This window comes from Nocardia sp. NPDC019395 (assembly GCF_040632335.1).
Lineage (GTDB): Bacteria > Actinomycetota > Actinomycetes > Mycobacteriales > Mycobacteriaceae > Nocardia.
In genome coordinates this window covers 1-84,747 of sequence record NZ_JBEYBT010000020.1, presented here as the reverse complement: position 1 = coordinate 84,747, position 84,747 = coordinate 1, and the positions used below count along the sequence as shown (strand labels likewise).

Below are 84,747 nucleotides of genomic sequence, written 5' to 3'. Positions count from 1 at the left end.
GCGCAGCGACTGAGCGCCGGGAGTGAAGAACGAGACCAAGGGGGCCCCGAACCCGCGACGCCGCAGGCGGCGCCAAAAAACACAGAACCTTCACCAACTGATCAGCTTCCCACCTCCACGTTCCGGCCCAACTCACAATCTCCGCAAGTCCACCCACCCGCACCCTCGAGCGATCAACCACTCAGAAGACGATCACCTGCCGTAACGCATGCCCCGCCGCCAGCTCATCCATCGCCCGGTTGATCTCGTCCAGCCCGATCCGCGCCGAGATCAGTTTCTCCACCGGCAACCGCCCCTCCCGCCACATCCGGACATATTCCGGGATATCGCGCGACGGAACCGCCGATCCCAGGTAGCTGCCGACGATCGACCGCCCCTGAGCCACCAGGCCCAGCGGGGAGATACTGGCGCGAGCGTCCGGCGACGGCAGGCCCACCGTCACAGTGGTCCCGCCCGGCGCCGTCGCCGCCACCGCGCTTTCGAAGGCCCGCGCCGACCCCGCCGCTTCGACGACCACTTCGGCCCGGATCTCCTGCTCGGCAAGGTCGGCAGGCGTGTACGCGCCGGTCGCACCGAGGTCGCGGGCCAGGTCGAGTTTTTCCGGCACCGTATCGACCGCGATCACCTCGCGTACCCCGAGGGATACCGCCACCAGCACCGCCGCCATCCCGACCCCGCCGAGTCCGACCACCATCACCCGGTCCGTGGCGGCCGGTTTCGCCGAGTTCAGCAACGCTCCACCGCCGGTGAGCACCGCACAGCCCAGGACCGCCGCGATATCCGGCGGCACATCGTCGTCGACCGGTACCACCGACCGGCGGTCCACGACCGCGTACGTGGCGAATCCCGAGACGCCGAGATGGTGCTGCACCTCGGTGCCGTCACGGTGCAGCCGCCGCCCGCCGGCCAGCAGTTCGCCGGCGTTGTTCGCGGCGCTGCCCGGGATGCACGGTGTCCGTCCGTCGGAGGCACAGCCGGCGCATTCGCCGCAGCGGGGCAGGAAGGTCATCACCACTCGCTGTCCGATGGACAGGCCGGCGTCCGGGCCGGCCGCCACGACCTTTCCCGCGGCTTCGTGGCCGAGCAGCATGGGTACCGGACGGACCCGGTTGCCGTCGACCACCGAGAGGTCGGAGTGACAGATTCCGGCGGCTTCGATTCGCACCAGTATCTCGCCGGGGCCGGGATCGGCGAGGTCGAGTTCGCTGACGGTTATCGGCGCGGAATCGGCGTACGGTTGCGCCGCGCCGATACGTTCCAGGACTGCCCCACGAATTCTCATGGCACCACGGTAGGCCGCGGCGGAATCTTGCTCATGATCCGGATCGGACTATCCTGAATTGCCGTGATGGTGCTCCCGTTGGCCGCCTTGTACCGAGCCCGGGGTCGGGATCATCACGATCCGAGGAGATTTTCCTTTGTCCATTCAGTTCAACCACACCATTGTCGGCTGTCGTGACAATCGGGTGTCGGCCGAGTTCTGGGCCGATATCCTGGGCCTGGAACCGGGCCGCGAGTGGGGACCGTTCATCGCGCTGCCCACTGCCAACGGGGTGACGTTCGATTTCGCGAACGTCCCCGGCCATATCACCGAGATCCAGGCCCAGCATTACGCCTTCCTGGTCTCGGAGCCGGAATTCGACGCCGCGTACGCCAAGATCCGGCGTTACGGCCTCGAGCATTGGGCAGATCCGCATCAGAACGCCCCGGGCGAGATCAACCACAACGACGGCGGCCGCGGGGTGTACTTCCAGGATCCCAGCGGTCACTACCTGGAGTTGATCACGGTGCCGTACGGCGGTTGGCCGGAGTGAAGCGTCCGGGTCCGGGTGCCCCCCACCCGGACCCGCTCACACCGCTACCGCACTGCGGCCGCGCCGCATCCCGAGACCCGCCGCGACGAGGCAGGCGAGGGCCACCGCGCCGATGAACCACGGAAACACCGTGTTCAGGCCCCAGACGGTCGCGGCCCAGCCGGCGAGCACCGTGGGCAACGCCATGGATGTGTAGGCCAGCAGGTAGTAGGCGGACATGGTCTCGCCGCGCTTGCGCTCCGGAACCACATTGGAGAGGTGGCGCAGCGATCCGCCGAACCCGAGTCCGAAGGTGGCACCGAGAACCAGTCCGATACCGACCACGGCAACCCACTGGTGTGTGTTCAGGACAGGGATGGTCAGCAGCAGGGTGATCGCCATGCCGATATCGCCGATAACCGCTGCCCGCCGAGCGGGTATCCGGGTCGCGAACAGTTGCACCAGTGCCGCCGCCGACGCCGTCGAGGCGACGACCACGCCACCGAAGACCAGGTTGTGGATACCGGTCCGTTCCGCGGCCAGCGACGGGTACAGCGACAGCAGGACTCCGAGGACCGACCAGGCCGCCATCACTCCGAGCGCGGAGAACCAGAAATCACCGCGGATCTCGTTCGGTACGGCCGGGCGCGCGATCCGGATCCGGCCGGCTACCCGGGCGGCGTGTGGTTCGCGCAGGGCGAGGACGCCGGCGGCCACGACCAGGCAGATCACACTGATGACAACGTACGGGGTGCGCAACGGATTGGGGGCGTACTGCGCGAGCAACGCCGAACCCATGATCGCCACCGCCATACCTGCGTTGAAGGCGACGCCGGTGAGTTGGCCGGACCGGGCACCGTGGTGCGGCCGCAGATCCAGCAGGGCGGCAGCTCCTGCCACAACAGTCGCCCCGACCGCCAGTCCGTGCAGTGCCCGCGCCAGTACCAGCATGGCCACGGTATCGGCGAGGACGAAAACCACCAGTCCCGCGATCATGGTCGCGAAGGCACCCAGCAGCACCGGTTTACGCCCGACTACATCGGAGATGCGGCCGGATACCAGCACGGCGGCCAGCGCGGCGATCGCGTAGACCGCGAACACGATCGTGGTGGTCAGTGGCGATAGATGCCATTCCTGCTCGTACAGGCCGTACAGCGGGGCGGGTACACCCGATACTCCGAGTGCGACACCGGTAGCGGCCAGCACCAGCGTGTATGCCCAGGTTTGCGTTACTCGATCCGGCGCAGTGGCTACCGTTATCGCTGCCATCGAGACCCCATCAGGTAAGTTTGAAGATTATCGAACTTGATCGACAGTAACGTACGGTACGACGATCATCAAACCCCACCGAGGCAGACCATGACGGATACCACTACCGAGGCACACCCCGTGGCCTCGCTCTCCGCCGTACTCGGCGCACTCCAGGACCCGGTCCGCCTGGAAATGGTGCGCAGGCTAAGCAATGCGGGCACCGCGATGCGCTGCGCGACCCTCTACGAGGCCATCAACAAATCGACCGCGACGCATCATTTCAAGATCTTGCGCGAAGCCGGTGTCACCGAACGGCTGATCATCGACGGTCACACCTGCCAGCGACTGCGCGCCGAGGCCGTCGACGCGGCATTACCCGGGCTCCTGGGTTCGATAGTCGACGCGGCCAATCACGCCCGGCAGGTATAGGCGGACCACCCGGGCGCGGTCACGGCGACGAGCTCGAACGGATACGAGCCGACGCCGATGACCTGTCCGGCCTCAGCCGACGAGCCGGGTGACCGCCGCGGGCAGATCCCGCTTGCGCCGGTACGGACCGGCGACCGCGGCCGCGAACGGGCGCGCGAGCAGCGCGCGGGCGATCTCACCGACCTCGTCGGTGGTGACCGCATCGATGCGGGCCAGGGTTTCGGAGACGCTGCGGTGATTGCCGTAGCTGAGTTCGCTCCGGCCGATCCGGTTCATCCGCGACGCCGAATCCTCCAGCCCGAGCACCAGCCCGCCACGCAACGAGCCCTTCGCGCGGGCACATTCGGCATCGGTGATGCCGTCGGCCGCGACCTCCTCGAGTACCCCGCGGGCCAGCGCCGTCACCTCGTTCAGGTTCTCGGGCTGGCATCCGAGGTACACCGAGAACGCTCCGGTGTCGGCGAAGGTGTCCACGCTGGAATACACCGAGTACGCCAGGCCCCGTTCCTCCCGGATCCGCTGGAACAGCCGGGAACTCAGACCGCCGCCGATCACCGTGTTCAGTACCGACAGCGGCCACCGCCGCGGCCCCTCGTGCCGGCCGTAGGCACGGACACCGAAAACCAGATGTGCCTGTTCACTATCGCGATGGCTCCAGGTCAGCCCGGGCTCCGAACGAGTCCGGAAACGCCCCTCGCGGCGCGGAGCCGGACCGGACGACGGATCGAGCCGGCCGGCGACCGCCCGGTGCACCAACTCCACGGTGTGCTCGTGATCGATATTGCCGGCCACCGCGACCACCATCCGGTCCGGTGTGTACCGGCGCTGGTGGAAGGACCGCAGCTGACTCGCCCGCATACCCTCGATGGATTCGATCGACCCGATGATCGGCCGCCCGATCGGGTGATCACCGAACAGCGCGGTGAGAAAGGCGTCGCCGACCAGATCCTCCGGGTCGTCGTCGCGCATGGCGATCTCTTCCAGGACCACCTGCCGTTCCACATCCACGTCCACGGCCCGGCACAGCCCGTTGAGCACCACATCGGTGACCAGATCCACCGCCAGGGGCAGATCCTCGTCCACCACATGGGCGTAGTAGCAGGTCTGCTCCTTGGCGGTGAACGCGTTGAGTTCGCCGCCCACCGCGTCCATGGCTTCGGCGATATCGAGGGCCGAGCGGGTCGGGGTGGCCTTGAAGAGCAGATGCTCCAGGAAATGCGCCGCGCCGGCGACGGTCGGGCCCTCGTCGCGGGAGCCGACCCCCACCCAGACCCCTACGGAAGCCGAACGCACGCCGGGTACCTGTTCGGTCACCACCCGCAGGCCACCCGGCAGGACGGTACGCCGTACTCCGTTGTCGATATCGACGGTTTCGCCGATCCGCCACGTCGATGACGAACCCCCCTGCCCACTCGGGCGCAGGGGGGCCGCTGTCTTCTGCTCCGTCACACGACCAGTACTACTCGGTCGCCGCGGTATCCGCATCGGCGGGCGCCTCCGCGGGCGCCTCGTCGGCATTCTCGTCGACGGGGACCAGCGAGATCTTGCCGCGATTGTCGATATCGGCGATCTCCACGCGCAGCTTGTCGCCGACGTTCACCACGTCCTCCACCTTGGCGACGCGCTTGCCGTTGCCGAGTTTGGAGATATGCACCAGGCCGTCGCGGCCGGGCAGCAGCGAAACGAACGCGCCGAACGCGGTGGTCTTGACCACGGTGCCGAGGAACCGCTCGCCGACCTTGGGCAGCTGCGGGTTCGCGATGGCGTTGATGGCGTCGATCGCGGCCTGCGCCGAGGGACCGTCGGTGGCGCCGACGAACACGGTGCCGTCGTCCTCGATGGAGATATTGGCGCCCGTATCGTCGGTGATCTGGTTGATCATCTTGCCCTTGGGCCCGATCACCTCGCCGATCTTGTCGACCGGGATCTTGATCGCGGTGACCCGCGGCGCGTACGGGCTCATCTCGTCCGGGGTGGCGATGGCCTCGGCCATCACATCCAGGATCGTGGTGCGAGCATCGTGGGCCTGCCCCAGCGCACCGGCGAGGACCTGCGACGGAATCCCGTCGAGTTTGGTGTCCAGCTGCAGGGCGGTGACGAAATCCCGGGTTCCGGCGACCTTGAAGTCCATATCACCGAACGCGTCCTCGGCGCCGAGGATATCGGTCAGCGCCACATAGCGGACCTCGGCGGCACCGGCGTCGTTGGTGACGGTGTCCGATACCAGACCCATCGCGATACCCGCGACCGGCGCCTTCAGCGGAACACCGGCGTTGAGCAGCGACAGGGTCGACGCGCAGACCGAACCCATCGAGGTGGACCCGTTGGAGCCCAGGGCCTCCGAAACCTGCCGGATGGCGTAGGGGAACTCGTCCTGGCTCGGCAGTACCGGCATCAGCGCACGCTCGGCCAGCGCACCGTGCCCGATCTCGCGCCGCTTCGGCGATCCGACCCGACCGGTCTCACCGGTGGAGTACGGCGGGAAGTTGTAGTGGTGCATATAGCGCTTGGAGGTTTCCGGGCCGAGCGAATCGACCTGCTGCGCCATTTTGACCATATCGAGGGTGGTGACGCCCATGATCTGGGTTTCGCCCCGCTCGAACAGCGCCGAACCGTGCGCCCGCGGCACCACGGCGACCTCGGCGGACAGCGCCCGGATATCGGCCAGCCCGCGGCCGTCGATACGGAAACCGTCGGTGAGGATGCGCTGCCGGACCAGTTTCTTGGTGACCGCACGGAAAGCGGCACCGAGTTCCTTCTCGCGGCCCTCGAACGATTCGCCGAGCCGGGACAGCACGTCCAGCTTGACCTCGTCGGTCTTCTCGTCGCGCTCCTGCTTACCGGCGATGCTCAGCGCCTCGGACAGGGGTGCCTTGGCGGCTGCTTCGACCGCGGCGTACGCGTCGTCGGCGTACGGCGGGAAGAGGGGGAAATCCTCGGTGGGCTTGGCCGCGAGCTCGGCCAGGTCCTGCTGGGCCCGGCAGAGGCGGGCGATGAACGGTTTGGCGGCCTCGAGCCCTTCGGCGACGATCGCCTCGGTCGGCGCCTGCGCCCCGCCGTCGATCAGTTCGATCACGTTCTCGGTGGCTTCGGCCTCGACCATCATGATCGCGACATCACCGGTATCGGTGACCCGGCCGGCCACGACCATATCGAACACGGCCTTTTCCAGCTGTTCGTTGGTCGGGAAGGCGACCCACTGGCCACCCTCGGCGGTTCCGGCCGCGGAGTCGTCGATCAGTGCGACCCGCACACCGCCGACCGGGCCGGAGAACGGCAGGCCCGCGAACTGGGTGGAAGCCGAGGCCGCGTTGATCGCGACCACATCGTAGAGATCCTTCGGATCGAGGCTCATGACCGTCACCACGACCTGGATCTCGTTGCGCAGCCCGTCCACGAAGGAGGGGCGCAGCGGCCGGTCGATCAGGCGGCAGGTGAGGATCGCGTCGGTGGAGGGGCGGCCCTCGCGCCGGAAGAACGAACCGGGAATCCGGCCCGCCGCGTACATCCGCTCTTCGACATCGACGGTCAGCGGGAAGAAATCGAACTGTTCCTTGGGGTGCTTACCGGCGGTGGTCGCCGACAGCAGCATGGTCTCGTCGTCCAGGTAGGCGACGACCGATCCGGCGGCCTGTTTGGCGAGCCGGCCCGTTTCGAAGCGAATGGTGCGGGTGCCGAGCGCGCCGTTGTCGATCAGCGCGACCGATTCGAACACACCCGGTTCGACCTCGATGGCCGAGCTCTTCGTACGTTCGGTGGTTTCTGGCATATCTCTGTTCTCAACCTCTCGTCTCGCCGGATCTCGGCGCCCGTGTGGCGCGATCCGGCTGTGTCAGCCGTACCAGGTCTGGACGCGGCGCGGCGGCGTTACCGCGGTGACCGTGAAGGTCAGCGGCCGCCGTATCTCGAGCTGCGGCGCGTACACCCGGCCGGATCCCCTTGGATACGGCGACGCGGAGGCGGTCATCGATCGAAGCTCTCCGGCGTATCTCGTCCGGGCCGAAAAGCCACTACCGAAGACCGACGCCACGAACACGGGTGCGCACGGCTGGTTCTGTCGTCTCGTGTCCAGGGGTCCCTGTACACGAAAATGCCGACGGGGCGATTGTATGCGTCCCGTCGGCATACGTATCGCCCGGCTCTTGGAACCGGGCGTGTTCACGATCTGTCAGCGCCGCAGGCCCAGGCGTTCGATCAGGCTGCGGTAGCGGTTGATGTCATTGTTCGCGAGGTACTTCGACAGCCGCTTGCGGCGGCCGATCAATGCCATCAGCCCGTGCCGGGTGTGGTGATCGTGCTTGTGCACCTTGAGGTGCTCGGTGATATCGGAGATCCGCTTGGTCAGCAGCGCGATCTGCGCCTCCGGAGAACCGGTATCGGTTTCGTGCAGACCGTACTCCGCGAGAATGGTCTTCTTCTGCTCGGTGGTCAACGCCATGGGGCATCCACTCCTGTTTCTCAGTTCCGCGCGTATGGTGCCCGGTTCGGTCGCCGGAGAAATCCGCCGATGCACAGGCAGGTGATTCTCCGGCAGGTCGCTTCCCGGGGTGGGCGCCGCCGCGGACCGCAGCAGACCCGACGAGTCACCCTACCGGAGCCGTCACCACCGGGGGCCGGCCGGGTGGTGAGCTAGCTCGCGGCGCCGAGGATCTTGCGGGCGGCGTCGACATCACGGCCCATCGCGCCGACCAATTCGTCGATCGATTCGAATTTCCGCATACCGCGCAGATGGTCCACGAAATCTACGGCCACATGCTGACCGTAGAGATCGGCCTCGCTATCCAGGACATACGCCTCGACGGTGCGGGCCCGGCCGGAGAATGTGGGGTTGGTGCCCACCGAGATCGCCGCCATGGCGCGCTCACCCGGTGTCACCGTGCCGATGGTGGGCCCGGGGCCCAGCACGGTGAACCAGCCCGCGTACACCCCGTCCGCCGGAATCGCGGCATGCATGGGCGGGGCGACATTGGCGGTGGGAAAGCCCAGTTCGCGGCCGCGGCCGTCACCGCGCACCACCACCCCTTCGACCCGGTGCGGCCGGCCCAGCGCATCGGCGGCGGCGGCCATATCACCGGCGTCCACACACGCGCGGATATAGGTGGAGGAGAACGTGACGGCGTGTTCCCCCAGCAGGGTGACGCCGTCGACCGCGAAGCCGAACCGGTCACCCAGCTCGCGCATCGTGGCGACCGTGCCCGCGGCTTTCTTACCGAAGGTGAAATTGTCGCCGACCACGACCTCGGTCACATGCAGCCGCTCCACGAGCAGATCGTGCACGTATTCGCCGGGAGTGAGTTTCATGAATTCATGGGTGAACGGCATCACGCAGAAGACGTCGACGCCGAGTTCCTCGGCGAGCTCGGCGCGCCGGGTGAGCGTCGTGAGTTGCGCGGGATGCGAACCGGGCCGGATCACCTCCATCGGATGCGGATCGAAGGTCATCAGGACGGCCGGGACATCACGCGCGGCAGCGGACTTCACCGCCCGGCTGATCAGTTGCGCGTGACCGCGATGAACACCGTCGAATACGCCGATCGTGAGAACGCACCGCCCCCAGTCCGCGGGTACGTCGTCGAGACTTCGCCACCTCTGCACAGACGCCAAGCCTACGCAAACAGGCGGCCGGATCGTATTCGGGTGGGACCGGTCGCAGGCTCGGCTACAGGTGCGCGAACACAGGGTTTCCCTGAGGTGGCGGGGTATGCGTACCGCCGCCTTCGCGCCGGCCGGGCGCGGGCCGCGGATGGCTGCGCCCGGTAGCGCCTCTTATGTGGATCGCCGCGGAAATGCTTAAGCTCGTGGTTGTGACCGGAAAACGAGATATCGCCACCCGACGGGAACTCGCCGACGCCGGGGAATCGGTCGCTCCGGGGCTGTCCTCGGTGGCCCAGGACTATCTGAAAGTCATCTGGACGACGCAAGAGTGGTCGCCGGACAGGGTGAGCACGAAATTGCTCGCCGAGCGGATCGGGGTCTCCGCGTCGACGGTGTCGGAGGCGGTACGGAAACTGTCGGACCAAGGGCTGGTCGAACATGCCCGGTACGGTTCGATCACGCTGACCGAGGAGGGCCGCCGCGCCGCGATCGCCATGGTGCGCCGGCACCGGTTGATCGAGACTTTCCTGGTGAGCGAGCTCGGTTACGGCTGGGACGAGGTGCACGACGAGGCCGAGATCCTCGAGCACGCAGTATCGGATCTGCTGATGGCCCGGATCGACGCCAAGCTCGGTTTCCCGGACCGGGATCCGCACGGCGATCCGATTCCGTCGGTGGACGGCGCGGTGCCGACACCGCCCGCTCGCCGGCTGATCGATTTCGAAGCGGGCGAATCGGGCCGGGTGGCCCGGATCTCCGATTCCGACCCGGAGATGCTGCGGTATTTCGATTCGGTCGGGATCGCCTTGGACACCTTGATCGTGGTGGTGGAGCGGCGGGATTTCGCCGGAACCATCGCGGTGCGGATCGGGCGCGACGAAAGTCTCACGGATCTGGGCAGTATCGCCGCGGAGGCGATCTGGTTGCGCTTCTGATCGCCGGATGGTCCCGACACGCCCGGGTACGCGATTCCGGGCATTGCTTGTGCGGGCCCATCGTGCTATCCATAATTGTCGACAATCCGACAATCTGGATACCCGCTCGCGAACTCGCATACTCGTCGGTCGCATTGCCGCACCGACCGTCCCGGGAGGCGCCACCATGGCCGAACTGTCCCCGATCCTGAAGCAGGCCACCCCGGTCACCGTGGACCACGGCGCCGGCTGCTACCTCTACGACGTCGACGGTCGCCGATACCTCGATTTCACCGCCGGTATCGGGGTCACGAGCACCGGCCACTGCCATCCGAAGGTGGTGGCGGCGGCGCAGGCCCAGGTGGGGAAGCTGATCCACGGCCAGTACACGACGGTGATGCACCGGCCCATGCTGGAACTGACCGAACGTCTCGGCACCGTACTGCCCGAAGGGCTCGATTCGGTGTTCTACGCCAACTCGGGCAGTGAGGCGGTCGAAGCGGCGCTGCGGCTGGCCCGCCAGGCCACCGGGCGGCCGAATGTGATCGTCTTCCACGGCGGCTTCCACGGCCGCACCGTGGCCACCGCGAGCATGACCACCTCCGGCACCCGGTTCTCCGCCGGGTTCAGCCCGCTGATGTCCGGCGTCCATGTCGCCCCCTTCCCCACCGCCTACCGCTACGGCTGGAGCGAAGCCGAGGCCACCGCCTTCGCACTGCGCGAACTCGACTTCATTTTCGCGACGCTCACCTCCCCCGCCGAAACCGCGGCCTTCATCGTGGAACCCGTTCTCGGCGAGGGCGGGTACGTCCCCGGTAACCGGGCATTTTTCGAAGGCCTGCGCGAACGCGCCGACCGGCACGGCATCCTGCTGATCTTCGACGAGATCCAGACCGGTTTCGGCCGGACCGGAAAATTCTTCGGACACCAGCACTTCGGGGTCCAGCCGGATGTGATCACCATGGCGAAGGGCCTGGCCAGCGGGTTCCCGATCTCCGGAATCGCCGCCTCCGCGAAACTCATGAGCGCGGCCTGGCCCGGATCGCAGGGCGGCACCTACGGCGGCAACGCCGTGGCCTGCGCCGCCGCGCTGGCCACGATCGACGTGATCGAATCGGAGAATCTGGTCGAGAACGCGCGGATCCGCGGGGAACAGCTCCTGGCCGGGGTGCGGTCGGCCGAATCCAAGGCCGTCGGCGATACCCGGGGCCTGGGTCTGCTCGTCGGCTCCGAATTCACCACCGCCGACGGGGAACCCGATCGCGAAACCGCCACCGCCGCCCAGCAGCTCGCGGCGGCCAAGGGCCTGCTGTTGCTGACCTGCGGTGCGCATATGAACGTGGTGCGGATGATCCCGCCGCTCATCGTCTCCGAAAGCCAGATCACCGACGCCCTCGACATCTGGTCCGAGGTACTCGCCGAACTGGGCCGCTGACCCACTCCCCGGACAGACCGGCCCGCGGCACCACAGACACCGGCGCCGCGGCCGGTTTCCCCGCACCACCATCAGGACGGATATATGGCGCGCTATATGACGATCACCCTCACCAAAGCAGGGATCACCTGCCGGGCCCGCCTGCTCGACGACCAGGCCCCGCGTACCTGCGCCGCGGTATGGGATGCCCTCCCCCAGGAGGGCGACGCGTTCCACGCCAAATACGCCCGCAACGAGCTCTATACGCTGGTACCCCGGATCAGCGGGGCACCGCATCGCGAGAATCCCACCGTCACACCGATTCCCGGGGATGTCTGCCTGTTCGATTTCGAGCCCTGGGAGATCGGCAATCCCGCCTACGGCTACGAACCGGGTTCGGCCGCGCACCACGACCAGGGCGCCACCGATCTCGCGTTGTTCTACGGCCGCAACAATCTGCTCATAAACGGCGATCTCGGCTGGGTCCCCGGCAACGTCTTCGCCACCATCGAGGGCGATCTCGACGAGCTGGCTGCCGCCTGCAACAGCCTGTGGCTGAACGGAGTCGCCGGCGAAACCCTCGCCTTCGCCCGGGCCTGACCTCCCGACGCGAGCCGGGGCCACGTCGAGAATCGACTGTCCCCGGACGGGGGCCGAGGCTTCTCCGGGCTGTACCGGGCACCTCTACCTTCCGCGACGCTGTCGGTCACACTGGTTCCCGGTTGGTACCCGCCGCCGGACGGTGGCGAGACTCGCCCGTGTGGTTCGTCGTCCGGTGAGAGGTCGCTGATGTCCGCCCTGGGGCAATACGCCGCGTTCGCGGCGGTGATGCTGTTCCTCGCCGTCTCCCCGGGGCCGGATATGGCCGTGATCGTCAACCGCGCACTGACCGGCTGGGCGGCCGGGGCGGCGGCCACGCTGGGTGTGGCGATCGGCGTATCCGTCTGGGTACTGGCCTCGGTGACCGGGATCGCCGCACTGCTGGCCGCCTCCGCGCAGGCCTTCATTGTGGTGAAGATCGCGGGCGCGCTGTATCTGATCTATCTCGGGATCGGTGCACTCCGTGCCGCGCGGAGGCCCGGTGGCGCACCCGGCGCCGATACTCAGGCACGCCCGGGTACCCCGTTCGACGATGCGATGCGCGGTTTCCTGTCGAACATCCTGAACGCCAAGGCGGCTGTGCTGTTCGTCGCGCTGATCCCCCAGTTCCTTCCGCACGAAAGTGTCGCCGTCACCGACGCGATCGCGTACCCGCTTATTGCCGCCGTCGTCGTCGCGGCCTGGTACCTGACGCTCACCACCACAGTCGCCGCCCTGCACCGGAAGTTCGCCGATTCCCGCCTATGGCGGCGGATCGACGCCGCAGTGGGGGCGGCCCTGATCGCGGTCGGGATCGGCGTCCTGTTCGGCGACCCACCCGAAGCGGCCACCGCCTGACCGGCCACCGGCCGCTGGGCGAGATCAGCGGGCGGCCAGTACCGCCTCCGCGAAGCGGCCCACCGCCAGCACGAGATCGTCGGAATGACGCGGACCGATGATCTGCAGACCCACCGGCAAACCCTCGCTGGTGTATCCGGCCGGAATGCTCAACGCCGGCTGCTGGGTGAGGTTGAACGGGTAGGTATAGGGCGTCCACTCCGGCCAGCCGCTCATCCCGCTACCGGGCGGGACGTCGTATCCGGCCGCGAAGGCCGGAATCGGGACCGTCGGAGTGATGAGCAGGTCGTACGCGGTGTGGAAGGTGCCCATGGTGATACCGACCTGGGCGGCGACGGCACGGGCGTCGAGGTATTCGGTCGCACTCACCGTTTCGCCGTACTCCCAGACCCGGCGCAGGCCCGGATCGGCCTTCTCCCGGGATCCGGACGGGAACGCCGCGAGCATGGCGGCCGCACCGGCCGCCCACAGGACGTCGAACGCCTCGCGCGGGTCGGTGAATCCCGGATCGGCGGCGGAGATCCGCAGACCCGCGGCGTCCAGGGCTTCCACCGCCGCGGCTACCAGCGCTTCGACCTCGGGATCGGGCTGTACGAATCCGAGAGTCGGCGAATAGGCCGCGGTGATGCCACGGACCTCGCGCTGCATCTCACCCCGGAAGGTGGTCGGAGTGGGTGCGAGCGAGGTGGGGTCGCGGGGATCGGGCAGGGAGAGGATATCCATCAGCAGCGCCGCGTCCTCGACGGTCCGCGTCATCGGCCCGGCATGCGCCAGCGGCCCGAACGGACTGGCGGGATACAGCGGAATCCGGCCGTGCGTGGGCTTGAATCCCACGATGCCGCAGAAGGACGCGGGAATCCGGATGCTGCCGCCGCCGTCGGTACCGACCGAAACCGGGCCCATTCCCGCCGCCACCGCCGCCGCGCTGCCGCCGGAGGAGCCACCGGCCGTTCGCGTGGGGTCGACCGGATTGCGCGTGATACCGGTGAGCGGGCTGTCGGTGACCGCCTTCCAGGCGATTTCGGGCGTGGTGGTCTTCCCGACCATCACCATCCCGTCCTCCCGGACCCGGGCGGCGACGGGGCTGTCCACCGGCCAGGGTCCGTCCGGGTCGACGCTGAGCGAACCGCGCCGGGTGGGCCAGTCCTCGGTGAGGAATATGTCCTTGATCGAGATGGGCACACCGTCGAGCAGGCCGCGGACATGGCCCGACTGCCAGCGCGCCTCGGAGTCCTTCGCCTGCACCAGCGCCCGGTCGGGGTCCACCAGGCAGTAGGCGTTGACGTCGCCGTCACGCGCGGTGATGGCCTCGAGCACCGCCTCGGTCGCCTCGACCGGGGACAGCGTCCCGGCGGCATAGGCGGAGACGAGCTCGACGGCGGTCATCGCTGCCGGGTCGGTGGTCTGCGGGGTCTCTGGCTGGTTCATCTGCGGCCCTCCTTCAGCGGGGCACATACCCCAGCGTCTTGTCGACGACGTTGTCCAGCGGCCGACCGGCCAGCCAGTGGTCGAAATTGGTTGTGAATGTGGTGACGATATCTGCCCGCCAGCCGGCGAAGTCACCCGAATTGTGCGGTGTGATGTGAGCATTCGGCAGCTGCCACAGCGGATGCCCGGGCGGTAGCGGTTCCGGATCCACGACGTCGAGCGCGGCGCCCGCGATCGATCCCGACTCCAGCGCGGTGACGAGGTCGTCGGTGACCACGAGTTCGCCGCGGCCGACATTGACGAACCGGGCGTGCGGCTTCATCGCCGCGAATGCCCTGGCGTCGAACATATGCCGGGTCCGGTCGGTGAGCGGGGCGATCGCCACCACGTAGTCCGCGCCGGGGAGTTCGCCGTGCAGATCGGTGGCGACGGTGCCGAAATCGGGGTCGCCGCTGCTGGCGCGACGACCGATCGCCCGCACCTCCATGCCCACGGCGCGCAGCAGGCCGGCGACGGCGCGGCCGATCGATCCGGTGCCGACGACGAGCGCGGTAGAACCGGCGATCCGCTCGGATTCGCGATGCCGCCAGATCCGCTGCTGTTGCAGCCGCGTGGAGCCGGTGAAATCCTTGGCGAAATCGAGGATCTGACCGAGGACGTATTCCGCGATGGCGGTATCGAAGACACCGCGGGTGTTGGTGAGCACCACATCGCTGGCTCGCAGTTCGGGGAACATCACCGAATCCACGCCGGTGGCGCCGATATGCACCCAGCGCAGGACGTCCGCCGCGTGCCAGGCGCCGGGGACGGCATCGGACTGAAAATCGTAGACGAACAGCACATCCGTGCCCGGGAGCGCGGCCGCCAGACCGGCGGAATCCGTATACCGCACCGTCGCCCGCGCACTGACCGGCGACATGAGCGCCGGATCGGGCAGCTGGCCACTGTGCAGCACGGTGACAATAGGGCCCGATTTCATATTGACACAGTATGATCACATCGTATGATTGTCAACAATCCGATCGTTCTCGGAGGTCTTCCCGGCTGAGCGCGAGAGGGGCCACGGTGGAGTTCGATTTTCCCGATATGGAGGGTCCGGTAGCCCAACGGGGCATCGGTGTCATCGCACCGTTCGACCTGGCTCTGGAGCGCGAGCTCTGGCGCTGGGTGCCACTCGAGGTGAGTCTGCACCTGGCGCGCACCCCCTACGAACCGGTGCCGGTCTCACTGGCCATGGCCGAGCTGGTCTCCGACGCCGTCCACCTCACCGCGGCGACCCGCAATGTCCTGCACGTGGAACCCGAGGTCGTCGCGTACCTGTGCAATTCCGGCAGTTTCATCAAAGGCATCGAGTACGAACGATCCCTGTGCGACACCATCTGCCGGGCCGGCGCCGCCAACGCGGTCACCACCTCCGGCGCTCTGCTCGAGGCCGTCCGGCATCTGAACATCGAGCGCATCTCCGTGATGACTCCCTACGATGAGCTGCTCACCGGCAAATTGCGCGATTTCCTGGACGAAGCGGGCTGCACCGTGGTCCGGTCCGAGCATCTGGGTCTCGGCGGCGGGATCTGGAAGGTCAACTACCGCACCATCGCCGAACTCGTCCTGGGAGCCGACTCCCCCGACGCCGAGGCGATCTTCGTCAGCTGTACCAACCTGCCCACCTACGACATCATCGAACCGCTGGAAAAGATGCTGGGCAAACCGATTCTGACCGCCAACCAGCTCACCATGTGGGCCTGCCTCGGGCGTATGAAACTGCCCATGATGGGTCCCGGCCGCTGGCTTCTGGAGGTCTTCTGAAAAATGATGTCCCCGTACAGAACTCAGCCCGGAAACGGAGAGCCCATGCCGGTACCGACCATCGGATTCATCTACCCCGACCACGCCGCCGAGGACGATTACCCGCGGGCGGAGGCCCTGCTGGACGCCCGGCTGCCGGTGGCCCATATCTACGGCACCGATCTGCACGCTGTCCCCGAACTGCTGGATCTCGGCAGCCCGGACAAACTCCGCCACGGCGCCGAACAACTCGCCGCGCACCGGCCCGACGCCGTCGTATGGGCATGTACATCCGGCAGCTTCGTCTACGGTCCGGACGGGGCACGCGAGCAGGTCCGCGGATTGGCCGAGGCGGCGGGAGTACCGGCCTCCAGCACCAGTTTCGCGTTCGTGGCAGCCGCGCGGGCACTGGGCGTGCGGCGGGTGGCGGTCGCGGCGAGCTACCCCGAGGACGTGGCACGGCTGTTCGCCGATTTCCTGGCCGATGCCGGTATCACCGTGGTCGCGTTCGCCAGCGCGGATATCGAAACCGCGGCCGAGGTCGGCACCCTCGACGCCGAGCAGGTGCTGGCGCTGGCCTCGGCCAACGACCATTCCGGGGCGGACGCGCTGCTCATCCCCGATACCGCCATGCGCACCCTCGAGGTGCTGCCGCGGTTGGAGGCCGCACTGGGCAAACCCGTGCTCACCGCCAACCAGGTCACCATCTGGGAAGGACTGCGGCTCGCCGGCGCGGTCCGAACCTCACCGTCACTCGGTGCGTTGTTCGCGGAAAGGCCCGCATATGTCGGTGGTTGATTTCGAACCCGTCAATCAGCGCTCCACCGCCGAAATGATCGCCGACGGACTCCGGGCGGCGATCGTGCACGGTGGGCTGGAACCGGGCGAGCAGCTGGGCGAGGCGGATCTCGCCGCTCAGTTCGGGGTCTCCCGCGGCCCGGTCCGGGAGGCCATGCAGCGGCTGGTGTCGGAAGGGCTGCTGCACAGTATCCGCAACCGCGGCATCTTCGTCATCGAGCTCACCCTCGCCGATGTCGTCGATATCTACCGGTCGCGCACCGCCCTCGAGGGCGGCGCCCTGGCCCTGGTTCTCGACGGCCGCCGGGATATCGCGTACGAAGCGCTGGCGCCGAGCGTCACCGCGATGCTCGAACGGGCCGCCGCCGGAGACGCCACCGGCGTATCCGACGCCGACCAGCAGTTCCACGAGGCGCTGGTGGCGGCGGCCGGTAGTCCACGGCTGATGCGCGCGGCCCGGACGCTGCTGATCGAAACCCGCATGTGCCTGGGCAAATTACAGACCACCTACCCCGACCTGCGGGTACAGGCCCAGGAACATGTGGCGCTACGCGAGGCTATCGGCGCGGCCGCGCCCGACCGGGCCTACGGCCTGCTGCGCGATCATATGGATGATGCGGTCCAGCGTCTGCGCGATCAGTACGCGGAAGAACCGCTCCCGGGCTGAGCCGGCACGACGCGCCCGGCCCTGTCCGAAGCAACCGGTTCGACCAGCGCGGCGGTGTCTTGCCCGGCGGGATCTCGCACGACCACCCGATGGCCTCCGTGCGCGCTTCCGCTGGGCCGAACAGGCGCACAGTGGGCACGAGGCTCAGTCGATCAAACCGCGGGGCCGCACCACGAACACAGGCGACGCCCGCCGCCCTTTCTCCTCCAGTAGCGCTATCGCCCGCCCGTCCTCGGCGAGGGCGGCATAGACGCCGGCGGATCCCACCGGATCCAGCCATCGACCGTCCCGCAGCTTTTCGACCTCTGCGGCGTCGATCGCACGATGCGGGAACGAGATACGCACCGCCGCGTCGATATCGAGGCTCGGCACCGGATCCTCGGCGAGCTGTTCGAGCGTGCGGGCGTGCTCCAGGGTGAACGGCCCGACTCGGGTGCGGCGCAGCGCGGTCAGATGGCCACCCACGCCGAGTACGGCGCCCAGATCGCGGGCCAGCGCACGGATATAGGTTCCCGACGAGCATTCGACGACCACGTCCAGATCGACCACATCCTGCTCCGGGAGGTCGCGGCGAGCCAGAACTTCGAAGCGGGAGACGGTCACCGGGCGGGCGGCGAGCTGCACGGCTTCGCCGGCGCGGTGCCGGGCATAGGCCCGTTCGCCGTCGACTTTGATGGCGCTCACTGTCGCGGGCACCTGTTCGATCTCGCCGGTCAGCGTATCGATCACCCGGGCGATCTCGGCGTCGGTGACCTGCCCGGCCGGAGCGGTGCTGAGGATTTCGCCCTCGGCATCGTCGGTGGTCGTGGCCCGGCCCAGCCGGATCGTCGCGGTATAGGCCTTGGTGGTGAGGGTGAGCAACCCGAGCAGTTTGGTGGCGCGTTCCACACCCAGCACCAGGACGCCGGTGGCCATCGGGTCGAGCGTGCCGGCATGCCCGACCTTCTTCGTGTGCAGCAGCTTCCGCGTCCGGGCCACGATATCGTGGCTGGTCGGGCCGCCGGGTTTGTCGACGATCAGCAGACCGCCCAGGATATCGGCCATCAGCTGTGCGCGATCGCGGTCAGGATGAATCCATCGGTGATCATCCAGCGGCCGTCGAACGAGGTCAGTGGCAGGCCGCCGTCACCGGTCTGCCCCGGAACCAGCAGTTCCGACCGGAATGTGCCCGCCCCCGTGTCCGTGCCGGCCTCCTCGACCGTGAAGGTGATATGCGCGTCCTCGAACCCCAGCCAACGGGTGGTGAGCGGGAACCACGCCTTGTAGGTGGCCTCCTTCGCACAGAACAGCAGCCGGTCCAGATGCAGCGGCGAATCGGTGATCCGTAACCACTCCCGTTCCGCGGGCAGACTCACCGAGTCCAGCACCCCGTCGGGCAGGGTGTCGTGTGGTTCGGCGTCGATCCCGATCGACCGGTACCGCATTTTGTGGGCCAGGGCCGCGCCGCGGAAACCATCGCAGTGGGTGAGACTTCCGACGATGCCGCGCGGCCATATCGGCGCGCCGCGCTCGCCCTTGCCGATCGCGGCGGACGGCTCCCCCAGCTGGGCCAGCGCCAGGCGGGCACAGTGCCGGGCACCGATGAAATCGCGCCGCCGCTTCTCCACCGATTTCGCGATCAGGTGCTCCTCGGCGGGATGCGCTTTCAGGTCCTCCGGATAGTCGAGCAACTCGGCGGAGGCGATATCGGCGGGCAGGATTGTCTCGATCATCGTCGGTGAGCCTACTGGGTCCCCGGGGACGCGGCCTCAGGCGAGCCCGCGGCGGCGCTCGGCCTTGGCCCGCATCTCGGCGGCCGCCGCTGCCATTTCCGGAGTCACCTGGAAATGGCCGCCCCATTCGTTCAGGTCGCCGGGCTGATACTGCGGGTCGGGCAGGATCTGACGCAGCAGCTTGTCGGGTTTACCGCGCTTCTGCCATTCCCTCGGATAACCGAGCGAGACCTCCTCGAACCGGACCCCGTCGTAGTAGGTGGTGCGCGGAATATGCAGGTGCCCGTAGACGGCGCAGAGCACGTTGTACCGGGTATGCCAGTCCGCGGTGTGTTCGGTACCGCACCACAGGGCGAATTCTGGATACCAGAGCATATCGGTGGGTTCGCGGACCAGCGGGAAATGATTGATCAGGACCAGCGGTGTCCCGGCGGGCAGGTTGTCGAGTTTGCGGCGGGTGGTCCGCAACCTCGCCTCGCACCATGCGTCACGCGTGAGATACGGGTCCGGGGTGAGCAGGAATTCGTCGGTGGCCACCACATTGCGCTCCCGCGCGATGGCCAGCCCCTCGGCTTTGGTGCGCGCACCGGCGGGCAAAAAGCTGTAGTCGTACAGCAGGAACAGCGGGGCGACGGTCACCGCGCCGCCGTAGGCCTCGGCGCCCGAACCGGTCCACACCGGGAAAGGATCCTCGGGGGTGAGCACATCCAGATCCCGGCACATGGCCACCAGGTAGTCGTAGCGCGCGGCACCGTGCATCTGCAGCGGGTCCTTGGCGGTGGTCCACAGTTCGTGGTTACCGGGCACCCAGATCACTTTCGCGAACCGCTCGCGCAGCAGTTTCAGCGCCCAGCGGATATCGTCGCTGCGTTCGGCGACATCGCCGGCGACGATCAGCCAGTCCTCCGGGGAATCGGGATGGATCTCCTCGACGACCGGTTTGTTGCCCTGGTGACCGACATGGATATCGCTCACTGCCATCAACTTGGGTATCACCACACCTACCTTCGCATATCGCCGAGCGCCCGGAGCACACGTCCCGGTTACCGCGCCGGAGTCACGCCGGGATATCGGCCCCGACCCGGACCCACCGGCCGGACAGCCATCGGACGCTCACCGCCACCAGCCGCAACAGCATGAACGCGATCAGACCGCACCAGATTCCGCCGATCCCCCAGTCGAAGACCAGCGACAGCCAGATCGCGGGCAGAAAACCGAACAGTGCCGCGCCCAACGTGGTGGTGCGCAGATAGGCGGCATCACCGGCACCCAGCAGAACGCCGTCCAGCGCGAACACCACACCGGCCACCGGGATCATCGCCACGAAGAACCACCACACCACGCCAGTCCGCTCCAGGACCGCCGTATCGGACGTGAACAGCGGCGGAAGCACCGCGGCGGCCGCCGCGAATACCGCGGCCAACCCCACGGCGAACACTGTCGACCACGCGGTGACGCGGCGGGCCACCGACCGCGCACCCGCGGCATTGCGCGCGCCCAGCGCCGAGCCGACCAATGTCTGGGCCGCGATCGCCAGCGAGTCGAGGGTGAGCGCGAGGAAGTTCCACAACTGCAGCACCAGCTGATGGGCCGCCACCGAGGGCGCTCCGAACCGGGACGCGACCGCGGCGGCCGAGACGAAGCACGCCTGGAAGGCCAGACTGCGCGCGATCAGGTCACGACCGAGCACCAACTGTGCCTTCATCACCGATGGGCGCGGCCCGAGCGGTACCCGGGCACCGGCGAGGGCGCCCAGGAAAAGGCCCGCGGTCACCAGCTGTCCGAGCACATTCGCCACCGCCGACCCGGGCAGGCCCAGCCGCGGCAGCCCAGCCATACCGTGCACCAGTAGCGGGCACAGGACCGCCGACAGAGCCAATCCGGTCACCACATAGGTGAGCGGCCGCCGGGTCTGCTGGACACCGCGCATCCAGCCGTTCCCGGCCATGGACAACAGGATCAGCGGCACCCCGAACACCGCGATCCGCAGCCACGCCAGCGCCTCGCCCGCGATTTCGGCGTCACCGGCGATGGCACCGGCTATCGGCACCGCCGCGATCTGCACCACGACCAGGATCAGCAGACCGATACCGCCGGCCAGCCAACTCGCTTGGACGCCCTCTTCAACCGCGCCCGCTTCGTCTCCCGCACCGTGCCGCCGGGCCGAGCGCGCGGTGGTGCCGTAGGCCAGGAAGGTCAGCTGGGAACTGACCTGCGCGAGGATCAGACCACCCACCGCCAGGCCGGCCAGGGCCAGTGCACCGAGCCGGCCCACCACCGCGAGGTCGAACAGCAGGTAGATCGGTTCGGCTACCAGCACGCCCAGGGTCGGCAGGGCCAAACCCAGGATCCGCCGGGGGCCGGCCGTCACCACCTCGGCCGGCGATGCGGTCACCTCCGCTTGCATACCACTCCCCGTCCGCACTCGTTCACCGCACCGGGATCCGGCGGGCCCGGCCGACCGCGGCATGATTGTCACGCGGGCAACCCCGAGGCACGGTAGCGGAACCGTCCGACATGTTCAGCCCAGTGCCGTGCGCAACTGAGCGAGGATCTCCTCGGGATCACCGTAGGTCGTGTACCCGGCCGCGTAGCGATGTCCACCGCCCCCGAGCCCGGTGGCGACGGCCGCGACATCGGCGCCGTCGTCGGTGCCTGGGCCACTGTCCTTCGATCGCAGCGATACGGTCCAGCGCCGCCGCGCGTCCATCGGCCGCGCTTCCTTGAACACCGCCGCGATACCGGCCTCCGCCGTGGCCCGCACGATATCGACGACGCTTTCGGCCTCCTCCTGACGCACCCCGGCCAGATCGGTGGCCAGGACGAACGCGGCAACCAGACCGGTGCCGCCGTGCGCCGCGGGCTCCAGCCGAGCCGAGGCGAGCACTGTCGAGAGCATCCGCAACCAGGCGAAAGGGTGGGTGTCCATCAGCGTGCGGGTGATGGCGCCACCGTCGATCCCGGTAGCCAGCAAACGTTCGGCCAGCGCGTGCGTGCCGGGGGTCACCCAGCGGAACGATCCGCTGTCGGTGGCCAGTCCGGCGAACAGGCAGTGCGCGATCTCGGCATCGATCGGCTCCCCCCAGCTGTCCAGCAGCGCGGTGAGCACACTGGCGGTGGATACCGCGTCCGGATCGATCAGGTTGATCGATCCGAACCGGGTGTTGGACCGATGATGGTCGATCACCACCGTGGTCGTCGCGCCCGCCAGCCGGTCGGCCAGCAGACCCAGCCGGCCCGCACTTCCGCAGTCCACCGTGACCAGCACATCAACCGCGGTGGGTACCTCCGCCGGCGGGACCAGGAACCGCGATCCGGGCAGAGTACGCAGACCCGTCGACAGTTCGGCGGGTTCGGCGAACGAGACCCGCACCGGAACACCACGCCGGTCCAGAACCTGGGCCAGCGCCAGCCCGCTACCGAGGGTGTCGGCATCCGGCTGGATATGGCAGAGGATGGTCACCGAGCGCGCGGCGTCCAGGGCTCGAACGGTCGCGGAGTAATCCACCGCGGTACCGGTTGTGGTCATTCGGCCGCGGCTCAGTCGTCGTCGCGGGGTGTTTTATACGGGTCCGGCTCACCCGCGGGGGTGGCGTCCGCCGCCACCCGGGCGACGGCATCGTCGGCTGCCCGGGCCCGGGCCAGCAGATCCTCCATCTGGCGGGCGGCGTCGGGGACGGTATCGAGCACGAAGGACAGTGTCGGCGTGAACTTCACCCCGGTCCCGGCGCCCACCTTCGACCGAAGCACACCCTTGGCTTTTTCCAGCCCGGCGGCCGCGGCGGCGTAATCGGGTTCGGCCTCGACGGTTTCACCCATGACCGTGTAGTAGACGGTCGCCTCACGTAAGTCACCGGTGACCTTCGCATCGGTCACGGTGACGAAACCCAGCCGCGGGTCCTTGATCTCGTATTCGATCGCGGTGGCCACGATCGCGGAGATCCGTTTGGCGAGCCGGCGTGCCCTGGCTTGATCCACCATGGCCGCTCCTTTCCCTGTTCAGCGACGGTGGGACGGTCCGCGCGGACGACGCCGCGCGCTCGAGGCCACCGCTGATATCACATGCGCGGCCGGTCAGTCCTCTGGTCCGAAGACACGGCGGCGTACTGCCAGCAACTCTAACTCCGGACGGGCCGCGACGTGACGCTCGCATCGATCGAGCACCGTCGTGAGGTGGTCCATTCCGGCCGACACCATCGCGACCCCGAGCAGAGTGCGCCGGTAGCGGTCGTGTTCCCCGGCCTCGGCGGTACTCACCCCGAAACGCTGGAGTTCGGCCAGTACCGGCCGGATCACCGAACGCTTCTCTTTCAGAGAGTGCACATCACCCAGCAGGATGTCGAACTCGAGTGCACCCAGGTACACGCAACCTCCCAGTTATGGCGCCGACGCGACCCCGGGCCCCGCCGGCGAGCGGCGAGCCCCGGGTCTGTCGTGCCGATAGCGATGATCGGGCCGGACGCCCGGTCCGGCCCGTGTCACATCATCAGTCGCGCGGCTTCTCGCGCAACTCGTAGGCCTCGATGATGTCGCCTTCCTTGATATCGGAGTAGGTCAGCGTCATACCGCATTCGAAGCCCTCACGGACCTCCATGGCGTCGTCCTTCTCCCGGCGCAACGAGTTGATCGTCGTGGATTCGGCGACCACCCTGTTGTCGCGGAGCAGACGGGCCTTGGCATTGCGCTTGACCACACCCGAGGACACCATGCAACCGGCGATGAGACCGATCTTCGACGAACGGAAGATCGCCCGGATCTCGGCGCGGCCCAGCTCGACCTCTTCGTAGATCGGCTTGAGCATGCCCTTGAGCGCGCTCTCGATCTCGTCGATGGCCTGGTAGATCACCGAGTAGTACCGGATGTCCACGCCTTCGCGGTTGGCCAGTTCGGTGGCCTTGCCCTCGGCCCGGACGTTGAACCCGATGATGATCGCGTTCGACGCCGACGCCAGGTTGACGTTGGTCTCGGTGACACCACCGACACCACGGTCGATGACCCGCAGGCGCACCTCGTCGTCGATCTCGATCCCGAGCAGTGCCTCTTCCAGCGCCTCGACGGTGCCGGAGTTATCGCCCTTGAGGATGAGGTTCAGCTCGCTGGTTTCCTTCAGCGCGGCATCCAGATCCTCGAGGCTGATCCGCTTACGGCTGCGTGCGGCCAGCGCGTTGCGCTTACGCGCATTACGCCGGTCGGCGATCTGCCGGGCGATCCGGTCCTCGTCGACGACCAGGAGGTTGTCACCGGCGCCCGGTACCGACGTGAAGCCGATGACCTGCACCGGCCGCGACGGCAGTGCCGCCTCGACATCGGCGCCGTGCTCGTCGACCATGCGCCGGACGCGACCGTAGGCGTCGCCCGCCACGATCGAATCGCCGACCCGCAGCGTGCCGCGCTGGATGAGCACCGTGGCGACCGGACCGCGGCCGCGGTCCAGATGCGCCTCGATGGCCACACCCTGGGCGTCCTGTTCCGGATTGGCCCGCAGGTCCAGGGCGGCGTCCGCGGTGAGCAGCACCGCTTCGAGCAGGGCCTCGATATTGATGTTCTCCCTGGCGGAGATATCGACGAACATGGTCTCGCCGCCGTACTCCTCGGCCACCAGGTTGTACTCGGTCAGCTGCTGCCGGATCTTCTCCGGGTTCGCGCCTTCCTTGTCGATCTTGTTCACCGCCACCACGATCGGCACATCGGCCGCCTGGGCGTGATTGATCGCCTCCACCGTCTGCGGCATGACACCGTCGTCGGCGGCGACCACCAGGATCGCGATATCGGTGGCCTTCGCACCACGGGCACGCATGGCGGTGAACGCCTCGTGACCCGGGGTGTCGATGAAGGTGATCAACCGGTCGTCGTCGCCGAGGTGGGTCATCACCTGGTAGGCACCGATGTGCTGGGTGATCCCGCCGGCCTCGCCCTCGCGGACGTTGGCCTTACGGATCGTGTCCAGCAGCCGGGTCTTACCGTGGTCGACGTGGCCCATAACGGTGACCACCGGCGGCCGCTGTTCGAGGTCTTCTTCGCCGCCTTCGTCCTCGCCGTAGGTGAGGTCGAACGATTCCAGCAGCTCGCGGTCCTCGTCCTCGGGGCTCACCACGTGCACGACGTAGTTCATCTCGCCGCCGAGCAGCTCCAGGGTCTCGTCGTTGACCGACTGGGTCGCGGTGACCATTTCACCCAGGTTGAACAACGCCTGTACCAAGGCCGCCGGGTTCGCGTCGATCTTCTCCGCGAAATCGGAGAGCGACGCACCGCGAGCGAGGCGGATCACCTCACCGTTGCCGCGGGGCAGCCGCACGCCGCCGACCGACGGGGCCTGCATCGAATCGTATTCCTGGCGCTTCTGCCGCTTCGACTTACGACCACGCCGAGGCGCGCCACCGGGACGGCCGAAGGCACCGGCCGCGCCACCGCGGCCACCGGGACCACCCGGGCGTCCACCGCCACCGGGACGACCGCGGAAACCGCCACCACCCGCAGGTGCGCCGGTACCTGCGGGTGCGCCACCGCCACCGCGGTAACCGCCGCCGCCACCACCGGGGCGTCCACCGCCACCGGCACCGGGACGGCCGGGACGACCACCGGCCGCCGGGCCGGGCCGGGCCGAACGCTGGGGCATGGCGCCGGGTGTCGGACGGGGCGGCATCGATGCCGGGCTCGGCCGCGGACCGCCGCCGGGGCGGGGACCACCCTGCGCTGCCGCCGGACGCTGACCACCGGGGCCGGGACGCGGTGCGTTCCCGCCGGGACGGGGACCGCCCTGGCCGGGACGCGGGCCACCCTGCGCCGGGCCCGGGCGAGGACCGCCCTGACCCGGTGTGGGGCGCGGACCCGGCTGCGGACGCGGCGTCGGACGCTCACGTTCGGGAGCCGAGGAGAACGGGTTGTTGCCGACCCGGGGAGGTTTGGGACCGGGTTTGGGGCCCGGACGGGCCGGGCTCTGCCCGGGCGCCGGACGCTGCTGGCCCGGACGGGCGGCAGGCGGTGTGGCCGCGGGCGCCTGCGCCGCTTCCCGGGCGGGCGCCGGACCCGGCTTCACGGCGGGACCGGGCCGCGGAGCCGCGGCGGGTTTCGGGCCGGATTCGGGCGCCGGTGCCGGGGTGCTCTCGGCAGCCGGGGCGGGTACGGCGGGACCCGGTTTCGTCGCCGGGGCGGGGGTCCGCGGGCCGGGCCGCGGACCCGGAGCCGCGGGTTTCGCTCCGGTCGCCGGACCGGGACGGGCCGCGGGTTTGGCGCCGTTCGACCGGTCGGATTTCACCGGCGCGGATTTCGCGGCGAACGATTCGCGGAGCCGGCGCGCGACGGGTGCCTCCACCGTCGACGATGCCGACTTCACGAACTCGCCCTGCTCCTTGAGCTTCGCGAGTAGTTCTTTACTCGTGACACCGAGTTCTTTTGCCAACTCGTGCACGCGGGCCTTGCCTGCCACTGCTCTCCTCACTGAGAGGTCGAGCAGTGCCTCCCGCCTGCTGGCGGGGACCCGCACGACCTCGGGTTAACTCCGATGGACGTTCATCGTTGGTACTTCACGGTGTGCTCATGAGTGCTCGTGCCTGTTCTCGAGGTGGTGCTCCAGGGCTGAGATATCCAGATTTCCGGACACTCGTAGTGCTCTGCCGATCGCTCGGCGCCGGACCGCTGCGCTCAGACAAGACGAAAGGGGGTGCAGCCAGGCACCCCGTCCGGGAAGTCTGCGCTGTGGGTCGGGGACGATCACGACAGCCTCCGCACCGTTACCGGTGCCGGGGCCACGCGCCACGATCCGCAGCAGTTCGGCGGCCGGTTCGCGTTTCCGGCATCCGACGCACGTACGTACCGGATAAACCGGGCGCCGGGGCGCCGCGGACTCTCCACGCTCGTGGGCGGAAACCGAAGACTCGGACCGAACCTGACACCACTCTACCGCTGACCGGTCGAAGCCTCCCAACCCCGCCCCCACCGGCGGCTCCACGGGCGGGTCGGCGCGGCGTGTTCGCTGGTCGGAGGGATAGGAGTGCGCGGGGCGCGGTGCGCGCGGAACAGAAGTCAACGGCGCTGGACCTCCGTACGCACCGAACCACCGGTATCCGGGGCGGCATCGCTTCGGATATCGATACGCCAGCCGGTGAGGCGGGCGGCGAGCCGGGCGTTCTGGCCCTCCTTGCCGATGGCCAGCGACAGCTGGAAATCGGGCACGATCACCCGCGCCGCGCGCGCGTCGGGGTCCACGACCGTGACCGAGACCACCTTCGACGGTGACAGCGCGTTACCCACGAAGGTCGCCGGATCCTCCGCGTAGTCGATGATGTCGATCTTCTCCCCCGCCAGTTCGCTCATCACATTGCGCACCCGCTGCCCCATCGGGCCGATACAGGCACCCTTGGCGTTGACCCCGGACACCGTGGAGCGCACCGCGATCTTGGACCGGTGCCCGGCCTCCCGGGCCACCGCGACGATCTCCACCGACCCGTCCGCTATCTCCGGTACCTCCAGCGCGAACAGGCGCCGGACCAGATTGGGATGGGTGCGGGAAAGGGTGATCTGCGGCCCCCGCGGACCGCGTGACACACCGACCACATAGCACTTGATCCGGTCGCCGTGTTCGTAGTTCTCCCCGGGCACCTGTTCCGCCGACGGGATCAGCCCTTCGGCGCCGTGCAGTTCGCTGCCGATCCGCACCACCACGGTGCCGCGGGCGTTGGCACGCGCGTCGCGCTGCACCACCCCGCCCACGATATCGCCCTCGTGCGTCGAGAATTCGCCGAACGATTTCTCGTTCTCCGCATCGCGCAGCCGCTGTAGCACCACCTGACGGGCGGTCGTGGCGGCGATCCGGCCGAACCCTTCGGGGGTGTCGTCCCATTCGGAGATCACCTGGCCGTCGGCGTCGAGTTCGGTGGCCAGCACCCGCACGAGGCCGGTCCGCTGGTCGATTTCGACCCGGGCGTTGGGCTGATGCCCCTCGGTGTGCTTGTAGGCGGTGAGCAGAGCCGTTTCGATCGCGGAGATCACGGTCTCGATCGAGATCCCCTTATCCGCGACGATGGCGCGCAGGGCTTCGATTTCGATATTCATTCCATGGTCCCTTCGGTCGAATCGGACGCGGCGACGGTGGTTCCGGTTGGTTCCGCGGCGTCCGCTCCCGCGGGTGGGCGGCCGGAGGCGACTCCCCCGGTGAGTTCGAGTTCACGCGCGCTCGGCGGAGCGAATTCCACTTCCACCACAGCGCGTTCGATATCCCCCAATCCGACAGTGACCAGGCGCGGTGCGCGCTTACCCCCGAGCACCAGCGCAATATTGTCACCGTCGAGCGCGCCGACCCGGGCCTCGAACGAGCCCGGCAGCCCGGGTTCGGGTGCCGCGATACCCGGCCGCAGCACAACCCGGACCTTCCGCCCCCGCGCCCGGCGCCAGTGCCGGTCGGCGGTGAGTGGACGGTCGACTCCGGGAGTGGTCACCTCGAGCAGGTACCGGAAGGTACCGAACTCGTCGTCCGCTTCGTCCAGGCATTCCGACACCCGTGAGCTGAGTTCGGCGATACTGTCGAGGTCCGCGGTGTCGTCACTGTCCACGATCACTCGCACCCGGGTCTGCCCCGCCGCGGTGGACACCTCGACACCCTCGAGATCGAATCCTCGACCGGCGACGAGTCCGGCGACGAGCCGGCTCACCCTTTCCTCGGTCGGCATCGGCATATGGGCAGCTCCTGGTTCAGTTTTTACGCGGACGGAAGTTTCTGTGCCGGTGATCCAGCGTAACGCGCGCCGAGAAGGTAGAGGTCCAGCGGTCCGCGGTAAGTTCCACCGGAGGATGCCAGGCCCGGGGCGTTATCGCGAATCTGGCACGATGTCCCGGTGACCCAGAGTGTTACCGACCGGCCCGGCCCGGGGTGTCCCCGCGGACCCGCCGGCACGGGGGACGACCGCACACCCCTAGGCCTGAATCGCCGTGCGGCACTTCGGGTCGCGGGCGGCGGCGCGGTGGGGCTGCTCGCCCTGCCCACCCTGATCTCGTGCGCCGAGGACCCCATCACCGAACCCGACGTGCTCGCCGCCCAGGAGTTCTCCGCCCGTACCGACGCGGCCGCCGCCCGCGCCGCGATCACGATCGACCCCGCGCGCACCACCGCGCTGACCACCGTGGCCGCCGAACGCACGGCCCACGCCGACGCACTGCGCGCGGAGATCGATCGGGCGATCGGTGTGTACGGCGACGGGACGACACCGGCCGTGCAAACCCCGGCCCCTACGACCACACCGGCACCCGCCGAACCACCGAGTATCGACGGCCTGCGTGCCCAGCTCACCTCGTCACAGCGCGCGGCGGCCGATCTGGCAGTCGGCCAGTCCGGGTATCGCGCGGGCCTGCTCGCCTCGATCAGCGCCGCGTGCGCGGTACAGGCGGGGGTGCTGCTGGCATGAGTGAGTCAGGCCCGGAGGCGGCAGCGAAGCGAAACCACGAAGGGCCCGCACTCATGCCCAATGGACACAGCATGAGTGAGTCAGGCCCGGAGGCGGCAGCATGAGTGGAACAGAACAGCAGGCGTTGCACGACGCCCTCGCGGCCGAATACGCCGCCGTCTACGCCTACGGCCTCATCGCCGCCCACGCGGGCGCCGGCCAGAGCCGGACCGTCGGACAGTACACCGCCGAACACCGAGCGCGGCGGGATGCGACCGTTGACGCCCTGACCGGCAAGGGCGGAACCGCGCCCCCACCCGATCCCGCCTATACAGTGCCGATACCGGTATCCGATCCGGATACCGCGGCGCAACTGGCGATCGTGGTCGAAACGGATACCGCGGTGGCGTGGCGCGCGGTGGTCGAGCGCGCCGAGACCGAAACCACCCGCCGTACCGCGATCGACGCGCTCACCGAATGCGCCGGACGCCGGGCGGTCTGGCAGGGGATACGCGGCATCGAGCCGGCCACCACCGCGTTTCCCGGTCAGCCCTGAGCCGGGACGAGCGCCGGCCCGGTTCCGGTCATCCGGGACGGCCGGTGGACGCCTGATCGTCCGGTCGCGGCCGGGGGAAGACGGTTTCGCCGCCGCCCGCGGTGCGCCCCCGGGACCACGGGGCGCTACCGCGCGGTGGCCTTTCCTGCGGTGTCAGCGAACCCCCGAGCCCCCCGGGCATCCCCGGCATATAGGGCATCGAGGAGCCGCCGCCGCTGTTCCACGGCGTACTGCCGGGCTGCTGACCTCGCCCCGGGTCGGAACCATCGGCCTGCGACCACGGAGTCTGGCCGCCCGGCCCGGACGATTCCGCTCCGGGGTCCGGCGACGAAGCTCCGGTGGCCGGATCGGGTGCGCCGCCGGGCGAGGACTGCGGTTCGCGCGGGGCGGCCGGCGCCGCGGGAAGATCGGAAGCCGGACGGTTCGGGGTTTCCTCCCGTTCGGCGGTTGCCGGGGCTCCGCCCGTCTCGGGCCGCTCGCCGCCGGGGTGCCCGGTCCCTGCCGCGCGCTCGGCGTCCGCCGGCGCGGCCGGCTCCGGCCCCACATCGCCGGTCCGACCCGGCCCGGGCGGCACCGCAGGTTCCGGTGCCGGGCTCCCGTTACGCTCCGGTCCCGCTGCCGCGGCCGGCTCGGGTCCCGGCGGAGTGGACAGGCCGGCGCGTGGGGTATCGTGTGCCGCCGCAACGGTTTCGGCTCCGCCGACAGTGCGCGGTACCTCCGGTGCCTGGATTCGCCGGGCCCCTTCGATATCGGCCTGGGTCAACAGTGCGATCGATTGCGCACCGCCGGCCACTCCCCGCACATCGCGGCGCATCACCTGGCCCGCTGTCTCGCCCACTATGCCGAGCCGGGTGGCCAATTGCCCGGTGACCGAGTCCACGGTCGCACCGTCGGCAACAGAACCACCATCCTCGGTCATCGGCATGCCTCCACCATGTAGCTGCTGGTCAGGTGTGACGGTATGACGGTCGCAGCCCGGCCGGGTGGCGACGGCCGGCCCGCGGCACGCGTCCGGACACCCACTCGACACCGTGACACGCCATCCTTCCGCCGCACCCCGCGCGTTATTGCCGCGGCTGGGAAGACAAGGCGCACCCTGCGCCTATCGGTCGTAGGACGCCACGCCGACCGGCCCGGTACCGAGGCACAGCTGCGCCCCGGGCGTGCGGTTCCCGACCAGTAGCGCCGAACCACTGCCGACGATCCGTACGAACACCGTGTGCATCCCGGCCCGCACCGGTACCGCGACCTTCGCGCCGCTCTCGAAACCCACCGTGATCTGTGCGTCCCGATCGGCGAAGTAGTTGAGTTGCGCAGTCCATTCGTGAGCGATCATCGGACCGTCCAGCGCGACCCGCACAGGTACGGGGCCCTCGATCCGATAACCGCAACCGGGCTCCGGGCCGGGCAGCACTACACGGTTCCACCACACCCGGGCATCCGCGAACTCGCCCTCGTCGGTGATCATGCGCAAGCGCTCCGTGGAATCGGCGAAGGCACCCGGCGGGGCGACCGACGACAGCACCCGGCTCGCCTCGTTCTGCGGATAGGCGGTCGGGTTCAGCACGCTCCAGGGCACCTCCTGTCCCAGCAGCGGTGTCCCGTCCCACCGGGCGAATTCCGATTTCACGTTTGTCACATAGGTTTTCGTCGGCCCTTCCGACCAGCTCCGGGTGAACGTGTACGTCGACCACAAACTGCTCGCCGTGAACAGCACGACCAGGAGCGCCGCCGGGAAAAGGCCCCAGCGGGCGCTACGACGCTCACGGTTGCCCTCGGGGCGACGCCGGAGGAAGGCGCGCAGCAGGAGCGCACCCGCGATGGTGAGCACGACCGCGGCGTCGGCCAGATAGCGCAGCGACATCGTGAGTTCGTCGACAGTGTTGGGCCCGGCGCGCATCAGCACGACCGGTATCTGCACCACCGGCAGGTACACCACCACCGCGGCCCACACCGGCCAGACCACCGGCCGGGCCCTGATCGTCGCGACCACCACCGCCGCCAGCAGACCCCACGCCACCCAGGCCGCCCAGCCGGGTGCGACGGCCCACGGTGTCGACGGCACCCACCGTTCCCAGCCCCACGGCCCACCGAGCAACGCGGTGACCACCCCGGCCCAGGCCGCGCCCGGCAACATATGCGCCAGATCTCCGCTGTCGCCGTGGCTGCCCGAAATCCCCGCCACCGCGTAGTAGACCAGCGCCCAGCAACTCAGCACCGCACCCGCACCGGCCCACAGCACCGCGCCACGCCGCAGTACCGCCCGCAGCGCGAACCCGCGGCCGTCGACGTGCCGCCGCAGCACCACCACGGCGAACGCGACGAACGGAACGACGGCGGCCTTCTCGAAGAACAACAGGCCCACGGCCACCAGCACGACGCCGGATATCGCATACCGGCGCCGCCCGGTGCGGTCGAGCAGTACCGCGTCCGCGGCGACCCAGGCGAGCACGATCTGCAGCGGCAGCGCGTTCAGCGCCGCCGACCACCAGGCGAACGCGGGCAGCGTCAGCGGGCAGAACAGGTAGCAGGCCAGCGGCACCAGCAGCGCCCGCCGGGGCCCGAGCAGGACGAGCAGTAACCGCAGCACCGCGACCGCCGCGACCGCCTGCAAGAGCAGGATCACCGCCGCCGTAGCACCCCATTCGAGCGGCGCGACCGCGTTGACCAGCCACGAGACCGCGAATGCCAAGGGCATGACGTGTCCGTCGTGATCAGGGAACAGCAAGGCGCCGGACAGCAGCGGATGGCTGCCGTCGCGCCCGGCCAGGATGAGATCGTCCCAGTAGAAGTAGCCGTTCGCCAGGACCCAGCCGCGCACCACCAGCTGTAGCAGGATCAGGCCTGCCGCGACGGCCAGCACCTTGCGGCCGGGAACCCGCCGCCAGCGGCGGAGCACCCCGGACAGCCGGCCGGACCCCGGCCGGACAGCGGATATCCCGGTGCCGTGGGTATCGGGGATAGACGTGCGCTCCGGCGCGGAGACCGGAGCGCTTCCCATACCGACCCACCCTACAAGTGGGCGGCCCGGGCCGAACCCCTATCGGCCACGACGGGCCCGGGATCAACCATCCGGTCCGCGCCGGAGACCGGTCAGAACTGACCGGCCTGCGGGTAGCCCGCCCAGCCGCCCATCGGGTGGAAGCCCGTTGGATTGCGGAGCCCCTGCCATCGGCAGATACGCCGGGTACCACGTGGGATTACGCGGTGGCACCGCAGCCGCGTGGGCGCCCTAGGTGGCGGATATCGGCAGGCGAATGCCGAAATCTCACTTTTCCGGCGATGGGTACGGAGCGCTGATCGTGACCCCCCATTTCGTTCATATCCGAACCTTCATGAGATCAGGGGCCCAGCGGCGAACTACCGCTCGGTGTCGGTGTTGCCGGCGGTTTCCGTGCCGAGGTCGTATTCGCTCAGATCGACGGCATCGGTCCGTTCGTCCCCGATATCGAGCAGCTGTGCGACAGCGTCGGAATCGCCGTGCGCGGCGCGCTCCCGCAGTTCGGACAGGTTCGGCTCACGCGGGCCGGACCGGTCGGGCTCATACATTCAGCGCAACCTTCCCTGGTGTAGGCGACGAGCCACCGGCTCGCCCGCTCCGGTTCCCGAGCTTAGGCGTGTCGGTGGATCGCCGCCGAATCCGCGGGCGATCGCACTCGGTCAGGCCGGGACCGTCAGACCGGGGCCGGTGTACATCGGCAGGTCACCGGTTGTTCGGATACCCGGTTCGGCGGCCACGACGGCAGGTATGGCGTTGACCACCCGGCCGACGCCGGCCAGGATCGCGGCGTAGTTGTGGTCGCCGCGGCGGCTCGACGGGCTGATATCGACGGCGTACGAGGGTTCACCGGTGACCTCCACCCGATAGGACCCCCCGGCCTGCGCGGGGCGTGCCCAGTCCGGCCGCAGATCGTCGCGCAACCGGGTGATGTGTTCGACGACGATGGCCGGATGTCCGGCCACGTGGCCGGTGATCTCGAACCGCAGCGCCGCCTGGCTGCCCTTGGGGACCTCGCCCACGGCGACCTCGAAGCTCTCCGGCGCGGGTTCGCGTTCGTAGCTCTCGGTGATCTCGTCCATCTGCACGCCGAGCCCCGCCGCCAGCGCGCGCATCCCCGGCCCCCAGGCGATACCGAGCACACCCGGTTGCAGCAGCATCGGGGTTTCGTCGAGGGGTTTGCCGAACCCCATCACGTCGAACATTACCGTGGATCCGTCGTAGGTCGCGTAGTCGGCGATTTCCAGACAGCGCACCTGTTCGACCCGCTGGCAGGTGGAGGCCAAGGCGAAGGGGACCAGGTCGTTGACGAATCCCGGATCCACTCCGTTGACGAACAGACTGGCCCGGCCTGCCGCGGCCGCCGCCTCCACCTCGGCGAAGAATTTCGGCGGCAGCGTCCCCCACGGGTACATCAGCAGGCCGGGCGAGGTCCCGACCACATTCACCCCGGCCGCCAGGAACCGCTGGACGTCGCCCATCGCCTCCACCAACCGGACATCACCCATCGCGCAGTACACGGCACAATCGGGCCCGGTGGCCAGCAACTGCTCGATATCCGCGACCGCCGTGATCCCGGTGGTGACATCCAGCCCGGCGAGCTCCCCCGCGTCCACACCGACCTTCTCCGGGGTGGAGACGCCCACACCGACGAGTTCGAACCGTGGATCGGTGATGAGCTGGGTCAGGGCGATCCGGCCGGCGTTACCGGTGCCGACGAGGACGACGCGAAGGGCCATTACTTCTCCTAGATACGGGGATTCATGCGGTGAAATCACAGCTCCACCGCGGTCTTCCAGCTCCGAACACTGTTCCGGAACACTGTCTAGAACGTGTTCCAGTTTCATGGTAGCGTCACCGCCATGGGACGTGTAGACGGCAAAGTCGCCCTGATCAGTGGCGGCGCACGGGGTATGGGTGCGGCCCATGCGAAGCTGCTGGTGGCCGAGGGCGCACAGGTTGTGATCGGCGATGTACTCCACGACGAGGGCAAGGCGCTCGCCGCGGAGATCGGCGCCGCCGCACGCTACGTCCCGCTCGACGTCACCGAACCGGAGCAGTGGGATACCGCCGTCGCCACCGCCACCGCCGAATTCGGCAAACTCGATGTGCTGGTCAACAATGCCGGCATCGTCAACGGCGCCCCGCTACAGAAGCTCTCGCTGGAGAAGTTCCGGGCGGTCCTCGACGTCAATCTGGTCGGCACCTTCCTCGGTATGCGCGCCGCGGTCGAGCCGATGATCGCCGCAGGCGGCGGTTCGATCATCAACGTCTCCTCCATCGAAGGACTGCGCGGCGCCCCGTTCGCCCACGGCTACGTGGCTTCCAAATGGGGTGTGCGCGGCCTGGCGAAATCGGCGGCGCTCGAGCTGGCGCCGCACGGCATCCGGGTCAACTCCGTGCACCCCGGCCTGATCCGCACCCCGATGACCGAGGGCATCCCCGACGATCTGGTGACGATCCCGATGGGCCGCCCCGCCGAATCCGCCGAGGTCGCCACCTTCATCCTGTTCCTCGCCAGCGACGAATCCTCCTACGCCACCGGCAGCGAGTTCGTGGTCGACGGCGGACTTGTCACGGGCGTGCCGCACAAGTAGCACACCGCACCAAAAGCGCTGCGATAAACGCGCAAGCAGCCTTACACAACGGCACCGCCCCCCAGCAACACCTGCAACGGGTAGCTGATCGCTGCGCGTCACCGTCCAGCTCGAGGGAATCGAGTGCCCTGCGGCCGGCAAAAGGCATGGCTTGCGGCATTCAGTTCCGTCTCCTGGATCGGTTCGGCTCCGAACCGATCATGCGCGGACGCCACCCGAAGGAGCCGGGTTCCAGCGCTGAACGCACCGTGCAGGCATTTCTTCGCCATATCTTTCGGCCGGGCGCTGGATATCGGCTCGTGCCGCAGCCTTTCGCCGCCGCGGCCGGACTCCGGCATCGGGTACACCGTGCCGGATACCGTTCGCGATGTGCACGCCGATCGCGAACTCACGAAGGAAACGGACCAATCCGGGCACTCCTCCTTGCATGACAACCTCCACTACACAGATCTGTAAAGTCCCGATGGGTATACGATAGGTACACAGATCTGTGAATGCAAGGGAGATGTGTATGTCCACCACCGCGCACGACGCGGAAGCCCCACTGACGCCGGCCGCACAGCGCATCCTCGATACCGCGGCCGAACTCTTCTACACCCGTGGTATCCACGCGGTCGGCGTCGATACGATCGCCGCGGAATCGGGCGTGACCAAACGGACCCTCTACGATCGCTTCGGCTCGAAAGACGGGCTCCTGGTCACCTATCTCGAACAGCGCGACCGGCGCTGGCGCACACTCATCGAAACCCGCCTCGCCGAACGCAGCGATCCGATCGACCGGGTACTGACCCCGTTCGACGTACTCCCCGAGTGGCTTCCGGACAACAGCAGAGGCTGCAGTTTCATCAATGCCTTCGCCGAACTCCCCGAACCCGATCACCCGGGCAGACAGGTGATCGTCGCCGAGAAGAAATGGCTGTACGACCTGTTCGATCGGTTGCTCACCGAGGCCGGAGCCGCCGACCACGCCACCGTCGCGGTCCAGCTCCTGAGCCTGCACGAGGGCGCGATCGTCAGCTATTCCATCACCGAGCAGCGGGACGCCGCCGTGGCTGTCCGCGCCGCTGCCGAACAATTGACGCAACGAGCAACGGGGCACTGAGCGCGTGGCTCACCGGCAACCCGAGGAGCCCGCGAACAGTCGGAGCAGTCAGTGCGGCGGTCCCGGCGGATAGGGGCCCGGCGAGCCCGGCGCAGCGTAGGGCGGAGCAGCCGGAAAAGGGTGTGGATAACCGGAGTACGACCCCAGCGGCGGCGAAACCGCCAGCCACCGGCTCGTGGCAGGCAACAGGCAGAGCGTGAAAACCAGCACCGCCGACACCAGAACCAGCAATCCGATCACAGCTGAGACGAAATATCCGATCGATAGACCGGATACGATCTCGGCAAAGCTCCCGATCGCGACGGTCGCGGACGCAACGGTCAGCATGATCCGGCCCACAGCCTTGCGCCCGATCAGCAGGATACCCGCCACCAGACACAACACAGCGAGAAGCGTCTGGACGGTAGACAGCAACCAGAGAGCGCCGGTGAGTAGACCTATCGGGAGTACGTGAAGCAATCCGTCGAGCGTGGCCGCCCCGACCGGAGCCACACCGAACACAGTGGCGAGCACAGCCAGCATGAGGATGACGGCGAGAACAATGCCCAGACAGCCCGCGGCTTTCCCCGTACCCCCGCCCGGACGCCGGTCGGACACCGGCCCGGCGAACGCCGGGCCACCCGCCATCGGCGGGGCCGTCGGAAAGTGCGCCGGATACCCGGATGGCATCGAGGCAGGTTGTGACGCCTCGAAAGGTGGATATTGCGGGCCGCCCCCGTAATTCGGCTGTCCGGGCGGTAGGTATGGTGTGCTGATCGTCGCCCCCCTTGGTCGGGTCCGAACACTACCCGACCCGGGGAGACCTCGCACGGGCCGAAGTACGGGCTGTCAGCCCCGGATTCGGGAGATCACCGTCGAGACAGCCGAATCGGCCGGGATTTCCAGGGTCTCGCCGCTGAACCGGTCACGCAGCTCGACCTTGCCCTCGGCCCAGCCACGGCCGATCACCAGTACATATGGCATACCGAGGAGTTCGGCGTCCTTGAACTTCACGCCCGGCGAGGCGGTCCGGTCGTCGAAGAGCACATCGAGGCCCTGGGCGTCCAATTCGGATACAACCTGTTCGGCGCCCGCCCGCGCGGCGTCGTCCTTGTTGGCGATTACGACGTGCACGTCGTAGGGCGCCACCTCGGACGGCCAGCGCAGGCCTTTGTCGTCGTGCTGCTGCTCGGCGATGACCGCGACCATACGAGAGACACCGACCCCGTACGAGCCCATGACGAGCCGCACCGGTTTACCGTTCTCCCCGAGAACATCGACCTCGAAGGCATCGGTGTACTTGTAGCCGAGCTGGAAGATATGGCCGATCTCGATACCGCGCGCCGAGACCAGCGGGCCGCGGCCGTCGGGTGAGAGATCTCCGTCGCGGACCTGCGCGGCCTCGATGGTGCCGTCCGGGGTGAAATCGCGACCGGCGACGAGGCCGACAAAATGTTTGCCGGGCGCATCGGCACCGGTGATCCAGGAGGTCCCGGTGCCCACCCGGGGATCGACCAGGTAGCGGACACCGTTGGCCTGCAGTCCCTTCGGGCCGATATAGCCCTTGATCAGGAAGGGGTTCTCGGCGAAATCGGCCTCGGTGAGCAGTTCGACCTCGGCGGGCTCCACCGAGGCGCCGAGCCGTTTATCGTCGACTTCCCGGTCTCCCGGCACGCCGATACCGACGATCTCGGTCTTCCCGTCGGGATGCCGCAGTTTCACCATGACATTCTTCAGCGTGTCCGCGGCCGTGACCGGACGGCCGAGCAGGTCCGCGATCCCGGCGGAGTTGGCCCAGTCGACGAGCGTCGCGATGGTGGGCGTATCCGGCGTGTCGTGCACGACCGCCTCGGGCTGCCCGTCGAGGGGCAGCGGTTCGGGGGCCGGGGTGATCACAGCCTCCACATTCGCCGCGTAGCCGGATTCCCGGCAGACGACGTAGGTGTCCTCACCGACCGGGCTGTCGGCCAGGAACTCTTCCGAGGCGCTACCGCCCATCGCACCGGAGGTGGCGGCCACGATCACATACTTCACGCCGAACCGGTCGAAAATTCGCTGGTAGGCCTCGCGGTGCGCGGTGTAGCTCGCTTTCAGGCCGGCCTCGTCGAGGTCGAAGGAGTAGGAGTCCTTCATGATGAATTCGCGGCCGCGCAGGATACCGGCGCGGGGGCGTTCCTCGTCGCGGTACTTGGCCTGGATCTGGTAGAGGGTGACCGGCAGATCCTTGTACGAGTTGTACTCACCCTTCACGGTGAGCGCGAACAACTCCTCATGGGTGGGGCCGAGCGCCATATCGGCGCCCTTGCGGTCCTGCAGGCGGAAGAGACTGTCGCCGTACTCGGTCCAGCGGTTGGTGGTCTCATAGGGGTCGCGGGGCAGCAGTGCCGGTAGCGAGATCTCCTGCGCGCCGATGGCGTTCATCTCCTCGCGCACCACCTCCTCCACCTTGTGCAGTACCCGCAGGCCCAGCGGCAGCCACGAGTACACACCCGGCGCGACCCGGCGCACATAGCCGGCGCGCACCAGCAGTTTGTGGCTGGGCACCTCGGCGTCGGCGGGGTCGTCGCGCAACGTACGGAGGAAGAGGCGGGAGAGGCGGGTGATCACGGTTGCTCAGCGTAGCCCCTGCCCGATCGCGGCCGACACCCTATTCCCCGCCGGGCTCGGGGGGCGGGTCGCCGCCGGTCGGGACCGGTTTCGGGGCAATTTCACTCGCACGATCTGCATAACTTTATGGACACTGTTAGATAACTATTCCATATACATACATGAACTTCTCTTTGCGGATTCATTGCGGCGCCGAGAGTCAGCACCGGGCGCTACTAAAGTTTTGCCCACCGGGATTTCCTGAGCATTTCCTGAGCAAACTGAAAATGGTCGCTGACCTGTGTGCATCCAGCGCCGATATCGACACGGGACGAGCTGTGTCAGCGCCCCGTGGAAAGGTCGGCCGTGATGGGAACCAAGAACTCAAGGGCGCGCGCAATCGCACTCCTCGCCGGAGCGGTGCTGACAGCGGGGACGCTGGCCGGGTGCACCAAGACCGATACGGCGGCGAGCGGGGAACTGCTGCAGTCCCTGAAGGACAAGGGTGCGGTCACCGTCGGATTCGCCGGCGAGGCGCCCTACTCGTTCGAGGAGAACGGTCAGCTCACCGGCGCGACGGTCGCCCTGCACCGGGAGATCTTCCGCAATCTCGGGATCGAGACGGTCGACGGCGTGCAGACCGATTTCGGCGCCCTGATCCCCGGCCTGCAGGCGCAGCGCTTCGACGCGGTGAGCGCGGGGATGTCGATCCTGCCGGCCCGGTGCGAACAGGCCGCCTTCAGCGAACCCGAGTTCATGTACACCACCGCGCTGATGGTGAAGAAGGGGAATCCGCTCGGGCTCACCGATATGCAGTCGATCAAGGACAAAGGCGCGAAGATGGCGTCGATGACCGGCGCCATCGAATCCGATTACGCTTCGTCGCTGGGTATCGAGGCCACCCAGGTCGGCACTCCCCAGGACGGTATGGACGCCGTGACCTCGGGCCGCTCCGATGTTTTCGCCCTCACCGCGATCTCACTGAACTGGCTGGCCGACCACAACCCCGACGCACCGGTGGAGGTCACCAAGTCCTTCGTGGCCGAGATCGACGGGAAACCACAGATCGGCGCGGGCGGTACGGTTTTCCGTACCGATGACAAGGATCTGCTCGACGCCTACAACGCGGAGCTGCGCAAGATCACCTCGGATAAGGACAAGTACCTCTCGATCGTCGGTGATTTCGGTTTCACCGAGGCGGAACTGCCCGATCCGGAGCTGACCACCGCCAAGCTGTGCGCGGGCGATATCTGATCGTGCCGGCCCATAATTCGACAGCGGCGCCGAACCTTCCCGGCCTGCCGGGGCCGGGAGGGGGACGCGTCCGGTGAACGATCTCGACGCCCTGACCGACGCACTGCCCGGTATCCGCGCAGGCATCGTGATCACCCTCGAACTCACCGCCGGCGGTGCACTATTGGCCTTCGTCCTCGCGCTGGCGCTGGGAACGACGGCCCGGGCACACAGCCTGGTGGTGCGCGGGCCCGCCCGGGTGCTGATCGAGTTCTTCCGGGGGACCTCGCTGCTGGTCCAGATCTTCTGGCTGTTCTATGTATTGCCGCTGCTGGGCTACCAGCTCGATCCCGTGTTCTGCGGAATTCTGGCCCTCGGCCTGAATTACGGCGCCTACGGTGCGGAAGTGGTTCGCGGAGCGCTCAACTCGGTGCCGAAAGCGCAGGCCGAGGCGGCGGTGGCACTGGGATTCAGTCCCTGGCAGCGGCTGCGCCGGGTGCTGTTCCCGCAGGCCTGGGCGCTGATGCTGCCACCGTTGGCCAACCTGCTGGTGCATCTGCTGAAGGGCACCGCGGTGGCCTCCTACATCACTCTGCAGGATCTGACATTCGAAATCGGAAAACTGCGGCAGAGCACGGGCGATACGCTGTTCGCCTTCGGTATCGGCCTGCTGATCTATTTCGTGATCGCGTATCTGCTCTCGCTGGGGATGAATCTGCTGGAAGCACGAGCCAAGCACAAACTGGGGCGCGGCCCCTCCATGCGCGAAGTACTGCGCCTGGCCCCCGACAGATCACTGGGCACGGTAGCGGGCGGGCAGAAGGTGGCACCATGATCCGCCTCCACTCCGCCCTGCGCGGACCGCAGCTACCCGTCGCGAGGGAGGCGCTATGAGCGTGGAATGGAGTTGGGAGCGGGCCGGCGAGGCGCTACCGGTGTTGTGGGACGGTTTCGAGATCACACTGCTGGCGACGGTGATCGGTTTCGTGATCGCCGCGGTGCTCGGGCTCGTCGTCGCGATCATCCGGCGTTCGTTCCCCCGCTGGATCTCCGTACCGGTGCACGCGGTGAGCGAATTCATCCGGTTCACCCCACTGGTGGTGCAACTGCTCTTCGCCTACGCGCTGCTCCCGCAGTTCTCGGCCCTGCAGATCGGGATCGTGGTACTCGGTATCCACTACGCCGGCTATCTCGCCGAGGTGTACCGGGCCGGAATCGAATCGGTGCCGCCGGGCCAGTGGGAGGCCGCGCGGGCGCTGTCGCTGCCCCCGGTGCGCACCTGGCGGGCGGTGATCCTGCCGCAGGCGATCCGGGCCAGTGTGCCCGCCCTCGGCACCAACGCGGTGTCGATGTTCAAGGACACCCCGTTCCTGTTCGCCATCACCGTGGTCGAACTCGTGACCGCCGCACAGCAATTCGGCGCACGCCACTACGCATATCTCGAGGCGATGACCCTCGCCGGTGTGTTCTTCCTGGTGGCCAGCTATCCGACCTCGGTGCTGATCAGAAGACTGGAGAAGCGACTTGCCTACTACTGACCCGGAACCCGGCGCGCAGCCCGGCGCGGCCGCCGCGACCGGAGCCGGCGGCGAGACCGGACGGCCGATGATCGAATTCGACGGTGTCGTCAAACGCTTCGGCGGCCTGACGGTGCTCGACCAACTCGATTTCACCGTCCGGCGCGGCGAGAAGGTGACCCTGATCGGCCCGTCCGGTTCCGGGAAGACCACCATCCTGCGCCTGCTGATGACCCTGGAAAGCGTCAGCGAGGGGATGATCCGGGTCGACGGTGGGCCCCTCACTCATGAGCAACGCGGCGGCAAACTCGTACCAGCCCGGGAGAAACACCTCCGGGAGGTGCGTAAGCAGGTCGGGATGGTGTTCCAGCAGTTCAATCTGTTCCCCAATATGAACGTTCTGGAGAACATCACCGAGGCGCCCATCCACGTCCTGGGCAGATCCCGCGGCGAAGCGAACCGGCGCGCGCTGGATCTGCTCGAGATGGTCGGACTGTCGGACAAGGCGAAGGCGCATCCGTCGCAGTTGTCGGGCGGCCAGCAGCAGCGGGTGGCGATCGCGCGCTGCTGTGCCATGGACCCCAAGATCATGCTGCTCGACGAGGTCACCTCCGCGCTCGACCCGGAACTGGTCGGCGGCGTGCTCGACGTCCTGCGTGAACTCGCGGAGACCACCGATATCACCATGCTCATCGTCACGCACGAGATGGGTTTCGCCCGCGATGTCTCCGATCGGGTCCTGATGTTCGATCACGGCCGGATCCTCGAGGAGGGCCCGCCGGATCAGATCTTCAACGCACCCGTTCACGAACGCACCCGGGAGTTCCTCGAAGCCGTGCGCTGAACGGTCGGCGGAGCCGGGTTCCGGGCCGGTGTGTACCCGGTTCCCCGGAGCCCCCGCCGGCCCGGAACCCACGCCCACCTGATTTCCGGTGTGCCGGGGAGAAGGCGCCCGCCCACCGGTGATTCCACGGCATACGCGGGCGACCGGTACCGTAACCGCTCGTGCTGGTGCTGTTGCCCCCTTCCGAAACCAAATCCGACGGCGGTCACGGCGGCCCGCTCGACCTGGATGCGCTGGCTTTCGAATCGCTCACGGGGATCCGTGACGAGCTGGTCGACGAGCTGGTGAAACTGGCCGGCGATCCGGACGCGGCCCGCGTAGCGCTCGGCCTCGGTAAGAACGCCGAACCCGAGCTGGCGCGCAATGCCGCCTTGCGCAGCTCGCCCACCCTTCCCGCCCTGGAGCGCTACACCGGCGTCCTCTACGACGCACTGGGCGCCGCGGCGTTCACCCGGGCGCAGCGCGCCAAGGCCGAGGCGCGGCTCGCAATCGGTTCGGCGCTGTTCGGCGTGGTCCGGGCGGGCGATCCGATCCCGACCTACCGGCTGTCGGGCGGATCGAAATTGCCCGGCCGCCCGACGCTGGCCGCGGTCTGGCGGGACAGTCTGGGACCGGCGTTGAGCGAGGCGACCGCCGGTGAACTGGTGGTGGATCTGCGATCGGGCACCTACCAGCAGCTCGGCCGGGTCCCGGGCGCTGTTACGGCGACGGTGCTCACCGAACACGACGACGGGTCCCGCACGGTGGTCAGCCACTTCAACAAGCACCACAAGGGTCTGCTGGCCCGGGCACTGGTAATGACCCGGGCCGAACCCACCGATGTGCGCGCTCTCGCCCGGATCGCCCGGAAGGCGGGGCTGCGCACCGAAGTCGCCTCTGAGACCGAACTCGTCGTCCTCACCTGATCGACGCGGCCGGGCGACGTCCATCCACGTACTGCCGGAGCGGATGCGGCGGCACAGCGGATCGGCCCCGGACAACGGGCGAGGTCGCGGGTGGCTGCGGCGATCCGGGCCCCGGGACGTAGGCTCGCACCTTGTGCCGAACACGTCAGCCGATACCGACAACCTGTCCGCCGGGGATTCGAACTACCTGGTCGGACTCGATCTGAACGGACGGCGAGCCGTCGTCATCGGAGGCGGCACCGTGGCACAGCGGCGACTGGGGCTGCTCATCGCCTCCGGCGCCGCCGTGGAAGTGATCACCAGAGAGGCCACACCCGCCGTCGAGGGTATGGCCACCGGTGGGCAGATATCGCTCACACTGCGCGATTACACCGACGGCGACCTCGACGGCGCCTGGTACGCGATCGCCTGCACCGACGAACCGGAGACCAATGCCGCCGTCGTCGCCGAGGCGACGCGGCGCCGGATCTTCTGTGTTCGCGCCGATCACGCGCAATCGGGTACCGCGGTCACTCCGGCGACCGCCCGCTACGACGGTATGACGCTGGGCGTGCTCGCGGGCGGACGGCATCGCCGTTCCGCTGCCGTGCGCACCGCCGTGCTGGAGGCACTGCAGTCGGGTGTCGTGACCGACGACGCGACCCCGATGGCGCCGGGGGTCGCGCTGGTCGGCGGTGGCCCGGGCGACCCGGATCTGATCACCGTGCGGGGCCGGCGACTGCTGGCCCGCGCCGACCTGGTGGTTGCCGACAGGCTTGCCCCGCCGGAACTCCTGGCGGAACTCGGTCCGGATGTGGAGGTCGTGGACGCGGCCAAGATTCCGTACGGGCGCGCGATGGCGCAGGACGCGATCAACGCGACGCTCGTCGACGGTGCGCGGGCGGGCAAGTTCGTGGTCCGGCTCAAGGGCGGCGACCCCTATGTGTTCGGACGCGGGTACGAGGAACTCGAGGCCTGTGTGGACGCCGGTGTTCCGGTGACCGTGGTCCCGGGCGTCACGAGTCCGATCTCGGTACCGGCGGCCGCCGGTATCCCGGTCACCCACCGGGGCGTGACACATGAGTTCGTGGTGGTCAGCGGGCATATCCCGCCGGACCATCCGGATTCGCTGGTCGATTGGCCCGCCCTGGCGCGCCTGCGCGGCACTCTCGTCCTCATGATGGCGGTGGAGCGGATAGCGCAGTTCGCGGCCGTGTTGCGCGAGGGGGGCCGCCCGGCCGATACCCCGGCGACGGTGATCCAGGAGGGCACGTTGCGTGGCCAGCGGATCCTGCGGGCGACGCTCGCCGACGTCGCCGAACGCGTCCGCGAAGAGGGCATCCGGCCCCCCGCGATCGTTGTGATCGGGCCCACGGCCGGGTTCACCGCCGCCCCGGTCGCCGGTACTACCGGTCGGTTACAGTGACCCACTGTGCTCGATAACCCCCCAGCTGTGCAGTATCCCGTGACGAAGCGAGCCTTCGGCCTCGCCATTCTCGTGCTGAGCGGTTTGCAGTTGATGGTGGTGCTGGACGGCACCGTGGTGATCCTCGCCCTGCCCCGGCTGCAGGAGGAAATGGGCCTGTCCAGTTCGGGTAGCGCCTGGACCATCACCGCTTATGGTCTGCCCTTCGCGGGCCTGATGCTGCTCGGCGGCCGGATCGGCGATTCTTTCGGCCGCCGGCGCATGTTCGTACTCGGTGTCGGCTTGTTCACGCTGGCTTCGATGCTGTGCGGCCTGGCGCAGAGCGAGCAGATGCTGGTCGCCGCGCGCGCCTTCCAGGGCACCGGCGCCGCACTCGCCGCCCCCACCGCATTCGCGCTGGTCGCGAGCACATTCGCCCCGGGGAAGGTCCGTAACCAGGCCTTCGCCATCTTCGGGTCGATGGTCGCGCTGGGCTCGGTCGGCGGGCTGGTGATCGGCGGCGCGCTCACGGAAGCGAGCTGGCGGTGGATCTTCCTGATCAATGTGCCGATCGGCGCGCTCATCGTGATCGGCGCGCTGTTCGCGCTCCGCGATACCGACCATCACCGTCTCACCCTGGATGTCCGCGGCGCGTTCCTCGGCACCCTGGCGTGCGCCCTGATCGTCTGGGGCGCCACGGAGGGACCGGAACTCGGCTGGAGTGATCCGCTGGTCTACGGCACCCTGATCGCGGGCGCGGTACTGCTTCCGGTTTTCGTCTTCGCGGAGCGTTCGGTGGACAACCCGCTGCTGCCGTGGACCCTGTTCGACAGCCGCGACCGTGTCGCCACCTTCGTGGTGATCCTGCTCGCCAGCGGCATACTGGGCGCCACCACCTATTTCGCGGGCTTGTTCGTGCAGAACGTGGTGGGCTACAGCCCGCTGGTGGCCGGTATATCGTTCATCCCGTTCACCGTCGGCGTCGGCGTCGGCAGCGCGCTCGCCACCCGGTTGGCGCTGCATATCGCGCCCCGCTGGCTGCTGGTGGGCGCGGCCGTGGTGCTGGTGGCCGGGCTGGGTTACGGCTCGACACTGGACGGTGGCGTCGGCTACTGGACCACCCTGCTGCCGCTGTTCCTGGTGATCGGTTTCGGTATCGGAATCGCCATGGTGCTGATACCGCTGTGCGTTCTGGTCGGGGTCCCGCCGGACGAGATCGGCCCGCTGTCGGCGATCGGCCAGATGTTCCTGAACCTCGGCACCCCCATCGCCATCGGCGTCCTCACCCCGCTGGCCGCCTCCCGGACCCTGTCCGAGGGCGGCACCAACGGCAAACCCGCCCAGATGACCCCGGCCGAGATCACCGCCCTCGGCGACGGGTACACCCTGGCCATGTTCGTGGCCGCGTGCGGCGCGCTGCTCGTCGGCCTGATCGCGCTTACTTTGCGCTACACTGCCGCCGAGGTAGCCCGAGCCCAGCACGCCCAGGACGAAGCCCAGGCCGCCTGACCCGCGACCACGGAATACCCGCCCGGTGAGTGGGTGCCGGATCACGCTGCCCAGCAGTCGCTTTCAGCACCCGCATATTCGACCGCGGCGGGGCCGACGGACAGGGCGCCCACGCGTGCTACCCCACCGTCGGCCGATGGGGACAGTTCAGAGGCTGTCCTCCAACGATTTCCGTACGGGTACTTCGGTTTCCCGCGCCGGTTTCACATCCGCCCGGTGATCTTGGTCGGGGTGATCCGGACCGCCACGCGGGGACCGTCGTTCGCGGCGTCCGGATTGAAATCGGCGTAGTCCTTGCCGGTGTACTTGCGTGAAATCTGATTCCCGATGAGCAATTCCGGGTCGGGGACCAGTGTGGCGGTACCTTTGACCTCGGCGTAGACGTACGGATTGTCCGGCGGTGTGATCAGGACCGAGATCCGCGGGTCGCGGGCGAGGTTTTTGCCCTGAACCCGGTCGGTGGTGGTCGAGTACAGCAGTTCCTCGCCGTCACGGTCGAGCCAGGTGACCGTCAGGTGCGGATGCCCGTCCCGGCCGATAGTGGCCACGGTGGCGAACAACCGGTTCTCGTCGATGTACTTCTTCAGGGTGTCGGACAGCAAGATCGCGCTCATGATCACCAGCAACCGATCGTGCCGCGGGTTCATTCCGCTCAGCCGGGCGGGGCCGCTTCCAGTTGCGCTGCCAGCAGAGCCATCAGACCCGACTCCTGGGTTTGCGCGCTGATCATCTCGCGCGCGACCTGTTTCACGACGCCCCCGGTGAGCATCGCGTCGGCCACCCGGGCCATCGCGATCCCCCCTTGGTGGTGACTGTCCATGAGTTTCAGGAAGAGCACTGCGGCGTCTCGGCCGCGGGCCGCGGACAGGGCATCGAGTTGTTCCTGGGTGGCCATTCCGGGCATCGTCGCGGAAGTCTCGGGATGGGAATCGTGGGCGGCGTGGCCGCCGCGGGATCGTTCGGGCATCCAGCCCATCGGGTCCGGGTTGGCCGGTGGGGCGCCGACCAGCCGTAACCAGCCCAGCAGCGTACCGATCTCGGCCCGCTGGGTGTCGTCGATCTGCTGGGCAAGCTGCCGGACGACCGGCGGGGCACCGGGGTCGAGCCGCTGCACCATGATCAATGCCTGATTGTGGTGGGTCGCCATATCCTGAACGAACCCCAATTCGACAGCCGACAGTATTTCCGGGGGTGCCGGATCGTCGGTGAACAGCGGGCGTATCGCCGCGCCGAGCACCACGAACAGCACGGCCGCAACGGTATACGCGGCACCTTCCCGCAGGCTCTTCCCTATCGGCACCGGGACCGCCCACCGGTGCGTCCGGCCGCCGGGCCCGGCAGTACCGGATACCGGCCTCGGGTCGACTGCACCATTCACTACCTCCTGCACGGATCCCGCCGGTACCTGATACCCCGGCATGCTGGGGATTATGGTCGGCGTGTCCGGGGCGCGCGGCTATACCCGTGATCCGGCAGCGCGGAGATCGGCCGAATCGTCTCCACCTCGAGGTGAAACACGTTACAGTCTGCGGCACGCAGGCGGCCCGGCACACCCGTTGCCACCAGCGCTCGAGGGCTGCGGCGAGCCCGCGTGCGCACCGTGGCCGATGGCGTCAGGAGGACGATGATGCCCGACGAGATAGACCCCACCGAACATATGCGGCTCACCACGAGCGAACGCGATCTCGACACCCTCTCCGGACAGCTCACCGGCTGGTTGCAGGCGCGGGTGGGGGCCGACGAACCACCGGTGATCACCTCGCTGAGCCGGCCGCAGTCCGGTGGGTTGTCCAGCGCGTCGGTGCTGTTCGACGCGCAGTGGAAGACCGCCGGTGCGCCGCGGCAGGGTTCATACGTCGCGCGAATGGTGCCGGAGGCGGGCGCTTTCCCGGTATTCCGGGATTACGACCTGCCGTTGCAGTACCGGATCCTCACCGAGATCGCCGACCATACCGATGTACCGGTACCGCGGCTGCGCTGGCTGGAAACCGACAGCGACGTATGCGGTGCGCCGTTCTTCGTGATGGACCGCGTGGAGGGGCGGATCCCCGGCGACAACCCGCCGTACGTGTTCGCGGGCTGGTTGTACGACGCGACGGTCGCCGAACGGACCGAACTGTCCCGCAACACCGTCGATATTCTCGCCCGGATCCACGCGATCACCGAACCCGGACGCCGCTTTCCGGAACTGGACGGACCCAGATCCGCACTGCGCCGTCATCTCGCCGCCCAGCGGGACTGGTACCAGTGGGCGCTGGTGGACGACGGCTTCGAGATCCCGTTGATCGAGCGGGCTTTCGACTGGCTCGAACGCAATTTCCCCGACGACCCCGGCCCGGATGTCCTGAGCTGGGGCGATGCGCGGCCCGGGAATATCATCTACGAGGGCTGCATGCCCATCGCGGTCCTGGACTGGGAGATGGCCGCGCTGGGCCCGCGCGAACTGGACCTGGCCTGGATGATCTTCCTGCACCGCTTCTTCCAGGACATCGCCACCGGCTTCGATATGCCCGGGCTGCCCGATTTCCTGCGCCGCGACGCGGTGGTCGCGCAGTACGAGCAGTTCAGCGGGCATACCGTGCGAAACCTGGATTTCCACCTGACCTATGCGGCGCTCCGGCACGCGATCGTGATGGCCCGGATCAAACGCCGCATGATCCATATGGGTGAGGACACCGCCCCGGCCGAACTCGACGACTACATCATGCACCGGGCCACCCTGGAAGCCATGCTCGACGGCACCTACGGATGGGACTGATATGAGCGAGACCACCGCGCACACACCGGCTTCGGCGCCGGGACCGCTGGACGAATACCCGATCCACCAGACCCCGCTGCCGATCAACCGGGCGGCCACCAGCGACCGTAATTTCTACGACCGCAGCTATCTCAACGCGCACAACCGCGACGGCGCGATCATGCTGGTCACCGGGTTCGGCCTGTACCCGAATCTCGGTGTCACCGACGCCTATGCGGCCCTGCGGCGCGGTGACGAGATCACCGCCGTGCGCTTCTCCGACGCGCTGACCGATCGCAGCCTCGATATGACGGTGGGCGGATACCGGATCGAAGTGGTGGAACCGCTGCGCCGGATCCGGGTGGTCTGCGACCACGACGAACTCGGCCTGGACCTCACCTGGACGGGTTCGTTCCCGGCGGTGCAGGAGCAACCGCACGTCATGCTCGCCGGGAACCGGCCGACGCTGGACGCCTCGCGTTTCGCGCAGGTCGGCTCCTGGTCGGGCACGATCTCGGTCGGCGGCGAGGATATCGCGGTCGATCCGGACTCGTGGATGGGTACGCGGGACCGGTCGTGGGGTATCCGCCCGGTCGGCGAGGCCGAACCGCCGGGCCGGGCCGCGGCCGAGGGTGCGGGCGGATTCTGGTGGCTGTATGTACCGCTGCGGTTCGACGATTTCGCGGTGGTGGTGATCATCCAGGAGAACCCGGACGGCTACCGCACCCTCAACGACGCGGTCCGGGTGTTCCCGGACGGTTCGGTCGAACAGCTGGGCTGGCCGCGGATCACCATCGACTACCGGTCCGGAACCCGCCATCCGGAGGCGGCGAGCCTGGAACTGCGCACGTCCGACGGGCAACCGCTGACCATCGATATCCGCACCGTCACCGGAATACCGCTGCATATCGGCTGCGGCTACGGCGGCGACCCGGACTGGCTGCACGGCCAGTGGAAAGGTCGCGACTGGTCGTCGGCGAGCCGGTACGATCTCACCGACCCGGCGATCGCCGGGCGCATGCCCTGGGGTGTGACCGACCATATCGCCCACGCCCGCTGCGGCGACGCCGAAGGGTGGGGACTGTTCGAGCACGCCAGCATCGGCCGCCACGATCCCACCGGATTCGCGGATCTGCTGTCGGTGGCGCCCTGAGACTCCAGCGTTCGAGGAGCAATGGGAGTCGGGCGGCCTGAGGACACACACGCCCATCCCACAGGAGGATTCCATGCACATCGGTCTCGGTCTTCCCATTGCCGATCCCGTCACGCTGCCCGAATGGGCCCGCCGCGCCGACTCCGCCGGGTTCTCGACACTCGGCCTGCTGGACCGCCTGGTCTATGACAACCCGGAACCGCTGGTCACCCTGGCGATGCTCGCCGGGGTGACCGACCGCATCCGCCTGCAGACCGAAGTGCTGATCGCACCTCTGCGTGAACCGGCGCTACTGGCCAAGCAGGCCGCCACCCTGGACCGCATGTACGGCGGGCGCTTCGCGCTCGGCCTCGGCGTCGGGGGCCGCGACGACGACCACGAGGCCACCGGCACCGATATCCGCACCCGCGGCCGCCGCCTCGACGAACAGCTCGCGGTCATGCGCCGCCTGTGGTCCGGCGAGCCGTTCAGCGGGACATGCGGCCCCATCGGCCCCGCCGCCACCCGACCCGAGGGTCCTGAACTGCTCTTCGGGGGTTTCCAGCCCACCGCCATCGACCGCGTCGGTCGCTGGGGCGGCGGTTTCCTCGCTGCCGCCGCCCCCTCCTGGGCCGACACTCTCTTCGACCTCGCCCGACGCTCCTGGACCGACCATGGCCGCTCCGGCGCACCGCGCATCGTCGCCCAGCTCAACGCCGTTCTCGGCCCCCAGACCCTGATCGACCAGGCCCACACCGCCATCCTCGACTACTACGAGTTCAGCGGACGCGCCGACTACATGGCCGCCGGCCTGCTCAGCACCCCCGACCAGATCCGTTCCAGCATCGAACAATTCGACGACCTCGGGGCCGACGAGGTCATCCTGTACTGCTATGGCACCGACCCCGATCAGATCGACCGCTTCGCCGACGCCGTGCTCTGAGCACCACCGGCTGCCCCCAGCAGATTGCCTGTCCCGGTCGTCTTCCGGTTCGCCACAACGAATGTCCCGCTCAGGCCACTGCGGTAGCCGCGATCACCACGCCGGATATCACTCGCCGCGGCACGATCAGGGCACCGGTCCCGGCCAGTAGCGCCGCGGCCTCGGCCACGCCCGGTATCCCGAGCGCCGCTGCCACCCGGTCGGACGGGTTCGGCACCCGTACCCTGGCGAGTTGACCGGCGGTAAAACTGTGTAGCGGTACCTCCAGAATCGCGGCGGCTCGGCGCAATCCCGGCTCTTCGGCACGCCGGTCGATGGTCGCCAAGCAGGTGATCCGCGCGCCTGGTAGCGCCTCGGCCAGCGCCGCCAGGATATGGTCCGGCAGCAGATCAGGGCGCAGACCGAGCCCGACAGCGAGACCGGCCGGCAGGGGCTGGACGGAGTCCGGAGAGGTCACGGGACGGGCGCGGCGGTACCCGCCCGGCGGTGCAGCCGGGCAGCGATAACGAAACGCTGTACCGCGGCCGGGTTCCCCGCTGGATGGGTGTGCAGGTAGGAGGCGTGCACCTGGTGCACGAGCGCTCCTTCACGAGTCTGCCCCTGGCTCGTACGCCACCCCCACGCCGGCGGGCGGCTGCCGGTGGTGACGAGGCGGGTCCGGTGGAATTCGTGGCCGAACACCCGTTCTCCAGCTCGCCACAGCGGGGAATCGGCGAGCGCGACCGCTTCCCGGTAGCCCAGAGTCAGTCGCGGACCGAACTCGGCTACGGCGTCGAGCACACCGGCCATCGGATGGCCGTCCAGCGACTCGGTGAGATACAGGAGACCGGCACATTCGGCGTGCACCGGCAGGCCCTGACGCGCTTGCGCGGCCACCGCGGACCGCAGCACAGTGTTCGCGGCCAGAGCTTCCGCGTGCTCCTCGGGGAATCCACCCGGCAGCACCAGCCCGGCAGTACCGGTGGGCAGCGGATCGTGCACTGGATCGAATACCACGACCTCGGCGCCGGCCGCGGTCAGCAGTTCCCGGTGCTCGGCGTAACCGAAGGTGAAAGCGGGTCCACCAGCTATCGCGATCACCGGATTCGGAGCACTCGGGACGGGTTCGTCCGCCACCGTCTCCCCGGCCGCGTCCCATACGATGCCCGGCCCCGGCGCCGCGGCCAGGGCGGCGACGGCGGGGAGGTCGATATGGCGGGCGACCAGGTCGGTCATGGCATCGACCGCACGCATCGCCGCACTACCGTGTTCCACCGCCGGAATCAGGCCGAGGTGCCGGGACGGAACCTCGAGTTCGGCCAGCCGCGGCAGGGCGCCCAGGACGGGAAGCCCGACCCGGTCACAGGCGGCGCGCAGCACCTGTTCGTGACGCTCGCTACCGACGCGGTTCAGGATGACACCGCCCAGCCGGATTCCGGCATCGAACGTGGCGAACCCGTGCAGCAGCGCGGCCAGACTCTGGCTGTGCCCACGCGTGTCGACGACCAGGATCACGGGCAGACCGAGCAGGCTCGCGACCTGGGCGGTGGATCCCTCGGCGACCGGATCGGTGGATCGGTCATCGATCCGTCCGTCGAACAGGCCCATCACCCCTTCGACGACCGCGAGGTCACAGTCACGGGAGCCGTGACGGTACAGGGGCGCGATCCGGTCCCGGCCGACCAATACCGGGTCGAGATTGCGGCCGGGCCGGCCGGCAGCCAAACCGTGATAGCCCGGATCGATATAGTCCGGTCCTACCTTGAAGGGTGCGACCTCGTGCCCGGCTCGGCTCAGGGCGCCGATCAGCCCGGTCGCCACGGTTGTCTTACCGCTGCCCGAGGCCGGTGCGGCCAGCACGACCCCGGCGGCACCGGAGTTCATCGCGGTGCGCCCGCGCCGGACGGCCGCACCGGCACCGGACGGCTGCCGACCTGCCTCACCATTCGATACCTCGCTGGCCCTTGCGTCCGGCGTCCATCGGGTGGCGCACCTTGGTCATCTCGGTGACCAGGTCGGCGGATTCGATCAACGCCGCCGGGGCGTCCCGCCCGGTGATCACGACATGCTGATTCCCGGGCCGCTGCCGCAGGGTTTCGACCACCTCGTCCACCTCGACCCAGCCCCACTTCAGCGGATAGGTGAATTCGTCGAGCACATAGAACCGGTGCTCCTCGGCCTGTAACCGGCGGGCGATCTCCCGCCACCCGGCCAGCGCGGCGGCGGCGTGATCGGTTTCGGTGCCGGCTTTGCGGCTCCAGGACCAGCCTTCTCCCATTTTGTGCCACTGAACCGGTGCGCCCGAACCGGTTTCCTCGTGCAACCGGCCCAGCTCGCGAAAGACCGCTTCCTCGCCGACCTTCCATTTCGCGCTCTTCACGAACTGGAAGACCGCGAGATCGAAACCCTGGTTCCAGGCCCGCAACGCCATCCCGAACGCCGCCGTGGATTTGCCCTTACCCGGACCCGTGTGGACGGCGAGAACCGGCTGATTGCGCCGCTGACGTGTGGTGAGCCCGTCGTCGGGCACGGTCTCCGGCACCCCTTTGGGCATGGAATCTCCTCGGTTTCATCGGGTTTCGCAGACGATCGACGGCGACGGGTCACGCCGCCCGGGTTTTCGCCCCGGAAGAGCCGGTGCGGACCGCATCGGCCACCGCCGAACCGGTCAACTCGGTGAGCCGGACAACCGTGCCGCGCAGTACCGCGGCGAGCTCGGCCGCCAGGCCGAGACGGATCATGCCGCGTTCGCAGTCGACGACGATCGAGGTGACACCGTCACGGGCCAGCCTGTCCGCGCCAGCCCGGGCCCGCGCGACAGGGTCGGTACCGCCGGTGGCGCGCCCGTCGGTGAGCAACACCAGCATCGGACGGCGCCGGGGATCGCGTACCCGCTCGCGGCGCACCACCTCGCGGGCTTTCTCCAGCCCCGCGGCGAGCGGGGTCTTGCCGCCGGTGCGCAGCCCACTGAGCCGGCGGACCGCGATATCGGTCGACGAGGTCGGCGGCAGCACCAGTTCGGCCTCGCTGCCGCGTACAGAGATCACCGCGACCTTGTCCCGCCGCTGGTAGGCATCACGCAACAGGGTGACCACAGCGCCCGTCACCGCCGCCAGCCGATCGCGGGCGGCCATGGAACCGGACGTATCGACCACGAACACCACCAGATTGCCTTCGCGCCCTTCCCGGTACGCGCCCCGCAGGTCCGGTGCGGCCAGCCGCAGCGGTCCGGTGCGGCGGCCGCGGGCCCACTGCCGCGGTACCGCGGCCTGCAGGGTGCCGAGCAGGTGGAGGCCACCGGTGAGGTCGGCGGTCGCGTTGACCACGCGGCCCTGCCTGGTCCGGGCGCGGGAGCGGCGGCCGGGGGCACCTTCACCCAGGCCCGCGACCTCCCAGCGCGGCGGACGCACCGGCGCCGCGGCCGGCGCGGAGGTCTGCCCGGTCCCTGATGGACCGCCGGAGTTCCCGGTGCGCTCGCCGGATTCGTCCTCCGGTCGCCCCGCTCCGCCACCGGGACCGTCGGGGTCGTCGTCCGGCGGCTGGGTTCCGTCGCCGGTATCCGGTCCGCCGTGCTGTTCGTCCGCCGGGGAATCGTCGTGATCGGCGGTCTGCTCGGCGCCGCCGTCCCCGGCCTGCTCGGCAGCGTCGCGCATCGCTTCGTCCAGCTGTTCGGGCGTGATCCCCGGTTCGTCGAAGGGGTCCCGGCGGCGGCGATGCGGCAGTGCCAGCTCGGCCGCGATCCGCACATCGTCGGCGGTCACCGCGTCCCGCCCGCACCAGGCGGCATGGGCGGTGGCCGTCCGGGCGACCACCAGATCCGCGCGCATACCGTCCACATCGAAGGACGCGCAGAGGGCCGCGATCCGGCGCAGCTCCACATCGTCGAGTGCGGTCCCGGGCAGCCGGTCCCTGGCGATGAGGATCCGGTCGGCGATCTCGGCGTCGGCCGAGGCGTAGGCGGCCGCGAAATCCGCGGGGCCGGCCTCGTAGTCCAGGCGGCGCCGCACCACGGCCATCCGCACATCCACATCGCGGGAGGCGGCCACATCCACGGTCAGACCGAAGCGGTCGAGCAACTGGGGTCGCAGCTCCCCCTCTTCCGGGTTCATGGTCCCGACCAGGACGAAGCGCGCCGGATGGGAATGCGAGACACCGTCGCGTTCGATATGGACCCGGCCCATCGCCGCGGCGTCCAGTAGCACATCGACCAGATGGTCGTGCAGCAGATTGACCTCGTCCACATACAGCACGCCGTGATGGGCGGCGGCGAGCAGACCGGGCCGGAATGCCTGTTCGCCGTCGCGCAGGACCCGTTCCAGATCGAGCGAGCCGATCACCCGGTCCTCGGTGGCACCGACCGGAAGCTCCACCAGCCGGGCCGGCCGGGCACCCGATTCGTCCGTCACCGGCGGGAGCAGCCGCGCCAGCGCGCGCACCACGGTCGATTTCGCGGTGCCTTTCTCGCCGCGCACCAGTACACCACCGATACCCGGGTGGACGGCGCACAGGATCAACGCGAGCTGCAGTTGTTCCTGACCGATCACCGCGGAGAACGGGAAGCCGGCCTCACCGTCCCCTCCGGAGGGGGCGAGGGTGCGAGGCCTGGCGATTTCGGTATAGGACACGGCCCCACTCTAAGACGTGGCGCTCACCGTCCCGGCTGCCCCTACCCGCCCACCGGAGGAACCGCTATCCGCGGCGCATGGGTACGTGCGCGACACCGTCCTCGATGAACTCGTCTCCGGCGACCTCGAACCCGTGCTTGGTGTACAGGTCGATCAGGTAGGTCTGCGCGTTCAACCGGACCGTATGCGAGCCGGTCTCGGCGAGCGCCGCCTGCAGCAGCCGGGTGGTGTACCCGTGCCCGCGGGCCTCGACGGCCGTGCACAGACGTCCGATGCGGAACGATTTCACCCCGTCCTCGTGCTCCTCGAGCAGCCGCAGCGTGGCAATGACCTCACCCTCGTCATCGAGCCACAGGTGCCGGGTCTCCGGCAGCAGATCCTGGCCGTCGAGCTCCGGGTACGCGCATTTCTGCTCGACAACGAACACTTCGACACGCAGCTTCAGCAGCTCGTACAGGGTCGGGGTGTCGAGATCCTGCGCCCATGACCGTCGGAGTGCAACCGTAGACATCATCGCGCCTTGCTATCACACCTCGGCGCGAGATGCACGCGAATGCCCGTAGCTGGTCGCAGGTGGTATGGGCAGCCGGGAGCGGCCCACGGGGACCGAGTCCCCGTGGGCCGCACTGCTCTCGGTCAGGCGCCGGTGGGCACCGCGGCGCGCGCGTCGGAACCGGTGAGCTGCAAGGCTTTTCCGGTCCAGTCCCAGACCTCGGCGAACAGCCCCTGGTTCTCCGACAGTTTCACCCCCAGCGAGGGGACCATTTCCTTCAACTTGGGTGTCCAGGCCGCGTACTCGGTCGGGAAACACCGTTCGAGCACATCGAGCATCGCGGTCACACAGGTGGAGGCGCCCGGCGACGCACCCAGCAGACCGGCGATCGACCCGTCCTCCGCGGCGATAACGGCCGTACCCAGTTCCAGCACCCCCCCGGCACCCTTGCGCCGGATCACCTGCACCCGCTGCCCGGCCGTGATGAGCTCCCAGTCGGTGCTCTCGGCCCGCGGGATGAACTCCTCCATCGTGTACACCCGGCCGGTCTGCGATTTCATCAGCTCGGTTACCAGGTATTTGACGAGACCCAGTTCGGTGACGCCGACGCCGAGCATCGGGGCCAGGTTGCCGGGCTTGATCGATTTGAACAGGTCGGCGTTGCTGCCGTCCTTGAGGAACTTCGGGGTCCAGCCGGCGTAGGGCCCGAACAGCAGCCCCGGCTTGCCCCTGATGACCCGGGTGTCCAGATGCGGCACCGACATCGGCGGCGCGCCGACAGCTGCCTTGCCGTACACCTTGGCCTCGTGCTTACCGACCAGCTCGGGGTTCGTACAGCGCAGGAACTGTCCCGAGACCGGGAACCCGGCGAAACCGCGGATCTCCTTGATCCCGGATTTCTGCAGCAGCGGCAGGGCGCCACCGCCGGCACCGACGAATACGAACTTGCTGATCAGGGTCCGGGTACGCCCGGTCCGGGTATTGCGCACCGTGACCCGCCAGCTGCCGTCACGCTGTTTGCTCAGGTTGCGGACCTCGTTGCCGAACCCGATCTCGCCCCCGGAGGCACCGATATAGGCGAGCAGTTCTTTGGTGAGCGAACCGAAATCGATATCGGTGCCGCCGTCGGTCCAGTTGAGGGCGATGGGGTCGGAGAAATCGCGGCCCCGGGCCATCAGCGGCAGCCGCCGGGCGAACTCGTCGGGGTCGTCGATGTACTGCATCCCGGCGAACAGCGGGTGGCGGGCCAGCGCCTCATAGCGTTTGCGCAGGTACTCCACATCGTCGGCGCCGTGGACGAAGCTCACGTGCGGGATGGGATTGATGAAGCGGGACGGGTCGCCGATGATCCCGTTCTCGACACCGTAGGCCCAGAACTGGCGCGACACCTGGAAACGCTCGTTGATATCGACGGCCTTGCCGATATCGACCGACCCGTCCGGCTTCTGCGGGCTGTAGTTGAGTTCACACAGCGCCGAATGGCCGGTACCGGCGTTGTTCCACGGATCGCTGCTCTCGGCCGCCGCGGCGTCCAGCCGTTCGAACACCGAGATCGACCAGTCCGGCTGCAGCTGGCGCAGTAGCGCGCCGAGGGTGGCGCTCATGATGCCGGCACCGATGAGGACTACATCGGTCTTTTCAGTCTGGGCAGCGTTCGGCACGGGTGTTCGACTTCCTTGTCCTGGTGCGCGGGGCACACATTCCGACCGGGATGTGGTCCGCTGGGGCACGGGTGCATATCCAGTTGTGTACGGGTGGCGATGAGCCCCTCGGGCTCGGCCGAATGTAGGTTACCCGTCGTTCACTACTGCCAATTGTGCACCTCGGCACGCCCGGAATCCGCAGCCAGGGCGGCGATTGTGACGTAGATTCCTCCCCCTCGGCGCCACCGGAGCCGCCCCTCGGCACCCGATATCACCTAGATTGGAGGCCGTGACGAACGAATTCCCGGCCGGTACCAGCGCACTGGGCGGGACCGGTACCTGGCAGCCCGACGTGCTCGGCGACGGCTACGAATATCGCACTCTGGAACTGGGCAGCGACCCCGACGGCGAGGCCGATATCGTCGCCACCCTCGTCCGGCATCTGCCCGATCCCACCGTCACCGCCACGGCCGGCGCGGTTCTCTATCTGCACGGTTTCACCGACTATTTCTTCCAACGGCACGTCGCCGAACATCTGACCGCTCGCGGGCACCGGTTCTACGCACTGGACCTCCGCAAATGCGGCCGGTCGCTGCGGCCGGGACAGACTCCGCATTTCATCGGCGATCTGGCCCTATACGACCGGGAGCTGAACGAATCACTGCGGATCATCGCCGCCGAAACCGGCGCACCGGTGCTCGTGATGGGTCATTCGACCGGCGGACTGGTGGCGCCGTTATGGCTCGACCGGCTCGAGCGCAGCGGCGGCGGTGCGACGGCCGGTGTGTCCGGTCTGGTCCTGAACAGCCCGTGGTTCGATCTCCAGGGACCGGCCTTTTTCCGCACCGTCGGGACCCAGCTCATCAACACCGTCGGCAGGATCCGGGCCATGTCGACCCTGCCCCTGAGCAAATCCAGCGCCTACGGTGACAGCCTGCACAGCAGCCTGTCCGGGGAGTGGGACTACGACCTGGACTGGAAACCCCGGGACGGTTTCCCGGTGCGGGCCGGCTGGTTGCGGGCGATCCGGATGGGGCAGGCGCGGCTGCACCGCGGCCTGGACATCGGCGTACCCGCGCTGCTGTTGCGCTCGAAACTCACCAAATTCGCCCGCGAGTACGGCCCAGCGGTCGATGTGGCCGACGCGGTGCTCGATGTCGCGCAGATCCAGCGCTGGTCGGGCTGCCTCGGCGACCGCACCACCATCGTCCCGATCGACGGCGCCCGCCACGATGTGTTCCTATCGGCCGAGGCGCCACGCACAGAAGCATTCCAGGAACTGGACAGCTGGCTGGACTGGCTGGCGGATTACCAGCCGACGACGCGCTGAGCTCACCACATACTGGTTCGGAGCACGATCTCGGTGGCGAACTCCTGGTCCGCTTCCGCGGCCACATTCCCGACGTCGAGGTCCACCACCCGGAACTCGCCGTACACATGACGACCGGAGGTATCGGCGACGGACCGGGGCATGCTCTTGGTCACCAGGACGGTGGTCGGCAGTTCCACCGCGGGGCATCCCGAATCCAGTACCGCACCGGTCCCGTCCGGAACCGCGGGATGCCCACGATCAGCGACGATCAGGCTGACGAACCGCCCGAACCCCTTCGCGCACACCTGCCACGCCACACTGGCACCGGCACCGCGCCCGGCGACATTTGCCCAGGGCACACCGAGATCATCCAGCGCCGCGTACACCGCCGTGAGATCGAGACCCTCGGTCTTCTCGAACACGATGGTCCGCAGATCGGAACTGTGCAGCCGCGCGCACACACGGTCGTAGACATCCGGCGGATCGCCGGAATCGGGCAGCAGCAGAACACAGTGCTGGGTCACCGGACCGTCCACCCGCACCGACCAGCCTTGCTCGCCGACCTCGATGCGCCGAGATTCCATGCCGGTTGACGCTACACCGCGGACCGGAACCTTTGGGTCACTGCCCGGGAACAGCGCAGCGGTCGCCCGGTCTCGCGGCGGTCTCGGGCGATCGCTGCCGGGATGGTTCAGCCGATCCCGGACAACGCCCCCAAGGTCGAGCGGACGGTCGGCAAGCCGGCCGGAACGCCCTCGGCCAGGAGTCGCTCCAGCCGGGAGAATTCGAGATTCTCGGCAACGAGATCGGCCAGCAGATCGAGCTGGGCTGCACGGACGGCCGCCACCCGGGTGCCGGGAGCGACGGTGAAACCGGTACGTCCGGCGGCCCGGGCGACCTGACCGAGCCAGGCTCGCCGGAATTCGTCGGCTTCGAGGAGGCCGTGCAGATGAGTGCCCCACACAGCACCACGGACACTTCCTTCGGCGACCGACTCGGCCGGTTCCTCGCCCGGACCGTCCGTCCCGCAGGGTGTATCGCCCGGTCCGCCGGCGATATCGACCCCGGCCCCGGGCGCGGCCCGTCCGGTGATGTGCAGCCACGGCGTCTCGGCGGTTCGCCGGACCCGGCCGTGATGGATCTCATAGCCGGTCGCACCGATCCCCGCCGTGCCCGCGAACTCCACGCCCGGTCGCGCCGGCGCGCCCACCGCCGCCGTCCGGCACAGAATTTTCCGCGTGGCGAACTCGACATCCATATCCAGCAGACCCAGTCCGTCGATCTCTCCCGCCCGGGATTCCACCGGATCCACGATCCGGCGCCCGAGCATCTGGTAGCCGCCACAGATCCCCAGTACCGGCCGGCCCACGGCCGCCCGGCGGCTCAGCGCTTCCGCGATACCGGTGCGCCGCAACCAGTTCAGATCGTCGACGGTGGCCTTGCTGCCGGGCACGACCACCAGGTCGGCGTCCACCAGCTGCGACGGGTCACTCACCCAGCGCACCGCGACACCGGGTTCGCAGGCGAGTGCTTCCACATCCGTCGAGTTGGAGATCCGGGGCAACCGGACCGCGGCCACGGTGAGCCATTCGCTGCCCACCGGCGGGGCGGGGCGGCCGACCGCGGCTCCGGCGACGGTACCGAGCGAATCCTCGGCATCGAGCCAGAGATCGTCCCGGAACGGGAGCACACCGAAGGTCGGGCGCCCGGTCAGGGCCGCCAGCTGATCCAGGCCGGGACGCAACAGCCCGATATCACCGCGGAACTTGTTGATCACGAATCCGGCGATCAGCCGCTGATCTTCGGGTTCCAGGACGGCCAGGGTGCCGAAGAGGTGCGCCAGCACCCCGCCGCGGTCGATATCACCGATCACCAGCACCGGCAGATCGGCCGCCCGCGCCAGACCCATATTGGCCAGATCGGTCGCCCGCAGGTTGATCTCGGCGGGCGACCCCGCGCCCTCGCAGATCACCACGTCGAATTCGGCGCGCAACGCCGCGAGGTCGGCCGCCACCACCTCGCGCAGCCGGGCGCGGTGGGTCATATAGTCGGCGGCGCCCACCGTATCGGTGACCCGGCCGCGCACCACGAGTTGCGAACGCCGGTCGCTACCGGGCTTCAGCAGGATCGGGTTGAACCGGATACTCGGTTCGAGGCCGCAGGCCTGCGCCTGCAACGCCTGAGCCCGGCCGATCTCCCCACCGTCCAGGGTGACGACCGAATTATTGGACATATTCTGCGCCTTGAACGGCGCCACCCGGACCCCACGCCGGGCCAGCATCCGGCAGATCCCGGCCACCAGCACACTCTTACCCGCGTCGGAGGTGGTGCCGGCGACCAGCAGCGCCCCGCCGGGCCCGCTCACGGCAGCGTGAGGATTTCGGTCCCGCTATCGGTGACGACCAGGGTGTGCTCGAACTGCGCCGTCCACTTCCGGTCCTTGGTGACCACGGTCCAGCCGTCGTCCCAGATCTCGTAATCGATCCCGCCCAGGTTGATCATCGGTTCGATGGTGAAGGTCATCCCCGGTTCGATCACGGCATCGACCGCGGGCTGATCGTAATGCAGGATCACCAGACCACTGTGGAAGGTGGGCCCGACCCCGTGACCGGTGAAATCGCGTACCACGCCGTAGCCGAAGCGGTTGGCGTAGGACTCGATCACCCGGCCGATGACATTGAGCGCGCGGCCGGGACGTACCGCCTTGATGGCCCGCATGGTGGCCTCCTCGGTACGTTCCACCAGCAATTTCACCTCTTCGTCGACATCGCCGGCGAGGAAGGTGGCGTTGGTATCGCCGTGCACACCGTGGATAAAGGCGGTGACGTCGATATTGACGATGTCACCGTCGGCGATCACGGTGCTGTCGGGAATCCCGTGGCAGATCACCTCATTGAGCGAGGTGCAGCACGATTTGGGGAAGCCCTTGTAGCCGAGAGTCGAAGGGTAGGCTCCGTGGTCGCACATGTACTCGTGCGCGATCCGGTCCAGTTCGTCGGTGGTGACGCCGGGCGCCACCGCCTTACCGGCCTCGGCCAGTGCCTGGGCCGCGATCTTCCCGGCGATCCGCATCTTCTCGATGGTCTCGGGGGTCTGTACCCAGGGCTCGGACCCTTCCCGGGCTGTTTTCTTCCACACGTACTCCGGGCGTTCGATGGCACGAGGAACCTCACGGATCGGGGTGGGGGTTCCGGGGAGCAGCGGCTGGCGGGTACGCACGGACATGGTTTCAGACTAGTCGGCCCAGGCCGGCGGTTCGCCGGGAACACTTCCCCGCGCGGACCCGGGCCATGCGGGACGGGCCGCTCAGCGTCCCCGGCCGCCGGTACGGACCTCGAAGGCGACCCGGTCACCGCGGTAGAGCGCGGCGACTCGTTCGATCGGCCGGCCGGCCGTATCCATACCGCGGCGTACCACCCGGAACAACGGAACAGCGGGGCGGCATCTGAGCAGTCCGGCCTCCCGCGGCGCGGCGAGCACGGTTTCGATCCGTTCGGTAGCTCCCGCGTACTCCACACCGGATTCGCCGATCGTCGCGGTGAGCGAGCCGAGCGGATCGAAACCCGCGCGCAGCCAACCGAAACGGTCCAGCGATAAATCGATACGTTCCAGCGCGATCGGATCACCATCGGCGAAGAGCAGCCGTTCCAAGGTCATGATCGGGGTCTGCGGCGGCAATTCGAGGTCGCCCGCGACCTCGGCGTCGGCGACCCCGTCCTCCCAGGACAGGAGCCGGCGGACCACCCCGGCGGTGTCCTCACCGGCGCCCCCGGGCGCGAGCGGGCGAACGACCTTCGGCCGGGCCAGTACCGTTCCGCGGCCCTGCCGGCGGATGCGGCCCTCCACCGCGAGGTCGCGCAGGGCGTGCCGGACCGTTTCCCGGGCGACCCCGAACCGTCCCGCGAGTTCACGTTCGGCGGGGACCCGGTCGCCGGGGCGTAGCTCGTCGAGCATCGTATCGATTTCGGCGCGTACCCGAGTGACCTTCGACAGAGCCACAGCGGCCGGCGCCCGTACCTCCGTCCGGAGGTCTTCCCGCGCCGATACTGTGGCGACGCTGTTCAGCTGCGTCATGGCAGTAATACCTCCAATTGACCTGCACCACTGATCGTTAACCGAGGGTTCGCCACCGACTCACCGTTGGGTCTAGGCCATTCGACATTTCGTTGTGGCCCGGTAGCCCGCCGGGAGCGGGTTCGCATTCAGTGGGCTGAACGACCCACCGTCCGCGGCTCCCTGCTACTGCACCGGTAGCCGACGCCGGCCGCCGGCCACCTCGGCGATCAAATCCGTGTACCCGTCCACCAGTTCGGCCAGGTGATACCAGTGCCGATGAGTGCGATCACTGCGCACGCCGTCGGCCTCGATGGCCTGGTTCGCCGCGACCCAGCTGTGCGCCATCCGGTCGATCACCGCGCCCAGGCTTTCGGTGTGCAGCGAGGCTCCGTTGCGGTGCTGCGGCATCTTCCGAATGATCCAGCCGTTGATATCGTTCACGAGTTCGCCTCGGCGACCGTCGATTTCGGCTATCTCGACCAGGTCCAGCAGATGCGCCCGGCGCTTGTGGAGTTCGACGAGCGCGTACGCGAACCGTAGGAGCACCCGTTCCTGAATTCGCCGCCCCTGAAAAGCGCACAGCAATTGTGGCGCTGTCGGCAGGGCCCCGAGTGTGGGCGCACTCATCTGCACCCCGCGGACTCGTCCGACACCATCACACTCCGTACCAACATGATCGGCTCTCGATTCGGTTATCCCGGACATCGGATCGTTGTTCACAACAAGGTTAGCTGGATCATGCTCTTACAGATGCAAGAACACAATACTTCGGTACGCAATGTTGCGAACAGCGTCATGCGCAAGCCTAACGACCCTTCTCCCGGAACCGCGCCGCGGTCCCGCCGAAAACGCGTACCCGCCTTGCCCGTTCCCGTCGGCGGTCCGAATCCCCGCCGCGCCGAACGATACCCGCCACACGGCCGGACCAGGTCCGACAACGCGTTACGCGACCACATCGCAACCGTGCCGAGATATATCCGCGCCACACCCCGGGACCGTACCTGCGCCTATGGTGTTCGCGTCCAGCCCACTGTCGCGGCGCCGGCCCGCCACCGCGAAGCCCCGAACACACCGCGGACGCTTTCCGTTCCGCTCCGACGCCCGCCTACGCCGCGGGCGGCGGAGACAGGCCGAAACCGCCGATGAGGGTTGCCTCCGGTTTGCCGGGTCGGCCGGTATCGCCGGTACCGAGCCGTTCATACCCCTTGCGCCGTCATGCCGGAACCGGATGACACGACCGATCGGGACGGGCGAACAGAGCCGGCCACCGGCGATGAGGTATGGATTTCCGGAAGAGCTGTCGACAGGATGTGGACCCCCATGAGCAATACCGCCGACCCCCGAGCCGCCGCCGCGCGCCTCGCCGCCGAACTCACCGGGCCGGGCGGGTCGTTCGAAATGGCGGCCGAGGAGGTGCTGGGCGCCCGGATCCCGGTGGTGCGCCACCGGCGGCACTCGCTGCGCGAACTGCTCGATGCCTCGCGGGCCTGGGGGGAACGCGACTACCTGGTCACCGCCGAACGCCGGATCTCGTTCACCGAGCACGCGGACGCGGCGGAGGCATTGGCGCTGGCACTGGCCGGCAAATACGGAGTCGGCCCGGGCGACCGAGTGGGCATCCTGGCCGCGAACACTCCCGAATGGGTGATCACCTTCTGGGCGGCGCAATGCCTGGGCGCGGTCGCGGTCGCCTACAACGCGTGGTGGGCGGAGCCGGAGGTGACCTACGGCATCGGGCACACCACCCCGGCGGTGGTGGTCGCCGACGAGCGGCGCGCCCCGCTGATCACCGATACCGGCGTACCGGTGATCAGCATGACCGAGGACCTGCCCCGGCTCATCTCCGGCTACCGCGGTAAGGCCCCGGTGGTACCGGTCGGCGAGGACGACCCGGCCGTGGTCCTGTATACGAGCGGCACCACCGGCCGGCCCAAAGGTGTCGTGCATACGCACCGGAACCTGATCGCCGTCACCGACTACCACCGCTACACCGACGCCCTGACCGCCGGGCCGGCCGGCCACCGCGAACCCAGCGAGAAGCGGTTCCTGTTGACCTCACCCCTGTTCCATATCGCCAGCCTGCACAATCTCGCGATTCCCCGGCTCGCCACCGGCGCCGCCGTCATCGTGCACACCGGCGCCTTCGACGCGGAGAGAGTACTGGACCTGATGGCGCGCGAACGGGTCACCAACTGGGGCGCGGTACCGACACTCGCGGCCCGGCTGCTGGAACACGATCCGTCCGGCTACGACCTGTCCGCTCTCGCCTCGCTGTCGCTCAATGCCGCGCCCTCCTCCCCCGCCTTCCAGCAGCGCCTGCGCGACCGGATGCCCGATACCGGGATCGCGCTGACCACCAGTTACGGCCTCACCGAAAGCGGTACCGCCGCGACCGTCGCCACGCCCGCCGAACTCGCGGCCGATCCGGAAACCGTCGGGCGCCCGATACTGGGAGTCGCGGTCGAGATTCGTGACCCCGCGGGTACTCCGGTTCCCGACGGTACGGAAGGCGAGATCTGGATCCGCAGTCCCTACGTCATGCTCGGCTACTGGCGGGACGAGGCAGCCACTGCCGCTGCAATCGACGGCGAACGCTGGTTGCGCACCGGCGATTTCGGCATCCTGCGGGATGGGCGGCTGCGAATGGCAGGCCGCCGTAGCGATCTCATCCTGCGCGGTGGGGAGAACGTCTATCCGACCGAAATAGAGAACGTCCTCGACGAGCACCCCGCGGTACGGGAAACGGCGGTGCTCGGGATCCCCGACGACGAACTCGGCCAGCGCGTCGCCGCCGTGGTGGTCGTCCGGGACCCGGCGGTGGTCACCGCCGACGAACTCCGGGACTTCACCGCGCGCCGGCTCGCTTATTACAAGGTTCCCGAACGCTGGACTCTCACCGCCGAACCGTTGCCGCGTAATGCGACCGGTAAAGTGCTGCGCCGGGAGATCTCGCTGTGAGAACAGCCTCCCGGCCGGGCTCGCACGCATCGCATGCACTGCCTATCACATCGATCTGCGCCGCTCGTTATTGTGGCACCACAGGGCGCGTGGCCGGCCGGGAACCCGCGGGGCCGCACGCCGCACACTGAGCTGGGCGAAAGGGATGACATGGCAGGCAAACGCACCGTCCTCACGGCGGGTTTGCGCCGGCTCTCGGTGTTGCTGCTGGAGATGCGTGAAGACGCCGAACTGAGCAAGGAAGAGGTCAGCGCCCGTACCGGGATCAACGTGACCACCCTGTACCGCATCGAGACCGCCCAGGCCCGCCCGCAGCGCCGCACCCTGATGACGATGCTGGACCTCTACGGTGTCGAGCCGGTGCGGCGCCAGGAGGCCCTGGAACTGCTCTCGGACGCGCAGAAACCCGGGATGTCACGGCCCTACGAAGCCAGCCTGTCCGAGGTCTACGCCGCCTATATCAATTTCGAATCCGTGGCACTGTCGGCCCGGCACTATCAGACTTCGTTCATCCCCGGCCTGCTGCAGACCGAGCAGTACGCCACGGCGGTGATCGATACCTGTATGCCGAAGCTGGAAGCCTCCGACCTGGAACGCCGGGCGCGGGCCCGGATGGACCGGGCCGCTGTACTGGCCAAGGACGAACCACTCGAACTATGGGTCGTCCTGGACGAGGCGGCCATCCGCCGTGTGGTCGGCGGCCCCGAAGTCATGAGTGGCCAGTTACGACGCCTGGGCGAGGCGACCAAGCGCAAGAACGTGATATTGCAGATCCTGCCCTTCGACGCGGGTGCGCACCCCGGTATGGCCGGATCCTTCACCCTTCTCGATTTCCCGGACCCCACCGACCCCGAATTGGTCTATGTCGAGGGTATTTCCGGCGATGCGCTGATCGAAGGGCATTCCGAGATCCGGCGGTTCGGCGTGATGTTCGACCAGTTGCGCGCGATGGCGCTCAGCCCCCGCGATTCCGCGACGGTTATCGCCGACGCGGCCGAATCCATGAGCTGACACCGGAACACGCGCGAACAACCCGGGGCATGAATTCCCCGGCGGGATAGCGGGTATATACAGAGCGAAACTGTCCGATCACCGTTCTTACCGTCCGTCGCGGAGAGATGAGGGGACCTTGGCAGACGTCACCGCCCGGACCGATCCGGAGCAGCAGCCCGAACTCAAACGGGTCATCGGCCCCTGGTTACTCCTGCTGTTCATTGTCGGCGATATTCTCGGCACCGGTATCTACGCCCTCACGGGGCGGGTCGCCGGTGAGGTCGGCGGGGCGGTGTGGGTGCCGTTCCTGGTCGCCTTCGGGGTCGCCATGATCACCGGTCTCAGCTATCTGGAACTGGTCACCAAATATCCGCAGGCTGCGGGTGCGGCCCTCTATACGCACAAAGCCTTCGGCATTCATTTCCTGACCTTCATGGTCACGTTCGCGGTGATGAGTTCCGGTATCACCTCCGCCGCCACCGCGGCCAAAGCATTCGCGTCGAACTTCGCCGAAGCCTTCGAATTCGACGGCGCGAAACCTCTTGTGCTCACCCTCATCGCGTTGGCCTTCATGACCTTGGTCGCGGCGATCAACCTGCGCGGTGTCGGCGAGAGTGTGAAGGTCAACGTCCTGCTCACCTGTGTCGAACTGTCCGGTCTGCTGATCGTGATCTGTATCGGCCTGTGGGCACTCGGTTTCGGTAACGGTGATTTCGGCCGGATCGTCGAATTCGATACCGGAGACCGTTCCGCCTTCGGCGGGGTGATCGCCGCGACAACGCTCGCCTTCTACGCGATGGTCGGTTTCGAGGATTCGGTGAACATGGCCGAGGAGACCAAGGAACCCAGCCGGATCTTCCCGAAGATCCTGCTCACCGGGCTGTTGATCACCGGGGCCATCTACGTGCTGGTATCGATCACCGCGGTGGCGCTGGTGCCCACGGAGAAACTGTCCGAAGGCGATACCCCACTGCTGCAGGTCGTGGAGATCGGCGCACCCGGTTTCCCGACCCAGATCTTCGCCTTCATCACCATGTTCGCGGTCGCCAATTCGGCGCTGATCAATATGCTCATGGCGAGCCGGCTCCTCTACGGAATGGCCAAGCACAAGGTCGTCCCACGCTCATTGGGCCGAGTGCATCCGACCCGGCGCACGCCGTATATCGCGATCATCTTCACCACTCTGCTGGCCTTCGGGCTGCTGTTGCTCGTGGGCGAGGTACCCGAGCTCGGTGGTACGACCGCGCTACTGCTGCTCGTGGTGTTCACCATTGTCAACATCGCGGTACTGGTGTTGCGTCGCGACCGGGTGGGCCATCACCATTTCCGCACCCCGACACCGCTGCCCGTACTCGGCGCGGTGTGCTGTGCGTACCTGGCCACGCCGTTCACCGACCGCAATCCCCAGCAGTACGCGATCGCCGGTGTCCTGCTCGCCGTGGGTGTCGTCCTGTGGGCGCTCACCGCGTTGTGGAACAAACCGCACAATGTCGGACCGCTGGGGCCCGGGGCCGATATCTAGCCGCAGTCCCGGTGGGGCGCAACGCGGGCCGACCGGGAGCGGACCGGAATTCGCTGAAGTGACGAGCGCCCCCGCGATCGGTAACGTATTCGCCGATGACAAGCATGGACGCCAGATTCGGCGATGCGGCTGGGTCGGTGCCCCTACCCAGCCCGTGGGATCTCAACACCTACCTCGCCGAGGTGGCCGCGTACCGGAAGCGGCCGATATCACTACAGCCTGCGCACCGGTCGGCCCTGGCCGATCTGGGATGCAACGGCAACGGTCTGTGGATCGCACGCAAGAACGACGACATCGTTGTCTACGACGCCGCGGCATCCGGCCGCAACGCCGACCATATCGTGCTGCACGCCATCGGCCATATGCTGCTCGGCCACGGCGGCCCGGGCTCGGAGGACGCCGATATCACCCGGATCTCGCTGGGTGCTCTCAATGCCTCGCTCCTGGACGCGCTGGCGACGATCGCCCCGGGCTCGATCACCCAGATCCTCGGCCGGGACGATTTCGGCGCCGACCGCGAACGCGATGCGGGCGTATTCGCCGAGATGACGATGGTGTACGCGGCACTGCCGCGGCGCCGCACTCGTTCGTTCTGGCCGTTCGGCCGCCGCAAGAACAGGTAGGCACGGCCGCGGTGGCGCGCGCGGATGACGGGATAGGTGTCACCGGCCACCGTGGAGGGTCTACGCTTGTGGGCCGTGGCCGAACCGCAGACACCCGCTGCCCCGCACCCCGCTATCGCGTCCCTGGCAGGACTACTGGGAACTTGGCGCGGCTCCGGACAGGGTGACTATCCCACCATCGAGCCGTTCGGCTATCTGGAGGAGATCACCTTCGGCCATATCGGCCGCCCGTTCCTGACCTACCGGCAGCGCACCCGGCACGCGGACGACAACCGCCCGCTGCACGTGGAGACCGGCTATCTGCGCTGTCCCGGCCCCGACCGGGTGGAGCTGATCCTGTCGCATCCCACCGGTATCACCGAGATCTGCGAAGGGAAGCTCACCCTCGCCGACGAGGAGATCCGGCTGGAACTGGAATCCACCTCGGTCGGTCTGAGCAGCACCGCCAAATCGGTGACAGCGCTCAGCCGGACCATCCATATGCACGGTGGGGTCATCGACTACACACTGCAGATGGGCGCCGTGGGCCTGCCCTTACAGGATCACCTGGCAGCGAGCCTGCATAAGATCTGAACTGGGCATAACGAAGTCGTCACGAATTTCGAGGGCGCGGGTCACGATTTGCGCATCGCCGATTTTCCGTTGCTTTCCATCTTGTCTCGATACGCAATTCCGGCTTAGGTTGGCCTGAACAGCAAATCATCAGATAACTCTTCAGCAGAGCCCGGTCGCGCAGGTGCCAACCGAGCTCGCTATCTGTCGAACCTCTGAATCGGAGGGAGCCGGAAAATGAAGCGTTCCACCGTTGCTCTCATCACCGCCGGATTGATTCTCGGCGGCACCGGAGTCGTCGAAATCCTCGGCACGGATACCGCCACGTCGGCCCCGGTCTCCGACCGCACCATCTCGGTGGTCGCCCCCGCCCGCGTCAGCGATCCGGTGAGTACCGATACCGGTCACCGCGCGGAGACCGGACCCGGCACCGCGGCTGTCGGACCGTGACCGCGGTTCGAGCGGCACGTCAATAGCCCTCCGGCAGAGCGGCCAGCATATCGCGGGTCACCGCGACGGCATTATCCGAGCTACCACCTTTGACCAGCAACGTTGCGAATGCGAGGTCACCGCGGTAGCCGACGAACCAAGAATGGGAGCCCCCGGCCACCTCCGCCTCGCCGGTCTTGCCGAACACCTCGCCCTGGTCGGCGATGCGGTTGGCGGTTCCGGTCAGCACCACCTCGCGCATCATCGCCCGGAGTCCACGCACGACTTCCGCAGCCGGCACCGGGCGCTGTCCGTCCACCACTGTTTCCCGGCCGGCGATCAGATACGGCGTCGGCGCACTGCCGTGGGCGATCGCCGCGGCCGTCAATGCCATACCGAACGGGCTCACCACAACCCGGCCCTGCCCGATTCCGTCCTCGGTCCGCTGTATACGGTCCTCGGAAACGGGTACCGAACCCGAATAGGTGGGTAATCCGACCACCGAGTAATCGGGACCGATCCCGAATTCGGCCGCCGTCTCCGAAAGCGCCTCGGCCGGCAATTCACTGGACAACTTGGCGAACGAAGTATTGCAGGACCGCGCATAAGCGGTCGACATGGGGACGTTCCCGATGGTGAAATCGTTGTAATTCGGGATCATCCGCTCCCCGATGGTGATCGCACTCGGGCAGGCCACGACGGTGTCCGGCGTGGCTACGCCCGCCGATATCGCGGCGGCGGCGGTCACCGTTTTGAACACCGACCCCGGCGGATACTGCCCGATGGTGGCGACCGGCCCGTCGCGATCGGCGGCCGGGTTCTGCGCGACCGCGAGAATTCCACCGGTGGACGGTTCGATCACCACCATCATGGTTTGCTCCCGGCGCCCGTCGACCGCGCGCTGGGCCGCGTTCTGGATCTGTCGATCCACACTCAGTGTGAACGACGGCGCGGGCCGGGCCGCCACCTCGTGCAGCACTCCGGTCTCCGCACCGCCCGCGTTGCGGGTCACCACCCGCCAGCCCGCCCGGCCGTCCACCTCGCCGATCACCGCCTGCCGCACCTGGGTCATCAGATCGGGCGCGAACGACCGGTCGACCGGTGTCAGATCCCATTCCTGCGTCACCCGCACACCGGGCAGCCCGATCAGCCGCGGTCCGGCCCGGCCGAACTCCGTTTCGTTCAGCACGATCACCGTGTACGGCCCCTCGGCCCCGCGCGCGGACTCGAGGATCCGCTGCGGAGTCAGACGTTCGTCGATTCCGCTCACCGCCCGGGAGACCTCGGTCGCCACCCGCTCCGGATCCCCGCTCCCGGCGGCATCGAAGGTCACCCGAGATACCGTGCCCGGAACCAGCACATCGCTACCGGACTGCTCGTTCACCCGGGCACCCGGGGCCGGGCGCACCGATAACGCCATCGTCTGGGTATCACCGAGCCGGGGATGGACGGCGGCCGCGCTCCAGCGGACGACCCAGGCGCCACCGCTGCGGACGAGTGGCAATTGTCCGGTATAGGACCAATTGCGCGCGCCCGCCAGCCGCCATTCGTAGGTGTAGTCGACGGTGGCGGTATCCCCGGAGATCCGCGCGGCGCCGGATCGCGCGCTCAGTTCCTCGGCACCCAGCTCTTCCCATACGGAAGTGAGTGCGGGAAGGGCGTTTTCCGGACGGGTCGTATGATCGGCGGCGGCCGTGAGATCCCGGGCGGCGAAATCCCGCAGAAAAGCGTCGGCGGCGGTGATCGGGCCCTGCGAACCAGCGATACACGCGGTCGTGGCGAATGCGAGCACCGCGACCGCGATTACGAGTACCGGACGGAACGTCATCGAGGCTGATGGTAGCGACCCGATGCCGGTGATCACCTGCGGCGCACCGGATCCTGCCCCGACTCAGTCGAGCAGTACCGTCGCGAAGGTAGCGACCTGCCGGAACCCGACCGCGCGGTAGGCCCGCCGCGCGATCTCGTTGTAATCGTTGACGTACAGGCTCGCGGTCCGTCCGGTGGCGACCACCGCATTCGCCACGGCCGCCGTGCCGGCGGTTCCCAGGCCCTGCCCGCGATGATCCGGATGTACCCAGACGCCCTGGATCTGCCCGGTGCGCCGGGACATCGCCCCGACCTCCGCCTTGTACACGACCTCGCCGTCGACGAACCGGGCCCAGGCCCGGCCGGACTCGATCAGCCCCGCGACCCGGCGACGATAGCCACGGCCGCCGTCGCCGGCCCGTGGATCCACCCCGACCTCTTCGATGAACATGGCGATAGCGGCGGCAAGGTAACGGTCCAGCTCGTCGAGCCGGACCTGACGGACCTCCTGATCGGCCGCGATAATTGCGGTGCCGGTGAGCGCCAGCAGCGGCTGACTCCCGCGCAGCTCACGCTCCGGGCCCCAGTGGTCGGCGAGCATTTCCCATAGTGGGAGCGCGAGCTCGCGGCGCCCCACCACCGAGGAGCACATCCGCGGCCAGCGAATGGCACGGTCGGCGAAGGCCCGTATCGCCTCACGATCACCGCGCAGCGGAATCAGGTTCACTCCGGAGAAACACAGCGATTCGGCCGGGCCGCCGTGACTCCACAGCTCACCTTGACCGCACCGGTTGTCCAGACCGTAATCCTGTAGCCGGGCGGCGACCATACAGGCAGCCACCGGATCGTCGTCGAGCACCCTGAGCACCTGTCCCAGGTCCCGCTTCGCGAGCTGGCGCGCGGGGACGTATTTCGCACGCCGGGTCGGCTCCAGCAGACTCCGCACCTAGTACAGCCTGCCATGAACCGGGGCCGAGCGATACGGATATCCCGAAAGCGTGCGTTGCCGCGGGCGAGCCGCGACAGCGGACAACTGCCCGCGGCGGCCGCGAGCAGTTGTCCCGGCTCGGTCAGCCCACGCTGACGACCGGTTCTCCGGTCCCGGCGTCCTCACCCATCTCCTCGGCGATCCGCATGGCTTCCTCGATGAGGGTCTCCACGATCTGCGCTTCGGGCACCGTCTTGACGACCTCACCCTTCACGAAGATCTGACCTTTCCCGTTCCCCGAAGCAACACCGAGATCGGCCTCGCGGGCCTCACCCGGGCCATTCACCACGCATCCCATCACGGCGACACGCAACGGTACCTCCAAACCGTCCAGGCCCGCGGTGACCTCGTTGGCCAGGGTGTACACGTCGACCTGCGCGCGCCCGCAGGACGGACAGGACACGATCTCGAGTTTCCGGGGACGCAGATTCAGCGACTGCAGGATCTGCCCGCCCACCTTGACCTCCTCGGCCGGTGGCGCCGACAGCGAAACCCGGATGGTGTCGCCGATCCCCTCGCTCAGCAGGGCACCGAACGCGACCGCGGATTTCACGGTGCCCTGGAACGCCGGACCGGCCTCGGTGACACCCAGGTGCAGCGGATAGTCGGACTGCGCGGCGAGCTGCCGATACGCCTCGACCATCACCACCGGGTCGTTGTGCTTGACCGAGATCTTGATATCGCCGAACCCGTGTTCCTCGAACAGGCTCGCCTCCCACAGCGCCGATTCCACCAGCGCCTCCGGGGTGGCCTTGCCGTACTTGGCCATCATCCGCTTATCGAGGGAACCGGCGTTCACACCGATCCGGATCGGGATACCCGCGGCACCGGCCGCCTTCGCGACCTCCGCCACCCGGCCGTCGAATTCCTTGATATTGCCCGGGTTCACCCGCACCGCCGCACAACCCGCGTCGATCGCGGCGAAAATATAGCGCGGCTGGAAATGGATATCGGCGATCACCGGGATCTGGGATTTCTTCGCGATCGTGGGTAGCGCGTCGGCATCTTCCTGCCGAGGGCAGGCCACCCGCACGATATCGCAGCCCGATGCGGTGAGCTCCGCGATCTGCTGCAACGTCGCGTTCACATCGTGCGTTTTGGTCGTCGTCATCGACTGCACCGAGATCGGGTGGTCACTGCCCACACCGACACCACCCACCATCAATTGACGGGTCTTGCGCCGCGGCGCGAGTACCTCGACGGGTGCGGTCGGCATCCCCAATCCGACTGTGCTGGTCACTTTCGGCTGCCTACTTTCGTACTGGTCCGGCCGGTCGGTGCCGAGTCTAGTCGTGCCGCGGCGGGGTGCCGCCGAGACATGGACTACACCGGCGACCAGCACCCGAATGTCACCCGCGGGTAACCCGGGTAACGTCCGGCACGGTAGGCGCTATCGGTGAACACACAGGTCAGCGTGGTTTGCGGCGATAGATCACGTCGTAGATGAGAATTCCGGCGAGCGCTGCCGCGAATCCGATCAGGTAGAGGTTCTCGACATCACCGGAATGGTTGCCGATCAGCATGCCGAGCAGCGCGATGATCACGACCACCGCGGCCACCCGGAAGGTTTTGCGCGATTCACCGCTCCAGCCCCAGGCCGCGGACGGAACCTCTGCGGGGTCCACCTTGGTGACGTGCTGGTCAGTGGCGGGTTCGACGTCCGTGGCGGCCACGATCGCTCCTCCTCGAGAGAACGGATACTGCCCGATATCGTGGCATACGACCGCCCGTCGTAGCCAGTAGGGGCACGGTCGGTGACAATGGGCGGGTGTCAGATCTCCGCAGAGTCCTCCTGCTCGGCAGCACCGGGTCCATCGGCACCCAGGCGCTCGAGGTGATCGCCGCCAACCCGGACAGATTCGAGATCGTCGGGCTGGCCGCGGGCGGTGGGAACACCGACCTGCTGGCGGCGCAGATGGCCGCGACCGGGACGACCAATGTCGCGGTCGCGGATCCCGCCGCCGCGGCCGAGCTCGGGGTTCCGTTCGCGGGCGCGGGCGCTGCGACCGAACTGGTGCGCAGCACCGAGGCGGATGTGGTGCTCAACGCGCTCGTCGGCTCGCTCGGGCTGGAGCCCACGCTGGCGACGCTGGAATCGGGCGCCACGCTGGCACTGGCTAACAAGGAATCGCTGGTGGCGGGTGGATCGCTGGTCACCCGTGCGGCCCGGCCCGGCCAGATCGTGCCGGTCGATTCGGAGCATTCGGCACTGGCGCAATGCCTGCGCGGCGGCCGCGCCGAAGAGGTCGGCAAACTGATCCTCACCGCCTCCGGTGGGCCCTTCCGGGGCTGGACCACCGAGATGCTGGACGGGGTGAACCCGGCCGAGGCGAAAACCCATCCCACCTGGTCCATGGGGCCGATGAACACGTTGAACTCCGCGTCCCTGGTGAACAAGGGCCTGGAACTGATCGAGACCCATCTGCTGTTCGGGATCCCCTACGACCGGATCGACGTGACCGTGCACCCGCAGTCGATCGTGCACTCCATGGTCACCTTCACCGACGGCTCGACTCTGGCACAGGCCAGTCCGCCCGATATGAAACTGCCCATCGCACTGGCGCTGGGCTGGCCGGAGCGGGTACCCGGCGCGGCCGTACCGTGCGATTTCGGCACCGCGGCCACCTGGACCTTCGAACCCGTCGACGACGCGGTGTTCCCGGCGGTGGAACTCGCCCGGGAGGCCGGTACCGCCGGCGGTTGCGTGACCGCCGTGTACAACGCGGCCAACGAGGTCGCGGTCCAGGCATTCCTCGACGGCCGGATCCGCTTCCCGGAGATCGTGCGCACCGTGGCGCGAGCGGTCCGCGACGCCGGGCAGTGGCGCGCCGAACCCGGCGAACTCGCCGAAGTGCTCGCGGCCGACGAATGGGCCCGTGACCACGCTCGCACCATGATCCGCCGGTAATCCATGTCCCAGATGGTCGAGGCCCGGCACCCGGGCGGTTACTGTGGACACGTGCTCGCGGCCGCTCCGGTCTCCGTGCGGGCCGGGAGTAATGATCTGCGCATCGCAGGAGGGCTGTAGACCACATGCTGTTCGTGTTGGGGTTCGTGCTGTTCGCCCTCGGCATCACGATTTCGATCGCACTGCACGAATGCGGGCATATGTGGACCGCGCAGGCCACCGGGATGAAGGTGCGCCGGTACTTCATCGGCTTCGGCCCGAAGATCTTCTCGTTCCGGCGCGGGGAAACCGAATACGGGGTCAAATGGATTCCGCTCGGTGGTTTCTGCGATATCGCGGGTATGACCGCACTCGATGAACTCGAACCCGAGGAAGTCGACCGTGCCATGTACCGCCAGGCGACCTGGAAACGCCTGGTGGTGATGTCGGGCGGGATCGGGATGAATTTCCTGCTCGGTTTCATCCTTATCGTGGTGCTGGCCGTCGGCTGGGGCCTGCCCAACCTGAACCAGCCGCCGGAGACCACCCTCGGCGAGATGAGCTGCGTCGCACCCCAGAACCCCGACGGCACAGTCGGCACCTGCACCGGGGAGGGTCCCGCGCAGCGCGCAGGTCTGCAACGCGGCGATGTGGTGACCGCGGTCGACGGTGAGTCCGTGGATACCTGGAAGGATTTCCAGCTGCTGACTCAGCAGCAGGACGGTCCCTTCGCCTACACCATCGAACGCGACGGGCAGACGATGGATGTCGAGGTGGTCCCGGAGAAGACGATGCGCTATCCCAGCGAAGGCGGACCGGGCCGCGAAGTCAGCGTGGTCGGTGTCGGTCAGGAGTTCTACGAACCGGTCCAGTACGGCGTCCTCGCCGCGATACCCGCCTCGGCGGCGTTCACCGGGGATATGTTCGTGCGCACCGTCGAATCGCTGGCGCAGATGCCGGCGAAGGTAGTCGCACTGTGGGACGCGGTGACCGGCGGTGAACGCGATCCGGAAACGCCGGTCAGCGTGTACGGCGCCAGCAAGATCGGCGGCGAAACCGCCGAACGCGGCTACTGGAATATGTTCATCCTCGTCCTGGCGAGTTTGAATTTCTTCCTCGGGGCGTTCAATATCCTGCCGCTGCTACCGCTCGACGGCGGCCATATCGCCGTCGTCCTGTACGAGAAGATCCGCAACACCTTCCGCGGCTGGAAGGGTCTCGCCCCCGGGGCTCCGGTGGACTACCTGAAACTACTCCCGCTGACCTACGTCGCGGTGGTCATCGGCGGCGCGTACATGCTGCTCACCCTCGCCGCCGATATCATCAACCCGATCAATCTCTTCCCCTGACCGGTTCGCACCCGAGCACTATCTGAACGGTGCGAGCGCGAGGAAGCGCGACAGCCCGCTCAGGGCGTGGTCACGTCTTTCCCGTCGAGCACATCGGCAATGTATTCGGCAATCGCGAGCGACGAGGTCGCGGCGGGCGACGGCGCGTTGCGCACAGCGGTGACCGGCCCGAGCCGGTCGATCCGGAAATCGTCGACCAGGGTGCCGTCGGCGTCGAGCGCCTGCGCCCGGACACCCGCGCCCGCGCGCACCACATCCGCCGCGCCGATCTCCGGAATATATCGCTGCGCCTTGCGCATATACGCGCTGATCGAGACCGAGCCGTACATCTCCTCCAGCCCCGTACGCCAATGTTCTCGCGCCATCCGCCGAAAGCCCGGCCAGCCCAGGGTTTTCGCCATATCCCGTGGTACGAAACGGGTTCGCCGGTAGCCCTCCCGCGCGAACGCCAGGACCGCGTTCGGCCCCACCTCGACGGTCCCGGACACCCGCCGCGTGAAATGCACACCCAGGAACGGGTACCGGGGGTCCGGGACGGGGTACACGAGCCCGCGCACCAGATCCCTTTTCGCCGGCACCACATTCATGTACTCGCCACGGAAAGGGACTATGCGCGGACCGGGTTCGGCTCCCGCCATCCCCGCGACGGTATCGGCGTGCAAGCCGGCACAGAGAACGACCCTGTCCGCGCGCAGAACCTCCGCACCGGTACCGATCTCGACGCCCGAGGCGGTGCGGGTGATCCGGTCGACCGGGCACGATGTCCGGACCTCACCGCCTGCCGCGACCACGTCCGCCGCGAAGGCCTCGGCGACGCGGCGGAAATCGGTGATCGCGGTACGCGGCGAGTACAGCGCCGCCACTCCTTCGGCGAAGGGTTCGATATCGCGAATTCCCGCGGAATCCACCCGCCGCAGCCCCGGTACCGCGTTATCTCCCGCCCGTGCCTCGAGGGCGTCCAGACGCGCCACTTCCCCGGTATCCACCGCGATGACGAGCTTGCCGCATTCCTCGTACGGCAGTTCCCGCTCGGCGCAGTAGTCGCGCAACATCGACCGCCCCCGCGCGCACAGCACCGCTTTCAAGCTGCCCGGTTGGTAATAGATCCCGGCGTGCACCACTCCGGAGTTGTGCCCGGTCTGGTGCACCGCCACGCGGTCTTCCTTCTCCAGCACCACAACCCGGTCCCCGGGACGCCGGCGGCCGATCTCCCGGGCCACCGCCAGACCCAGAATCCCCGCACCGACCACAGCGACCACCCGGTCGGCCATACCTCGCTCCGATCCGCTCAGCCCTCGGCCGCGAGCTGTCCGCACGCCGCGGCGATCTCCTGGCCCCGGGTATCGCGGACAGTGCACGGCACGCCCTGTGCTTCGACTCGGCGCACGAACTCGCGTTCGACAGGTTTCGGGCTGGCATCCCATTTGCTGCCCGGGGTCGGATTCAGCGGGATCACGTTCACGTGTACGCGCGCGCCGAGCGCTTTGTGCAGTTTCGCGCCGAGCATGTCCGCTCGCCACGGCTGATCGTTGATATCGCGGATCAGCGCGTATTCGATGGATACGCGGCGACCGGATTTATCGGCGTAATAGCGGGCCGCGTCGAGGACCTCGGATACCGGCCAGCGGTTGTTCACCGGGACCAGGGTGTCGCGGAGTTCGTCGTCGGGGGTGTGCAGAGATACGGCCAGTGTCACCGAGAGATCCTCGTCGGCGAGTTTGCGGATGGCCGGGGCGAGACCCACCGTCGATACCACCACATTGCGTTGCGAGATCCCGAGGCCGTCCGGCGCGGGCGAGGTGATGCGGCGGACCGCGTTCACCACTCGTTTGTAGTTGGCCAGCGGCTCCCCCATACCCATGAAGACGATATTCGACAGCCGGCCGGCCCCGCCCGGTACCGCGCCGTCGCGCAGATCGGCGGCGGCGGCACGAACCTGGTCGACGATCTCGGCGGTGGACAGGTTGCGGTTCAGTCCGCCCTGGCCGGTGGCACAGAACGGGCAGGCCATACCGCAGCCGGCCTGGCTGGAAATGCACAGGGTGGCGCGATCGGGGTACCGCATAAGGACGCTCTCCAGCAGCGTTCCGTCGCCGGCGCGCCACAGCGTCTTGCGGGTCTCCCCGGCATCGCAGGTGATATGCCGGACAGGGGTCAGCAGGGGCGGGAAAAGCGATTCGGCGACTGTGTCGCGCACGGCTGCGGGCAGATCGGTCATCTCGGCGGGATCGGCCTGAAGCCGGCCGTAGTACTGGCGGGCGATCTGGTCGGCCCGGAACTTGGGCAGACCCAGTTCCGTCATGGCCGCGCGACGCCCCTCGGCATCGAGATCGGCGAGGTGGCGGGGCGGCATCCCGCGGCGGGGTGCGTCGAAAACCAAGGGCAAGGGGGCGGTCATAGTCCTACCAGTGTGGCATCTCGCTCGATGTGACCAGCGACAAGCCGTCCTACCGGGCGCTGTCGAGGCGACGCGATCGACGAGCGGACCGGAAATCCGTGCACCGGCGATAGCTGTCGGCAATCATCGACATATGGCGACCTCAGATGATCGAACCCCCGAGACCGGTGCGGTGCCGGGCTCCGTGCCACCGACCGGGCGGCCCGCCGAGCCCACCGGTGGCAAACCGGCACCCGCTGCTCCCGGACGGAAAGCAGCCGCGCGGGGAAGCCGCGGCAAGGACGTGGGCAAATCCCGAGTCGGCAATACCTGGATCGCGTTGATCATCGCGGCGATCCTCGGCATCGTCCTGCTCATATTCATCATCCAGAACTCGCAGGACGCGGACGTCGAGATGCTCTTCTGGAGCTTCTCGCTGCCGCTGGGCGTGACGATCCTGCTGTCCGTGATCGCGGGCGCCCTGGTGATGGCACTGGTGGGAGGTGTCCGGATCGTTCAGTTGCGCCGCGCGGTGCACAAGGAGTGATCGGCCGGCGGGGTCTCAGACGAGGGTGCTGAGAACCAGCCAGGACACGAAGGCCGACGGCAACATGGAATCGAGCCGGTCCATGATGCCGCCGTGCCCGGGCAGCATCGTGCCCATATCCTTGATGCCCAATTCCCGTTTGATCTGCGATTCGATCAGATCGCCCAGGGTCGCGATCACCACCAGGCCCACACCGAGCACAACGCCGATCATCGAGTTGGCTTCCAGCAGCAGCGTGACGGTGAGCAGGCCGCCGATGATCGCGAACACCAGCGATCCGCAGAAGCCCTCCCAGGATTTCTTCGGGCTGATCGACGGCACCATGGGGTGGCGGCCGAACAGCACGCCCGCCACATAGCCGCCCACATCGGAACATACGACCAGGATCATGAAGGTCAGCACCCGCAGGTTGCCGTCCGGATCCTCCAGCAGGAGCAGTACCGCGAACGAGGCCAGCAGCGGAATCCAGGCCAGGGTGAACACCGTGATCGCGGTATCGCGCAGGAAGTTGCGCGGGGCGGTGTGCAGGCCGTGGTCGAACAGCCGCCACACCATGCAGGCCAGCGCCGTCGCCGCGAACGCGCCGGTCACCCCACCCGCGCCGAACGGCCAGCCCAGCCAGAAGACCGCCTGACCGCCGACGATCAGCGGCGTCCGGGGTACCAGCACATCGGCCTCACGGAGCCGTTTGGCCACCTCCCAGGTGGCGATGCCGACCGCGACGCCGGCCACACCGATGAAAACCTTCGGTACGAACAGCAGGATCGCGATGAGCGACACCCCGAGGGTCAGGCCGACGGCCAATGCCGCGGGGAGATTCCGCCCCGCACGGGACCGCCGCGGCGCGGCCTCCGCGGGCGCTCCGGTGGGTACCGCGCCTCCCGGGTTTCCGGCCGGCTCAGCGCTCCCCGCCGTACCGCCGGGTCCGGACACCGCCGACGACCCGGCCGGCGCAGCCTCCGTGGAAGCCCCGGCGGACGCGGCATCCGCACCCGGCCCGGCGGGCACAGCGCCCGCGGACGCCCCGGCCGATGCGGCGTCCGGCGGCGCACCGGCCCCTGCCGGTGTCGATTCGGATCTGCCCTCGGCCGGCGGCTGCGGTCGGGCCGCACCGGTCGCGGCGGCTTTCTCGGCCACGATTGTCCCGTCGCTCAACTCGTCGTCGTTCCGTTCGTTCCCACCCGAAGCGGGCGTAGCTCCGCTCCGCTGTTCTCATTGTGCGTCAAACCAGGGACCCCGTGGTCCGCTGGACGCCGAGCCGGTGTCGCTGTGACACCGTGATCCGGACAGCACCTACCGCTCGTACCGTCCCGGACCCTATGCGCGATCCACGTCACCCGACGCGCCTGCGCAAAGTACACCACCGCCGCGCGGGCGGGTACATCCGAGATCGCCGGTCAGACCTCGAGCAGTTCGGATTCCTTGTGTTTCACCAGTTCGTCGATCTGCCCGACATATCTGGCCGTGGTCTTGTCGAGCTCCTTCTCGGCCCGTCCGACCTCGTCCTCGCCGGCCTCGCCGTCCTTCTGGATCCGGCCCAGCTCCTCCATGGCCTTACGGCGCACATTGCGGATCGAGACCTTGGCGTCCTCGCCCTTCTGCTTGGCCTGTTTGACCAGTTCGCGACGCCGTTCCTCGGTGAGTTGCGGGATGGAGATCCGTAGGATGTCGCCGTTGTTGGTCGGATTCACCCCCAGGTCGGAGTTGCGGATCGCGGTCTCGATCGGGCCCAGCTGTGCCTGCTCGTACGGTTTGACCACCACCATCCGCGGCTCCGGGACCGAAATACTCGACATCTGGGTGATCGGGGTCGGCGACCCGTAATAGTCCACCACGACCCGGGCGAACATCCCCGGGTTCGCGCGCCCGGTTCGGATGCCGCCGAGGTCGTCCTTCGCCACCGAGACGGCTTTCTCCATCTTCTCCTCGGCGTCGAAGAGCGCTTCTTCAATCACGACCGTTCCTCCACTGCGTCGTCATCGTCATGACCCGCGGGCCCGCGGTATCAGGATCGAACCAATGTGCCGATCTTCTCACCGGCCACCGCCCGGGCGATATTGCCCTTGGTCAACAAATTGAACACCAGCATCGGCATCTGGTTGTCCATGCACAAACTGAACGCCGTCGAATCGGCGACCTTCAGATCGCGTTCGATCGCTTCCTTGTGCGTGATCTCCTGGAACATGGTGGCGTCCGGGTGCAGCCGCGGGTCCGCGTCGAACACGCCGTCGACAGCCTTGGCCATCAGTACCACCTCGGCACCGATCTCCAGGGCACGCTGCGCGGCGGTGGTGTCGGTCGAGAAGTACGGCATGCCCATACCCGCGCCGAAGATCACCACGCGGCCCTTCTCCAGATGTCGCTTGGCGCGCAACGGAAGATAGGGTTCGGCGACCTGCCCCATCGTGATGGCGGTCTGCACCCGGGTGTCGACGCCCTGCTTCTGCAGGAAATCCTGCAGCGCGAGGCTGTTCATGACCGTACCGAGCATTCCCATGTAGTCGGACCTGGCACGTTCGAGACCGCGCTCCTCCAGCTCCGCGCCACGGAAGAAGTTGCCGCCACCGATCACCACGGCGACCTGCACGCCGGTCGACACGACCTCGGCGATCTGCTCCGCGACTGTCTGCACCATATCGGGATCCAGACCCACTGTGCCGCCACCGAACATCTCACCACCCAGTTTCAGCAGTACCCGGCCATATCCTGGGCGGTCGGTCCGGGGGTGCGTCATGGGTCGGCGTCTCCTTCGGCGATCGGCGGTGCTACGTGAGTCGTAATCGTGGTTGCGGCGGCCGCCGGGGAACCGGTACCGCCCGCTTCCGACTGGCCCGGGCGCGGCGCGCGGCGACGTGGCAGGGGCCAACACAAGGCGGCCTCTATCCTGCCCTACTCCGCTCGGCGCCGGTACGAGGGGGCGGCCGATGCTGGGAAACCGCCCCCTGCTCAGCACGAAACCCCCGTCGCAGTGCATACGACGGGGGTTTACGCGAAACGGTCAGGCCTGTCCGACCTCGAACCGGGCGAACTTGGTGACGGTGACACCGGCTTCGTCCAGCAGAGCCTTCACGGTCTTCTTGTTATCGGTGACCGACGGCTGTTCCAGCAGTACGACATCCTTGAAGAAACCGTTGACGCGCCCCTCGGTGATCTTCGGCAGCGCGGCTTCCGGCTTACCTTCTTCGCGGGCGGTCTGCTCCGCGATCCGGCGCTCGTTCTCGACGAGATCGGCGGGGACCTCGTCGCGGGTGACGTATTTTGCCTTGAGCGCGGCGACCTGCATCGCGGCGCCACGGGCGGCCTCGGCAGCCGCATCGCCGGAACCGGAGTACTCGACCAGCACGCCGACGGCCGGCGGCAGATCCGACGCCCGCTTGTGCAGGTAGGTGGCGACCGGTCCGTCCAGGGACACCACGCGACGCAGTTCCAGCTTCTCGCCGATCTTGGCGGCCAGTGCCTGCAGCGCCTCGCCGACGGTCTTGCCACCGAGATCGACGGCCTCGAGCGCCGCCACATCGGCCGGTTTGGCGGCCGCGGCGGCGGTGACGATCTGGTCCGCCAGCTCCTGGAATTCGGCGTTCTTGGCGACGAAGTCGGTTTCGGAGTTGATCTCGACCATCACGCCGTCCTTGGCGATGACCAGGCCTTCGGCGGTGGTGCGCTCGGCCCGCTTGCCGACATCCTTGGCGCCCTTGATGCGCAGCAGTTCCACGGCCTTGTCGAAATCGCCTTCGGTTTCGACCAGCGCGTTCTTGCAGTCCATCATTCCGGAGCCGGTGAGCTCCCGCAGCCGCTTCACGTCAGCGGCAGTGTAGTTCGCCATCGGTGGCGAGCCTCCTTCGAGAAAGTCAGGTACCGGTCAGCGGGGGGGGGGCGCCGGGGGGGGGGGGAGAACCACGGCGGGGAATAAGGGGTAGGGGGCGGCCACCGCTAGAACCCCCCCGGCCGGGCGGCCCCCCAACCGGGGAGGTCGGAGACGAGCGG

At 68.0% G+C, this 84,747-nt stretch carries 81 protein-coding genes and 1 pseudogene; 33 read left to right on the top strand and 49 right to left on the bottom strand.

Annotated features, from left to right (window positions below; genetic code table 11):
• Positions 1–181: 181 nt before the first annotated feature.
• Complete coding sequence (locus ABZ827_RS27835) at positions 182–1,282, bottom strand: alcohol dehydrogenase catalytic domain-containing protein (RefSeq protein WP_357242748.1); 1,101 nt, start codon at positions 1,280–1,282, stop codon at positions 182–184.
• Between the two features lie 136 nt (positions 1,283–1,418).
• Here ABZ827_RS27835 and ABZ827_RS27830 point away from each other — a divergent pair, with 136 nt between their 5' ends.
• Positions 1,419–1,814 carry a VOC family protein gene (locus ABZ827_RS27830; RefSeq protein WP_357242745.1) on the top strand — a complete coding sequence of 132 codons (396 nt, stop codon included), beginning with the start codon at positions 1,419–1,421 and terminating at the stop codon, positions 1,812–1,814.
• Positions 1,815–1,850: 36 nt separating this feature from the next.
• Here ABZ827_RS27830 and ABZ827_RS27825 read toward each other — a convergent pair whose 3' ends face one another.
• Positions 1,851–3,062, bottom strand: a complete 1,212-nt coding sequence (locus tag ABZ827_RS27825) for an MFS transporter (RefSeq protein ID WP_357242742.1) — start codon at positions 3,060–3,062, stop codon at positions 1,851–1,853.
• A 90-nt stretch (positions 3,063–3,152) separates the two neighbouring features.
• Here ABZ827_RS27825 and ABZ827_RS27820 point away from each other — a divergent pair, with 90 nt between their 5' ends.
• Positions 3,153–3,473, top strand: a complete 321-nt coding sequence (locus ABZ827_RS27820; RefSeq protein ID WP_357242739.1) for a helix-turn-helix transcriptional regulator — start codon at positions 3,153–3,155, stop codon at positions 3,471–3,473.
• Positions 3,474–3,545: 72 nt separating this feature from the next.
• Here ABZ827_RS27820 and ABZ827_RS27815 read toward each other — a convergent pair whose 3' ends face one another.
• The 5 genes from ABZ827_RS27815 to ABZ827_RS27795 form a co-directional block, all read right to left on the bottom strand.
• Complete coding sequence (locus ABZ827_RS27815; RefSeq protein WP_357242737.1) at positions 3,546–4,922, bottom strand: pitrilysin family protein; 1,377 nt, start codon at positions 4,920–4,922, stop codon at positions 3,546–3,548.
• 10 nt (positions 4,923–4,932) lie between these two features.
• Complete coding sequence (locus ABZ827_RS27810; RefSeq protein WP_357242734.1) at positions 4,933–7,242, bottom strand: polyribonucleotide nucleotidyltransferase; 2,310 nt, start codon at positions 7,240–7,242, stop codon at positions 4,933–4,935.
• A 63-nt stretch (positions 7,243–7,305) separates the two neighbouring features.
• On the bottom strand, positions 7,306–7,440 hold the full coding sequence (locus ABZ827_RS27805) for a hypothetical protein (protein ID WP_357242731.1): 135 nt from the start codon (positions 7,438–7,440) through the stop codon (positions 7,306–7,308).
• 201 nt (positions 7,441–7,641) lie between these two features.
• Positions 7,642–7,911 (bottom strand): 30S ribosomal protein S15, encoded by a 270-nt coding sequence (gene rpsO / locus ABZ827_RS27800; RefSeq protein ID WP_058854000.1) that lies wholly within the window; start codon positions 7,909–7,911, stop codon positions 7,642–7,644.
• 191 nt (positions 7,912–8,102) lie between these two features.
• Positions 8,103–9,068 carry a bifunctional riboflavin kinase/FAD synthetase gene (locus ABZ827_RS27795; RefSeq protein WP_357242727.1) on the bottom strand — a complete coding sequence of 322 codons (966 nt, stop codon included), beginning with the start codon at positions 9,066–9,068 and terminating at the stop codon, positions 8,103–8,105.
• 191 nt (positions 9,069–9,259) lie between these two features.
• On the opposite strand from ABZ827_RS27795, the gene ABZ827_RS27790 reads away from it, so the two are divergent.
• The 4 genes from ABZ827_RS27790 to ABZ827_RS27775 all read left to right on the top strand — a co-directional run bounded on the left by ABZ827_RS27790 (position 9,260) and on the right by ABZ827_RS27775 (position 12,833).
• Positions 9,260–10,003 carry a metal-dependent transcriptional regulator gene (locus ABZ827_RS27790; RefSeq protein ID WP_357242724.1) on the top strand — a complete coding sequence of 248 codons (744 nt, stop codon included), beginning with the start codon at positions 9,260–9,262 and terminating at the stop codon, positions 10,001–10,003.
• A 166-nt stretch (positions 10,004–10,169) separates the two neighbouring features.
• Positions 10,170–11,417, top strand: coding sequence for an aminotransferase class III-fold pyridoxal phosphate-dependent enzyme (locus tag ABZ827_RS27785; protein WP_357242721.1), 1,248 nt, complete (start codon positions 10,170–10,172; stop codon positions 11,415–11,417).
• Positions 11,418–11,501: 84 nt separating this feature from the next.
• On the top strand, positions 11,502–11,996 hold the full coding sequence (locus ABZ827_RS27780; protein ID WP_357242718.1) for a DUF3830 family protein: 495 nt from the start codon (positions 11,502–11,504) through the stop codon (positions 11,994–11,996).
• 189 nt (positions 11,997–12,185) lie between these two features.
• Positions 12,186–12,833: a LysE family translocator gene (locus ABZ827_RS27775; RefSeq protein ID WP_357242715.1), complete on the top strand. Its 648-nt coding sequence runs from the start codon at positions 12,186–12,188 to the stop codon at positions 12,831–12,833.
• Between the two features lie 24 nt (positions 12,834–12,857).
• On the opposite strand, the gene ABZ827_RS27770 is transcribed toward ABZ827_RS27775, so the two are convergent.
• Both ABZ827_RS27770 and ABZ827_RS27765 read right to left on the bottom strand, forming a co-directional pair.
• On the bottom strand, positions 12,858–14,261 hold the full coding sequence (locus ABZ827_RS27770) for an amidase (RefSeq protein ID WP_357242712.1): 1,404 nt from the start codon (positions 14,259–14,261) through the stop codon (positions 12,858–12,860).
• Between the two features lie 13 nt (positions 14,262–14,274).
• The gene (locus ABZ827_RS27765) at positions 14,275–15,240 is read right to left on the bottom strand and encodes a D-2-hydroxyacid dehydrogenase (protein WP_357242709.1); all 966 of its coding nucleotides are present in this window, start codon (positions 15,238–15,240) and stop codon (positions 14,275–14,277) included.
• 107 nt (positions 15,241–15,347) lie between these two features.
• Here ABZ827_RS27765 and ABZ827_RS27760 point away from each other — a divergent pair, with 107 nt between their 5' ends.
• The 3 genes from ABZ827_RS27760 to ABZ827_RS27750 are packed head-to-tail and all read left to right on the top strand — an operon-like array spanning position 15,348 to position 17,511.
• Entirely contained in the window at positions 15,348–16,067 is a 720-nt protein-coding gene (locus tag ABZ827_RS27760; protein WP_357242762.1) for an Asp/Glu/hydantoin racemase, read from the top strand.
• Positions 16,068–16,112: 45 nt separating this feature from the next.
• On the top strand, positions 16,113–16,844 hold the full coding sequence (locus ABZ827_RS27755) for an aspartate/glutamate racemase family protein (protein WP_357242707.1): 732 nt from the start codon (positions 16,113–16,115) through the stop codon (positions 16,842–16,844).
• The gene (locus tag ABZ827_RS27750) at positions 16,831–17,511 is read left to right on the top strand and encodes a GntR family transcriptional regulator (RefSeq protein WP_357242704.1); all 681 of its coding nucleotides are present in this window, start codon (positions 16,831–16,833) and stop codon (positions 17,509–17,511) included. Before ABZ827_RS27755 ends, ABZ827_RS27750 begins: the two co-directional genes overlap by 14 nt.
• A 144-nt stretch (positions 17,512–17,655) precedes the next feature.
• On the opposite strand, the gene truB is transcribed toward ABZ827_RS27750, so the two are convergent.
• The 11 genes and pseudogenes from truB to rimP form a co-directional block, all read right to left on the bottom strand.
• Positions 17,656–18,555 carry a tRNA pseudouridine(55) synthase TruB gene (truB, locus tag ABZ827_RS27745; RefSeq protein ID WP_357242701.1) on the bottom strand — a complete coding sequence of 300 codons (900 nt, stop codon included), beginning with the start codon at positions 18,553–18,555 and terminating at the stop codon, positions 17,656–17,658.
• The gene (gene npt, locus ABZ827_RS27740) at positions 18,555–19,223 is read right to left on the bottom strand and encodes a 4'-phosphopantetheinyl transferase Npt (RefSeq protein ID WP_357242699.1); all 669 of its coding nucleotides are present in this window, start codon (positions 19,221–19,223) and stop codon (positions 18,555–18,557) included. Before npt ends, truB begins: the two co-directional genes overlap by 1 nt.
• Positions 19,224–19,259: 36 nt before the next feature.
• Positions 19,260–20,219, bottom strand: a complete 960-nt coding sequence (locus tag ABZ827_RS27735; protein WP_357242696.1) for a metallophosphoesterase — start codon at positions 20,217–20,219, stop codon at positions 19,260–19,262.
• A gap of 61 nt (positions 20,220–20,280) precedes the next feature.
• Positions 20,281–21,618, bottom strand: a complete 1,338-nt coding sequence (locus tag ABZ827_RS27730) for an MATE family efflux transporter (protein WP_357242693.1) — start codon at positions 21,616–21,618, stop codon at positions 20,281–20,283.
• 126 nt (positions 21,619–21,744) lie between these two features.
• Positions 21,745–22,752 (bottom strand): bifunctional oligoribonuclease/PAP phosphatase NrnA, encoded by a 1,008-nt coding sequence (locus ABZ827_RS27725; RefSeq protein WP_357242690.1) that lies wholly within the window; start codon positions 22,750–22,752, stop codon positions 21,745–21,747.
• An 11-nt stretch (positions 22,753–22,763) separates the two neighbouring features.
• Entirely contained in the window at positions 22,764–23,204 is a 441-nt protein-coding gene (gene rbfA, locus ABZ827_RS27720) for a 30S ribosome-binding factor RbfA (protein ID WP_357242688.1), read from the bottom strand.
• A 93-nt stretch (positions 23,205–23,297) separates the two neighbouring features.
• Complete coding sequence (locus tag ABZ827_RS27715; protein ID WP_357242685.1) at positions 23,298–23,588, bottom strand: DUF503 domain-containing protein; 291 nt, start codon at positions 23,586–23,588, stop codon at positions 23,298–23,300.
• Positions 23,589–23,709: 121 nt separating this feature from the next.
• Positions 23,710–26,649 carry a translation initiation factor IF-2 gene (gene infB, locus ABZ827_RS27710; RefSeq protein WP_357242682.1) on the bottom strand — a complete coding sequence of 980 codons (2,940 nt, stop codon included), beginning with the start codon at positions 26,647–26,649 and terminating at the stop codon, positions 23,710–23,712.
• Between the two features lie 108 nt (positions 26,650–26,757).
• Positions 26,758–27,039: pseudogene (locus ABZ827_RS27705) on the bottom strand (YlxR family protein); the annotation flags it as partial.
• Between the two features lie 206 nt (positions 27,040–27,245).
• Positions 27,246–28,274: a transcription termination factor NusA gene (gene nusA / locus ABZ827_RS27700; RefSeq protein ID WP_357242679.1), complete on the bottom strand. Its 1,029-nt coding sequence runs from the start codon at positions 28,272–28,274 to the stop codon at positions 27,246–27,248.
• Positions 28,271–28,894 (bottom strand): ribosome maturation factor RimP, encoded by a 624-nt coding sequence (gene rimP, locus ABZ827_RS27695; protein ID WP_357242676.1) that lies wholly within the window; start codon positions 28,892–28,894, stop codon positions 28,271–28,273. Before rimP ends, nusA begins: the two co-directional genes overlap by 4 nt.
• Positions 28,895–29,053: 159 nt before the next feature.
• Here rimP and ABZ827_RS27690 point away from each other — a divergent pair, with 159 nt between their 5' ends.
• Positions 29,054–29,620 carry a hypothetical protein gene (locus ABZ827_RS27690; protein WP_357242673.1) on the top strand — a complete coding sequence of 189 codons (567 nt, stop codon included), beginning with the start codon at positions 29,054–29,056 and terminating at the stop codon, positions 29,618–29,620.
• A gap of 100 nt (positions 29,621–29,720) precedes the next feature.
• Positions 29,721–30,155: a ferritin-like domain-containing protein gene (locus tag ABZ827_RS27685; RefSeq protein ID WP_357242671.1), complete on the top strand. Its 435-nt coding sequence runs from the start codon at positions 29,721–29,723 to the stop codon at positions 30,153–30,155.
• Positions 30,156–30,183: 28 nt separating this feature from the next.
• On the opposite strand, the gene ABZ827_RS27680 is transcribed toward ABZ827_RS27685, so the two are convergent.
• The 4 genes from ABZ827_RS27680 to ABZ827_RS27665 form a co-directional block, all read right to left on the bottom strand.
• Complete coding sequence (locus ABZ827_RS27680; RefSeq protein ID WP_357242668.1) at positions 30,184–31,080, bottom strand: hypothetical protein; 897 nt, start codon at positions 31,078–31,080, stop codon at positions 30,184–30,186.
• Between the two features lie 177 nt (positions 31,081–31,257).
• Positions 31,258–33,156 (bottom strand): hypothetical protein, encoded by a 1,899-nt coding sequence (locus tag ABZ827_RS27675; RefSeq protein WP_357242665.1) that lies wholly within the window; start codon positions 33,154–33,156, stop codon positions 31,258–31,260.
• 359 nt (positions 33,157–33,515) lie between these two features.
• Positions 33,516–33,704, bottom strand: coding sequence for a hypothetical protein (locus tag ABZ827_RS27670; protein ID WP_357242662.1), 189 nt, complete (start codon positions 33,702–33,704; stop codon positions 33,516–33,518).
• A gap of 111 nt (positions 33,705–33,815) precedes the next feature.
• Positions 33,816–34,892, bottom strand: coding sequence for a diacylglycerol kinase (locus ABZ827_RS27665; RefSeq protein WP_357242660.1), 1,077 nt, complete (start codon positions 34,890–34,892; stop codon positions 33,816–33,818).
• Between the two features lie 123 nt (positions 34,893–35,015).
• Between ABZ827_RS27665 and ABZ827_RS27660 the strand changes: the two genes are divergently transcribed.
• Together ABZ827_RS27660 and ABZ827_RS27655 are read left to right on the top strand one after the other, a co-directional pair.
• Positions 35,016–35,750 carry a glucose 1-dehydrogenase gene (locus ABZ827_RS27660; protein WP_357242657.1) on the top strand — a complete coding sequence of 245 codons (735 nt, stop codon included), beginning with the start codon at positions 35,016–35,018 and terminating at the stop codon, positions 35,748–35,750.
• A gap of 511 nt (positions 35,751–36,261) precedes the next feature.
• Positions 36,262–36,852 carry a TetR/AcrR family transcriptional regulator gene (locus ABZ827_RS27655; RefSeq protein WP_357242654.1) on the top strand — a complete coding sequence of 197 codons (591 nt, stop codon included), beginning with the start codon at positions 36,262–36,264 and terminating at the stop codon, positions 36,850–36,852.
• 48 nt (positions 36,853–36,900) lie between these two features.
• Here ABZ827_RS27655 and ABZ827_RS27650 read toward each other — a convergent pair whose 3' ends face one another.
• On the bottom strand, positions 36,901–37,521 hold the full coding sequence (locus ABZ827_RS27650; RefSeq protein WP_357242651.1) for a hypothetical protein: 621 nt from the start codon (positions 37,519–37,521) through the stop codon (positions 36,901–36,903).
• 159 nt (positions 37,522–37,680) lie between these two features.
• A complete protein-coding gene (locus ABZ827_RS27645; protein ID WP_357242648.1) occupies positions 37,681–39,438 on the bottom strand; it encodes a proline--tRNA ligase in 1,758 nt (585 codons plus the stop codon).
• Between the two features lie 348 nt (positions 39,439–39,786).
• Here ABZ827_RS27645 and ehuB point away from each other — a divergent pair, with 348 nt between their 5' ends.
• From ehuB to ABZ827_RS27610, 7 genes are all read left to right on the top strand, one after another.
• Positions 39,787–40,671, top strand: coding sequence for an ectoine/hydroxyectoine ABC transporter substrate-binding protein EhuB (gene ehuB / locus ABZ827_RS27640; RefSeq protein ID WP_357242645.1), 885 nt, complete (start codon positions 39,787–39,789; stop codon positions 40,669–40,671).
• 73 nt (positions 40,672–40,744) lie between these two features.
• Positions 40,745–41,485 carry an ectoine/hydroxyectoine ABC transporter permease subunit EhuC gene (ehuC, locus tag ABZ827_RS27635; protein ID WP_357242642.1) on the top strand — a complete coding sequence of 247 codons (741 nt, stop codon included), beginning with the start codon at positions 40,745–40,747 and terminating at the stop codon, positions 41,483–41,485.
• 55 nt (positions 41,486–41,540) lie between these two features.
• On the top strand, positions 41,541–42,188 hold the full coding sequence (gene ehuD, locus ABZ827_RS27630; protein WP_357242639.1) for an ectoine/hydroxyectoine ABC transporter permease subunit EhuD: 648 nt from the start codon (positions 41,541–41,543) through the stop codon (positions 42,186–42,188).
• A gap of 67 nt (positions 42,189–42,255) precedes the next feature.
• On the top strand, positions 42,256–43,011 hold the full coding sequence (ehuA, locus tag ABZ827_RS27625; protein WP_357242759.1) for an ectoine/hydroxyectoine ABC transporter ATP-binding protein EhuA: 756 nt from the start codon (positions 42,256–42,258) through the stop codon (positions 43,009–43,011).
• Between the two features lie 161 nt (positions 43,012–43,172).
• Positions 43,173–43,916, top strand: coding sequence for a peroxide stress protein YaaA (gene yaaA / locus ABZ827_RS27620; RefSeq protein ID WP_357242636.1), 744 nt, complete (start codon positions 43,173–43,175; stop codon positions 43,914–43,916).
• A gap of 133 nt (positions 43,917–44,049) precedes the next feature.
• Positions 44,050–45,321, top strand: a complete 1,272-nt coding sequence (cobA, locus tag ABZ827_RS27615) for a uroporphyrinogen-III C-methyltransferase (RefSeq protein ID WP_357242633.1) — start codon at positions 44,050–44,052, stop codon at positions 45,319–45,321.
• 39 nt (positions 45,322–45,360) lie between these two features.
• Entirely contained in the window at positions 45,361–46,809 is a 1,449-nt protein-coding gene (locus tag ABZ827_RS27610; protein WP_357242630.1) for an MFS transporter, read from the top strand.
• Positions 46,810–47,012: 203 nt separating this feature from the next.
• Here ABZ827_RS27610 and ABZ827_RS27605 read toward each other — a convergent pair whose 3' ends face one another.
• Both ABZ827_RS27605 and ABZ827_RS27600 read right to left on the bottom strand, forming a co-directional pair.
• A complete protein-coding gene (locus ABZ827_RS27605; protein ID WP_357242627.1) occupies positions 47,013–47,456 on the bottom strand; it encodes a PPOX class F420-dependent oxidoreductase in 444 nt (147 codons plus the stop codon).
• Positions 47,457–47,461: 5 nt separating this feature from the next.
• Positions 47,462–48,103: a DUF305 domain-containing protein gene (locus ABZ827_RS27600; RefSeq protein ID WP_357242756.1), complete on the bottom strand. Its 642-nt coding sequence runs from the start codon at positions 48,101–48,103 to the stop codon at positions 47,462–47,464.
• 333 nt (positions 48,104–48,436) lie between these two features.
• Here ABZ827_RS27600 and ABZ827_RS27595 point away from each other — a divergent pair, with 333 nt between their 5' ends.
• The 3 genes from ABZ827_RS27595 to ABZ827_RS27585 all read left to right on the top strand — a co-directional run bounded on the left by ABZ827_RS27595 (position 48,437) and on the right by ABZ827_RS27585 (position 51,621).
• A complete protein-coding gene (locus ABZ827_RS27595) occupies positions 48,437–49,567 on the top strand; it encodes a phosphotransferase family protein (RefSeq protein WP_357242625.1) in 1,131 nt (376 codons plus the stop codon).
• A gap of 1 nt (position 49,568) precedes the next feature.
• The gene (locus ABZ827_RS27590; RefSeq protein ID WP_357242622.1) at positions 49,569–50,699 is read left to right on the top strand and encodes a hypothetical protein; all 1,131 of its coding nucleotides are present in this window, start codon (positions 49,569–49,571) and stop codon (positions 50,697–50,699) included.
• A gap of 73 nt (positions 50,700–50,772) precedes the next feature.
• Positions 50,773–51,621: an LLM class flavin-dependent oxidoreductase gene (locus ABZ827_RS27585; protein ID WP_357242619.1), complete on the top strand. Its 849-nt coding sequence runs from the start codon at positions 50,773–50,775 to the stop codon at positions 51,619–51,621.
• Positions 51,622–51,691: 70 nt separating this feature from the next.
• Here ABZ827_RS27585 and ABZ827_RS27580 read toward each other — a convergent pair whose 3' ends face one another.
• The 6 genes from ABZ827_RS27580 to mqo form a co-directional block, all read right to left on the bottom strand.
• Positions 51,692–52,078 (bottom strand): cobalamin biosynthesis protein, encoded by a 387-nt coding sequence (locus tag ABZ827_RS27580; protein ID WP_357242616.1) that lies wholly within the window; start codon positions 52,076–52,078, stop codon positions 51,692–51,694.
• Positions 52,075–53,484 carry a cobyrinate a,c-diamide synthase gene (locus ABZ827_RS27575; protein WP_357242613.1) on the bottom strand — a complete coding sequence of 470 codons (1,410 nt, stop codon included), beginning with the start codon at positions 53,482–53,484 and terminating at the stop codon, positions 52,075–52,077. The genes ABZ827_RS27580 and ABZ827_RS27575 overlap by 4 nt, the downstream gene beginning before the upstream one ends.
• 55 nt (positions 53,485–53,539) lie before the next feature.
• Entirely contained in the window at positions 53,540–54,154 is a 615-nt protein-coding gene (cobO, locus tag ABZ827_RS27570) for a cob(I)yrinic acid a,c-diamide adenosyltransferase (RefSeq protein WP_357242610.1), read from the bottom strand.
• Between the two features lie 49 nt (positions 54,155–54,203).
• Entirely contained in the window at positions 54,204–56,210 is a 2,007-nt protein-coding gene (locus tag ABZ827_RS27565; RefSeq protein WP_357242753.1) for a VWA domain-containing protein, read from the bottom strand.
• A gap of 79 nt (positions 56,211–56,289) precedes the next feature.
• The gene (locus ABZ827_RS27560; RefSeq protein WP_357242607.1) at positions 56,290–56,739 is read right to left on the bottom strand and encodes a GNAT family N-acetyltransferase; all 450 of its coding nucleotides are present in this window, start codon (positions 56,737–56,739) and stop codon (positions 56,290–56,292) included.
• 122 nt (positions 56,740–56,861) lie between these two features.
• Positions 56,862–58,379: a malate dehydrogenase (quinone) gene (gene mqo / locus ABZ827_RS27555; protein WP_357242604.1), complete on the bottom strand. Its 1,518-nt coding sequence runs from the start codon at positions 58,377–58,379 to the stop codon at positions 56,862–56,864.
• Positions 58,380–58,650: 271 nt separating this feature from the next.
• On the opposite strand from mqo, the gene ABZ827_RS27550 reads away from it, so the two are divergent.
• Positions 58,651–59,691, top strand: coding sequence for an alpha/beta hydrolase (locus ABZ827_RS27550; RefSeq protein ID WP_357242601.1), 1,041 nt, complete (start codon positions 58,651–58,653; stop codon positions 59,689–59,691).
• Positions 59,692–59,693: 2 nt separating this feature from the next.
• Here ABZ827_RS27550 and ABZ827_RS27545 read toward each other — a convergent pair whose 3' ends face one another.
• The 5 genes from ABZ827_RS27545 to ABZ827_RS27525 form a co-directional block, all read right to left on the bottom strand.
• On the bottom strand, positions 59,694–60,257 hold the full coding sequence (locus ABZ827_RS27545) for an alpha/beta hydrolase (RefSeq protein WP_357242598.1): 564 nt from the start codon (positions 60,255–60,257) through the stop codon (positions 59,694–59,696).
• Between the two features lie 107 nt (positions 60,258–60,364).
• Positions 60,365–62,038: a cobyric acid synthase gene (locus ABZ827_RS27540; RefSeq protein ID WP_357242595.1), complete on the bottom strand. Its 1,674-nt coding sequence runs from the start codon at positions 62,036–62,038 to the stop codon at positions 60,365–60,367.
• Entirely contained in the window at positions 62,035–62,898 is an 864-nt protein-coding gene (gene map / locus ABZ827_RS27535) for a type I methionyl aminopeptidase (protein WP_357242593.1), read from the bottom strand. The genes ABZ827_RS27540 and map overlap by 4 nt, the downstream gene beginning before the upstream one ends.
• Positions 62,899–62,979: 81 nt before the next feature.
• On the bottom strand, positions 62,980–63,747 hold the full coding sequence (locus ABZ827_RS27530; protein WP_357242590.1) for a GntR family transcriptional regulator: 768 nt from the start codon (positions 63,745–63,747) through the stop codon (positions 62,980–62,982).
• A 165-nt stretch (positions 63,748–63,912) separates the two neighbouring features.
• On the bottom strand, positions 63,913–64,356 hold the full coding sequence (locus ABZ827_RS27525; protein ID WP_357242587.1) for a DUF4254 domain-containing protein: 444 nt from the start codon (positions 64,354–64,356) through the stop codon (positions 63,913–63,915).
• 693 nt (positions 64,357–65,049) lie between these two features.
• Between ABZ827_RS27525 and ABZ827_RS27520 the strand changes: the two genes are divergently transcribed.
• The 6 genes from ABZ827_RS27520 to ABZ827_RS27495 all read left to right on the top strand — a co-directional run bounded on the left by ABZ827_RS27520 (position 65,050) and on the right by ABZ827_RS27495 (position 70,827).
• A complete protein-coding gene (locus tag ABZ827_RS27520; RefSeq protein ID WP_357242583.1) occupies positions 65,050–66,687 on the top strand; it encodes a class I adenylate-forming enzyme family protein in 1,638 nt (545 codons plus the stop codon).
• 150 nt (positions 66,688–66,837) lie between these two features.
• Positions 66,838–67,698 carry a helix-turn-helix transcriptional regulator gene (locus tag ABZ827_RS27515; protein WP_357242580.1) on the top strand — a complete coding sequence of 287 codons (861 nt, stop codon included), beginning with the start codon at positions 66,838–66,840 and terminating at the stop codon, positions 67,696–67,698.
• A gap of 118 nt (positions 67,699–67,816) precedes the next feature.
• Positions 67,817–69,202 (top strand): APC family permease, encoded by a 1,386-nt coding sequence (locus ABZ827_RS27510; RefSeq protein WP_357242577.1) that lies wholly within the window; start codon positions 67,817–67,819, stop codon positions 69,200–69,202.
• A gap of 95 nt (positions 69,203–69,297) precedes the next feature.
• Entirely contained in the window at positions 69,298–69,825 is a 528-nt protein-coding gene (locus ABZ827_RS27505; protein WP_357242574.1) for a hypothetical protein, read from the top strand.
• A 75-nt stretch (positions 69,826–69,900) separates the two neighbouring features.
• Positions 69,901–70,398 carry a peroxynitrite isomerase gene (locus ABZ827_RS27500; protein WP_357242571.1) on the top strand — a complete coding sequence of 166 codons (498 nt, stop codon included), beginning with the start codon at positions 69,901–69,903 and terminating at the stop codon, positions 70,396–70,398.
• A gap of 216 nt (positions 70,399–70,614) precedes the next feature.
• On the top strand, positions 70,615–70,827 hold the full coding sequence (locus tag ABZ827_RS27495) for a hypothetical protein (RefSeq protein ID WP_357242568.1): 213 nt from the start codon (positions 70,615–70,617) through the stop codon (positions 70,825–70,827).
• Between the two features lie 19 nt (positions 70,828–70,846).
• On the opposite strand, the gene ABZ827_RS27490 is transcribed toward ABZ827_RS27495, so the two are convergent.
• From ABZ827_RS27490 to ABZ827_RS27475, 4 genes are all read right to left on the bottom strand, one after another.
• A complete protein-coding gene (locus ABZ827_RS27490; RefSeq protein ID WP_357242565.1) occupies positions 70,847–72,634 on the bottom strand; it encodes a penicillin-binding transpeptidase domain-containing protein in 1,788 nt (595 codons plus the stop codon).
• A 63-nt stretch (positions 72,635–72,697) separates the two neighbouring features.
• Complete coding sequence (locus ABZ827_RS27485; RefSeq protein WP_357242562.1) at positions 72,698–73,561, bottom strand: GNAT family N-acetyltransferase; 864 nt, start codon at positions 73,559–73,561, stop codon at positions 72,698–72,700.
• 124 nt (positions 73,562–73,685) lie between these two features.
• On the bottom strand, positions 73,686–74,843 hold the full coding sequence (gene ispG, locus ABZ827_RS27480) for a flavodoxin-dependent (E)-4-hydroxy-3-methylbut-2-enyl-diphosphate synthase (RefSeq protein ID WP_357242559.1): 1,158 nt from the start codon (positions 74,841–74,843) through the stop codon (positions 73,686–73,688).
• 169 nt (positions 74,844–75,012) lie between these two features.
• Positions 75,013–75,276, bottom strand: a complete 264-nt coding sequence (locus tag ABZ827_RS27475; protein WP_357242556.1) for a DUF2631 domain-containing protein — start codon at positions 75,274–75,276, stop codon at positions 75,013–75,015.
• Between the two features lie 95 nt (positions 75,277–75,371).
• Here ABZ827_RS27475 and dxr point away from each other — a divergent pair, with 95 nt between their 5' ends.
• Entirely contained in the window at positions 75,372–76,511 is a 1,140-nt protein-coding gene (dxr, locus tag ABZ827_RS27470) for a 1-deoxy-D-xylulose-5-phosphate reductoisomerase (RefSeq protein ID WP_357242553.1), read from the top strand.
• 125 nt (positions 76,512–76,636) lie between these two features.
• Positions 76,637–77,839: a M50 family metallopeptidase gene (locus ABZ827_RS27465; RefSeq protein ID WP_357242550.1), complete on the top strand. Its 1,203-nt coding sequence runs from the start codon at positions 76,637–76,639 to the stop codon at positions 77,837–77,839.
• A gap of 59 nt (positions 77,840–77,898) precedes the next feature.
• Here ABZ827_RS27465 and lhgO read toward each other — a convergent pair whose 3' ends face one another.
• A complete protein-coding gene (gene lhgO, locus ABZ827_RS27460; protein ID WP_357242546.1) occupies positions 77,899–79,110 on the bottom strand; it encodes an L-2-hydroxyglutarate oxidase in 1,212 nt (403 codons plus the stop codon).
• A gap of 17 nt (positions 79,111–79,127) precedes the next feature.
• Complete coding sequence (rlmN, locus tag ABZ827_RS27455; RefSeq protein WP_357242543.1) at positions 79,128–80,237, bottom strand: 23S rRNA (adenine(2503)-C(2))-methyltransferase RlmN; 1,110 nt, start codon at positions 80,235–80,237, stop codon at positions 79,128–79,130.
• 133 nt (positions 80,238–80,370) lie between these two features.
• Between rlmN and ABZ827_RS27450 the strand changes: the two genes are divergently transcribed.
• Positions 80,371–80,763, top strand: a complete 393-nt coding sequence (locus tag ABZ827_RS27450) for a lipopolysaccharide assembly protein LapA domain-containing protein (RefSeq protein ID WP_357242540.1) — start codon at positions 80,371–80,373, stop codon at positions 80,761–80,763.
• Positions 80,764–80,778: 15 nt separating this feature from the next.
• Here the strand turns inward: ABZ827_RS27450 and ABZ827_RS27445 are convergent, their stop codons facing one another.
• The 4 genes from ABZ827_RS27445 to tsf form a co-directional block, all read right to left on the bottom strand.
• Positions 80,779–81,696, bottom strand: a complete 918-nt coding sequence (locus ABZ827_RS27445; protein ID WP_357242750.1) for a phosphatidate cytidylyltransferase — start codon at positions 81,694–81,696, stop codon at positions 80,779–80,781.
• Between the two features lie 464 nt (positions 81,697–82,160).
• Positions 82,161–82,718, bottom strand: a complete 558-nt coding sequence (gene frr, locus ABZ827_RS27440; RefSeq protein WP_357242537.1) for a ribosome recycling factor — start codon at positions 82,716–82,718, stop codon at positions 82,161–82,163.
• 50 nt (positions 82,719–82,768) lie between these two features.
• The gene (gene pyrH, locus ABZ827_RS27435) at positions 82,769–83,497 is read right to left on the bottom strand and encodes a UMP kinase (protein WP_357242534.1); all 729 of its coding nucleotides are present in this window, start codon (positions 83,495–83,497) and stop codon (positions 82,769–82,771) included.
• Positions 83,498–83,761: 264 nt separating this feature from the next.
• Positions 83,762–84,586 carry a translation elongation factor Ts gene (gene tsf, locus ABZ827_RS27430; RefSeq protein WP_357242532.1) on the bottom strand — a complete coding sequence of 275 codons (825 nt, stop codon included), beginning with the start codon at positions 84,584–84,586 and terminating at the stop codon, positions 83,762–83,764.
• Between the last annotated feature and the right edge of the window lie 161 nt (positions 84,587–84,747).

What these genes read in the sequence shown, in the direction of transcription:
- ABZ827_RS27835 (WP_357242748.1), bottom strand. Translation starts at nt 1,282, where the DNA reads ATGAGAATTCGTGGGGCAGTCCTGGAACGTATCGGCGCGGCGCAACCG.
- ABZ827_RS27825 (WP_357242742.1), bottom strand. Translation starts at nt 3,062, where the DNA reads ATGGCAGCGATAACGGTAGCCACTGCGCCGGATCGAGTAACGCAAACC.
- ABZ827_RS27820 (WP_357242739.1), top strand. Translation starts at nt 3,153, where the DNA reads ATGACGGATACCACTACCGAGGCACACCCCGTGGCCTCGCTCTCCGCC.
- ABZ827_RS27810 (WP_357242734.1), bottom strand. Translation starts at nt 7,242, where the DNA reads ATGCCAGAAACCACCGAACGTACGAAGAGCTCGGCCATCGAGGTCGAA.
- ABZ827_RS27805 (WP_357242731.1), bottom strand. Translation starts at nt 7,440, where the DNA reads ATGACCGCCTCCGCGTCGCCGTATCCAAGGGGATCCGGCCGGGTGTAC.
- rpsO (WP_058854000.1), bottom strand. Translation starts at nt 7,911, where the DNA reads ATGGCGTTGACCACCGAGCAGAAGAAGACCATTCTCGCGGAGTACGGT.
- ABZ827_RS27790 (WP_357242724.1), top strand. Translation starts at nt 9,260, where the DNA reads ATGCTTAAGCTCGTGGTTGTGACCGGAAAACGAGATATCGCCACCCGA.
- ABZ827_RS27785 (WP_357242721.1), top strand. Translation starts at nt 10,170, where the DNA reads ATGGCCGAACTGTCCCCGATCCTGAAGCAGGCCACCCCGGTCACCGTG.
- ABZ827_RS27780 (WP_357242718.1), top strand. Translation starts at nt 11,502, where the DNA reads ATGGCGCGCTATATGACGATCACCCTCACCAAAGCAGGGATCACCTGC.
- ABZ827_RS27775 (WP_357242715.1), top strand. Translation starts at nt 12,186, where the DNA reads ATGTCCGCCCTGGGGCAATACGCCGCGTTCGCGGCGGTGATGCTGTTC.
- ABZ827_RS27770 (WP_357242712.1), bottom strand. Translation starts at nt 14,261, where the DNA reads ATGAACCAGCCAGAGACCCCGCAGACCACCGACCCGGCAGCGATGACC.
- ABZ827_RS27765 (WP_357242709.1), bottom strand. Translation starts at nt 15,240, where the DNA reads ATGAAATCGGGCCCTATTGTCACCGTGCTGCACAGTGGCCAGCTGCCC.
- ABZ827_RS27760 (WP_357242762.1), top strand. Translation starts at nt 15,348, where the DNA reads ATGGAGGGTCCGGTAGCCCAACGGGGCATCGGTGTCATCGCACCGTTC.
- ABZ827_RS27755 (WP_357242707.1), top strand. Translation starts at nt 16,113, where the DNA reads ATGCCGGTACCGACCATCGGATTCATCTACCCCGACCACGCCGCCGAG.
- ABZ827_RS27750 (WP_357242704.1), top strand. Translation starts at nt 16,831, where the DNA reads ATGTCGGTGGTTGATTTCGAACCCGTCAATCAGCGCTCCACCGCCGAA.
- truB (WP_357242701.1), bottom strand. Translation starts at nt 18,555, where the DNA reads ATGGCCGATATCCTGGGCGGTCTGCTGATCGTCGACAAACCCGGCGGC.
- npt (WP_357242699.1), bottom strand. Translation starts at nt 19,223, where the DNA reads ATGATCGAGACAATCCTGCCCGCCGATATCGCCTCCGCCGAGTTGCTC.
- ABZ827_RS27725 (WP_357242690.1), bottom strand. Translation starts at nt 22,752, where the DNA reads ATGACCACAACCGGTACCGCGGTGGATTACTCCGCGACCGTTCGAGCC.
- rbfA (WP_357242688.1), bottom strand. Translation starts at nt 23,204, where the DNA reads ATGGTGGATCAAGCCAGGGCACGCCGGCTCGCCAAACGGATCTCCGCG.
- nusA (WP_357242679.1), bottom strand. Translation starts at nt 28,274, where the DNA reads ATGAATATCGAAATCGAAGCCCTGCGCGCCATCGTCGCGGATAAGGGG.
- rimP (WP_357242676.1), bottom strand. Translation starts at nt 28,894, where the DNA reads ATGCCGATGCCGACCGAGGAAAGGGTGAGCCGGCTCGTCGCCGGACTC.
- ABZ827_RS27685 (WP_357242671.1), top strand. Translation starts at nt 29,721, where the DNA reads ATGAGTGGAACAGAACAGCAGGCGTTGCACGACGCCCTCGCGGCCGAA.
- ABZ827_RS27680 (WP_357242668.1), bottom strand. Translation starts at nt 31,080, where the DNA reads ATGCCGATGACCGAGGATGGTGGTTCTGTTGCCGACGGTGCGACCGTG.
- ABZ827_RS27675 (WP_357242665.1), bottom strand. Translation starts at nt 33,156, where the DNA reads ATGGGAAGCGCTCCGGTCTCCGCGCCGGAGCGCACGTCTATCCCCGAT.
- ABZ827_RS27670 (WP_357242662.1), bottom strand. Translation starts at nt 33,704, where the DNA reads ATGTATGAGCCCGACCGGTCCGGCCCGCGTGAGCCGAACCTGTCCGAA.
- ABZ827_RS27665 (WP_357242660.1), bottom strand. Translation starts at nt 34,892, where the DNA reads ATGGCCCTTCGCGTCGTCCTCGTCGGCACCGGTAACGCCGGCCGGATC.
- ABZ827_RS27660 (WP_357242657.1), top strand. Translation starts at nt 35,016, where the DNA reads ATGGGACGTGTAGACGGCAAAGTCGCCCTGATCAGTGGCGGCGCACGG.
- ABZ827_RS27655 (WP_357242654.1), top strand. Translation starts at nt 36,262, where the DNA reads ATGTCCACCACCGCGCACGACGCGGAAGCCCCACTGACGCCGGCCGCA.
- ABZ827_RS27650 (WP_357242651.1), bottom strand. Translation starts at nt 37,521, where the DNA reads ATGCCATCCGGGTATCCGGCGCACTTTCCGACGGCCCCGCCGATGGCG.
- ehuB (WP_357242645.1), top strand. Translation starts at nt 39,787, where the DNA reads ATGGGAACCAAGAACTCAAGGGCGCGCGCAATCGCACTCCTCGCCGGA.
- ehuD (WP_357242639.1), top strand. Translation starts at nt 41,541, where the DNA reads ATGAGCGTGGAATGGAGTTGGGAGCGGGCCGGCGAGGCGCTACCGGTG.
- ehuA (WP_357242759.1), top strand. Translation starts at nt 42,256, where the DNA reads ATGATCGAATTCGACGGTGTCGTCAAACGCTTCGGCGGCCTGACGGTG.
- ABZ827_RS27605 (WP_357242627.1), bottom strand. Translation starts at nt 47,456, where the DNA reads ATGAACCCGCGGCACGATCGGTTGCTGGTGATCATGAGCGCGATCTTG.
- ABZ827_RS27595 (WP_357242625.1), top strand. Translation starts at nt 48,437, where the DNA reads ATGCCCGACGAGATAGACCCCACCGAACATATGCGGCTCACCACGAGC.
- ABZ827_RS27590 (WP_357242622.1), top strand. Translation starts at nt 49,569, where the DNA reads ATGAGCGAGACCACCGCGCACACACCGGCTTCGGCGCCGGGACCGCTG.
- ABZ827_RS27585 (WP_357242619.1), top strand. Translation starts at nt 50,773, where the DNA reads ATGCACATCGGTCTCGGTCTTCCCATTGCCGATCCCGTCACGCTGCCC.
- ABZ827_RS27575 (WP_357242613.1), bottom strand. Translation starts at nt 53,484, where the DNA reads ATGAACTCCGGTGCCGCCGGGGTCGTGCTGGCCGCACCGGCCTCGGGC.
- cobO (WP_357242610.1), bottom strand. Translation starts at nt 54,154, where the DNA reads ATGCCCAAAGGGGTGCCGGAGACCGTGCCCGACGACGGGCTCACCACA.
- ABZ827_RS27560 (WP_357242607.1), bottom strand. Translation starts at nt 56,739, where the DNA reads ATGATGTCTACGGTTGCACTCCGACGGTCATGGGCGCAGGATCTCGAC.
- ABZ827_RS27545 (WP_357242598.1), bottom strand. Translation starts at nt 60,257, where the DNA reads ATGGAATCTCGGCGCATCGAGGTCGGCGAGCAAGGCTGGTCGGTGCGG.
- map (WP_357242593.1), bottom strand. Translation starts at nt 62,898, where the DNA reads ATGTCCGTGCGTACCCGCCAGCCGCTGCTCCCCGGAACCCCCACCCCG.
- ABZ827_RS27530 (WP_357242590.1), bottom strand. Translation starts at nt 63,747, where the DNA reads ATGACGCAGCTGAACAGCGTCGCCACAGTATCGGCGCGGGAAGACCTC.
- ABZ827_RS27525 (WP_357242587.1), bottom strand. Translation starts at nt 64,356, where the DNA reads ATGAGTGCGCCCACACTCGGGGCCCTGCCGACAGCGCCACAATTGCTG.
- ABZ827_RS27520 (WP_357242583.1), top strand. Translation starts at nt 65,050, where the DNA reads ATGAGCAATACCGCCGACCCCCGAGCCGCCGCCGCGCGCCTCGCCGCC.
- ABZ827_RS27515 (WP_357242580.1), top strand. Translation starts at nt 66,838, where the DNA reads ATGGCAGGCAAACGCACCGTCCTCACGGCGGGTTTGCGCCGGCTCTCG.
- ABZ827_RS27505 (WP_357242574.1), top strand. Translation starts at nt 69,298, where the DNA reads ATGACAAGCATGGACGCCAGATTCGGCGATGCGGCTGGGTCGGTGCCC.
- ABZ827_RS27495 (WP_357242568.1), top strand. Translation starts at nt 70,615, where the DNA reads ATGAAGCGTTCCACCGTTGCTCTCATCACCGCCGGATTGATTCTCGGC.
- ABZ827_RS27490 (WP_357242565.1), bottom strand. Translation starts at nt 72,634, where the DNA reads ATGACGTTCCGTCCGGTACTCGTAATCGCGGTCGCGGTGCTCGCATTC.
- ABZ827_RS27465 (WP_357242550.1), top strand. Translation starts at nt 76,637, where the DNA reads ATGCTGTTCGTGTTGGGGTTCGTGCTGTTCGCCCTCGGCATCACGATT.
- lhgO (WP_357242546.1), bottom strand. Translation starts at nt 79,110, where the DNA reads ATGGCCGACCGGGTGGTCGCTGTGGTCGGTGCGGGGATTCTGGGTCTG.
- rlmN (WP_357242543.1), bottom strand. Translation starts at nt 80,237, where the DNA reads ATGACCGCCCCCTTGCCCTTGGTTTTCGACGCACCCCGCCGCGGGATG.
- ABZ827_RS27450 (WP_357242540.1), top strand. Translation starts at nt 80,371, where the DNA reads ATGGCGACCTCAGATGATCGAACCCCCGAGACCGGTGCGGTGCCGGGC.
- pyrH (WP_357242534.1), bottom strand. Translation starts at nt 83,497, where the DNA reads ATGACGCACCCCCGGACCGACCGCCCAGGATATGGCCGGGTACTGCTG.
- tsf (WP_357242532.1), bottom strand. Translation starts at nt 84,586, where the DNA reads ATGGCGAACTACACTGCCGCTGACGTGAAGCGGCTGCGGGAGCTCACC.